Consider the following 115,343-nt stretch of genomic DNA (forward strand, 5'->3'; position numbering starts at 1 on the left):
TAGTTTCAGCCTCAAAGCCGCTTTCATCCATATACACAATGGGATAGCCTTGCTGCGTAAAGCGATCAAGCTTACTCTGATACGCCGCTCTTTTTATCAGACAGGCTTTTGGATGCTCTAAGGTCTTTTTTTTGGCTGATACCTAGGCGTTTTAAAGCAGTGTGCATGCCGGTTTTACTACAGTTGAAGCGCCTAGCTCGCTCATACAGATAGTCGTCTGGATGTTGTTCAACGTCTTTTAAGAGTGCTTCATTCGGTATTTTAGTCGGTGGTTTATTCCGGGTTTGTTTGATACTTGAATCTTTGAGCCAGCGCTGTAATGCGGTTTTGCTAATATTATAAAAAGTACAAGCCTGACGGATACTCATGTCTTTGTTTTTGACACTTTTAATCACTTGTGCTCGAAAATCTGCTGAATAGGTCATTTGTTATTCTGCCATTTCGCTTGTTTTAAAACGATTGTATCTTATTTAAAAAGAACTGACTATAGTAAGCTTATACTTGATCCAAGATTTCCTGAGAGATGAGAAATGAAAAATAATATTTATAGGATTTTACTAACAATATTATCTATTACATTAGCAGGTTGCAGTAATGCGGAGAATAAAAATCAATCAGTGCTACCTCAGACTAATAAAGAAGATATTTTTTTAGATAAACTAAAAATGCAATCATTAAAAACATCCAAACCTCAATTAAAATGCGCACAGTTTAATCTAGATAATATAGATAACACTGTATGCACCTACTGGAAAGACTCTGAGAAATTCGAGAAAGAGATAAAAATCCAAGAATATGAAATTTACCCTTCGCTTATAGAAGTCCATGAATTATCTCCGACTGAATATAATTTTTTTACAACTACAAATATGTATTATAAAAACAAGAGTTATGAGGCTAATATTTTTCCAAATTCTAGAGTCCAACTATCAAATGGAAATGAAGTTATCAACTTAATCTGTAATAAAGATAGTTGTTCTAAGCCATTTTTATGGGGCTTTGCTACAGAGTCAACTATAAGAGATAATCCTAAATTAGCTGATGCGATGATGACTAAGATATCATCTATATATACCTATAACTATAAAAGCTATCTTAATAAAATGAGCAAGCAGTCAATTAAAGATAAGCTAGCGGTAAAAGTATACTTTATAAACCCAAATATAGATGACTATGTCTATGTTATTCGACATGTAGATAAAGATTCACCACTAAAGAACACTATTCAAGAATACTTGAACGGTTTAACACCAGAAGAGAAAAAACTAGGGTTTGAGTCTAGTAATTTCGGCAATGAAAATTTTACAGTGAAAATTGAGAACCACATCGCTAAGATTCATTTTACTGCTAATGACTTAACTAAAGATTTGAGATCGCCACAGCAAGTGATCGATTTTACAATGGCTATCACTTTAACAGCCGAGCAATTTGATGCTGTTAATGATGCACAGATTTGCGTCAATAATACTTATAATTACGAAATAACTTTTTTTGCTAATGAAGAATCAGTTGATTGTCCCTTTTAACTTTTATTTCAACTATCTACATTTAAAATTAAACCAAAAAAAATCCGACCACATTAAGTGATCGGATTTTTAATATTTGGTGGAGATGGCGGGAGTTGAACCCGCGTCCGCCAGCATTACGCTCATGAATCTACATGTTTAGTTTCTGTCTTTAGTTTTAATCCGCACCGATCCGACAGTCAGGATGGATTGGACGATTCTCTACTTTTGAACCCAAGCAATTGAGACAATCACTTGTGGCGAGCCTACATGCGGACGCTTCAACTTAGTTGACCAACTGTAGGTGATCAGCAGCTAAGTAAACAGGTTTAAACCATGTAAACAGGGTTTAAGCTGCTAGAGCGTAATTTTCGTCGTTTGCGACTATAACAATATATGTTTGATTAACGAGAGAACATATACTCTCGACATGCATCATTGAGTTTCATTACCAGCGTCGAAGCCAGAACATCCCCAATAAGGTCATCTATTATATAGGACTTATACGTCGACTTTCAACATATATAATATCTATATTACATTACGTTACAGCTGAACTCTCTAAGCCAGTACTTTGTTGAGCCATTTACCGATATTTTGAATCTGCGGCATGCAAACTTGATGAGCCATCGGATAAGTATGATAAGCAACATTATAGCCTTTAGCGGATAATAACTGCTGCGCCTGCTCGCCCAAAATTACAGGAACAACTGGATCATGCGTACCATGCTCAATCAATATTGGCATATCTTTATTAGCAGCGCTAATATTATCATTAGTCGCTAGATAAGTAGAGAGTGTCATCAAGCCAGCTAAACGCTGCGGGTAGCCAAGTGCCACATGATATGCCACTGCCCCACCTTGCGAAAATCCTGCGATTACAATGTGTTCAGGCTTAACACCACGCTCTATCTCACGGCTGATCAAATCACGGATTTGCTGCGCAGACTCTTCAATCTGAGCGACATCGACTTTACGCTCTAGGCTCATCTCTAAGATGTCGTACCATGCTGGCATGACCATACCACCATTCACCGTCACTGGGCGCTTTGGTGCATGTGGAAAAATAAAACGCACTGCCATATCATCCGCTAAACCGAGCTGTGGTACCACTGGCTCAAAATCATGACCACTCGCGCCCAAACCATGTAGCCAGATAACGGCTCTATCTATCTTCTTTTGCGTTGGATTATGCTCAACGATGACCGCATCTAAATAGTCACTCATATTTTTAAATTCCTTTAAATAAAAATGGTAGGTACATCAAACTTATTTTTAGTAAAACTGACATTCGCACTATATTTCAATATTTTTTATAATAATACTGATTATTTTACAGCCTTTCATCAAAACCGCCAGTCAAAAAAGTCTTCGCTAATAATGCCAATTTCCATCAACTTTTCACATCTTTTAAGGCCTGATAGCAAAAGCGAGTGCGACTTTTGTGCTACGATAAATTCGTCAACTTAGATAACACTCTAGCTACCGACTCCAGCTACTGTATGATGCCCTACTATCATTTTTCAATGTTCGTATCTCATTAGATATTAATACCCCCTTCATCTTAAATAGTTTTTCTTTATATAGCGATATAGAGCTTATGACCCATATTTTACTGGTAGAAGACGATCCTGCTATCGCGATGTCACTGAAAGTCACTTGCAAGCGTGAAGGCTGGCAAATCACTTGGCTTGATAACGCCAGTAACGTGTTGCCTTTTCTGCGCAATTTACATAAAAGCGCTGAAGCGCAAGATCTATCGGCGATTATTTTAGATGTTGGGTTGCCAGATGGCGATGGTCTCAGTCTCTGTCAACAGATACGCCACACCCCTGACATTGCTGGCTTAAAGGACATTCCTATCATCTTCTTGACGGCTCGTAGCGATGAGGTCGATCGTATTTTGGGTTTAGAGATGGGCGGCGATGACTATTGTGCCAAGCCATTTAGCCCGCGCGAGTTGGTTGCTCGCCTAAAAGCCATTTGGCGACGTGAGCAATTATTGTCTCAGCAGTCTACTAATCATACAGCAGCAGATAATACCGTTAATGACAATTCTTCTAGCAATATGTCGGGGCAGGCGTTAACCTTTGAATGTCAGTCTGGCATCTGGCACTACCAACCGCTTAATTATTCGTTAATGTGGCAAGAGCAGAAGCTTGAGCTGAGTAACACCGAACGCAAAATCTTATTGACCCTGTTAAAAGCGCCCAATCAAGTCTTTAGCCGTGAGCAACTGCTGAGCGCGGTGAGCGACTATCCCGATCATCGCTTGGCGAGAACTATAGACAGTCATATCAAGTCCATTCGTAAGCAGCTGGCGACTGTCGATGCCAGCATCGATGTTATCCATACCCATCGCGGCTTGGGCTACGCCTTGTGTCCCGCCTAGCTGCAGTGCCTATAGCCATATTTTGATTAAAACCGACCTTCTATAACGTCAAATAATACACCTAAAAATATGAATCATAAAACCAACGATAGTGCTAACAGCCATCCTAATACTCATATTAATAAGGCTGATAACAGCGCGCATGCCAGCCAAAGCAATTGGTATGCAAAACTGCATCCTATCGGCACCGCGCAGCAAACGACTAAACCAAAACGACTGCTGAATTTAAGTATATTTTTTAGGATTTGGCTCGCGTTGGCGTTAGTGCTGATTATCTGCGGTGTGGTCGCATTTACTCAGCTGTTTGGTTATGTCAAACCGACGGCGCAGCAAGTCATCGAAGATACGTTGTTAGATACCAGCAAATTGCTGGCAGCAAGTTTGCAGATGCCGTTATCTTCAGGACAATTATACGATGAAGAGTACCAAACTAAACTCGATGCGGCATTTATCAGTGCGCCCACGATAAGTAAAACAACAGATCCAGAATATAAAAATAAAAGCCCTAGCAGCTTTCGGATATATGTCACCGATGATAAAGGGATTGTCATATACGACTCACTACCCGAACCTGACAATGATGAAGGACAAGATTACAGCCGTTGGAATGATGTCTATCTAACGTTAAATGGTCAGTATGGCGCGAGAAGTACAACGCGAGATTATAATCAGCGCGACGGTACGGTCATGTATGTGGCACAGCCAATAGAGGATGAAACTGGCAACTTGATTGGTATCATCAGCGTTGGCAAGCCTGTCGCTAGCGTGTTGCCTTATTTGGACGATACGCGCAATCGCATGCTGATCACAGCGCTGCTCATGAGTATTGCTGCCCTTATACTAGCAGGGCTGGTCGCATGGTGGCTCAAGCAAAGTATCAGCCTTGTGACCCAATATACCAGTGCGCTGGCAGAAGACACCAAAAAACCCTATTTTTACTTAGGTCATGAACTTAATAGCCTAACAGATACCATTGAGTCTATGAAACATCGATTGGAAAATCGCGCCTATGTCACTGACTATGTTCATACTCTGACCCATGAGCTCAAAAGTCCTTTGACCGCCATTCGTGCCAGTAGTGAGTTGCTAGAAGACGACGGGCTCGATAAAGAAGATCAACAGATGCTCATCCAGTCCATTGGTGAACAAAGTATCAAAATGCAACAATTGATTGATCGGCTGCTATTACTTGCCAAAGTTGAGCAACCGACTTTTAAGCTGAATCGGCAGCTGACCCCTCTACTACCGTTGTTGCAAACCCTTGCAAAAGACAATAGCGCTAAATTGCAACAGCAGCACCTAGCGCCTATCGACATCTATCTTGATAATAAACGGGTGACTGAAACAGCGACTTTATCACCAGATGCCTTGGCAAATACCAGCGTTTTCGCTGACCAGTTTTGGTTGGTACAAGTGCTGCAAAATGTATTGGACAATGCCATTCATTTTGCCGATAGCACAGTTTCTATTTATCTGCACAGCATCGCGCAACATGGTTCAGCGCAAACTGTGACTATTGATATCTTTAATAATGGTAAATTGCTCCCTGAGTATGCCGTTGATAAAGCGTTTGACCGTTATTTTAGCTTATCGCATCACAGCCAAGCTGCTGAAAAAACCTCAGAGCATCTATCAAACTTTTCAGCAGAGAATAACTCAACATCCGATACTACGCAAACACCGCCTAGCCTGTCTAGCAACACCCTTAAAAAAGGCACTGGCCTTGGTTTAACCCTTGTGAAGCAAGTTATTGAGCATCATGGCGGTCATGTTGCCATTACTAATATTCAAGCAACTAGCGATGACAGTAGTCACAATAGTAATGAAAAAAACGCTGCTATTAAGCGATATTCAGGCGTGATGGTTAGTATTACCTTGCCTTTGACTAAAGGATAGAGGCTTGGCTTAGCTTAGATAAGATAGAGATAGACAGTTACTCAAACTCATTAAATTATTTTCGATTAGCAATAATGCCAGTTCATGGATTTTCCATCATTCCTACACAGGTTTTCTATCTGCTTGTTTTACGATAGCGTTATTCAAATTCGTAACCCATATTAAGGATAGAAAGACCATGAAAGACGCTATTGAACCAAATCAAATTATAAAAAACTGTTTAGGCGGTAGTCGTCATTTTTGCCTACAAGCGCTGTCAGGTGAAGGGATTGATAGTATCGCTTTTGGGCATTGGTTAGCCATTCCCAGTCAACAACTGATATTGGTATTTCGCCACCAGCAATGTGTGGCTATTGACCACTATCAAGTAGCGGCTTAAAAATTCATTCAATTTACTGATTAAATCTTATCAACTAAGTTGCTGGCTTGTTAATTATTTATAAAAATCAGTCAAAAAAAACCCTCTATCATGTCTAGTTAGAAACGCTAGTTAGAAATGATAGAGGGTTTATAATTTTACGGTAAACAATCTAAGTAATAGATGCTACTGGCGGCTCAACATCCGCATTTTGACCGCGATGGCGCAAATAATGATCGAGCAAGACAATAGCCAGCATGGCTTCTGCGATAGGCGTGGCACGTACCCCAACACAAGGATCATGACGACCTTTGGTCAGCATATCAACCGACTCGCCTTGTATATTGATACTCTTGCCAGCCGTGGTAATGCTAGAGGTTGGCTTAAGCGCAATACTGACACGGATGTCTTGCCCTGACGAGATGCCGCCCAAAATACCACCAGCATGATTGGCAGTAAAACCGTCTGGCGTCAGCTCATCACGAGAGCTATGACCGAACTGTCCTGCCACTGCCATGCCGTCGCCGACCTCAACGCCTTTGACCGCGTTGATACTCATCATCGCATGGGCAATATCTGCATCCAAACGATCAAATACTGGCTCGCCAAGTCCGACTGGCACACCGCTAGCGATAATCTCAAGACGGGCACCGCAGCTAGTGCCTTCACGGCGCAAACTGTCTATTAAGGTCTCAAAACGACTGACAGCATCAACATCGGCGCAAAAAAACGGATTGCTATTCACAAAGTCCCAATCAATTTGGCTTGAGTCTAGAACATTGCTGTATTCATTGCCAATTTGGGTGACATGACCACGGACTTGCACACCTAAGCGCTCTTGTAGATATTTCTTAGCGATAGCACCTGCCGCCACGCGCATCGCAGTCTCGCGCGCTGAGGAACGCCCGCCGCCACGATAATCACGAAAGCCATATTTCATGCTATAGGTATAGTCGGCATGACCGGGGCGAAACGTGTCTTTAATCTCGCCATAGTCTTTGGACTTTTGATTGGTATTACGAATCAGCAGGCCAATAGACGTACCAGTCGTTTTACCTTCAAAAACGCCAGAGATAATCTCAACTTCATCGGACTCGCGGCGCTGGGTAGAGTATTTAGACGTGCCCGGTTTGCGGCGATCTAAATCGATTTGTAAATCATCTGCAGATAAGGTTAAACCCGGTGGCACGCCATCGACGATTGCCATGAGACCTGCACCATGCGACTCGCCGCACGTGGTGACCGTAAAAACCTGTCCAATGCTATTGCCTGCCATATTTATCCTTAAATAAATGAAGTCACTTTTTGAGTATCGCGTAAATCTCGATGGTTTTATTACTCAACAGTTCTAGTACTCAACAGTTCTAGTACTCAACAGTTCTAGTACTCGATAGCTCTATTACCTGACAGTTCTATTGAATGCTATCTAACAGTTGCACGTAAGCATTGAACAGCTCACGATGCGCCATGAGCTCATCATAAGTAATCGCAAAGACACCGTGACCACCGTGGGCAAATTTCAACCAATCAAACTGAATTTCAGGATAGGCTTGCTTTAATGCCCATTCGCTATCGCCCACTTCGCAGACAAGCAAGCCTTCTGGACTTAGATAATCTGGCGCTTCAAACAAAATACGATGCACCAAATCCAGCCCATCTTGACCCGCGGCTAGCGCATGCTCTGGCTCATATAAAAATTCAGGTGGCAGCTCTGCCATAATAGCCGCATCAACATATGGCGGATTGGTGACGATCAGCTCATACTGGTGTTCAGCAGGAATCTTAGCAAACAGATCGGACTCAATCACATTAACCTGATGCCCAAGATCATGATGATCGACGTTAACCATGGCTACTTCAAGCGCACTTTTATCGATATCAACAGCATCAACCAGCGCATCAACGAAACGCGTCGCAAGCGCAATAGCAATACAACCAGAACCAGTGCATAAATCTAAAATACGCTCAGGCTGCGACAGCTGCTTGACCTCTAAACCGTGATCATAAAATACAGCAGCCTGCTCGTTGACGCTCTTACCAAGTGGTTTGGCAAGCTCATTGACATCAAAATATGGATGGAACTGCTGACGAATCAATTCTGCGATAGGCGATCTTGGAATTAGCACCCGCTCATCGACATAAAAAGGCAAATCACAGAAGTATGATAAATTAATCAAATAACTTAATGGTTTGCGCTCAGCGATACGCTCTTCTAACAAACTCAGTACCAACTGCTTCTCTGAGGTGGTCAAGCGACAATCGAGAATCTGCTCATTGGCTGACCAGTCTAAAGCCAGAGAATGCAAAACAATGGCGGATGCTTCAGCAAACTCATCGGTGGTACCTTGTGCAACGACCACATCATAATTACGAAGCTGGGTGACCGAAAAGCGAATAAAATCACGAATACTGACCAATTGCTCGCGGGCCTCTTCTAATTCTGCAGGCAAATTGGCAAATTGATCGTCTTCACCCAGAATCCCACTCTCTAAATCAAACACCATTTCACTCTCTAGACCATCGTCATTGAAGTATTGATTTTGAAACTCTTCTGCGCTCATTGTTTGGTCTTCTGACATATCGCACCTTGCTGATTACATGTTCACTGACTACATGCGGATGGGTTAAAACGCCTTTTATTAAAAGCCGATCTATTAAATAAAAATTTATTCACCATTATAGACATAAACGCTAAGTTGCGCCAATTTTTGCAGTTTTATATTCATAAAAATGGTTCTAAAAACAATGTGAATAATGAGGATTGTAAGTAAGAATAGCGCATCATCTTATGCATACTCTCGCTCAGTTATTGCCCAACTGTAGTGAATACGTCAACGGTTGACGTTTGGCAAGACTTTAATGAAAAAAGATGTGTCAAAAGTTTGCGAAGCATTCAAATTATGCGCATAATAGCCCCATTAGTTATAACCATAAGTATCCCAATATGATGAAAATGAAGCCTCTTATTACCGCTATATCAATTGCTATCGTTACTGCCAGTGTCAGCGCCGTTGCCGCACCTGCTGATAATACGCGCACCTTACCAGTACGAACCGCTGACTCAATGCCTAGCATTGCCAAAAAAGTTAGCCTTGATGTACAAGAGAATCGCAGTAGCTCAATCGATGGTCGTGCTCCTGTCGTAGCCACGCCTGCTTTAAAGCCTAATACGCCTGACCGTATGACTCAGCTAATTGACGAAAAGCAGGAAGTCGATGTAGAGACAGCGCAACAAGCAGTCAGTGCTGATAACATGACGGTAGAAGAACTGGCTCGTAAAGATGTGCAGTCTGATAGCACTGACGATATTAGTGAAGGTCAAGCCGTCGCTGCCCCTACCGTAGCCATATCTGATGCTAGCCCAGCAGATACTTCTATCAAAAGCATCGAAGATGTTAATGGTAAAAAACATACGACGCTGAATTTGTCGAATTACGCCAAACAGGTAAACGGTGCCACATGGACACCGAATATGAAAGTTAACTCGGCAATGACAATCAAAATGCAGGCACTGCTTGATTGGAACCATGCTTCTCCTGGTGCCATCGATGGCGGCTGGGGCATGAACAGTAAAAAAGCGCTGATCAACTTCCAAACCATGAAAGGTCTTCCAGCGACGGGCAAAATGGATCAAAAAACGTGGGATGCGTTAAATAAAAATATCCCAGCGAATAAACCAGTGCTCGTGACCTACACCATCACTGAAGATGATATTAAGACCAACTTTGCCAGCACACCTGCAGGTTCAGAAGCTAAGTCCAAAATGAAAGGCTTATACTATCAAGACATTAAAGAGATGTTTGGTGAGCGCTTCCATATGGATGTGCGTTATTTAGATAAGCTCAATAAAAATAAGCAGTATAAAGCGGGCGAAACCATCACTGTTTTAAATACCCGTGCACCACTTAAGCAGCGCATTAACCGTGTGGTTGCCAATAAAGCCGATAAGACATTATATGCTTATAACGGCGATAAGCTGGTGGCTACTTACCCAACGACAATCGGTAGCGATGCCACACCATCGCCACAAGGTTCATTTAAAATCATTAACAAGGTGAAAATGCCTTGGTATAAAGCAACCGTTGGTAAAGGCGCAGACAAACAAATACATATGCTACCACCAGGACCAAATAGCCCTGTTGGCGTCGTATGGATGGGCTTGTCTAAACCTTCATATGGTATTCATGGTTCACCAAAGCCTGAAGGCATCAGTCGCCAAGCCTCTGCAGGTTGTGTGCGTTTGACTAACTGGGATGTGTTAGAGGTTTATGCCAATATTGAAAATGGCGCAACCGTTGAGCTTAAATAAATTGAGCTTAAATAAATTGAGCTTAACTAATAAGTCATAAATGATGAATAAAAAAAAGACCTTGCTATCAAGGTCTTTTTTTATGGCTGATAATCGGACTTATTCATTTAAATTGACAACATTATTCGCTTTTATGCTTTATAGCCTTCTTCATTACCAGTGATGCTACCAACTTTTTTGGTAAAAAACATGCCTGCAGGGATAGACACCAAAATGCCCAATGCTACTGCTATTTGGATATGAAGTATTTCATTAAAACCTGTGACTAAAGCGCCAATCATAAAAACGCCAATGGTAACAGTTGCTGCGATTGAATAGATAACAGAGAATAATGGCCAGTTCATAACTTATTCCTCATTTTTATTGTGGATATAGTACCTTTATACACTAAACCCACAAAGAAAGTAAGTATTTCCTATAAACCTGCGAGCCAGCTATAGTAAGTGACTAAGCATAAAAACCCTGTTAAAGTTAAGGTTTTCATTGTTATAAGTTAATGATGCATAATTTTACTATTTTAAGTATTACTATTTAATGACACTGCTCTCTATTTAGTGGTAAAAAACCCATACGTTGTCCTGTTTTTATCATTACAATAATGTCTTTCTTTTACTTTTTAAGAAAGCCCTCTGCCATGACCTCATCTGAAAACAAACCCTCTAATGATTCTTCAGTTATAAAAGATGCTTCAAGCACAGTCAATTATCCAGACAAAAAAGCGGCGCTAACTGACGCAGATGGTAGCTCTGTACTAGATAGCACTGTCGAACATACTGAGTCTTCAAAAAGCTCAGAGATTCGTGATGACAATGACTGTGGCGAGGATATGGCTTGTGCGCAGCCGCCTGAAACAACGATAGCGATAAAGTCCATTGGTGCTGACGAGGTAGTGGCAACGTTAGAAACCGCCAAGCCCGACAATGAGTCTGAAACAACTAAACTTGAAATCACTGGGCTTGAGACACCACTATTCAATGAATCGTTAAAATCGATAACAGCGCCCAATCATAAAAATCTAGAAAATGCATCAGCAGAGCATGCTCAAGCAGAAGAAGATAGCGCTTCCGAGCAAACGTCTCAAAAAGATGCTGACGCTGAGGTAACGGTAGAAGCAGAGGGTATTGCCCCAGCTGATGCACAGAGCACTTATCCTATCTCTGATAGCCCTCAGCAAGAAAGCAAAGCAAATAGTGACAACACAAAACCGTCCTCAATTGATAAACAGCCAGACACACCGAAAAATAATGACACTATCGTAAAAAATACTGTAAAAGATAAAGTCGATAATCAGGAAGAACTAGAAGACGAGATTAAAGAAAAAAAAGAAGCTAAATTGGAGTCTTATAAGCAATTTGTTGCCGAGCAATTTAGCAATCAAAAGGTAGACTATCCAGAAGTACGGGTCAGAATCGAGGCCAACGCTCTGCCTAGCAAAATGTATTTCATTATGAATATACTTTCTGCCATCATCGCCAGTTATGGGTTAGTGACCAATTCAGCTGCCGTCGTCATTGGCGCCATGTTGGTTGCCATGATGTTAGGTCCCATTACTGGCATAGCGTTAGCGATTATTGATCATCGTATGCCATTGCTACGTAAATCACTGATTACGGTTATCGTCGGCGTATCATTGGTGGTATTGGTTGGTTTTATTGTCGGCTGGTTACACAAAGATCAGCCATTGACCGCAGAGATATTATCGCGCACTCAGCCAACCTCGATGGATTTAATGATTGCTCTAGCGGGTGGTACTGCTGGTGCTTATGCGATGGTTTCACCGCACCTATCAGTGGCAGTGGTCGGCGTGGCGGTAGCCACTGCATTGGTGCCACCTCTTGCCGCGAGTGGGATATTATTTGCCAATGGCGAGACTCAGCTTGGACTTGGGGCACTGCTACTGGCGCTAACCAATATTATTGCTATCCAGTTTACCAATGCTTTAGTACTTTGGTTATTAGGCTTTCGCCGTTTGGTCGATGACGATTATAAATCCAGCACCTATTTGACCTTTTTACGCCGTAATGCGGTGACTTTATTATTATTGGGCGGATTGGGGACATATTTGACCATCAACCTACAGACCAACGCCAAACAACAGGTTTTTGAGAGTAGCGTCAAAGAAGCTATCAATAGCTACTTTATCGACAAAGGCAACGTGCTGACCAATACTCAGTTTGATACCTCAGAAGAAAATAAAGTCGTACGTGCGGTCATTCGCGGAGAAACGACGCCTACCTCATACGATGTACAGCAAATCGAAACCGTCATTACTCAAGATATGGCAGAGAATTTCCCTGAATATTTACCTATTAAGCTACAGCTACGCTACTTGCCAGTACAAGTCATTGAGTCCAATCCATTGATACAAGATAAACTGGACGAGACTGATGCGGCGATTTTGACCAATTAGCTTTTTTGACCAACTGGCTTTAAGATGCGCTACAAATCCATCGAGCATCTACATGCGTAGAATAACCTAGCCGTTGTAACTCTTGTACCAAGAGCTTGGGCGTTTGTGCTAAAATCGTTTGCAAAATTATTTTACTCAATTCTATTCGCCAGTAAGGAGCCGCTGTGAGCCAGCCATTTCGCTCAGCCGATATTCGTCAAGCTTTTATCGATTTTTTCATAAGCAAGCAGCACACCCCCGTCGCCTCATCGAGTTTGATTCCACACAATGACCCGACATTGCTATTTACCAATGCTGGTATGAATCAATTTAAAGAAACGTTTTTGGGTATGGAGCCACGTGATTATACCCGTGCGGTGACGTCGCAAAAGTGCGTACGTGCTGGCGGCAAGCATAACGATTTGGACAATGTTGGCTATACGGCGCGCCATCATACCTTCTTTGAAATGCTCGGTAATTTCTCTTTTGGTGACTACTTTAAGCAAGCAGGTATTGGCTATATTTGGGAGTTTTTGACCTCAGATGAATGGCTAGCAATCGATAAAAATCGCTTGTATGTGACCATTTATGAGACTGACGACGAAGCCTTTGATATTTGGCATAAAGACATCGGTATTCCTAGCGAGCGCATTATTCGTATTGGCGATAATAAAGGCGCGCCTTACGCCTCAGACAACTTTTGGACGATGGGTGACACTGGCCCTTGCGGCCCTTGTACCGAAGTCTTTTATGACCATGGTGCCGATATCGAAGGCGGTTTGCCGGGCACACCTGAAGAAGATGGCGACCGTTATATCGAGATTTGGAACTGTGTCTTTATGCAATTTAATCGTCAAAAAGACGGCTCTATGCTGCCGCTACCAGCGCCAAGCGTAGATACTGGCATGGGACTTGAGCGTATCAGCGCCATCATGCAAGGCGTTCATGGCAACTACGAGATAGATTTGTTTGTCCACTTAATGGATGCGGCGGCTGAGATTTTAGAGATTGAAAACCAGCAACAATCGTCATTAAAAGTCATCGCTGACCATATTCGCGCCGTTTCATTTTTGATTGCTGATGGCGTGACACCAAGCAACGAAGGTCGTGGTTATGTACTGCGCCGTATCATTCGTCGTGCGGTACGTCATGGCAATAAACTTGGTGCTGACAGTGAGTTTTTCTATAAAATGGTCGCGCCTTTGGTTGCTGAAATGGGTACGGCGTATCCTGAGCTAAAAGATAAGCAAAGCGTCATTGAAAATGCCATTCAAAAGGAAGAAGCACAGTTTGCCAAAACTTTGGCACAAGGCTTACGTCTACTTGCCAGCGAGCTGGAAGGTCTAAAAGATGGCGACACGTTATCTGGGGAAGCCGCATTTAAACTGTACGATACTTATGGTTTCCCGGTCGATTTGACTGCGGATATCACTCGTGAGCGCGGTATTGTTATTGATGAAGCTGAATTTGATGAGCATATGCAAGCGCAACGTGAGCGTGCTCGTGATGCTGGCAAATTCGACGTTGATTATAGCAGTGTCATTCAAGTAGAAAACCCAACGACCTTTATCGGTTATGAGCAGCTTGCAGAAGATGGCGTGACGATTGATGCGCTGTATCAAGATGGCAATCCAGCAGCCAGCTTAGCTGAGGGCATGGAAGGCGTCGTGGTACTTGACCGTACACCGTTTTATGCTGAAGGTGGTGGTCAAGTTGGTGAGCTTGGCGAAATCCGCACTGCAACTGGCGTTTTTGAAGTGCAAGATACCAAAAAATCTGGTCAAGCCATCATCCATTACGGTGTCGTGATCATGGGTGACATTAACACCAAACAAACAGCCGATGCGCAAGTCTTGTCCAGCATCCGTGCGGCTAGTGCTAAAAACCACTCTGCCACGCATCTATTGCATGCCGCATTAAGAGAAGTATTGGGCGACGCGGTCACGCAAAAAGGCTCGCTAGTATCAAGCGAAGTCTTACGTTTCGATTTCTCCTATGACAAGCCCGTCAGCACTGCTGAAATTACGCGTATCGAACGCTTAGTCAATGAGCAAATTCAAGCCAACACCCCTGCTCGCATCGAGAATATGTCCATCGACGAAGCGATGAAACAAGGTACGATGGCATTGTTTGGCGAAAAATATGGCAGTGACGTTCGCGTCTTAACCATGGGCACTGACAGTATTGTCGATGGTCAGCGCAAGCCCTTCTCTATTGAGCTTTGTGGTGGTTTGCACGTTAAACGTACTGGTGATATCGGTGTGCTAAAAATTACCAGCGAATCAGGTATCGCTGCTGGCATCCGCCGTATTGAAGCTGTCACTGGCATGAATGCAATTAAAAATATTCAGCAAAGTGAGCAGCAGCTGAGCGAGCTTGCTAGTCAGCTAAAAGTAAAACGTCCTGAAGTGGCACAGCGCGTGCGTACCATGGCGGATAAGCAGCGCGAACTTGAGAAACAACTAGAGCGTTTAGAGCAAAAAATCGCCAGCGCCCAAGCAGCTAATTTGCTTGATGAAGTACAGACCATCGCAGGCACGCCCGTGCTTATCAGTACCTTAAGCGGTATCGACGGCAAATCTATCCGTACCCTGATGGACGATATTAAATCTAAACTACCTGATAGCGTGATTGTATTGATTGGTGATAAAGACGAACAGTTAGCCCTAGCTGCAAGCGTGGCAAAATCAGTCACCGCTAAAGTAAAAGCTGGTGATATCATTCGTCATTTGGCAAGTGAGCTGGGCGGTAAAGGTGGTGGTAAGCCAGATTACGCACAAGGCGGCGCGCCAAAGTCTGGCAACAGTACCGCGGTTATCAACGCCCTACCTGCTTGGATTGAAACTCAGCTTAGCTAGTCCTGAAAAATACATGAATACATAGCATCACTTGGGTCTACTACGCATAAAATACGCGATTGGTTATAACGGTTATAACCAATCGCCATGTATCTAAGCGCTACGGGCACTTAACGTTGTGACGTAGATATGATATAAAGGTCAACGTTTATATGCATCGTGCGTGCATTACCTAGTCAGCACTACTGAATACATAAACAAAAAGCATGGGCGCAATTCTTATAATACGGCTTTATCTATACAAGCATTGATTGAGCGTCACATCCGCATATTGGCTCTCATTGATGATAATAAAAGGCCATTAATGAATAATAGGTAGATTTTTATGGCGTTAATAGTACAGAAATACGGCGGCACCTCGATGGGCAGTATCGACCGCATCAAAAACGTCGCCAAACGAGTCAAACGCTGGCATGACAACGGTCATCAAATAGTTGTTGTCGTCTCTGCCATGAGCGGCGAAACCAACCGTTTGATTGATCTAGCACGCCAAATTAGCACTCAGCCTGATCCCCGTGAATACGACCAAATGGTCTCAACCGGTGAGCAAGTATCGATTTCATTGCTTGCTATGGCGATTAAAGAGCTTGGTATAGGCGCTCGTTCATTTACTGGTCGTCAAGTCGCGATTAAGACCGATAATGCCCACAATAAAGCCCGTATCGAAAGCATCGATGACAAAAATATCCGCGCGCAACTCGATGCAGGCAATGTCGTCATCGTCGCAGGTTTTCAAGGTATTGACGACGAAGGCAATGCGACCACATTAGGGCGCGGCGGCTCTGATACCACAGGTGTCGCTATTGCTGCTGCCTTGGGTGCTGATGAATGTCAGATTTATACCGATGTTGATGGCGTTTATACCACTGACCCTCGTGTGACCTCAAAAGCCAAGAAACTTGAAAAAATTACCTTTGAAGAAATGCTGGAGATGGCAAGTCTTGGCTCTAAGATTTTACAGATTCGTTCGGTAGAATTCGCCGGTAAATATGGTGTACCACTGCGCGTATTATCTAGCTTTGATGAAAACAACGATGGTAGCTTCGACCAAGAATTTCAAGACAATGTCGGCACCCTAATTACGATAGACGAAGGAGACAATATGGAACAGGCAATCATCTCAGGTATCGCTTTTAATCGAGACGAAGCAAAAATAGTCGTGCGCGGTGTACCTGATCATCCTGGTATTGCCTCTGCTATCCTAAGCCCGATTGGTCGTGCCAATATTGAAATTGATATGATAGTGCAAAACCTCTCTACCAACGGCACCACCGACTTTACTTTTACTGTCAACCGTACTGACATGGACAAAACCATGAAAGTACTGGAAAATGAAGTCAAAGATGAGATCGGTGCTAAAGAGATATTGGCTAATGATGAAGTCGTCAAAGTCTCTTTAGTCGGCGTCGGCATGCGCTCTCATGCTGGTGTTGCGAGCCTCATGTTCCAAACGCTTGCTGAAAACAATATCAATATTCAAATGATATCAACCAGCGAAATCAAAGTGTCTGTCCTTATCCAAGAACAGTATTTAGAAAAAGCCGTTAAATCACTACATACCGCATTTGGTCTGGATCGTGAAGATGGCGAAAGTAAAATCGCTGGGCTATAACTTATTTTAAAACGCTTAAAATAATCGATTTAGCATCAACAGTTATGCATTAAGTCAGTATCAATTACTTTCAACAATGTATTAAATTAAATAGGGTCTTTTTAGATCCTATTTTTATTTTTTATTATTGCTAGGGTAACTATTTACCCAATAGTTTTGTGAAAACCCGTGACAGTCTCTGTTATGCCCCCTATAATGGGGCTTTCATTTGGGCTAAATGAATCTACCTATCATTACCGCTATTGGCACAACAGTAAGCATTGTGATTTTCATTGATACATTGTCTTTCTAGGGCTGCGGTAATGTCCTGCAATTGAGAAGTAATCTGATGAGTAATAATTTGTTGATGCGACATAAGGAGTGTGACGCATGTTAATTTTGACACGCCGCGTGGGCGAAACGCTAATGATTGGTGATGAGGTCAGTGTGACTGTCCTAGGTGTCAAAGGCAATCAAGTACGTATCGGTGTCAATGCACCGAAAGATATTGCCGTACACCGCGAAGAGATTTACCAACGTATTCAGCATGAGCGTTCTGTACAGTCGCAAATGCAACATCTTGAGCAAGGCAATTTTGCGCCTTCATTTGATGACGAAGACTATTTCAATCGCTAAGTTACATACTTTCACTTTTTTAATCTGCTCTGAGGTCATTTATTTATGAGTATCCGCCAATCAGATGTATCGGCTCTACTTAATGGTTTGGATAAAAAAGCCATTGGATTCAATGATGTCATCAGTTTTATTGATGATTTTTATCGCTACGCACCTGCCCCGTTTGTGAACGGTATGGTACACAATGCAGCTGGTGAAAATGAAGGTAGTGCGAAAATTTTTGGCTTTGCCAAGCACCATGGTCTGAATCAATTGGACACGCTAAAACTGTTTGGCGAGCATTATGCCAAAGTTCAAGCAACTCCTAACGGTACTGACCATGCCAATATCCGCAATTTTTTACATTGGGGCTGGCAAGGGTTTTTGATGCAAAAAAACCCACTAACGGTTCGCCCTAGTGTTGATACGACGGCGCTTTAAAAAGTTATTAAATAAGAAAAGGCCACGCTGATTAGCGTGGCCTTTTTTATGTGCTTCATTTTTTATCATAAAACTTAGCCAACAGCCTATTTATCACGAAACTTGACGGGTTGTACCGCACCTTTAGGATTAGGCATGTTTGGATAATGATGCTCATGCTCGACATCACATTCTGCCCCGACAATAGAGCCATCGTCTTTGACTGGCTTATGAATATAGCCTGTGCGCTCAGCAGGTGGTAGATGCTCGTGCTCCCACACCATCACCGCTTGCATACAGGTCTCGCGCTGCTCAGCGGTCAGCTTACGACCATCAGGCCACTTACCCAACTCAATCGCCATGCGGAATTTATCCACCACTTCTGGCGTTAAACTTGCTAATATCGTTTGCTTATCCATCCTACCTACTCTCCACCACTATTTTTTATAACGTTTTTATATAAAAGAGACACTTATTCGTCGTCCATAATATCATCATCCACGTCAAGACTGAATTCCTCAGCATGGACGTTCCAGTGCAATTTGGTGCGACAAGCTTCATAAAAATCAAACCCTGGCGGGTGCAATAAAGTAAGCTTATCTGGATGCTTACGAATATAGAGACGTTGCTCTTGCTCAAGTGGCACGCTTGGCTTGCCGTCTGCGCTAACCATCGGCTGAGTGCGATTGTCTTCATGAATGCGAATGCATACTTCGCTATTACCGCTCACCACAATCGGTCTGCTAGACAGCGTATGGGGATGCATGGGCACCAAACAGATAGCATCCATACTCGGATGGATGATGGGCCCGCCACCAGAGAGTGCATAGGCCGTTGAACCGGTAGGCGTTGCTGCAATCAAACCATCACTATGCTGACGGTAGACATCTTGACCATCGATTTTCATCTGAAAATCAATCATATGAACCGATTTTCCCGCATGCAATACGATATCATTGAGCGCCATATCTTCATGAATAATAGTGCGCCCTTCTCGTATCTCCATCGTCAATAGAAAACGATGATCCAACTGATAATCACCCATCAATACTTGGCGCAATTTAAACGCCGCTTCATCAGGTTTTACATCCGCTAAGAAACCAAGCCGACCACGGTTGACGCCGAGCACGGGTACACGGTAGCGTGCCAACGCTTCAGCCGCGTGCAATATCGAGCCATCACCGCCAACAACGATAACCAAATCACAAATCTCGCCGATTAGACTACGCTTAACGATTTTGACCTTTTCAATCTCAGTAAGGTTCAAAGTAGGCAAGTTCGCCGTCTGCACATCCATAATCAATGTGAGATTCATCTCATTGATAGTCTGGGCAATTTGCACCAAGCTTTGAGTGACACTGCGTTTACCAGCGCGGCCCATGAGCCCAATACGCCTAAAAGCAGGGTTTTTGATAGCGTGGAACAGCTCTGATTCATGTAAGTGCGGCAATCTTGCGGATTGCGCTGAGTTTTCCATAAAACGACTCGGCATAACGGTAAAGTACTCGCCAATGATAGCGATAAACGAGCGTTTAGACTAGCATGTTTATGAATTATCGTTGTTAACTGTCGTAATCAACCCCATATAAAAGCCATCGCACGTTACTCTTAAACGTGTTTGTTTAGCTAGGCAATACGCCAAAATACATCAACTAATAATAGCTCCATAAGGTCGTGAGGCCTTGATGGCTGTCACGTAAACACAGTTGACAATAATGGCGGTTTTGCTAAAGTAGCTAGCATCACTATTATTTATATTTTATTAAGGACAACTTTATGGCCAATCCTATTGTCAGTCGCGCAGAACTTGCGATCGGCGGTAAGCCAATGACGGTCAAGGGCGTGATTCAAAAGACCAGTCTATTACTTGGATTATCTGCGATCACTGGTGTGGGCTTTTTCTTTTATGCCCTTATGGCAGGCTTGTCGCAAGGCTTTATTACGATGGCTGCCTTCGGTAGTATGTTTGCCGCTTTTGGTCTCGCGCTTTTTATCACTTTTAAACCACATAAGGCCAAAACCTTTGCGGTGCCTTATGCACTGTTAGAAGGCATATTTTTAGGTGGCATCTCGCTGTTCTTTATGCGGATGTATCCAAGCGTGCCAGTGACCGCTATGTGTGCCACTTTTGTGACGGCAGCCGTTATGTTAGGGCTATATCGCTCAGGTCTGGTCAAGGTGACTGAAAAGTTCCGCTCAATTGTGACTTCAGCATTGATTGCGATTATGCTAGTTTATGTGGCGCAATGGGTACTTTCTTTAGCGTTTGGTTCAAGCTTACCTTTCTTATTTGAAGGTGGTGCTATCGCTATCGGCTTTAGCTTATTTGTGATTATTATTGCTTCTTTTACGCTGTTATTAGACTTCGATAATATCGATCGCGGTGTGGCAATGGGCGTATCAGAAGACTACGAATGGTTATTCAGTATTGGTATACTTGCCACGCTTGTATGGATGTACATTGAATTTATGCGTTTGCTTAGCTACTTGCAAGACTAATCTAAATACTATTTAACAGTCATTTAAATAAAAAAACCGCCTTGGCTATTCATATAGTTAAAGGCGGTTTTTTTATGGGTAAAGTTAAATACTTATGATAGACATACTGTTTGCAAAAACTTGATTAGCAAGGAAGATTAATCTCAGTACTACATTAGTAGGCTAAGTAAGTTTGACGCAGCTAATCGTTTTTTGAATGGGTATTAAGCACGCTTTAAGCGCAGCGCATTTAAAACCACAAACAATGAACTTAATGACATACCAATAGCAGCCAGCCAAGGTGGCACATAGCCTAACGCTGCTGGTATTAGCACACTGCCATTATAAATCAGTGCCCAGCGGAAGTTTTGTTTGATAATACGTTCCGTTTTATCAGAGATACGCTTAGCCGCAGTAATAGCGTCGATTTGACCATTTAAGATAATACTGTCACTCGATACTTGTGCCAAATCTGCCGCCCCCGCAATAGAAGTCGAGACATCTGCTGCGGCTAGCACTGGCGCATCATTAATACCATCTCCCACCATCAACACTACGCCACCTTCCGCCTGTAGTTTTTGAATGTGAGTAACCTTGTCTGTTGGCGATAGACCATTGTAAGCAGAATGCATCCCTAAGCTTTCAGCCAATACCAGCGCTTGCGGGCTTGGGTCACCAGTCAACATAACTGTCTCAATACCCAACTCTTTAAGCGTATCGAGCATGGCTTTGGCACTATCACGCACCTTATCATTGAAATAGAAGCATGCCAGCGCTTGCCAAGTGACCGAGTCATTTTGTTGACAAGATAAAACCACTGCTGAGCTGGCGCGCTGTGATACTAAATCAATGACCATATCATTATCAGCATCGTTTAACGCAAAATCCACATGACCAATTCGATATAATACGCCATCAATCATTGCCTCGACACCGCCTGCTGGATAATGCTGTAAGGCCTGCGTCGATGGCAAATGCAACTGATAGGCAGCGGTAAGCAGCGCGTGTGCAATAGGATGACGGCTCCCTACTTCTAGAGCCGCAGCGATGGCTAATACCGTATCTTTTTGCTCGTCTGTATTGCTTAAAACACCATTATCTTTAAGCAGCTCAATATTTAATAAATTAGGCTTACCATAAGTTAAAGTGCCTGTTTTATCAAAGGCGACATGAGTGATTTCCGCTAAAGTTTGTAGCGTATGTCCACGCGTCGTCAAAAAGCCATAGCTTGCCAGTCGATTGGTCGCGACCGTCAGCGCAATCGGTGTCGCTAAAGACAGCGCACAAGGGCAAGTCGCGACCAATACCGCGACCGTAGCCCAAATCGCTTGACTTGGGTCAACGATATACCAGCCAATGAATACCAAGACAGACAAGACCAAAATACGCGCCACAAACCAACGTGCCAGCTTATCGGCTTGCTGTGCCAGTTTGGGCTTTTCACTCATGGCACGGTTCATCAGCCGATCAATCAAGCCAATTTGGCTGTCTGCTGGCAATGCTGTGACCAGCATCTCAAACGGTTGGCTATCGTTTTGTGCACCGCCAACGATATAGTCACCTTGGCTCTTGATAATCAAGTCGCCCTCACCCGTCAATAGGCTTTGCGACACGGTAGCAGTCTGACTCAGCAAAATACCATCGCTGATGATTTCAGAGCCAGCCTCAACTAAAATGATATCACCCACTTGCAAACTATGGGCGGTGACCATTTGTTTTTCTTCTGCCTCATCTGCTGTTGTTGATATGGCTGATTGTTTAGTACGTGCGCGTTGCCAGTCTTGTGCAATTTTTGATGTGAGCTGATGAACATTGGCATCCATGCTTTGCATAAAATTAGGCGTTGGATTGGCTGATGTGCTCGCCTCATTTGTATCCAAATTACTGACTTGATTACTCACGTCTTCATTTACAGCTGTTTTCTCGAGCTCATTTTTCTTTAACTGCTGTAATATAAGCGCGGCGGCTTCTTTATCTTCCGCAATTTTTTGTACCAGTACTGGCTCAACCACGACCAAGTCATTGGCCATGGTGGCGGCTTTTAGGCGGGCATTATGTTCAATGTAACGCCCTGCCAGTAAAAAGAAAATAAACATACTGACCGAATCATAATAGGTTTCCCCTTGACCAGTGATGGTGGCATATAGGCTCGCGAAAAAAGTCACAATCAGCGCGATACTGACGGGCACATCCATATTGACTTGACGGGCACGAATTGCCGACCACGCTGAGGTAAAGAACGGGACACCCGCATAGAAGAAAACGGGCGTACTGACAAATAAAGATACCCAGCGCAAAAAATCACGCTGAAATATTAGCATATCGCTGTATTCACCAAAATAGATGGCAACGGCATACATCATCGCTTGCATCGAGCCCAACGCGGCAATGCCGAGCCGTATTAACATTTGATTGTTATGACGCGCCAGCATCGCCTCATGCGTATCTTGACGATAAGGCTTGGCCTCGTAGCCTATTTCATTAATGGTGGCAAGAATACGGCTAATCGGCAGCTTATCCTCGTTCCAAATCACACGCATACGCTGATTGGTCAAATTCACCTGACATTTACTGATGCCCTCTAACTCATCGAGACGCGACTCAATTAGCCAAGTACATGCCGCGCAGCGTAGGTTATTGACGGACAGCTCTGCAACCGACAGTCCGTCTTGAGCATAGACGAATTGTGATTTGATCTCATCATGGTCATACGCCTCAAGGCGAGTCAACTGCGTCGGTAGACTTGCCGTGCGATTAATCTCTGAGCGGTCCAGATAATACTGCTCCAGCCCTGCCTCTACGATACTTTGAGAGGCTAACTGACAGCCCATACAGCACATCTCACGCGGCTTACCCAATATCTTGGCATGGAACGGCGGCTGCGGTACAGGATCACCGCAGTGGAAACAGTGACCTGCGAGTGGCAGTACTAAACCTTCGATGATAGAGTTATCTTCATAATGCTGGCTAGTGGTCGATGCCATTGATGATGGGACATTGGACATAATCGCGCTTACTTCCTTTAGACAGGTTTGCTCGAACCTTATTCGCTTTAAGTAAACTTACTATCATTAACGAGACTCAACGCCTATGCAGAAGACCTATCTAAAACAGCTATTTTAAATAACTTTCAGCACGGCTCACAAAAAATAAAACAATAACAGTAGCGGTTAATTCATAAAAAACACATCGTTGGCGCGTCTCTAAACTGCTATCGTGCATGGCTATGTGACATGGTGACATGAAGCTAATATGACACTTATATGACAATGATACTGCCACTCTAAAGCTTTTAATGCTTTGTTAGCAATGACCGTGTTTTAACAGAGATTATACTATAAGCAAGCGCTGTGAAGAGCATAACGACTCACAGCTTAAAATCAATGAATGCCTGCGTTGACGATGATAGATTGAAAAATTTGTCAATTTGCGTCATTATGAGGCAGTTTTTTATACCAAAATGGTGCGACATCAGTGCAAACATCCAATTCCAAGTTACCAAATACCAAGTTAACACAGTCCTCTAAATCTGTTAACCACACGCTCCCTTCACAGCAGCGTGGGTTGGTATTTAGTAGTCTTATCTTAATTGTCATTATTGCTGGCATGGTGCTCTTGGCGCTATATTTAATCAAACTTGATCGCACCATTACTCATAAGTTTGAGGGTAAGCGCTGGGATATTCCTGCTAAAGTGTATTCGCAGCCGCTTGAATTGTATCAAGGCGCGAGTGTCGACAAAGATACGATGAAGACATGGCTGGAGTTGCTGAACTATCAAAGCAACAAAGCTTATGATCGCACGGGAACCTATCATAGATCAGGTAATACCTACTTTATTCATACTCGCGGTTTTACTTATAGCGCCAACGATGTGGATAAAGAGCAAGTCATAAAAATGACCATTGCTGGTAACAAGATTGAGTCCGTACAAAGCACTTTGCCTGCCAAAAGCGGCATCATTCGCTTAGAGCCGGTGAGTATCGGTGGTATTTATCCTGACAGTAATGAAGATCGTTTGGTCGTCTCGTTAGATGAAGTGCCACAACCACTCATTGATGCATTAATAGCCACAGAAGACCGTGCGTTTTATGAGCACAAAGGCGTCTCTATACGAGGCATTGCACGTGCCGTACTGAACAACTTCTCTGGTGGCTCTAGACAAGGCGGCTCGACCATCACTCAGCAGCTGATTAAAAACTTCTATCTCAATTCAGACCGTACGCTGAAGCGCAAAGCCAACGAAGCGTTAATGGCAGTATTGCTCGAGCTACATTATAGCAAAGATGAAATTCTACAAACGTACCTCAACGAGATTTATTTGGGTCAAAACGGCAACCGCTCTATTAATGGTTTTGGTTTGGCATCACAGTTTTACTTTGATAAACCACTGAATGAGCTGCGCTTGGATCAGCAAGCCCTACTAGTCGGTATGGCAAAAGGCCCGAGTATCTACAACCCACGTCGCCATCCAAACGATTCAAAAGCACGCCGTGACGTCGTGCTGGGCAACATGCTGGCCGTTGGCTCACTCAGTCAAGAAGACTATGAGAAAGCGCTAAAGCAGCCTCTTGGTGTCGTGGACAAACCTGTCGAAGGCAAAAGTCAATTCCCTGACTTTTTGGATATCGTCAAGCGCGAGCTGAACACCGTGTACTATTCTGATGATCTCAAAAATGAAGGTCTTATCATTATCAGTACTTTGGACCCTATTGCACAATTAGCCGCAGACAAAGCAGTTGATAGAAAATTGGGTGAGTTGCGTCGTAATAGTAGCAAAACTAAAGACTTGCAAGGTGCTCTAGTGAGTGCCAATCCTGAGACTGGTGAGCTGGTCTCTGTGGTGGGTAGTGGCAGTGAATTTACTGGCTTTAACCGTGCGGTCGATGCCAAGCGCCAAGTGGGTTCTTTATTGAAGCCTATTATTTATATGACAGCGCTTGAAAGTGGGCGCTATAATCTTGCAAGCTCAGTCGATGACTCACCGATTACCGTGAATCTAAGCGATGGTACTAAATGGAACCCCAAGAACTATGACAATCGTGACCATGGTTATGTGCCATTTACCACCGCTTTATCAAAGTCTTATAACCAAGCAGCGGTACGCTTAGGTATGGAGTTTGGGGTCGATACCTTTGCCAAGCAGTTACAGCGTATGGGAATTAAAGAAAAAATACCACCTTATCCATCAGCACTGTTAGGTTCTGTTAATCTTAGCCCAATGGACATGCTTGGTGTCTATCAAGTCTTTGCAACTGGTGGCTTCCGTACGCCTATCCATAGTATTCGCACCGTCATTGATGACCGTGGTCGTATTTTACAACGTACTGGACTCAACACTCAGCGTAGTATTCCGCCTGAGACCAACTTCTTAATTAACTATGCTTTACAAGATGTGGTCAAAAATGGTACTGCCAAACGCGTGCAATCACTTGGTAGTAATCTAAATCTTGCTGGCAAAACAGGAACCACAAATGATTACCGCGATGCCTGGTTTGCAGGCTACAGTGGCAACTATGTCAGTGTGGTTTGGGTTGGCCGTGATGATAACAAGCCAATTGGTTTAAGTGGCGGTACTGGCGCATTACCAGTTTGGGTTGACTATATGAATCGCTTGAAGCTGACGCCTGTGGCTCTACCAGAGCCTGAAGGTATTGAGTGGTTGTGGTTAGAGAACAACTCAGGCAAGTTATCTAATGAGCGCTGTGCAGATGCACGCTATCTGCCTGTCCTGTCGGCATATTTACCAGAAGAAGCCAGCAGTTGCGCTGTCGGCTTATATCAACAAGATCGTGCTCGTGAACAAAACCAGCAGCGCCGTAGTGAAGGTTTAGAGATTCCAAATGGCGAAGCTGTTGATAGCGACAACCAAGAAAACAGTGATGGGTCAAATGGTAATGATGCAGAAAGTCGTGCCGATACTTGGTATGATCGTGCCGTTGAATGGTTCTAAAGTTATTTGTGAAACTTAAAAAAGGTCTCAATCTAATGTTATTTCTCAAGCGAACTGTATCAGCTAGGTCAGCCGTCATAACGTGGTCTATCAAAATCAAGCCAGCCAATAAGATGCTGGCAGTCAGTGCTCTAGCTGGCATGTTGAGTTTGAGCGCTTGCCAGACTGCGCCGACTGCATCTACCGCGATCAAAACGGTACCGACTCAAACGCTGCCATCATCGCAAACAGCTAAAGCCCCCATAGCGACTGTGACGCAAGCGCCCATTGTCAGAACAGAGGACGACTACCCCATTGAGCCTTATAACTCCTATGAACCAGCCGAATCAACCAATCCATTGACTCAAGAGACGCCTGTATTTACACCATCTAATCCTGTGTTGACCCAACCTGATCCAGTTATTATTATCCCTTCGCGTGATGACTACATCATCTCTGAGCCGTCAGCACCGTCACACAACGAATTGCTAGAACAGGCAAGAAAAAACTCGCAGCAACGGACACAGCAAGCTACTACCAACAATAGCAACTTGCCAGCATTTCGCAATTTGATGCAAGCAGGTATCAGTCAACTAAAAGCTGGCAAACTGACCAATGCTGAAAACAGCTTTACCCGTGCACAGCGCCTAGCACCTAAATCTTCTGCGGTGTATTTCTATTTGGCGCAAGTGGCATTAAAAAAGAACCAGCCGCGCAAGGCAGAAGCTATGGCACGCCGTGGTCTGAGTGTTTCTCAAGATACCAGTCGTCGCCGCGCGCTGTGGCAAATTATTTTGCAATCAGGACAAGCCCAAGGCAACGCTCGCGTCATCAGTGAAGCGAAGCAAGCCTTACGCTAATATCAAGACATACCGAAGTGAATAGATACCAAGTTTATCACTTGGTATCTATTCACTTTTTATATTGTGCATACGCATCATTTATCCAAAATAGACATTTATTTTTAATTAAGGTTATCGTTATGGCATGGCAACAACTGCATTTACAATGTGAAAAAGCAAACGTCGATTTGGCTGAGGCACTGCTCCTAGAAGCAGGTGCATTATCCATTGCCTTAGACGACGCAGGTGACCAGCCTTTATTTGAGCCATTACCTGGTGAATCACCGCTATGGGATGAAGTTATCTTGACAGGGCTATTTGATGCGACCACCGATGCTGGCAGTCGTCAGGCAGTCGAGCAGCTCAGTCATGAAATCGCAGCACAAGTGCAAGCCACCCGTATCTGGCTCACGGCTGTCGATGATAAAGATTGGGAGCGCGAATGGATGAGCAATTACCATCCTATCGAATGTGCCAATAATTTATGGATTGTACCCAACTGGCTGACGCCGCCCAATCCTGAGGCGACTAACATTATTATGGATCCTGGTCTAGCCTTTGGTACAGGCTATCATGCCACTACCCGCTTATGTCTTGACTGGTTAACAGAACAAGATCTAAAAGACAAAGTGGTGATTGATTATGGTTGCGGTTCAGGTATTTTAGGCATCGCTGCTTTGTTATTAGGTGCACGCCACGTGTATGCTGTCGATATCGACCCACAAGCAGTGCTGGCAACCAATCAAAATGCCGCACGCAATCACGTTGGGGATCGCCTGCAAGCGTTTTTACCAGAAGACTTCACTGACTACTGTGCACAAAATGATGTGTTACCTGTAGACGTAATCGTTGCAAACATTCTAGCCAAGCCGCTCATTGGCTTAGCGCCTTACTTCGCCACCTTAATCGCACCAAAAGGTCGTATTGTCTTGGCCGGTCTAATAGAGTCACAAACCGAACAAGTAACGGCGGCTTATCAACCTTATTTTGCGCTTGATGCAAAGCATGCTTTTACAGCGCAAGAAGACCAACATTGGCAGCGTTTATCTGGTACATTTACAGGCTAGCAACATTTAATTACATCTGTTACGATAGAGGGCAGTCAAATGTCATGCATTTGACGCCACTCTGTCCTTACTCATGATTTATGGACATTTACAGCTAATATTTAAAGCTGATACGAAAGGCAGTATTAGCACTATAGGCAACTATTAGCGAGTGGCTAAGCGGTATTGATAACCATAATTTTTTGGATTCGACCCTATGACCACGCCCATAAAAACTCAGTGCCCTCATTGCCAAGCTTGCTTTAAAATACAGCAAACACAGTTGAATAAAGTAAACGCCACTGTTAGCTGTGATCAATGCCAACAGAGTTTTTTGGTCAATAAACATCTTATCCTCACTGCCGATGCTGTCAGTACTTCCGCGATTCAAGAAAATACAACGACTGACACCAATACGACAGCCGATTCAAATAGACATTCTACACAAACCGCTGACAATCATAATAAAAATCAACATGCAGCAGGCACTGCTAAGTCACCACTCACTCCTCCACATTCAAAAAATGTTTCATCTGATACTTTAATTGAGGAGGATTTGATTCATGACGGCTTAATCTATGATGATATGGATAGCGATGAACCAGAAGAAAGTGTTTTAGAGTATGATTCTCTAGATAGTATGGATGCTTGGCTGACTCAAGCCAGCAATATGAACAATAGCAGTTATACTTCTACAGCAGACAACCAACCAACAAGTAACCTCTCTAAAAAAACAGATAAAAACAACGGGTCATCAGTGAAAGTATCATCTGATGCTACAACAGAAAATTCCTCATCAGCACAAATAGCGCTTAGTTCAGCAGCCGCTAATGATATTCATGCCAATGTGGATGATACTGCGGACAATTCTTGGCTCGAAAAACTCCTAAAAGAACAAAATAAAAGCGAAGAGGTTCGACAAGACGATACCGACTTATCACAACTATTGCTCGATATGGGTGTACCATTGAAAGATGAAGCGTTAACCTCCGAAGAGCGTGTGAGAAAAGCACAAGCAAAGTTTACACCTACGCCGCAGAGACGTTCTATCGCATCCTTACTATGGACGCTAGGATGCTTAGTATTAGCACTGCTACTTTTTGCGCAATACGTCATTTTTAATCTAGAAACTTTGATGAAAAACCCAGTGCATGCAGAGCGCTTACAATCAGTATGTGCAGTCGCTGCCTGTAGTTTACCTAGTGCCGATCTAACAGCATTTACGATTACTAACCTTAATCATAAATCGAGTAAGATTAAGATGGATGGAAAGTCGAGCGATGTCAGTGCCACATTAAACAATCAAAGTGCCAAAGCACAGCTGTATCCGAATGTTAAAGTCAGCGTATACGGCGCAAATGATAAGATTGGAGAATTCATCGCCACGCCAGCTGATTATCTATTAAGCAAGCAAAGCCAATTAGCGGCGAACAGTAGTCGAAACATATTATTTACCATCCCTGTTGCTAATAGACAAATTCGAGAAGTGACTATAAGTCCTCTGTATTGAATAGATAATTACCAACAAAATAGCTGTTTCTATAAGCAACCTCGTCTTTTAAAACTTCAGTCGTCAGAAAAACGTAGACAGGTCGCAAGTTCAGTAGTGATGCAAGTGCGACCCAGCCAGTTATATTTTGTGGCAACGTTATAATAGTAAGCATATACCCTAGTCATACTGCTGCCAATATAAGGTTAATCTGTCAGCGCTAAACGATATTAATTTGATATAATACCCTGATATCTTATGGTTTGACTCTTTCCAATCCCAAGGACATTATCTTATGGCACCTCATGCACAGCATAATGCCAATCATTTTGCCACAAGCTCTGAGCATCCTGCCGATTATAGTACAGCTAACCATCATTCAACTCGTCATGTTGACTCCTCATTAGACAGCGATGCGAGCCAGCGGCATGAACCACTGCGCGTACATGTGGAGCGTGTGGTACGACAGTACTTTGCGATGCTAGGTGATGAGATGCCGACCGACTTGTATGAGCTTATTTTAAAACAAATTGAAGAGCCACTATTATCGGTTGTCCTTGAAAAAACTCGAGGCAATCAAACCAAGTGTGCACAAATCTTAGGTCTGAATCGTGGCACTTTACGCAAAAAACTCAAAACTTATGACTTAATGTAGCATCTGCTATATGCATTTCTCTGTCTTTATTACCAATCATTATGTATGGCAATTTAACGTTATTGACGCTATCCACCATGATATTGTCTACAACAATTGTCATTGTCACCTTGCCAGACGTTTACGTCAGGCTTTTTTTATGGAAATTTTCTTATGAGTACAACCCCACTTGCTCTATTGTCAGTCTCTGATAAATCCAATATCGTTGAGTTTGCGCAAGGCCTTATTAAGTCAGGCTTTGACTTACTGTCTACTGGCGGTACTTATCGTTTACTCACAGAAAACAATGTCGCTGTGACCGAAGTATCCGATTACACAGGTTTTCCTGAAATGATGGATGGCCGTGTCAAAACGCTACATCCTAAAATTCATGGTGGCATCTTAGGACGCCGTGGTACAGACGATGCCGTAATGAGTGAGCACGCGATTGAGCGTATTGATTTGGTTGTCGTCAACCTTTATCCGTTTGCAGAAACCATTGCTCGTGCTGACGTCACCATGAACGACGCTATCGAAAACATCGACATCGGTGGTCCTACGATGGTGCGTTCTGCGGCGAAAAACCACGCTCATGTGGGTATCGTGACTGATCCAGCAGATTATGAGCGCATACTTGCCGCTTTAGGTGATGGCACCGAGCTGACACCTGCTTTGCGCTATGACTTGGCAGTGAAGGCTTTTGAGCATACTGCACAGTACGACGGAATGATTGCCAATTTCTTAGGTAGCCGTGTCAATGAAAGCCAGCAACCTGAGAATTTTTCACGTACCTTTAATGTGCAGCTCGAAAAAGCACAGGATCTACGCTACGGCGAAAACCCACATCAAAACGCCGCTTTTTATACAGAAAACCATCCGCTAAAAAGCCACCAAGCCTCTATAGCGACTGCTAAGCAACTGCAAGGCAAGGCGCTGTCTTATAACAATATCGCCGATACTGATGCTGCTCTTGAGTGCGTGAAAGCCTTTAGTGCCCCTGCTTGCGTTATCGTTAAGCATGCCAACCCTTGTGGTGTCGCTGTGGATAACGATCAAGTAACCGCTTATAACACTGCCTTTAGTACTGACCCTGAGTCTTCTTTTGGCGGCATCATTGCTTTTAACCGCCCATTGACGTTGGCGGCGGCTAAAGCCATTATCGACAATCAGTTTGTAGAGGTTATTATTGCACCAAGCATCGAAGATGGTGTGCTTGAAGCGACAGCTGCTAAGAAAAATGTCCGTGTATTGGTGTGCGGCGAACTGCCAGCGCCAGATCAACGCGATAGTCAGCTTGACTACAAGCGCGTCAACGGTGGCCTGCTAGTACAAGAACAAGATCTTGGTTTGATTACAGCCAATGACTTAAAGATTGTCACTGATGTACAACCAACAGAAGCGCAAATCGCCGATCTATTATTCAGCTGGAATGTGGCAAAATACGTCAAATCTAATGCGATTGTTTATGCCAAAGGTCAGCGTACTATCGGTGTTGGTGCTGGTCAGATGAGCCGTGTCAACTCAGCGCGTATCGCTGCTATCAAAGCTGAGCACGCTGGATTGGCTACTGAAGGTGCTGTTATGGCATCAGATGCCTTCTTCCCTTTCCGTGATGGCATCGATAACGCTGCCCAAGTCGGTATTGCTGCTATTATCCAGCCAGGTGGGTCTATGCGTGATGATGAAACCATTGCTGCGGCAAATGAGCATGGCATCGCGATGGTATTCACTGGTATGCGTCATTTCCGCCATTAAATTGTTCCGTATCACTTTGAATATTAGCATTGATAGCAGTATTGAATTTCGTATCGCTATTAATGCTAAATCTTTATGATAAAAGTAATACTCATTAAAAAAGCCACTGTAGACAGTGGCTTTTTTATGCTTCAAACTTGAGAAGATTATTTAGAAAGAATGACTAAGTAAGTATCTCAAGTTTTCCTTAATAGCTTTATTTCTAACGCCCTTGCGCGTTTGCTATATTGGCGTCATTAACTTCAACTTTATATACCAAGCGTAGATAATCCAAGTAATCTTGTAGCTGATCTTGCCCTAAGTTATCACGAATGATTGCAGCCGTTTGTGCTCTTTGCACATCAGATAATGGCGACTGCTCCTCTGTTTTAATACGATCACCGACCAACAAAGTCGCGCCCATCTCAGTCTCACTGGCAATAGCAACGACGCCATTATTAGCTGCTTGCTGACTAAAGGCCAATCCGCGCTCTTTCTCTGTCAATAGAGTGGTTTGGCGATTCACTTCACCTAATGATTGAAAACGTACTGGCTGTTTATTGATATCAGTAGGCGTTTTAATACCAGCGGCTAGTTTCTTCGCCTCTTTTAGCGCCAATGCCGTGGCCTTTTCTTGACGTAATATCTGAGTGATTTTTGGTGTAGCAGCAGCTAAGCTAAGCGTTTTCGTAGGACGATAGTTGCTTGGCTGCACCCATACCGTCCCGTTACCGACTTCGATACCTGCGGTTACTGCCTGATCTTGAATGGTAAACTCATCAAAAGCCTGCTTAATCACTGCTGGTTGTGATAACTCCGATTTGTTGTTTTCTTTACGATAATCCTTGATACGTTTTAGCGTTACGTTCTCTTGCTGAGCAATATCTTCGATGCTAAAGCCATCTGCTGCCAAGTCATTAATCGCTGTTACTTTATCTGCATAGATTTCTTGACGCTTATATTCTTTGGCTTTTGCTGTCAGCTCTGCACGCATGCTTTCTAGGCTTGGGATTTTACTACCGTTATCTTCGGTTACGGTAAATATCTGGTAGCCAAAGCTAGTCTTAATAGGTGCTGTTACATCACCCACACTTAAGCCTTCTAAAGCCTGCTCAACCGCTGCGGCATCATTGCCAAACACAGAGGGATTAAAGGTACCAATATCGCCACCTGTTGCTCCTGATGGATCATCTGACTCAGTTTTAGCCAATGCGGCAAAAGACTCACCTTTATCCAAGCGGGCTTTGATTTTAGTCGCTCTGGTCTTCGCGTCTTTACCCGTTAATAGGATTTGACTGATTTTGCGTTCATCGACGACCGCTAGCCCTTGCTTATAAGCTTCATATTGCTGCTGCAAATCCTCTTCCGTAACTTCATTCACTTGAATGGTTTTAGGACTTAATTGCAAATATGCCAAATCTACCATCGCCGCACTTTTTAGTGTGTCTTTATTGGCATCATAATAGGCTTGTATATCGCCTTTGCTTAACTTGACCTGATCTACATAGTCTTGCCAATTAAATCGATGCAGCCAGATATTGCGCGACTCAAGTTGTAAGTCAATCAATTGACTGACCGCTTGCATGGGATATACTGCCGTGCCAACAATACTTGCATTGAGCTGGTCGAGGCTTAATTGGTTACGAAACTCAGCAAATAGCTGATCTTTAGTCATGCCGCGCTGGCGCAAGAAATTTGAAAATTGATCGTTAGAAAAATTACCTTCTGCGTCCTTAAAAATTTCTTCTTCACGCAATAGACGATTAATCGTGTCATCAGAGACTGTCATACCAAGCTTGCCCGCTTGCTGCTCCAATAGCGTACGATCAATGAGACCTTTGAGCACTTGCTCGTGCAATACATCTTCATTCAATAGACTCGCATCATCAACTTGTTCTAGTATTTCAGTACGACGGTTATTTACGGCAGTCTGATACTCGGACAACCCTACGCTTGCTTCACCCACCTGAGCGACTTGGTTGGGATCGACCCCGCCTCCAAAATAGCTTTCGACACCCAATAGAGCGAGCGGCGATAGGCATAAAATCAATAAAATGCGACCTGGCCAGCTTTTTAAGAAATCGCGCAATTTATCCATAGTTATCTCTGCTTTATAAACCTATATTGATGAAAAACCATTGTAATATTACTATTAATATCAATGCTATCTAAGCAGGCAATGGTAAGAATAAGAACGTGTGAATTTGATATAGAACAACAAGACTGAGTAAAACAGTCTTATTTAAACAACGCATCTATCGCGCGCCCTATGATACGTGATTTTTGATGCAGACTCAAAATATTCACGTGGTATGATACAAACTATAGCGATAAAAAAAGCACCTAATATCTAGGTGCTTTTTTATGATTCATATTATGACTTTTCAGCCATGCTATAAACCATATAATGCTTTACTAAGTAAATGCTGTGTTGATTCGTATATCACGTCGTTATACAGCATCCATTTTTAATAAAACGGCTTAGTTTAAACGCTCTTTTAAGTTTTTACCCGCTTTAAAGCTTGGTACTTTACTTGCTGGAATGCTAAGCTCTTCACCCGTCTTAGGGTTACGGCCAGTACGTGCTTTACGGTCTTTTACGCTGAAAGTACCAAAACCAACCAATGAGATGCTATCGCCAGCTTCTAGCGCTTCACCAACACTTTCCATAACAGCATTCAATGCATCGCCAGCTTGGGTTTTGTTTAGGCCACTTTTGTCTGCGATGCTATCAATTAATTCTGACTTATTCATAAAATTTCCTTCAAGTTTAAGGGGGATAATAAACGCTCACGCCAAGCATTGTAACGCTCTCATAGCATTTAAGCAATAAAAACTGCCTGACTGGCGTATTAACAGGTTTCGCTTTGTTATCGTCTTTATATCAAGGCAGCATAAGGAGCGCAAGCGATTTTACATATTTTTGCCTACTGTACTACGTATTTGACACTCAATGTTACGCAAAGCCTCTGCAACTGTCATAACTGCTAGTCACCTTGGCTTTTCGTAACTTCGACTTAGCGAGTCAACCTCTATACTGCCTTATCGTTCAAAGAGATGTCATCTCATACTGAGGCATCGCCAGTCATAAATATCTGTGTCCTTGTTGATTACCAAATTGTAAAGTAATAATTTCCCAACTGACAGAAACTAGCGTTACTTTTTATTATAAAGGCGTTACTATAAGCAAAATATCACTGCACCTTTTGGGTCAATTTTGACTCTTGTTTGTCTTTTGCCTCTAATTTGCCAAATATAAAACGGATTATTTACATGAAGCGTTCTACGTTGTCTCACTCTTTTCTTAATATCATTCTGGTGTTCATCGAGTCGGCGCTGACACTATTGTTACGTTTAGATCCCGAACTACGTAAAGCCGCTTACCCACTTGCCAAGCAAGGTACTGTCGTGGCGCTACGCTTGTATCTACCGCATGTTGAGGTGTTTGCCACTTTTAGCACCAAAGGCGTATTATTAGACGCAGAGTTACCTATTGACCGCAGCGAACCTGACGTCATCATTAATGCCTATAGCATCCAAGTGATCAATGCGATCACCACTCATGACAGCGAAACCACCGAAAAACTACAAATGCGCGGTGAGTCTGTTCAAGTACAGTTGGTCAAGCAGTTTATTATGCAACTCGGTCTTGGCAGCTTAATTCAAGGTCTTATTAAAAAGATAAAAGGTGGCAAAGGTAAAACCAAGCCTACTGAAGCTGAAATGGCTGACAAAAAGGACAGCTATAAATTACGCATCAAAGAGCAACAAACCCAAATAAACACTTTAACTATTAAAAACCGTGAGCTTGAAATCACGGTTAAAGAGTTACAGAGCAAACAAAAAACCCTGATAATCGTCACCGTGTCTGCTCTCGTCATTATGATCGCAGCCATTATCGTGCTATTAATGAATTAATTTCGCCAACGATAGCTTATTAATGACAGCTTACCAATGAAAGGCTGTTTACTTTACCAAACGCGTTTGATGCCGATTAAGGCATATTAACCGCTTAGGATATTAAGCGCTTAGATGACTAGGGCGTATTGACCAATCAGCACGCCCTAATATAATTGATAGAAGTTAAAAAAACGTAAGACGCAAACCTCAAGACTGTATTTTAGTATTTTAAAAATACTAGGAATCAATGTTTTCAATCTTATCTCCCCTCCTTTTAATACCATTGTTTTTATCAATCATAGTAATAAGCTCGATTAACCATTCAACCACACTTTAATCTTGACTAAATTACTCAGGATTAAGTATAATTGGCTTAATCGTTGCACACATCGGGTTAATTATCTGCTGTTTAATAACGATAAGACACAACTTAGCTATTATATGATTCCATCAGTAGCTTTCATATTACGTTACAAGCTGCCACACCTATCATTTTGCTAAGGTCGTTGTTAAATAAAAATGACTTAAAAGTTTGGAGATAACACATGCGTTTGACTACTCGAGGCAGATATGCCGTTACTGCGTTACTGGATTTGGCATTACAGACCAGCCAACAAGACACTGCAGTCTCCTTATCTGATATCGCCAAGCGGCAATCGATTTCTATCTCTTACCTTGAACAACTGTTCTCCAAACTTCGTAAACGTGGTCTTGTCACTAGCATCCGAGGTGCAGCAGGCGGCTATCATCTAGCTAAACCATTGCATGAGATAGACGTGATGAGCATCATATCTGCCGTCGATGAGTCGGTTAATGCGATGCAGTGCGAAGGACGTGGCGACTGTCAAGGTGGTACAATGTGCTTAACCCATGATTTATGGTGTGCACTGTCCAATCATATCGAACAGTACTTGAAAAATATAACATTAGCGCAATTATTAGACATGGAAAATGTGCAGTCAGTGTCAGAGCGTCAGCACAGCTCTACCAAAGAGATTTCCATAAAAGACATCAACACTATTACCCTATCGAACAGCGAGGCAAACCCAGCATGAGCCAACATAACAACCTTATATACTTAGATTATGCCGCCACTACCCCAGTTGCAAAATCAGTAGCTGCTAAGATGAGCGAGTATCTGACAGTAGATGGCATCTTTGGTAATCCAGCCTCGCGCTCGCATGGCTATGGCTGGCAAGCAGAAGAAGCGGTAGAAACAGCGCGTCAACAAGTGGCTGAAGTCATTAATGCTGATCCACGCGAAATCGTCTTTACCTCTGGTGCAACAGAATCAGATAACCTAGCCATTAAAGGTGCAGCGCACTTTTATCAATCTCGTGGTAAGCACATCATTACCAGCAAAATCGAACATAAAGCCGTATTAGATACCTGCCGTGAGCTTGAGCAAGAAGGTTTTGAGATTACTTATCTTGAGCCACAGCCAAGCACTGGGCTAATCTTACCAGAGCAAGTTAAAGAAGCATTACGTGATGATACTATCTTAGTATCACTCATGATGGTGAACAATGAGCTTGGTACGATTACTGATGTCGCTGCCATTGGTGAAATCACTCGTGAAGCGGGTGTGGTCTTCCACGTCGATGGCGCACAATCTGTTGGTAAAGTATTGATTGACCTTGAAACCACGAAGATCGATTTGATGAGCTTCTCAGGTCACAAAGCCTACGGTCCTAAAGGTATTGGCGCATTATTTGTTCGCCGTAAGCCACGTATCCGTTTGAAAGCAGAGCAGCATGGCGGTGGTCATGAACGCGGTATGCGTTCAGGTACATTACCGACGCATCAAATCGTTGGTCTTGGAGCAGCATTTGCTTTAGCCAATGAGCGTTATGAAGAAGACAATGCACATGCAGCCAAGCTACGCCAAAAACTGTGGGACGGTCTACAAGATATCGAAGAGATTTACCTAAATGGTGATCTTGAGCACAGCGTACCTAACATCGTAAACATCAGCTTTAACTTCGTTGAAGGCGAGTCTCTCATGATGTCACTCAAAGACTTAGCCGTATCATCAGGCTCAGCCTGTACCTCAGCGACGCTTGAGCCATCATATGTATTACGCGCTATTGGTCGCCCAGATGAATTAGCACACAGCTCAATTCGTTTCAGCTTCGGTCGTTATACCACCGAAGAAGACATCGATACTGTCATCAAACAAATGCATGAAGCGGTCGATAAATTACGTGCCTTATCACCACTTTGGGATATGTACCAAGAAGGTGTTGATTTAGATTCAGTCGAATGGGCTGAGCACTAAAACTACCGAAAGCAACGACATAGTTATTAAACAGAACCATTAAACGATTGATCAGACACTTATAAATCCAGTTTTTATAAATACCGTTTTTATAAATACCGTTTCTATTAACTAAATGTTTGACCCCAATTATCGATGAGTAGTTAGACATTTAAAGTCAGTAGTTGACTACTCATCATCTAACTAGGAGAAAACCCCATGGCCTATAGTGACCAAGTTATTGATCATTACGAAAATCCACGCAACGTCGGCAATCTTGATAAAAATGCCAAAAACGTTGGTACTGGTATGGTTGGTGCCCCAGCTTGTGGCGATGTAATGCGCCTACAAATTCAAGTTAATGATAATGGCATCATTGAAGATGCACGCTTTAAAACTTATGGCTGTGGTTCGGCAATCGCTTCAAGCTCGCTCGTGACTGAGTGGCTAAAAGGCAAAAGCTTGGATCAAGCGGGCGAAATCAAAAACAACGATATCGCGAAAGAGTTGGCCTTACCACCAGTAAAAGTGCATTGCTCTGTACTTGCTGAAGACGCCATTAAAGCCGCTATTAGCGACTATAAAGGTAAGCATAATAGCGCAGCAGTAGAGACAGAAGAAGCGGCTAGCTAAACCTATTAGCGTAAGTATTGTACTTCTAAGTACACGGTCTTAATGGCCGTACTTTAGTAGTCGATGTATTGAACAGCTACTAACGCTAAAGAGGTGACAATAACGCTAATGTAATTGTCACCTTTTATTTTCTAGTGATTCTTAACTGGTCGTTATTAAGATTTTTTTGGCAAGTGCGCTATTTTCATTGCCAGTTATACAGATTTTTTTGATTGATATTTATCATTGATAGTCAATGGGAGTTGGCATGATTGAAATGACAGAACGCGCCGCTCAGCATGTTCGAGACTTTTTGGACAATCGCGGCAAAGGCGAAGGTATTCGAGTGGGTATCCGTACCGCGGGTTGCTCAGGCTTAGCTTACGTTTTAGAGTTTGTAGATACCCCTGATGAAAATGACACGCGTTATGAAAGCCGCGGCGTTAACATCTTTATTGATCCTAAAAGTTTGGTCTATTTAGATGGTTTGTTGATGGACTACGAAAAAGAAGGCCTTAACGAAGGCTTTAAGTTCACCAATCCTAATCAAAAAGGCGAATGTGGTTGCGGCGAGTCTTTTACCGTTTAATGGTTCAAAGGTTAAAAAACCCTTGAGTTTCCTGATTCTATATTCAAGCCATAATAAATATGTTCTCAGCTAAAGAAAACTTTCAAAATAAATAACAAGCAAGGCGTATGATATGACAGACATTACTGCAGAAGCCCAGTTTGATAACTTCTTTGCCCTATTTGAGCAGCCTGTAAAGTTTGAAGTCAATCAAGAGAGTCTCGATCAGCATCTACGTCTGCTACAAAAACGTTATCATCCTGATAATGTCAACAAGAATCTAGCCAATACTACGCAAGCGCAACAGCAGTCTGAGCAGGCCTCAGCGTTAATCAATCAAGCCTACCAAGCGTTAAGTGCGCCTGATAGTCGTGCTAGCTATCTACTAGACATGGCAGATCAAGCACAGAATCTAGAGCATTCAATTGCAGACTTGGACTTTTTAGAAGATGCGATGCAGATGCGCATGGATTTAGATGACGCTATCGAGGGTAAAGATCGTGCGACATTGCAACAACTACACCCTCAAATCACCGAGCGACTGGCAAAACAGTCTAAGCGTTTTAACGATGCTTACCAAAACCAAGATTGGCAAACGGCGATTGATGCGACACAAAAACTAAAGTTCTTAGTCAAATTAAATGCTGACGTGACTACTGGTATCGATGAGTTAGCAACTGCTGAGCATTCAGATGATGATGATTTATACGTCTAACTAACTGACGTATAAGCTTGTTAATTTATTCTATATGCCAAATTTATTTATAAATGCTATTAGCTTATGACGCTTATTTGAAAACTATATTATAAGCGATGGTTAAAATAGTCACAGCGATGCCGTATAATCCCTTATTTTAAGCACTTTTAATCGCTAAGTATCTTCGTTTTCACGTGCATACAAAGCAGTTAAACTACAATAGTGCGCTTATCATATTCGTTCCATTTCACTTATTAATTTTATCTCTTTCATTTTATCTTTGAGTTGTCTTATGTCTTTATTGCAAATTGCCGAACCCAATCAAAGCGCCCAACCCCATCAGCATCGTTTTGGCCTAGGAATTGATCTTGGTACCACGCGCTCATTGGTCGCGGTAGTACGCTCAGGCAAGGCGCAAGTCTTAGAGGCAAGCGCAGCTACCGATACCTTATTACCTTCTGTGGTCTATTATCCAAGTGTAGGTAAGCCGTTAGTTGGCTCTGATGCATTAGCTCACTTAGCGGATGATCCAAAAAATACGATCGTCTCGGCTAAACGTTTTATGGGTCGTAGTCAAGCTGATATCAAATTCTCTCATCCTTATGAGTTAAGCGGCAGCAAAGATGACATGCCAGCATTTGTGACGGCTCAAGGTGAAGTATCGCCTGTTGAAGTATCAGCACGTATTTTAGCAGCGCTTGAGCAACGGGCAGCGAGCGCATTGCCTGCAGACAGTATCGAGGGTGCGGTCATTACTGTCCCTGCTTATTTTGATGAAGCCCAGCGTCAAGCGACCAAAGATGCAGCCCAAGCGGCTGGTATTAATGTTTTACGTCTGCTAAATGAGCCTACTGCTGCTGCCGTCGCCTATGGTCTCGACCAGTCAACGCAAAACAGCGATAAAGAAAGTTATTATTTAATTTACGATCTGGGTGGCGGTACTTTTGACGTTTCTATCTTAAAGCTGACTGATGGCGTCTTTGAAGTATTGGCAACTGGCGGTAATAGTGCATTAGGTGGTGACGACATCGATCGTCTAATGACCAATTGGCTTATCAAACAATTAAATATCGATCCTAAAGGCGTGAGTCGTCATGATAAATCGATACTCGCCCAACAAGCCAAGGCTTATAAACAAGCCCTGACTGATGCTGAGCAAGTCAATATTGACATCACTGTCAATGAGCAATCTTATCAAGGTGTGCTGCGCCGTACAGATTTGCTGGCTATTGCAGAGCCAGTGAGCCGCCGTACATTGAGCGTATGCGAACAAGTGCTGCGTGATGCCAAGCTTTCGAGTGCTGATCTAGACGAAGTGATTTTGGTCGGTGGCTCTACTCGTATGCCTGCTATACAACAAGTCGTGACAGATTTTTTTGCCAAGCAACCACTTTGTCGTCTAAATCCCGATGAAGTCGTGGCTTTGGGTGCTGCCCAAACGGCGCATCAATTGGTCAATGGCGATAGTAATAACAACCTATTATTGTTAGACGTAACGCCGCTATCGCTTGGTCTTGAGACCATGGGCGGCTTAGTTGAAGTACTGATTCCACGTAATACGCCTATTCCTGTCAAAAAACGCCAAGTGTTTACCACCTATCAAGATGGTCAAACAGGCATGGTGATTCATGTGGTACAGGGCGAGCGTGAGACAGTAGATAACTGTCGTTCATTGGGTCGTTTTGAGCTATATGGTATCCCGCCGATGAAAGCTGGATTTGCTCGTATTGAGGTCACCTTTAGTATTGATGCGAATGGACAGCTAACCGTCAGCGCACAGGAAACCACAACCAAGACAGAAAGTAAGATTGAGATTGTGCCTTCTTATGGGTTATCAGATGAGCAAAAAGAGCAGTTGCTCGTCGCAGGATTCAAGCATGCAGAAGAAGATAAAAATACACGTTCTTTAATCGAAACCAAAGTAGAAGCGGAGCGTGAAGTATTAGCGCTACAATCTGCCCTTAAAGAATTTGCAGCTTTATTATCGTCTGAGGAGCAACACTCATTGGCTGAGCAAATACAAGTGTTGCAAACAACGCTCAGTACTGATGATTTGGCACTTATCGAGGCACAGCAAGCAAAGCTTAAGCCTCACAGTGATGCCTTTGCTGCCCGTATTATGAATCAAAGCGTTAAAGCCAGCATGGCAGGCACGAATACCCAAGATTGGTAGCAGATACATTAAAAATGTGACTTAGTCACCATACTAAGCGCATTTCTTATATTTTTATTCTTTTAATTGATTAGCACTGGAAAGACGATTTATGCCAAAAATTACCGTACTACCGCATCATGAAATTTGCCCTGAAGGCGCTGAAGTCGAGCTAGAAGCTGGCAGCAACTTATGTAAAGCGCTATTGGAAAAAGGCATTAAAATTGAACATGCATGTGAGATGTCAAAAGCCTGCACCACATGCCATGTGGTCGTCCGTAAAGGTTTTAATAATTTAGATGAAATGGATGATATTGAAGCCGATTTATTGGATCGTGCTTGGGGATTAGAGCCTGACTCACGCCTATCTTGTCAGGTCATGCTCGATGATGAAGATTTAACCATTGAGATTCCTAAATATACGCTCAACCATGCAAAAGAAAACCACTAAACGCTAGAACACGTCCTAATATGAAAGTTTACTTCATTAGATAAAAAAGCCAGCTATCATAATAATAGCTGGCTTTTTTGCGCTTGATTTTATAAACATTATTTTTGGATGATTATTTATGACGATTGTCATTGATTGTCATTACGTTTGCTTGCTGCCGCTATGTCAGTTGCCACTTTTTCTTGCTCCTGCTCGACACGTTCAAGCGCAAAATTTAAGCGTGCTCTGATATCTTGATAATCATTATCCTTCATATCTTTAAAATTTAGATGCAAATTGAAACCTGGTAGTGTGTGATCAACCCACTTTGATAAATGACCTTTATACGTATCTGGATCCAGCACTTGCCACGCATTTACCTTGCTATCAAAACCCTTTAACTTGAACGCACCCGCATGCTGACAATCATAATTATGACAGATATAATCGTAAGTACTCTCACTGACCAGTATCTCATCTTTACCAGCGCTCGACTCCAGTCTTGCCGCTAGATTGGCCTCTTTACCAATAAGAGTATAGCTTAGACGATTATTACTACCAAAATTACCAACATGGCAATAACCTGTGCTGATGCCGATACGGATGTACAACCCCTCAAAGCCCATCAAGCGCCATTTCTGCCTCAAAGTTCGCATCTCGCGACGCATATCTATTGCCATTGCGATACAGTCTAAAGCATCTTGGCGCGCACCGCGACTATTTGGCTCACCGAAAAAACACACCATGCCATCACCAATAAATTTATCAAGTACGGCGCCATGCTTGTTTGCTATCAATGTCATACAATGCATATAAGTATTTAAGATATCAGCCAAATTGTCAGCGCTCAAACTATCTGACAATTCCGTAAAGCCAACGATATCTGAGAACATAATCGTCAGCTTAGCACGCTTATTAGCAACGGTAACTGGGCTATCAGATTTTACGATAGGCTCCCAAACTTGTGGAGGTATGAAGCGCGTCAACTTATTAATGACGGAGACCATCGTGCTTAAGCGCCCAACGGCCTGATGAGCACGAGTTTCATAACCAATATACTCTTGGTACACATGCCAAAACTGATACAGTATGACGATCATACTGGCTAATAATATTATTGGTGTGGTCCAGCCTTCATGGCAATCTATATCAGCACTGCTTAGGGTAACGCTAACATAATAGAAAACAATGACGGTTATTACAGAGACGGCAATCAGTTTTAAATGATTTTCAGGGCTACTGATAATAATTCTGAGTGCTATAAGCGCGGCTAAGCTAAGCGAAATAACCGTGCAAAACTGTATCGACCCAATAACTACCGATAGTAAAATGATAACAATATTAGACGTCCAAAAGCTTTTTTGGCGGCGATAGTTATAAATCAAAATCATTAAACTTGGCAGACAAACAATAACGAGCAGTGCCATTGAAGTAGGTCTAAAATTAAAATGTACAGCGAGGAGTATGACCGTAAGTATTAAAACGAAGACTTCTGGATAGTCAAATCGATAAACCCCTTCATTTGTTGAAGAGTGATTTGGTCTCAGCGTGTCTAAAAAAGGCATATGAAATATTCGCTCACGTAAAACAGGCTATGTAAAAAATTAAAAGGCTTGAGGATAGCACACGCGTACTACCTGCCTCTATGCCAAGTTGTGTATAAAATTAATCAATGATTACATTATACTTTTTAAATGCAACAAAACCCATGTCACTGATAGCCAAAAGCCTACCACTCATCACTCATCTTGTCTTAATACGCTACTAAATCAGGATTATAAGACATATCGTTTGAGCCAAACACAAAAAATCCAGATAATATTTATCTGGATTTCAAATACTTAAAACCTATTAATATATAAAAATTAAGTCATGTAATAACCGAGCATAACGTTGGCACATAACCGTAAAACGACTAAGACACCAAAATAAAGCTTAACTTTAAACGTTTAGTCATTTTTCTAGTTATTTTGATGGGTCAATCGATGTCCAGTTAATTGATACCTAGTTAATCGAGGCCTAGCCAATAGAGTATCATTATCAATTTGCCAATCAACTTACCGACCTATTACTACTCAGGTATTTATTACATTTGCCAATCAAATGGCATTTGATGATGACCACGTAGCGCCATCATTAACGTCTGCTGCATCTGCGCCAACACTTCTTTAGTATAAGGAATAGCAGGAACGCCCCATACTGGATTTGGCCATTGCATGTCGTTTTGATAGCGAACGATATGATGAAAATGTAGCTGTGGTACTTGATTACCGAGTGCAGCTACATTCATTTTATCAGCTTGAAAGGTCTTGGCTAGCTGACTCGACAACCAGCTTGACTCACGTAAAAACTGTGTTTGATCGGCTTCAGATAACTCATATAACTCTTTGATACCTGATACGCGCGGCACTAATATTAACCAAGGAAACTGGCAATCATTGATTAAACGACAAGTCGATAATGGGAAATCACCCACTAAAAAGCTATCGGCAGCAAGTTTATGATGAAGTTGGAACATAATGACGGTTCTCTTGTTATGACACTCAGATAAAAGGAATATGAATCTAGAAAAGCAGAATTTAATTTACTAAAAAACAATAGGCTAAATATAGGATGTTGCTATTTTATCAGTTATCCGACCGATAAAATAGCGCTATGACTCATTGTCTTGACGTCCTACTTGAGCACCGGCTAGCTGACTTATTGAGCTGATTGAATCTACTAAAAATCATTGCTGAGCTCTCAAAATGCCGAAATGCCAAAACAACTACGCTGACTCTGCCACCGTATGCTCGCTAAAATAGCGTAATAATTCTTGAATCGCGGTGACGCGCTGCTGCGGCGTTGCCAGTTTATCAGCATCTTGATAACGAATACCAGAAGCACCGTTCATACGATAGCGCTGACCATTTGATTGAATCAACTTAATAATCGCCAAGGCATCGACTGGGGTATCAGGCGCAAACTCTAATGTCATGCTATTACTATTGGCATCAATCTTATTAATCTTCAGCGGCTCAGCTTGTATACGCAGTCCGTGGATGGCGAACAACTGCTTAGCTTGCTCTGGTAATGTACCAAAACGGTCAATCATTTCGGTACGAATATCAATCAATGCCTCTTTATCATCGGCATTACTGATACGCTTATAAAATAACAAACGCTGATGGACATCATGGAGATATTCTTCTGGTATCAATGCTGAGCTATGCAGATTAATCTCACTAGTCAGCGACAACGGTGTGCTTAAATCAGGCTCTTTACCCGCTTTAATGGCTTTTGTCGCTCGCTCTAGCATGTCCATATATAAACTAAAACCAATCGCCTGCATGTTACCACTTTGCTGCTTACCAAGTATTTCGCCAGCACCGCGAATTTCTAAGTCTTCGCTAGCCAGCATAAAACCTGCACCCAGCGTATTGGCGCGTTCAATCGCATGTAATCGGCGCTTAGCATCGCCTTTGAGACCTTTGATAGAAGGCACAAGTAGATAGCAATACGCTTGATGATGACTACGACCGACACGACCACGCAGCTGATGTAATTGTGCCAAGCCAAACTTATCGGCACGCTCAATGATAATGGTATTAGCATTGGGTACATCAATACCGGTTTCGATAATGGTCGAACAGACTAGCACGTTGAACTTTTTATGATAAAACTGCTGCATGACTTGTTCAAGTTGGCGCTCTTGCATTTGTCCATGAGCGACTCCTACTCTCGCCTCAGGCACCAATTCACGTATGGTTTCTGCCATACGCTCAATGCTCGCCACATCATTATGTAATAAATAAACCTGCCCACCGCGCAATAACTCACGCAAGATGGCCTCTTTCATTAGAGCATCCGTTTTTTGCATGACAAAGGTCTTGATAGCCAGACGACGTGCCGGTGGCGTGGCAATAATAGACATATCACGCATACCTGAGAGCGCCATATTGAGCGTTCTAGGGATGGGGGTTGCTGTCATCGACATACTATCCACATCAGTCTGAATCGCCTTGATACGCTCTTTATGGCGCACACCAAAGCGATGTTCTTCATCGACAATCATCAAACCTAAATTAGAGAATTTCACATCAGGTTGTAACAGTTTATGGGTACCGATGACGATATCGACTTTGCCCGCTGCGAGGTCTGTTAGCACCGTTTCTTGATGCTTTTTACCACCAAAGCGCGAGAGCGTTTCGATACGTACTGGCCAATCAGCAAAACGGTCGCGGAAATTGTCTTCATGCTGACCGGCTAGCAAGGTCGTCGGCACTAGCACCGCTACCTGATAACCGGCGCTGACAGCAATGAATGCTGCCCGCATAGCCACTTCTGTTTTACCAAAACCCACATCACCGCAGATGAGCCGATCCATTGGTTGGTTTTGTCGCATGTCTTCCATCACCGCATGAATGGCATTGGCTTGATCCGGCGTTTCTTCAAAGGCAAATTGGCTGGCAAAGAGCTCATACTGTGACGCATCTATTTTAAAATGAATACCGACTTTGGCTTCGCGCCGTGCTTGCATATTGAGTAGCTCAGCCGCCACGTCATGGATTTGCTCAAGCGCTTTTTGCTTGGCCTTATCCCATTTACCACTACCAATCTTATGCAATGGTGCAAGCGCTGGGTCACCGCCACTATAGCGATTGATCATTTGTAAATTGGCGACTGGCACATAAATACTGGCATCATCAGCATACTTTAAGTGAATAAACTCTTGCTCACCATCGCCGACATCTAGTGTAATCAGACCATTATAACGCCCAATACCATGCTCGATATGCACCACGGGGCTGCCTTCGGTTATCTCCGTGACACTCTTAACCAAGAACTCTTCTGACACCCCGCTTTGACGACGACGGCGCGTCTGCAGCACTTGCCGACCAAATAATTGTGTCTCACTAATCAGTACTAAACGTTCAGGGACATAAACACCGCGCTCAATAGGCGCAACGGTCAAACCGACCTGCGGCAACTTATTGGCATTACTATTCGATTTGTCCGCTGCTAAAAACGCTGCAAAGCTATCGTAAGCCTTGATATCAATCTTGCCTTTAAACAGCTCAATAAGAATCTCTCGGCGACCCGCTGTTTCTGCTACCACCAATACTGGTGTCGCTGTTTGCGCTTGTAATTCTAAAAACTCTAGCAGCGCAGTGAGAGGCTCAGTCTTTTGATGATTCACGGCCAATTGTGGTGGCGCTTGCGCACTGAGCGTCACCAATCCTTGCTGCTTATTTGGCACAAGCGACAGTTGTAGCTGTGAATCTGGATTTTTTTCAAGCATTAACGATATGTCTTCGCTATCAACTGCGGCAACATTCGTCATGGTAGCCAGTTCATTACGAGCACTTAGAATGACGCGTGGATAATGATTTAAGTGTTCGTTTAAGGTATTCGATAATAAATATAGCAATTCAGGTGCGACGATGGGCTTATCAATATCATGACGGCGTTCTTCATAACGGCGCTGGATTTGTGACCAATAATCAACCTGTTTTTCATTAATCAATTCATCAGTGATAAATAAGGCATCGTTTGGTAAGTAAGCAAACAAGCTACTCTCTGCTGTCCACGCTTTTAAATCAAAAAATAGCGGCTGGTAATATTCAAGTCCGCTACTAGCGATACCTGCCATTACGTCTTTATGTAGCTCAAACTTACGGCTGCTCGCATTAGGGAACATCGTGGCGAAGTTGGTACGAAACGTCTCACGCCCTTCATCAAGCGGGAACTCTTTTGCTGGCAATATTTGAAACTGTTCGATAGGTTTTGAGATATCTGGCAGCTTGTGTAGCAGTGATAGTGACTCTTTGCCCATGCTACTATCGTTGCCGCTCATCATTGTTTTGAGGTCATCAACGGTCAGTGTCCGCTGGGTTTGGGGATTAAAAAAACGAATGGTCTCGATCTCATCGTCAAACAAATCTAAACGTAGTGGAAACGGCTGACCCATCGCAAAGATATCAATGATACTGCCACGTACCGCAAATTCCCCCGGTTCAAAAACATTCTCAACGGCGCGGTAACCTGCCTTTGCCAACAATCCGCGCTGGGTATTGATATCAAATCGATCACCCACGCTCAAATCAAAATGCTGTCCTATCAGCCAGCTTGGCGGTGCGACACGATGCATCAACGCCTGAACCGAGATGAGCAGCACGCCTGACGTTGGCATATCGGTTAATAGATTGATACGCTCACTAACAATGTCTTGATGCGGTGACAGCTCATCATAGGTCAACGTCTCCCAATCGGGAAACACATAAGCATCGACGCCGCAAAATGCCAATTCCGTCTCTATTTGATTGAGCTGGTTTTGGTCACGCGTCACCACAACTTTTAATCGGTCGGAAACATTCCATAGCGGTGTTTGCACCAGACTTGCTAGCCACAAACTGCTGACTGCGCCATGCACAGGTGCCAGCCAACGCCGCTCGGCATTCTGGATAGGAAACAACTGCTGATTAATTGGTTCAAACGCGTCAGTCAAAGCAGTGATAGGCATAAAGAGTAGGATCAATGTTAAGAGTCAGAGAGCTATTATACGAATATTTCAGTAATTACCAAAATTTATGCCGTAACGGTTTGTCACTTAGCATTTTTATTAAAAAACCAATAGACAAATAGTTGATAAAGATTATATTCGTATATAAAGACAGGATGATTAAATGTAAAAACCTCAACGGCTAAACTGAGATTTTTGAGTGCTATTTATTAAGCTGGTGTTAAATTAATGGCTTATCACTAGCGATAATGCCATTGTTATCTGCATAGACAAACATACCAGAATTTAATGTTAAATCACCAAAGCTAATTTCAATATCGGTTTGACCTTCATCGCGGCGATTCGATTTACGCGGAATGCAACCAAGCGCCATAACACCGATGTCCATTGCTGCCATATCATCAACATCACGGACGCAGCCGTATACGATAACCCCCGCCCAATCATTATCAATCGCTGACTGCGCAATCATGTCGCCTAGCAGCGCACAACGCATTGAACCACCACCGTCAACCACCAACACCTTACCGTTACCATCCTTGTCTTTACCATCGCTATTTAGTAATGATTTGACGCGACTATTGTCTTCGAAGCATTTCACCGTCACAATTTCACCGCAGAATTTCTTTTTGCCGCCAAAGCTATGAAAAGACTTACCTTCGATATTAGGCAAACACACCTGCGACTCAGGATTGGCATCCAATAAATCACAGGTCACAAAGTTCTCTTTATCCATCGTTATTGATTCTGGCATGTCTGACATAGTGACGCTCCTTGTTATGTATGATTGGTTATTGATGACTGATTATTTATGACTGGGGCTTAATTTTAATCGTTCCCTTAACTTAATACTTAGGCTATTTTTTAACTTTAGTCATCGCTAGCATTTGCTTATTTTCGATGATATCAGTGGTTTGGATAGCAGGTTCAGTACGGTATTTATTACGCTGATAAACATCATGCGCACTCATCGCCATGGCAATGGCAACGCGTTTGGCGGAAATGGGATGCAGTGACAATGATTCTGAAACTAAGGGCGATATCAGCTGAAAGGCCTTTTGACCAATACTTTCAAGCGGACGACCTTTATGCTTGCCAAGTAACAAGGATGGACGGAAAATGACTAGCTGCGTAAAACCTAGCGCCATAATAGACTGCTCAGTTTCAGCTTTTACGCGATTGTATAAAAACCGACTATGAATATCAGCATTCATGGATGATAACAAAAAGAAATTTTCAACACCTTTTTCTTGGCAAAGTTTGGCAAAATTGACATTATAATCATGATCAACCTTTCGAAAGGCCTCATCGCTACCAGCCTGCTTCTTAGTCGTACCAAGACAGCTAAAAGCGTCCGTCTTTCGATCAACACCAACGCTGGCAAATATTTCAGCCAAATTATCAAAATCATTAACCTGATAAAAACGCATGCTGGTATTGATATAGCGTGGCGGACGCCTTGCAATCACAATTAATGTGTCATAAAGCTCACTAAGCTGTTTGACAAGATGCTGTCCGACCAATCCTGTCGCGCCAATTACAATTGCTTTTCGCTGCATAGCCTATCCATTTATAGTGTGTTGGAAAATAGATGATAATGAAAAATCTGATTTTAAAGCCTATCACCAAAGCTTTTCATCTTAGGGCGTATCCTCATTTTTAAAATGGTGATAACAATGAGATAAATCATAGTCAAATGAGGAAAATAGCGCAGATACTATCAGAATGTTAAATAGTATCGGGATATTAACCAGCTATTTGACATTTTTTTTAACATTGTTTGGCAAGATTCAGCCACTTTTAGCACATTTATATGTCCATCGATTGAATTGAGGACATGCCCTAGTATCATACCTAAGTTAACGCATAACTGAGGGTATTCTATAGAATTTATTGTAAGAGATTTTATCGGCTAAGCGATTTATTCACTCATAAGCGGTTTTTAGTGCAACAATATTGATAAATATTTCAAAAAACAGCTGAGCAGAGACACAAAAACTGTCATATATATGATCACACAACTTCTTTAAGCATTAATCATCAAATATATTGTTCTAAGGGCGATAATTTGCTAAGATAACCGGCTTTACACGTTAACGCTGTTTAATTATTCCAAACAGTTTTGGCGCTTGCGATGCTCTATTGCTAATTTAGGTGCCTTTAATAACAGATAGGTACTTTAATATTAGACATCGACATCATGTTTGGCGAGACGGCTGCTCGTTACCGATGATGGTTAAACCCTTTTTTATTGTAATCCACATTCATATTTTTATCTGTCTTTATCAAGGAGATTCGCGTGGCTAATACTGCACAAGCTCGTAAACGCGCCCGTCAAAACACCAAACGTCGTCAGAACTCTGCGTCACAACGCTCTATGGTTCGTACTTACTTAAAACGTGTTGATGCGGCTATCGCAGCTAAAGATTATGACGCGGCTACCGAAGCTTACAAAAAAGCGGTACCAGTTCTTGATCGTATGGCTGACAAAGGTATTATTCATAAGAATAAAGCTGCTCGTCGTAAGAGCCGCCTGAACAAAACCATCAAAGGCCTACAAGCTTAAGATTGTTAACGTTTAGACCATATCTCGCCTTTATAGCGTGATGACTAAAACCTTGTTACTGGTTCTAATACTGGGGCAAGGTTTTTTTATGTCTGCTTGAAAAGTGAGTAGTAATCTATTAAATAGTATTTAGATCCATTTTACTTCTGGTGGTAAGAGCAATGTATTAGGATGAAAGCCGGCAGCACGGTAGTCTTCTAATAAAGTATGAATCGGGCGCACATACACTTCACCGCGCCAAACGAAGTGTGCACTGGCTTGTTCAAACGGCTTATCATCAAACCACAAAAACACGCCTTCCATCATCTTTGGCCAATCATTCCAATCAATCTCGACCACATCAAACATCACTGCTAAAAAAGCAGATAACAACGTATCATGACTAACAGCAAGCATGAGATGCCCTTGCTGCGGTTGATGCTGATAAAACAAAGATAAAATATCGAGACCGCCTTGGTAAGCGTTTTTGGTACCTTCAAGATTGCCTTGCAAAAATCGATTGATAAAGTTGAGCACGCCAATTTCTTTAAATACTGGATTTGCTATTTCAGGCTCAGTCACTAGGCTACCAGGCTCTACCAACAATGACTGATGCGTAATATCACGTTGTAGTCCCGCCCCTGCTTGCATCAGCTGCGCCGTGTCAATACAGCGTCCAATCGGACTTGAGATACTGTCTACATCAAGCGAGTACGGTAAATGCCCTGCCAACCAACGCCCCCACGACTTCGCTAGTACTCGACCTTTAGGTGTTAGGGGTAATTGATAACTGGCAAAACCATTGCCATCAGAGCGTTCACGTAAGGAATGTCTGGTAAATAAAATCAGCCGTTTATCTTCAGGCAATAAGCTGACTGAGGAAATCATACTATCAGGCAAGTGCGAAGGCGCCGGAGCACTTGGAGTATGACTCGCAAGCTTTTCAGCAGACAGTTTTGAGGGATTGTTATTGAGATATTTGCTCATGGTAGCAAGCGTAGCAGATTTTTTGATATGAATGAACAAAATATCAGTTCGATTGTAATATTGCTTAAGAGTCTAGGCGGTTAGACTTTAAAATAAGCGTTATTTTATATTCGCTATTTTAAAAAGACAGATCAAGGTGACAAATAACTAAAAAGATATCTGCTTTTAAATGATTAAAATTACTTAGCCGATATCAATGACTTTGTCCCACGCGAACGCTAATGCAGTGCTACTGACCTCATTTGGATACGCACGTGGATTGACAATGACTCGTGTATTACCAATACGGTAATCAAATGCTTCGTGTGTATGTCCATGTACCCATAGTATTGGCGCCCAATCTTCATGCATCCAGCCAGATAAATCACTGATAAAAGCTGCGTTACTTGGTAGATTCGCATACTTCTCAGACACCGATAATGGGCTAATACTATGATGACTCATCACAACAGTTTTTTTGCCAAGTGTTTTTGCGGTGATCAATGCTTGCTTTAACCATTGACGCTGCTTAGCATGGATTTGCATCGATACTTCAGGTGAAAAAAGCTCGCCTCCAGCATAGATTTGTTTATAGTCACGCATAAAGCGCATAGCAGCAGCTATAGTATCTTCATTGGCCTGATATTGGTAATCTGTCCATAAAGTACAACCTAGGATACGTATGTCACCAATATCAATATGTTGACACTGTAGAAAACGGACGCCTTGCTGCGACTGGGCATTATAATTATCCCAAGTTGCCAGCTTTTTATCAAAATGTAGCACATCTTCATTAAAGTATTCATGATTACCAGCTATCGTAATCACAGGCACTTGCAAACGTGCTGCCTGCTCTTGTAGCCATGGCATACCACTATCGCTGTTAGCAGTATCGCCCGCAACTAATACCACGTCTGCATCAGTTTTGGGAATATGCCCTAGCGGATGTGACTGACGCGCATAACTGTCAATATGTAAGTCACTTAAAATCTGTAATTTCATAAGTTCTAATATCATTAAATAAACGTAAATAGTTTAGCACTTTTTGATATACTCGCAAAAATTAAAAAAAGACAGCGGATTAGGCTGTCTTTTTTATCATGCTGACACTATAAAATGCTAAATGCTTTGTAAATATCCAAATATTTTATAAGTACCTAAATACCTCGGAGTATCTTTTGTAATTTAGCCGCAGGATCTGCTGCCTGAGTAATTGAACGACCAATCACCAAATAATCAGAACCATCGTCTAACGCCTGTTTCGGTGTGCAAATACGCTTTTGATCATCTGCATTGTCGTCTAGCAAGCGAATACCAGGGGTAATCAATTTAAAATCCCGACCACATAGTGTCTTGAGCGTTTTCGCTTCTTGGGCTGAACAGACCACACCATCAAGACCCGCTTGCTTGGTTAACTGTGCCAATCGACTCACTTGTGCATCTAGACCATCGATAATACCCGTTTGCATCAATGCTTGATTATCCATAGAGGTCAGCACGGTGACGGCAATCAGCAAGGTATCAAAATTACCGTCTAACAAGCGCTGTTTAGCCAATGACATCGCCTCTAAGCCCGCGCTGGCATGCACATTCACCATCCATACGCCAAGCTCAGCTGCCGCTAGTACCGCTTGAGCGGTAGTATTAGGAATATCATGGAATTTCAAGTCCAGAAATACGTCAAAATTACGCTGATGTAGCGCTTTAACTATCTCAGGACCACAGCGAGTAAATAGCTCTTTACCCACTTTTAAGCGGCATGATGTTGGATCTAACTGATCAGCTAATGCTATTGATGCCTCCATCGTCATATTATCTAAAGCAACGATGACTGGGGAGTTCATTGTATTATTCATGGTTTTACCATATCTATATCAGAATTATCAAAACACTATATATGGACTGCTCATAGATCAGTACAAAATATAATTTAGTCTCGTTTTTGTTTGGTAAGTGTCGCGCCTTCATCTACAGTAAGTACTTCTGCGTCTTGCACTTGCACATTGGTCGCTGTCGAACCATAAACAGCTTCTTCCACCGTTGGTGCACTTGCTTGGCGATCAATGACAGCATTGGCTTGTGTCAGTTGCGCTTGCAAGTTCACATTCGCTTTTTGCAAACGCGAGATTTCCCACTTATTCTGTAAAACACGGAAGATAAGTAGTGCCAACAAGATGCCGATAACAATACCAAGCATAAGGCATAAAATCAGCAGCAATCCTAGATTCATCGTCGGTGCTTGCGAGAATAATAAATTTACGCCAACTTCGGTATTATTTGCCAACACCAAACCAAGTGCATAAGCAAAGCTCAAAAACAGCAATACAAATAGTAAAAAGCGCATGAGACGTCTACCTCGATTTGGAATGTCGTTAGTGTTTTAAAAATAGCACTCTAAAACCTTCATCAACCCACACATTTATATGCTTATAAACTCACTAGTGATAAATTCTAGAAAAAGTGGCTGGCAAGCACTATTGTTAGCAATTTTACCCAATAAATACTTTATAACACACTTAGCTATTTGCTACTGTATCATTGACTGCTTCACGTAATGCTTTACCTGGTTTAAAGTGCGGTATCGCTTTGGCTGGTACAGGTACGCTTTCTCCTGTTTTAGGATTTCGACCCATACGGGCACGACGATGGTGCAGACAAAAACTGCCAAAACCACGAACTTCTACGCGTCCATCATTGGCTAACGTATCGGTCATCAAGTTTAATATTTCACGTACTGCATCATCGACTACAGTATCAGTCATATTGTCACAGTTCGCACTTAAATTACTAATAAATTCGGACTTGTTAATCGCTTGCTGCATTATTACGCTTGCCTTGTTGATTAATGGATAAGATGACTGTGAATTGGACCATCATTTTCGATAGCTGGTTACTTTTAAGACAAGCTATACATCAAGATCATAAGGATAAGTAGCCATTGACTAAAATAATCTCAGTGTCTTAAATAAGTAATAATTCACATCTCGTTACTCAATGTTGCAAATGATAGCGGATATTACGGTAAATGGAAATAAGAGTTTGCCCGTTTAAGCAAAAACCTCGTTGATTAATAGTGCACTTAAAATTTAAGCAAAAAAAAAGCGACCATAGTCGCTTCTTTTATAATCTTATATCAATAACGTGCAGCTTACTGCATTTGCTCTTTGATCAAATCACCAATTGTTTTTGGCTGTGCATCAGAACTGGCAGTAGTACTAGTCGTGCTAGTGCTGCTTAGCTCTTTAATCGCTTGACGCTCTTCAGCTTCGTCTTTCGCTTTGATAGACAAGTTGATGTTGCGAGTTTTACGATCAACACTGATGATTTTCGCTTCAACGTCATCACCAACGCTCAAATGCTTAGTCGCATCTTCAACACGGTCACGTTGAATTTCAGAGGCACGTAGATACGCTTCAACTTCGTCAGCAAGCTCGATAGTAGCGCCTTTAGCATCTACTTCTTTTACTTTACCATTAACGATAGCACCGCGGTCATTGTTGACTAGGTATTCGTTGAATGGATCAGAGCTTAACTGCTTCACGCCTAGGCTGATACGGTTTGCTTCTGCATCTACTGACAATACCATTGCTTCAACGGTGTCGCCTTTATTGTAGTTACGGATAGCGTCTTCGCCAGTTTCGTTCCAAGAGATATCAGATAGATGAACAAGACCATCAATACCACCGTCTAGACCGATAAAGATACCGAAGTCAGTGATTGATTTGATCGTACCAGTGATTTTATCACCGCGCTCATGTTTCTTATCAAACTCATCCCATGGGTTAGCAAGAGTTTGTTTGATACCTAAGCTGATACGACGACGTTCTTCATCGATATCAAGAATCATTACTTCAACTTCATCGCCCACTTGAACAACTTTTGATGGGTGGATGTTTTTGTTGGTATGATCCATTTCTGACACGTGTACTAGACCTTCAATACCTTCAGAAATCTCAGCGAAACAACCATAATCAGTTAAGTTGGTGACGCGTGCTTTAACCACACTACCTACTGGGTAAGTGCCGCCAACGTTATCCCAAGGATCAGTACCAAGTTGTTTTAGACCTAGGCTAACGCGATTGCGCTCACGGTCAAACTTCAATACTTTAACTTTTAGGTCTTGACCAACTTCAACAACTTCAGATGGATGCTTGATACGGCGCCATGCCATGTCAGTGATGTGCAATAGACCATCGATACCACCTAGATCAACGAATGCGCCGTAATCAGTAAGGTTCTTAACGATACCTTCGATCTCGATGCCTTCTTCAAGCTTGTTCAATAGCTCTTCGCGCTCAGCTGAATTTTCAGCTTCCATAACTGCACGACGGCTAACAACAACGTTGTTACGCTTTTGATCAAGTTTGATAACTTTGAATTCTAGCTCTTTGCCTTCAAGATGCGTGGTGTCACGGATAGGACGAACATCTACCAATGAACCTGGTAGGAACGCACGTACTGAACCGATATCTACAGTGAAACCGCCTTTAACTTTGCTTGAGATGATACCTTTTACGATTTCATCATTGTCAGCGATTTTTTCAAGGAAGTTCCAAGTTTCAACACGTTTGGCTTTTTCACGTGAAAGCAAGGTTTGACCCATGCCGTTATCAACCGCTTCAACCACGACATCAACGCTATCGCCAACTTCAACTTCAAGTTCGCCTTCTTCGCTTAAAAACTCTTCACGAGCGACGATACCTTCAGATTTCAGACCAGTATCAACAGTGATCCAGTCGTTATCAATGGCCACAACAGTACCAGTGATGACCGAGCCACGCTCGATATCCAGACCTGTTTCTTCGATGCTCGCTTCAAATAGTTCAGCAAATGATTCCATTATGTCTACCTTTGTATAGCCGTATCCTGTCCAGCACAGTACGGATCAAATTTATGATTGCATAAAACGAGAATACTGGTTTTATATCCCATACAATCATATATAAAAACGTTTGTTGTTAGTAAGCACATAACTTATTAAACTCACTAGCAACAACTGTCTTATATTGCAATGCCTTATACTTTTAAATCTCTATGATTTAGAAAGAATATTTTTATCATTCTCTAGAGAATATTAGCGTCTACTACTGTGATTTTATACTAAAATCAAGCGTATAGGAAACTTTTTCATACTTAATAACTTGTTTTTATTAACTATTAAAGAAAATACCTTTATCCTGACAATGTCTTTTCACTTGTGCATAAACTGCATCAGCATCTAAGTTAGAGCTATCTAGTAGTAGAGCATCTTCTGCAGGCTTTGATGGTGCAGTCGCTCGATTCTCATCACGATCATCACGAGCTTTAATCGTCGCTAAAATCGCGTCAAAATCTACCGTCTGACCAGCATTTATTAACTGTGTTACGCGGCGCTTGGCACGCGCTTCAGCACTAGCAGTCAAATACACTTTTACATCCGCATCTGGAAACACAACCGTCCCCATATCGCGACCATCAGCGACCAATCCAGAACGAGTTGCCATATCTTGTTGCAACTTTAGTAATGCTTGGCGAACTTTTGGAAATACTGCTATTTGTGATGCATAGCCGCCCACGGTTTCATTACGAACCTGCTCACCAACCGCTTCACCATTCACTAAAATATCAACACGTCCTGATGCATTGTTAGGTACAAAAGCAATCTCTAGGCGCTGCGTTAGTGCTAATACAGCCATCTCGTCAATGGCTTGGCTTCCGTCTGCCGCAACTAATCCCGCTTCAAATGATTTGAGTCCAACGATACGATACAGAGCACCTGAATCTAGCAGTTGATAATTCAATGCTTGGGCCAAACGCCACGTGACCGTACCTTTACCTGCCCCACTTGGTCCATCAATGCAGATAACTGGATAGCGCAACACTGGCGCTTGGTTATCATTACTGCCAGCACCAAAGTTATCACGTATAGCGTTATCAGCTGTAGAAACGGTCATAATACTCACTTAATAGTAGACGATACTGATACGGCTTAGTGCATGCTAGCTGCAGAACAATATTTACTTATTTATCAAACGCTTGACAATTAATTCATCATTTCGTCATCAAATAGGGCGATATTATAGCAAAGAAACCTACCCATCACTAGCAGCAAGACTGATATCTTGTTAATTGCTTATATTGCCTTGCTTTTTTGCCGCTTTTCGTCGTTCACGGAAAAAGGTCTTAAGCATCTGGCTGCTATGCTCACGACATAAGCCATTATGTACTTCGATAGCATGATTATAAAAAGGCTGTATCGGTAAATTTATTTGACTACCAACCATACCCGCTCGTGGCTCGCTTGCTGCATAAACCAATCTATCTACCCGCGCATGAATGAGCGCTCCGATACACATCGTACAAGGCTCTAAGGTAACGTATAACGTTGTCTTTAATGGTAAACGATAGTTTTTTAAGCGCGCACACGCTTCTCTTAATGCGACAATCTCGGCATGAGCGGTCGCATCGTGACGCCCAATTGGTTCATTAAATCCTTGACCAATAATCTGCTGATCGTGTACCAGTATCGCCCCTACTGGCACCTCTCCACGCTCAGCACCTTGCCTAGCAAGTTTAAGAGCTATTTTCATCCAGCTCATATCTTGAAGTGACCAAAATGCGCTGGCTTGCATATCTTCAATAACTAACTGACTATTTGCGGTTGGATATGGCTTCAAGCTTATATTTTGTATATATTTCATTTATTTTGACAACTATTGCGGTAATTGCCAATCGATAGGCGTTTGCCCATACTGTACCAGATAATCATTGGTCTTAGAAAACGGCTTGGAACCAAAGAACCCACCACGATTGGCCGCAAGTGGTGATGGGTGTACAGCGGTCAGAATAAGATGCTTATCAGTATTGATATATTTGCCTTTTTTCTGTGCTTTACTGCCCCACAATATAAATACGGTATGTTCTGTTTGTTCATTAACCACATCAATCACCGCATCGGTAAACTGCTCCCAACCTTTATTTTGATGACTATTTGGCTCACTTTCTCGCACGGTCAGAGAGCTATTTAATAGTAAAACTCCTTGCTGCGCCCAGTAAGTCAGGTCGCCATGTTTTGAGGGTGCGATACCAACGTCACTCGCCATCTCTTTTAACAAATTATTGAGTGAGGGTGGCTTTGGAATGGCTTTGGGCACTGAAAATGATAAGCCCATTGCCTGCCCTGGTCCATGATAAGGATCTTGACCTAGTATCACGACTTTAACTTGTGATAAAGGGGTCAGGTTTAACGCGTTAAATATTAAGGGTGCTGGCGGATAGATACTACTTTCTGATTGATAGGCTTCTTTTAAAAACGCACGCAAGTTGTCCATATTGTTAGAAGTTAACTCGTCTGCTAACGCCGTTTTCCAATCTTCTGGCAAGCGCACATTGTCTAAAATAGCCTGCTTTTGCGCTAGTGTTTTTGGCGTTTGTTCATCGAATAATTCCATAGTATGTCCTGTTACATTTGTTATTAATTAGATAAATATCGGGTAATGATGCATGAACCAATCTCGCACATAAGAGCTAGTGATTTCATACCTTGATGTCGTTATGAATTATAGCAATAAAAAAACGGCTACCACAGTAACATGGTAACCGTTGCTATTACATTAGTAGCAAAAACTTAGCTGGCGAGTGATTCAGAGTCTGGATGTGGCTCATGAGTCTCAACGACCGTCAAGATAATACGACTCTCCGCTGACCCTTTATCTGTAGACTTATAATCCGTCTTACCACTGTACTTATCAAGCTTAACAGAATCACCATCTTCCTCATCATTAGCTTCAGGCTCTAAGGTAAGATGTACTACCCCGCCATTGACCAAATCACCAAACAAAATCATACTTGCCAATGACTTTTTGATCTCATCTTGAATCAGACGCTGCATTGGGCGTGCACCCATTAAGCGATCATAGCCTTTGTTAGCCAAGTAATCGCGTACTTCGTCATCAATCTCTAAGGTGACTTGTTTATCATCAAGCTGGACTTGTAGCTCAACCAAGAATTTATCAACCACAGATACCACCACGGAGGTATCTAATGGGTTAAATTGAATGATGGCATCTAAACGGTTACGGAACTCTGGCGTAAAGACACGTTTGAGCGACTCCGTATTATCACGGCTATGGTCTTGCTGAGTAAAGCCCATTGAAGAGCGGCTAATACTATCAGCACCGACGTTGGTCGTCATAATCACAATGACTTGCTTAAAGATAGCCACACGACCATTGTTATCAGTCAACGTACCATGATCCATGACTTGCAGTAACAAGTTGAAGACATCAGGGTGCGCTTTTTCAATCTCATCAAGCAATAAAACACAATGTGGATGTTGATTGATTTTTTCAGTCAACAAACCACCTTGATCATAACCGACATAGCCAGGAGGCGCACCAATCAAACGCGATGCGGTATGGGCTTCCATATATTCTGACATATCAAAACGAACTAACTCGACACCCAATAAGTTTGCTAGCTGACGCGAGACCTCTGTTTTACCAACCCCGGTAGGACCGGCAAACATGAAGGAACCAATTGGCTTATCTGGTGCTTTGAGACCGGCACGTGATAGCTTAATGGCGTCGGCTAATGTTTCAATGGCCTCATCTTGACCAAACACTAAGTGTTTAAGATCACGATCTAAGTGCTGAAGAATACTCTTATCATCACTTGATACTGACTTGGGGGGAATACGTGCAAGCTTGGCAACAATCGCTTCAATATCCGCCACATCGATTTTCATCGGTGGTTTTTTCTTAGCTTTGGCACTTTTTGACTCACTGAACGATTTGGCACGATCATTGACTTTTGCAGTTTCCGCTTCATCCTGCATTTCGCTATCGCTATACGTATCGCCATCGAGACCCTCAACATCGGCATCAATCTGAGCATCAAAGTCTTGCTCTATATCCGCAATGAAGCTTTCTTCTGCATCAATATCATCAGCATCAGGAATTACGCCTAAACGCTTATAGGCACCTGCTTCGTCAATCACATCAATCGCTTTATCTGGTAAGAAACGCTCGTGAATATGCTTAGCAGATAATTGAACGGCGGTGACCAACGCTTCATCGGTATATTCGACGTTATGAAATTCCTCATAACGAGGCTTCAGACCGCGTAAAATATCAATTGTATCGTCAACACTCGGCTCTTTGACATCAATCTTCTGGAAACGACGTGACAGTGCATGGTCTTTTTCAAACACTTGACGGTATTCGGTAAAGGTAGTTGAGCCGATACAGCGCAGCTCACCATTAGCAAGTGCTGGCTTAATCAAGTTTGATACGTCCATATTGCTACTCATTGACGACCCTGCGCCAATAATCATATGAATCTCATCAATAAATAAGATTGCATTGGGCTTTTTCTTTAGCGCATCAAGCAGTGACTTCATGCGTTTTTCAAAATCACCGCGATATTTAGTACCAGCAATTAATGAGCCAATATCAAGGCTATAAATCACGCAGCCATTCAATGGTTTCGGTGCTTTATCATTAATAATCAACCACGCCAAACCTTCAGCGATAGAGGTCTTACCAACGCCTGGCTCACCAACCAATAACGGGTTATTTTTACGGCGACGACATAATACTTGCGCGGCTCGCTCAATTTCAGGGCCACGTCCAATTAACGGATCGGTCTTACCTTCAGCCGCACGCTGGTTTAGGTTGGTCGCAAACTCAACCAAGGGATCTTTACTGGTTTTTTCTGAGGCACTACGGCGCTCACCCGTCATAGAAGCACGTGGCTCAGATGGCTCGTCTTTATCTTGACCATGCGATAAGTATTGGGTCAACTCAAGACGACTAATACCCTGCTTTTTGAGCAAGTAAACCGCATAAGTATCGTGCTCTGAAAACATAGATACTAAAATGTCTGAGCCTTCAACAAGGCGACCACCACCAATAGACTGCACATGGAAAATAGCACGCTGCAGAATACGATCAAAGCTTTGGGTTGGCTGCGGTGACTGCTCAGTGTCTGCGTCTACCGTTGGCGTATGCTTATTGATATAAGCTTCTAACTCGGTGCGCAGCGTTGAAACATTGGCATTACAGGCAGTTAATGTATTGGCAGCGTGAGTATTCTCTAATAACGCCAATAATAGATGCTCAACAGTGAGGTACTCATGCGATTTTTGGCGCGCAAGTGTCATTGCTAAACGCAAAGAAACTTCAAGATGACGACTTAACATAACGACTTCCTACGGTTATACCTATCTTTATAATTGATAGCTTTATGAATGAGTTAGTAAGTAAATCAGGGCGACAGATGGATTGTTCAAGGGCTAAATCTGTATTATCAAAAGACAGCGCTAAATGATATTGACCATGTATTACTCAAGTAGCAGTGCTATCTACTTATCACCAATTAAGAGTTTTGATCACTCATACTTGCTTTTCTTTATCTCAACACGATACTTAAGAAGAGTCAATCTATTAACACAGACTAAAATGTATCAAGGCGTACTGCGCATCAATATTTATAGTAAAGAAATAGTATGAAAGCTTCAAAAGCTGAGCAAATAAAGGAGAAATGGGTAATAGAATAATAAGTGAGAGAGTGAAGGATACAAATGACTTTTTTAAGCCATCAACTGATTAAATTATAGAAAAATTCAATTTAATAGGATGATTAGAAAATGATAGGAATGCAGCAATCATTTCTATAAAATTTAGACAGCTGTTTGATGTGATGACTTAATATAGATAAGGGTATATTAAAGAAAAATCAAGGTTAGGACATTTTTATAATAAGGAATTTATGAGTGACTGCTTGGATACAGAGTACCTATCAAGCTCACAATGAGCGGTTTTTAGAGCTTGAAAGGGTTTCTAAACGATAAAACCATTGGAAATAATAAGATAGAAACACGAGAAGAAGATAGAACTTTAAATTCATATTTACGCTATTTTCTTATTCGCCTTGATGTGGCTCAATCTGGGTCAATAATGGATAGCCTTCACGATGTGCCAGACTATTTACCTTTTTGGCTTTGGTCTCAGCGATATCTTTAGAATAGATACCAGCAATGCCTTTGCTACTGTTATGAATCGTCAGCATAACTTCGACTGCCGAATCTATACTATGACGAAATTCGGACTGCAAAATATAAACGACGAACTCCATCGGCGTATAATTATCATTATACATAACGACGGCATACATAGGCGGCTTAGCCACTTCTGGCTCTGCTACCAGTACATCTGCTTGTGGCGAGGTCTCGCCATCCGTATCACCATCTTGTGCACGGTGAGCAGGTATGGTTGGAAAGTGCCAATCAGCAACAGTTGGCAACGCTTGCAATAGGGTTTGTTTTATCATAATTGGCATACAAATTAATGGTTATATTTATAACAGAATAAAGGGCGCTAGCAGAGGTTGGCAAACGCAATGCTTATTATAGCGCTCTTAAATATGAATAGATTAAGGCTCAATCGGACTTTCGTCGACTTCAGGCAAATCTAAAAGTGATAGCGGCATATTATCAATTCGGTCGCCAAGCTTCCAATCATAGAGCTGCTCCACTTGTTGCCCGCCAGCTTGTAAGCTAAGTTTGACTTGTAACGGTTTAAAGCCTGATGGCATCATGAAACGACCACGAATACGAACGATACCTTCAATAGTATAAACTGGAGGATCTAGCGGCACCTCTACAAAATCATCGTCATTGAGCAACGTCAACGTTGGCTTTAGGCGTTTGGCTTTGCCATCGCTAGCAAGCATGCCTATATCGAAACCATATTCGAAGGCATTTTCAGGTAATGGCTCAATCTTTGCCGCTATTACCTGTAGAGGCATGCCGCCTTTGTCACGAAGGACATCAGCATATAATTCATTCAGTTGAGAAACTTGTCTATTCTCAACCGTTAATTCTTGCTGGTTTTCACGCAACTCTTTGATGTTTGCCAAGCTAATCGCCAGCTCCTGCTTAGCAGTAGCGGCTTGATTGGCCGCTATTTTATGACTAAGACGTAAATCTTCCAGCGCTTCTGTTGCCTCAGTGCTATTGATCATCGCTTGCTTGGTTTCAGTTTGCATAGAATGAAAGCCACGCTGATATCCTAATTTATGACCGAATATCAATCCAACAATGGCAGTCACCAATATGACAACAACAAAGAGAGCCAACACCAATGTGGATGCCCCTTGTTGGGTACCACCTACCTTAGTTACTGAACTAGCATTGGTTTTAAGAGAATGCGGACTACGCTCTAAATGATACAAATCAGAGTCTTTGCACGATGAAAGTGCGGGCTGTGAGCAAAAGCGTCGTACAAGCTTGACACGCATTTAGACAATATCTCTTAACAGTAATTGCAATATTATAGCGGAATTTATAATCAATACCTAGCACCATAAATGTGAATGATTTGACCACAGCTAAACATCTGCTACGGAACAATAGGTGCAAAGTTTAGACCCATTGTTTCATCGAATCCGAACATGACATTCATATTTTGTACCGCTTGTCCTGCTGCCCCTTTTACCAAATTGTCTTGTACGACAATCACTGTCAATTCCGCCCGTTCATTGTTTTGATGCACAGCAATACGTAAACGGTTGCTGGCGCGGACACTACGGGTATCTGGATAAATACCTTTTGTCATGACATCAATAAACGCTTCTGATTCATAGCATGTTTCAAATATCTGCTGCCAATCAATAGCAGCACCCGCATCCGTCAGCTCAAGATGAATAGAGCTCAGCATGCCACGTATCATCGGCACAAGATGCGGTAAAAAACGAATGCGATGGGTGAACTGGCTGTTTAATAACTGCGCCACGCCTTGCTCAATCTCGGGCAGGTGACGATGTCCTTCAACGCTATAAGCTTTAAAGTTATCAGTAGTTTCAGCATAATTAAGCGCAAGTGAAGCTTGGCGGCCAGCGCCAGAAACACCAGACTTTGCATCGATAACGATGCGTGATTCCACCAATCTCTCTGCTTGCTTATTTTGCATATCGATTATTGGTTTCAAACCCAAAATAGCAGTGGTCGGATAACAACCAGGATTACCGACGACTAAAGCAGTGGCAAGTTTATCCCGATTCACTTCAGGTAAACCATAAACAGCTGTCTTTAGCAGCTCAGGACAAGCATGCGACTGCTGATACCAGTGTTCAAAATCGGATAGTGACTGCAAACGAAAATCAGCAGCCAAATCAATGACTTTCACACCGGCTTGCGTTAGCGCCTCTGCTTGCTTCATCGCTACGCCATGTGGAGTGGCAAAAAAGACCACATCACACTTTTGCAGCGTTGCAAGCGTCTCGTCACCCAAGTCGCTAAAGACAATATCCGATATACCGCGTAAGCTTGGAAATATCTCATCAGCGCGTGTACCAGCTTCGCTACGCGAGGTTAGCAAATCAATAGATACTTCAGGATGCGCAGATAACAAGCGAATCAGCTCAATACCCGTATAACCTGTACCACCAACAATCGCTGCTGAAATCATAAGATATTCCTTTTTATTTTACTTGGTAAATATCAGTGTTTGTTAAACAAATCTTAGATAGAAAGCTCGCTTATATACCTGAACTTTGTCATTTTTAGATTCAAGCAGCTTTAGATTTTATAATCGTGCACCGCATCGATGAATACTTTGGCATTGTCAGGATTGACCCACTGCGTAATACCATGACCTAAGTTTGCTATATAACCGGTTTTTTCGCCGCTCGCATAAGCACTATCAAGCATTGCATTTACTTCAGCACGAATCGTCGCAGGTGAACCATACAATGTTGCTGGATCCAAATTGCCTTGAATGGCTTTACTACTCTGTAGTTTTTTATGCTGTTTGGTCAATTGACGCTGACTTTCAGCCAATACTTGGCGTGCACGATCAATGGGCATCGTCCAATCCAACCCTAAAACATCAGCTTGACTATCTGCTTGCACATCCAACCATAACCCACCACCTTTGGTAAATAATACCACTGGTATCTGCGGATGGCGTACTTTTAATTCAGCGACGATACGCCTATTATAAGCATGAGAAAAATCGATAAACTGACGATGGCCAAGCGCCCCGCCCCAACTATCAAAAATCTGTAGAATTTGAGCACCAGCGACCACCTGTGCATCTAGATAATCAATGACAGAAGTGGCTAATTTATCTAATAATTGATGCAAAAAATCAGGGTTGCTATACAAAAAGCCTTTAGTATAACGATAGTCTTTTGAGCTGCCGCCTTCGATCATGTAGGTGGCCAATGTCCATGGACTACCAGAGAAACCAAATAACGGCACTTGACCATTTAATGCTTTGCGGATGCTCGTCACTGCACGCATGACATAATCAAGAGAATCATTGGGTTCAAGTACTGGCAATCTATCTAAGTCTGCTTGCGTGCGAATAGGATGTTTAAACTTAGGGCCTTCGCCCGCCTCAAAGTATAAACCTAGACCCATAGCGTGAGGTATGGTCAAAATATCACTAAATAAGATAGCAGCATCTAAATCATAACGGCGTAGTGGCTGTAAAGTAACTTCAGTGGCGCGGTCCGTATCTTTGCACAGACTCATAAAGTCGCCCGCTTCTGCACGAGTGGCTTTATATTCTGGTAAATAACGACCAGCTTGTCGCATCATCCAGACTGGCGTGGTGTCTATTGATTCAAAGCGTAATGCCCGTAACAATCTGTCGTTCTTTAAAGGCGCAAATTCTTGCTGGATCGAGTTACTATTGTCTGAAGCACTCATGTACAAATCTCCAAAACAACACCGCATTCATGATCATCAATGAATACGGTGCTGGATAAAATAAGTTGAATAAAAGAATATTAAAACGTTTAGATAGCGACAATCTATGCTAAAAAAACCACAAATAATGAGACATTAGTTAATAACAATTTATTGGTTAATATTCCTCGTGTTAACAATCATAAGAATAATAATCATTAAAAGTATTTGTGCTTTTTAGAGCGTCATTTGCCGTTAATCTTTAATCAATAATATCGTGCTCATATTTGAAATCGGATGAATACCATGAATGGTCTACATGGTCAGCGCTAAATTATCACGGTGTACCATGACCACACGCTCTTCATTATTACCAAGAATTCTATCAAACTGTTCAGTACGCTCGCGAGCGACTCGGCAAGCATCACGAGAGGAGAAGTTCACTTGTCCAACTGCTAAACGCTCGCCCGTATCTTGGTGTACCACCTCAACCACGTCACCTTCATCGAAATCACCGCGTACTTCCACAACACCGACCGGTAGCAAGCTCTTGTGATGCTCAACTACTGCTTTTGCTGCGCCTGCATCGACTATTAGAGTGCCTGACATACGCAAATGTGCGGCAAGCCATTGTTTGCGTGCAATGATTTTGTCTTGATCATTGGTGGTCAACAAAGTACCAACCGCTTCGCCTGATACCACACGAGTGATAACATCATCGATAGCACCGCTCACGATAACGGTTGGACAACCACCCATTGCAGCAAGACGACCAGCACGAATTTTGGTCAGCATACCGCCGCGACCAAGCTTGCCACCATCCCCTGCAATATCAAATAAGTAATCCGCCATCGCACGCTCTTGGCGAATCATTTTTGCATTAGGATTGTCACGTGGATTATCCGTAAACACCCCATCTTGATCGGTTAAAATGATATATAAATCGGCATTGACCATCGCCGCCGCCATCGCGCCCAAAGTATCATTATCACCAAATTTAATTTCATCAATGGTAATGGTATCGTTTTCATTGATGACTGGTAGCACGCGCCACTCTAGTAATTGTGTCAACGCGCCCGTCGTATTGAGATAACGGCTACGATTAGACAAATCATCATGCGTCAGTAGCAGCTGCGAGCTTTGAATACCATGTTGGATTAATGCTGACCACCACGTTTCAATCAAACCCATTTGACCAATAGAAGCACAGGCCTGTAGTGCTGCTAATTTCTTCGGTCGCTCCTCAAGGTTCATTCGTACCACACCTTCAGCAACAGCACCTGACGATACCAATAGCACTTCGACGCCCTGCTTATGCAGCTTGGCAATCTGTTTGGCCCACTCGTATATGGCAGTTCGATCCAGCCCTCGACCGTTATTGGTTAACAACGATGAGCCAATCTTGACAATAACGCGCTGAATATCAAAGTTGCGAGTTTGTTTAATAAACCTTGCTTCTTCGGTCGTGTTTTCTATGTCACCTGCCATATAAACTCCTGTCTCTCATGTGAATTGATTACGGGGATTGATCTAAAAAATTCAAGTATATCAGCTCAAGCCTGTTAGCTTAAGGAACATAAATGACCTCAACACCATCTTCGTCGTCATCGTCAAAATCAGCATCGTCGTCGCTTAAATCTACACCTTCGCGAGCCGCTTTACGAGCCGCACGATAGGCTTCACGCTGCGCCTCAGTGTTTAGACGCACTTCTACTTCTAAGCGCTCAAAACGGGTTCTTTGTGCTTCAGCGAAGATAGGATCTTCTAGTTCACGCTCACGCTCTAGTTCAATCTCATTCATTAAATGATATTTAACTGCATCAGTCCCTTCACCCATTAAGGTTGACGTGCGAAATACATCGCCTGTCCAATCAAGCTCGGCGACAATATGAGTACAAAGCTCATCTAACTCTTCGTCAGGCACCTGATCAATTTTGTTTAATATCAAAATCTGGGGCAAGTTGGATAACTCAGGCGAAAAACGCTCAAGTTCATTCAAGATAACACGAGCGTTGGCTACCGGATCGCTGCCATCAATTGGTTTTACATCAACCACATGTAACAGACGACGAGTACGAGCCACATGTTTTAAGAAACGAATGCCAAGTCCAGCACCTTCTGAAGCACCTTCGATCAAACCTGGAATATCTGCCATCACAAATGAGCGATGACGACCGATATCAACCACACCTAGATTCGGAACGAGGGTGGTAAACGGATAGTCAGCAACTTTTGGTCTAGCAGCAGAGACTTGACGAATAAAGGTAGATTTGCCAGCATTAGGCAAACCAATCAAGCCAACATCAGCCACAACTTTTAGCTCAAATTTAAGAACTTTTAACTCACCTTCAAAACCAGACGTCGATTTACGTGGTGCTTGGTTGGTAGAGCTCTTAAAATGGGTATTGCCCAAACCACCATCACCACCTTTGGCAATCAGTAACGTCTGACCAAGTTCAATCAAGTCACCCAACACTTCGTCAGTTTCGGTATCAACTACCGTGGTACCGATAGGTACTGGTAAAAACAAATCATCAGAGCCCTTGCCTGAACAGTTTCTACTGTGGCCATTCTCTGCTCGCATAGCATCGTGACGACGGGTATAACGATAGTCCACTAGGGTGTTGGTGTTATCCTCTGCAATGACGTAAATATCTCCGCCCTTGCCACCATCTCCACCATCAGGTCCACCACGTGGGACATACTTTTCTCGGCGAAAACTGGCGATTCCGTTACCACCGTCACCTGCTTTTACCGTTACGACGGCTTCATCAATAAATCGCATCTTACGTTCCTTTATTTACACTCTAGTTTATAGACTCAATAGCAGTCATATACTGCTTCTTTTGCCTATAGGTATCTTTTAAAAAATAGGAGACTTACGTCTATGTTGCTATATATCATTGCTTTATTTATGACAATAACACCCGATAACCAATTGGACTATCGGGTGCGGTATATATTAACTTAAAAAATCACATCTATTTGTCCATGCTAAAAGTGACTATTGAAATACTTTCTTATAAAGAGTACCTCAATATTAAAAACTCACTACTGCTGTACAAATGTATTAAGCTGGAATCTGTGTATAACTGATGCCTGCCATTTGTGTGGCTAAACGTAATACTTGCGTACTATAGCCAACTTCATTGTCATACCAGATATAAACAATGGCATGATTGTCGGTCAAAATAGTCGCTTGGGCATCAACGATACCTACATGGGTATCACCAACAAAATCCGTCGATACCGCTTCGGTAGAATCTGTATAAGCAATCTGTGTTTGCCACTGACTGCTATTAGATACTTTACGCATAAACTCGTTTAATGAATCAGCATTTTCTGGTGCTGTTTTAAGATTCAAGTTTAAAATCGCTAAGCTGACGTTTGGCGTTGGTACACGGATGGCATTACCCGTTAGTTTACCACTAAGCTCTGGCAGTGCTTTACCAACCGCTTTAGCAGCACCCGTACTGGTAATAACCATATTTAATACAGCACTACGACCACGGCGATCCGCTTTATGATAATTATCAATCAAGTTTTGATCGTTAGTGAATGAGTGAATCGTTTCAACGTGACCGTTTTCGATACCGTATTCATCGTTCAATACTTTTAACGTTGGGGTGATTGCGTTGGTGGTACAGCTCGCCGCACTGACGATGGTATCTTCACCGACTGTATCGTTATTTACACCATAAACAACGTTTTTAATCTCACCGCCAGCTGGGGCTGTTAATAGGACTTTTTTCACACCAGTCGATTGCAAATGCTTACCAAGACCCGCTTCATCTTTCCAAATGCCCGTATTGTCAATCACTAACGCATCATTAATACCGTAAGTCGTATAATCAATCTCGCTTGGATCTTTAGCGTAGATGACCTGAACAAAGCGACCATTGATAATCAAGCCATTGTTTTCATCATCAACCACCACGCCACCAGCAAAGCTACCATGAATCGAATCACGCTCTAGCAATGATGCGCGCTTGGCCAAATCGCCAGATGCCGCAGGACGTACGACGATGGCTTTTAACTGCATACCTTTAGCACTTGACGCTTGTGATAATAGCAGGCGAGTTAAGATACGACCGATACGACCAAAACCGTATAGCACGACATCAGTCGCAGGATTAACAGTAGTGTCACCAACGTTAACTGCTTGAAGTGCTGCTTGTAAATCACTGTCATTAGCGATTAATTGACCAACATCAACCTGTGCAGACTGAAGCTTATCATTAGCCGCTAGCGCTTTAACCATGGCTAAAGTGTCAGCGATATCAATAGATTTAGCGTCTTGGTTACGCAAGGCTACTTTTTGATGCAATGCCAATATTTGACCAACTGACGTCGTATTTAACGTGTCACCGAACAAGGTTACTTGTACGTCTTGCTCATTATAGAGCTTATTCAATAGCCCCATCAGCTCAATCGCTTGTTGCTCTTGATTATTGTAGTTGCTTAAGTGGTCTTGATGTAATTGGCGTAAGGTATCAGCGTTGCTCACGAGAAACATCCTTATGGTCAGTAATGTGTGATCAGTAAATGATAGAGAATACAGATTAGATAGATTATGTGTGGTCTAAGCAATCACTCTAGTATGGCAACCGCACGATATCGGTGTCAGTTATTGATGTAGAGTATTGAGATCGCCTAGATTTTAGCCTAAAACAGCCTATTTTGCCAGTGATAACCGATCTGCTAGCGCTTATAAAGCATTTTATTGAGTTATGCAGGTTATTATGAAAATAAAGGCAGCCAATTATGCTGCCTTATTGTTTATTATTGCCAGTATCAAATAGTGGATGATGAAGTAACACTACTATTTAACCCAGTATCTAGTAAGTGATGCTCGTTATGGAACGAGACTAACCGTTTGATTGGTCTGCGAGGTTAACTTAAATTCCTTTAAGTCATAGCCTTGCTGTTGAGCGATTTGACGATATTTGGCATAGGTTTCTTGAGTGACGTTTGGCGAACGCGCCAATAACCATAAATATTTTTTATCAGGTGTTCCTACTAAAGCGGTCTTGTAATCAGCATCACGTGCTAGCACCCAATAGTCGGCACGACCAACTGGAAACCAACGAATCCACGATGGTAAAAATGTGACCTTTAACTTACTGCCTGACTCATCAACAGGCTTAGCGATACCCTCAGAAGTAATACCAGAACCGTCTTTCTGGACGCATTTATTAGTGACTATGATACCTGAACCGTCGGTTTTTTCCGTATAATTGGCAGTGACATCACTGGCACAATTGCGCTGAAAATACATGGGCAAACGACCTATCTCATACCATGTTCCTGCATACTTTTTTAGATCAACGCTATCCACTGTGGTCGGTGTACTTGCAGACTTATGAATGATGGCATTTGGCTTAATTGACAACGTCTCTGTGGTGGTTCTATCCGTAGTGGCGTTAGCAGTCATGTCAGCGGTAGCATTAACCGGTGGCGTCGCCGCATACGCTGAAAATGCGGCTAATGGTATGATAATAGCTAGGGCTATACCCGTATGCTTGATAAGTCCATTCATAAATATACGCTCCGGTATTTCTTTGTATGATGAGTAAGTAGAGGTTGATGATGAATCAGCATTTTGCTTTGAATGGTGGTTCTGTCCAGATTCTTTTTCGCTCAACTCTTGTGACCATTTATAATCGTTAGTGCAGTGACCACTATCCTTGGTACAGTAATCACTAACTAAATTACTGCTTTCGCTATGTTTTGAATCGCCGTCTTTGTTATTGTTGCTGTTAATCATAGCAGACTCTTTTGCCTGTACAAGGCTCTTATCGGCGCTTTTATATCCAAAATAGTGATCTTGCGAAGACGTTTTTTTTGCCAAATGGGTAGAATATTGGTCATTTAGATTATCATGGTTGTAGCTAGCATCGTTGCTGGCGTTACCTGTCTGCCGTGTACTATCCTCATTGAGATGATAGTGGCGCGACTGGGTAGTCCGCTTAGATTGAGAACCAGCTTCCTTTGTATCAGACCATGCTGATTGAGGTAACTTATTGGTTTTCATAGAGGTACCATTATTGATAGTGACTGTTAACTATTCTTCTTATATGCCCCATATGTACTCTCATCTTCTGTGCGTCTTCAACTTTTAAAAATATATTGAATGTAAAAGCTGGCGCTGTAAAAACCAAATATTATGAGAGGGCTTAAGAGGTATATTGATAAGCAATTCGCTTATAAGAATATAGAGTAAATACTCTTTGTTTAGGTGATATATATTAATGGCAGCGCGACTATTAAAACAGTGTCGCAATGTAGGAAAAAGCAACGGTTTGTAAGTAACTATGCGTTTATGCAGTAGAATAAATACCGAATAAACACATAGTTACTGATTGGATAAATATATTAAAAATCAATTATTTGCCCTGATAGATGCCAATTAATGGCAATTATGGTTCAGAACTGGTCAGCATTGGTGCCAACACTCCCTCTATTAGTTTTTTACTATTCAAAGAACTGTCGAATACCAGCAACACTGATACCACCATGCTCTAATACTTGATGAATCATCACAGGTGATAAACCACCCAAACCGATAATCGGCATGTCAGCCAATTGTGCCAATGCCGACCATGATTCCCAACCAAGTGGCACAGTATCAGGATGTGTATGGGTAACTAGTACAGGAGACAAAAAGGCGCCAATGACGGGCGGTAATTGCTGTTGTAACCGAGCATGAGCCAGTTTATTGGCAGCATCAATACTGGCGGCATCATGACAACTGACTATTAACGGATAATTTTTAGACAGCACTCTATCTTGTGTATCCTCCGACCATTGCAACAATGCGGTATGAGACAGCTGATTGGCAACGATTGAATTGGCAGTGGTTGTATCTTTCATTGCTAGCGGCGCTTCAGTGGTTAGGGTCTGTCCATTGACATCACAAGGAACAATCGCCTTAATATCTGGACGCATATGCATCAACTGCGCTGCTATAGTTTCTGAGCCAGCTGCCTTTATTCGAATATATACCCAAGCATTGGCTGTTAGCTTGTTTTGATGAAAAGTCAGCCATGCGGCCACTGGATCAGGAGTGGCATCAAAATGCGTCAATGGATAGGTAATTGCTATCGTTGTTGGCACACTGAGCCATTCGAGAATCGTCTGGTTAGCAGCCGGTAAATGGTACTTACCTGCTAATAAATCTGCCTTATTTACCCACGTTAGCGCCTGACCTTCTAGCCCATATTGGCGATGCTTATGCTGCTCATACTGCTGCGCAGTCAGCTCAACCTTATAAATCTGTAAACTGACCTGCTTATCACCATAATCATGATGCAGACGTCCAAGCTTGACCATCGTATTGTCACAAATCTCAATGCCTGTCTCTTCAGCAACTTCCCGAATTAACGCCTGCTCGGCGTTTTCATTGGCTTCTATTTTGCCACCTACAAATTCATAGCGGTTGCCTTGATGCTGGGCGGCGTTTCTAAATCCAAGTAAATATTGGGCTTTATGATGAATGACCGCAACTGCCACGTTTACGATAAGTACTTTTTCGCTGTTATATGAGCCATCAATGTGGTTATCTGCTTCATTTGGCATCGGCGTCTCCTTTATTACTGTTTTTTTAAAGTGCGATTTAATTGGTTTATACTTTCAAAAAACCAAGTCGATTTAAAACCAACCTATTGATTTATAATAATAATTAGCTAATTTTTATTTATTTAAATCTCATTTACAAAAGTTGCTTTAGATAAGTTTACACAATGACTGCATTTTATTTTATCAATTACCTTGCAAAATTCTTCAATGTAAATGATAATTATTATCGTTAAAGATAGTTACTGTATCGCCATTACTATTCAGCCATTTTTTATCAAAAGGAATTTACTATGAGCATGGTTATCTCTCGTTACTTGAATTGCCGTGAAAACCGTTTACCAACTTTACAATCACAACACTTATTTGCACTCACTAAAGAAGTGCGTATCGAGCATGAGGGTGAAGAGTATCGATTACGTTTAACACGTAATAATCGCTTAATCCTGACTAAATAGATTAATATCATTGATCATCAATATTAGGTCGTGTCCTCGTTTTAAAAATGGTGATAAAAATGAGATAAATTGCAGTCAAACAAGGAAAATAGCTGACTAATATCGAGATATTAGTCAGCTATTTGACGCCGTTTGGCAAGATTTAGCCATTTTAAACCCATTTAGATGACTATCGATTGAATTAAGGACACGCCCTAGCCTACCTATAAAAAAACGCCTTCATTCAAAGGCGTTTTTTATTGGATAAAACGATGCGATTTAGAACTGCCAACTGTAAACCACATCCACCGCGTTTTCTGCCGCTGAGGTTGCCTCTACATAAATACGTCGAGTTAACTGATAACGAATAGATAAGCTATTTTGAGCATTAAACACCCCTACTCCGTAGCGTATATACAAGTCAGGCGTCACATAACCGGTGACGTTGACGTTGGTGTCTTCACTACTGCCTGAGGCATCAACGGTCAAGCTCTGAAAACCAAAAATCTGACCAATCTGATTGGTTAGATTGCGCGTGCCACTCAGTCCAAAGCTTAAGCCCGCGGCGGCTAGGTTATTCGTCACTTGCGATTTAAAGCCTTGCTCACTGATTTGGGTGGCGCCCTTGTTATTAATTCGACCTGTCACCAAAGCATTCATTGCCTGCTGCTGGGTCAAACCTGCATTATTAAAGACAATAATATTGGGGCTTTCTGTATTGCCTTTGACACGCACACCTACCGTTTTGCCACTGATCGTTTTAACCGCCTCAATACTGAGGTTAGGTTTCATCACATCACCGTTAAAGCGCACTTGTCCGTAGTTAAGCTCTAGATTCTGACCAAAAGCATTGATATTGGTACGACGTGATACTTGCACCACCCCTTTTGCACGCATAACACCCGTGCCATTTTGAGTGATATTAATCGCACCAGCTAAAGGAATAACGGCACCAAAACCACGGAAGTTGATATCATCACCCAAGTCGACACCGATATCCGCATTGATTGACCAAGGTTTCGATATTGCCAATACCTCGTCAATATTGCCAATGAGACGACGATCAAGAACTACTGCATCTTCAGTTCGAGTAATGATATCTTCGCTGGCTTCTGGCGGACGAATGGTCGCTGACGGTACGCTGACCGCCCCTTTAATATCGACAAAACGATCGCCTGGACGCACGATGATATCGATATCAGGATTGATTTCTGCCACTAACAATGGTGGCTGAGTAATCACCAAACGCTCGCCGCTGACGCTAAGCTTGGCCTGGAGTTTTTGTTGCCAATTAACGGTACCAGTCAAAACCCCTTTACCCGTACCACTGCTAAAGGTTCCATCAATAGTCGCTTGCGTGCCACGAATTTTGGCGTCAGTATTTACATTGGTTAAATTAATGGGCAAATCAAGCATCGCAATACGGCCATTAGCAAGTTTCACATCGCCATAGAATTGCGGCTTATCTAATGTACCGCCCAATCCTCCTGCCATCGTGACATTGCCCTCTAGCACTCGCATACCTGGGAAGAAAGGCTTGAATATCGCAAGGTTAAGCTCATTCAATACCAAAGCGCCCGAAATTGGCTTAGGTGTCTTATAAGGATCAACGACCACTTCAGCATAGCCACGCGCACCGCCACCAGTGTTAATATCGGTACGTAGTTTGATGCCCTCAGGGACGGACAATGCAATTAGTGAGACCCGCTTATAAGGCAGAGTGACGGGTAAACTATCACCATCTTGAATCAAACCGATTTTGCCGTTGTCTGAATACAGTGTGGTATTAATCGTCGGTGGACGACCACGTTGCCAGCCAACAATCGCCTTACCATTAATTTTGCCATGCCAGTCGATATCTTTGGGTAAAAAGACCGATAGTAATGACGTATCTAGATTTTGTAAGGCGATATTTACCTCACCTTTATCAGGTGATGCGATTAAGTTTTCACGTAAGCACACCTTGCCCGTTTGATCGGTGGCTTGCCAGCAGTGCGCTGCCAACTGTACTTTTAAATCGTTATTATTGCCATTTTGATTGTTGGGTAAATTAACCATTAACTGCGCTGGCTGTAACTGATTTAAGGTCGCATATTTAGATTGAACACGGCCCTTACCGATGACGCCAGACCAGCTCAGTTTATCCCGATTGAAGCCGCCTTTAAGCCTTGCGCCAATCGTGAGCTGCTCATTGGCAACGTCAAGATTGACCACATGCGCTTGCTCAGTACCATTAAAAGTCGCTTTAACGCTTTTAAAACTCTGTCCAGCTGCATCTAAACCTTCAGCGGTGATAATAAGCTGACTTGGGCTGTTTGCTAAATTGACCAGCTTACCGCGCACGCGACCTTGGCGCAAAATAAAGCCCGGCAGTGCAATCCGCTCGCCAACCAAATCGATATAAATAGTTGGCAGCGCTTGTCCTGCTGGCTGTGATAAGGTCGCACCGCCAGTAACTTTGCCAGCCAATTTATCTGACAACTGATCCAGACTGGTGATATTAATTTTGGTTTGTAATTGCTTAGCATTGCCATTAGCAGTGACGTAATTATCACCCCAACGTAGCACTAAATTATCCGCGTTTAAGCTGTCTATCAAGGCATTTACTTGCTTATATTGCGCCTGTGCATCTTGCGTTTGTAGGCGCTTGAAATAGCTTGCCAAATCTTTTGGCAGACGCATCTTCGCCGCTAAGCTACCCTTGGCACTAAGCGGTTGACCCTTTAACATGCCTCTTAAATCAATTTTTTTGATATTAATGATTTGCTGCGAGTCACTCCAGCGCCCATCCGTATCGATAGTGCCGGTGATAAGGCTTGGGGTATCTTTGAGGAAATAACCAATATTAAAACGATCCATCACTGCGTCAATATCCCACGCAATGCCTTGACGTACATCAACCGTCCCTTTGGCATCAATACTGCCTGCCGCGCCCACATGACGGAAACGCTTGATACGAATCAGCTGATCATCACCACTGGCATCAATGGTCAGCTTGCCCGCTGGCAATTGCTCAGCATCTAGTACCCCATCGAAATTCACCGCAAAACGTTGCAGTTTGCCTGCGGTATTTTTACTATTCTTAGGCGCAGTTTGCCACTCGCCGCTGGTCTTCAAGTCACCAGTAATAATCGCTGGATTATTGGGTAAGAAATAACCCAAATTAAACTTATCGAAGCGACCATCTATCGTCCAGCCGATATTTTTACGCAAATCGATGACGCCCTTGGCATTCACTTCGCCCGCTTCACCATTGTAATTAAGCTTACGAATACTGATAAACTTTGGCGTGCCAGCCGCATCAATAGATAGGCGTCCTTTTGGTACATCTGCAGTATCGACTTGCCCATTGAAGCGCGCATCGAACATAGACAGCTCGCCACCAACGATATCGATTTTGGCATCACCAGCACCCGTTATGCCAATAGCACGGCCATCTTGAGTCGCATCAAGTTGCGCCTGCAAGTCGGTATTGTTTAAGGTAATAACATGACGCTGACCACTAACGCCACCTTTAGTAATAGCCAATAAACGACCGCGAGCACTGACACTACCGGTTAGACGCTCAAGCGGCAAATCACTGCGATACTGTTTGGGTAATAATCCATTGGTACGTGCATCTATCTGCCATGTGAGCGGACGCTTTTTATTTGCCAATTGAATCTGCCCAGTACCTGATAAGTCGCCCACGACTCCTTTATAATTCAGGCGATTGATGTCGATGACATCCCCAGCTTTGCGCACGCGCACGTCATAGTTGCCTTTAGGAGCGGCATTCAATTCATTAATGACTGCATTGGCATCTACTGATAACCGTGAGCCACGAATGATGACATCCGCCTGTCCACGCGGACTATCAATATTACCGATATTAGGCACATCACGGCGGATTAGGTTTTGCCATTTGGCATCGATATACCAAGGCGCTACCTGTGTCGACTTCGCTGACGTTTTGCCTTGGACGATATTGGCATTCACATGCTCGCCATCACGTTGACGCAAATCTGCATCAAGCTCTATGTTACCAGCGCTGTTTTTCTGCTGATAATGTAATGACAGTCGACCATTCAGCTTTTGCGGTGCATATGCTTTGAAATCAGCATAGTCATCAGGAATAACACGGCGAATATCAAAATTGCTCCCTGTCGCTCGCACTTTTGCATCAAAGCTGTCTTGCCAATCTAAAATACCTTGCAGAATTAAATTTCCAGCTGGCACCTGAGCATCTAAGCGATCAATACGTAACTGACTGTTTGCAATGACGGCGCGACCTTGATAGTGACCAGACGGAATGTCTTTAGCCGTCAGCTCAGTATTGATACGCAGACGTATTTCAGAGATAACCCCTGTCGCGGTAGCAGTACCACTTTTTAAACGAATTTTTTGGCTTTCAGCATAAGGGATCAAAATATCATCCCATTGCAATTTTGCCTGGAACGGCGAATCCTGATCTAATCCTTGTACAACAAAATCACCGCTCACATCGCTGTCATTGTAGCGACTACGAACCTTACCAACCGTACGTTTTAGCGTCCCTGTTGCCGTGATATTCAATGGGTCAACATAGGCTTTTTCTAGCGCACTGACTTCTGCTATCGCGCTTAAATCTAGCGGATAGTCGCCTTGTAAATCAATTTCACCTTGTAAGGCACTGATTTTGACGATATCAGCATATTGTAAATCGCCGCGACCAACCGTTACTATGCTACCGACCCATGTTAAATCACGGGCAACAATACCCTGCACAACGATGGGCTCTTTGGTCACTTGTTTATAAGTAATATTTTTTATTTTAGCGTGATCAAAGCGTAAGTTCACTGGTAGCTGTAACGTTTTATAATCGAACGGCTCACCCGTTGGTGGCTTGTTATTGATAATCTCAATGGTTTGTATGTCTGCATCACGCAGATGCACTTCTTTGGCAAATATGGCACGCCAGCCTATCTTGACGTAAGCTTTATCAACCAATACTTCAAGGTCTTCAGTCGCCTTGATATCGATATCAGTGACCCAGATACCATCACGTAAATTACCGCGACCATATTTAAAATCAATGCCCGTCTCAGCACTGACTTTCTCTAATATAAACTTCGTACCCGACTCTGTGCCCATTGCGTAAAAAAACACAGCAAACATGATGGCCAGCACAATTAAAATAAGCACCAGTAATTTGAGCAAAAATGACAGCGGATACCAACGTCTGACGGCACGAGCATCGCGCTGTGCTGGATCTTCATCTGGGGCATTATTAGGCGGGGTATTTTTTGTCAGCATGACACTCAACTACGTTAAAGAATGGTCACCGGCAATCGGCACGATAAATAAGGAATACAACGGATATTGCTAATAGCGCGTGTTGAACCTGTCTCTATGTCACTAACGGAGACGACTTAATAATGTTCAATACGCGCTAAATGATGTCACTACTGGATTGCATGGCTATAAAGGCGAGCCAATAAAGAAATGCAGTCTAACGGGTATGCTTTCTTCTGTCACCCCAGCCGCCACATCAACTCTTACCACACCGACTGGCGATGCCCAGCGGATACCAACACCGACGCCGACCTTTGTCTCAGTCTCGAAGTTTTTATCGTAAGCATTACCCACGTCAGTGAAGAATGCCCCGCGGAATCCTGGTTTAAATTCATAGTTATACTCTGCACTACCAACCGCGAGCACTTGCCCACCAGTCAAATAGCCCTTGTCGAGCGGTGACAAGCTCTCATAGTCATAGCCACGAATACTTTGATCTCCACCCGCAAAGAAGCGTAATTTATAAGGCACATCATAAAAATCATCTGCCCAGATGTAGCCCGTATTCAGACTGCCCAGCACTTGATGCTTTTGCTCATCGCCAAAACTATAAATGCCGCTGACACCCGCGCGAATGATTGCCAAGTTAGTGTCGCTAAGGGCTTTATCAGCCCCTGCTTCAAGCGAGTAATACTGACGCATACCGCGAGTCGGATTGGTCACACTGTCTACATCGGTTTTGTTCATACCATAACCGAATAGCAGCGCTTGCTGCTTAGGCTTAGAAGAAGTAAAGCGGATAGGTAGGTCGTCCAACTCTGTCTCATCGACCCCAGTCTCTAGCTCATCTAAACGGTAATTCACAGAGTAGCTGCGATTCCAGCCACTATCACGGCGAATATTACGCGCCAATGCTGCTTTTAGCGTCGTAGTAGATAAGTCGAAGTTGCCTTCACCTTGGTCGATGACCTCTTCTTCATAGGTAAGACGCGCATCTAATTTATCGTTAAGTGGATGTTTCCAAGGTCGACTGGCATAAACAGCGACGTTTTTAGTAATTCTGGAAACCTCGGTCTCCGCACCAGCTTGGTAGCCTTTACGATTGAGCAAATTATAGTCTATTTTTGCCGTCGCTCGCACGCCCGTATCTGTGCCGTAACCAAGACCTACTTGGGCATCGCGCGGCTTACTTGAAGAGACAAAAACATACAACGGTACTTTTTTACTTTCTGCCACTTGTTGCGGTGTTTTTCGACCAGCCAGCGTTGGTGGTACAAAGTTTTCATCAGTGATTAAGCTTTCTTCATCAGGGAATATTTTTTGCGCAATATTACTGATGCCGTCGCTTATTTTACCCAAAATATTGTCCGCTTCTTGGTCTTTTTCATCCAATACACGGTCATTTGGTAAGCGGCTCAAGCGCTCTGCTTTTTGTTTGATAGCTTGTAGCTTATCAAGTGTTGCTGCATCAGCTTCAAAATCGATCGCCGCAATGTCGGCGGGATTGACTGTTTCACCGCTATTGGCAGTCGTATTGCCCTCACTCTCTGCGTTATTTTCATCACCATCATCAGCGTTATTGTCTTTATTAACACGGCTACTATTAGAAGCAGCTGAACTTTCAGCACCATTATTGCCCGCAATGTCTAAGGCGCCATCACTATTAATATCGTCGTCGAGTGTGCCGCTATTATTGGTAGGTGTGTTATCAAAAGCCAAAGTACTGGCTTCACTGCGTTCATCTGGCGGCAATATCGACTCAACGTTAACCGTATTAAAATAACGAGTCGCTGATAAGTCATTGCTAAACTCGGTCACCGCTGGTCGATAAAAAGGATCACCGGGCTTAAAGTCAAACAACTGTTGTAATAGTGACAATTCAACAGGTAGCTTGTCAGGATCTTGGGTTAAGGTATTGGTTTCTTCATCGTATGTAAAAAACACAACGTCATCAAACTCATAACGATCACCAGTGTTGTAGACCAGCGACACATCTGCTGTATTATCTGGCAAGATAATATCAACGGATTTGTTGAGCCAATATTGATCAAAATAGCCATAAGTATTACTCAGCGACTCAAGGGCCGCCTTGCTATCTTTATAAACACGGTGATTGAAGATATCATCCACTTGTGGCGGCAAGTCTTTTTCAAGTGCTATATATTCTGGTTGTTCACTGCCTTCACCGCGAATCTCAACAATACGGCTGTCCACACGTACCGGCTCGCCCAGCTCTTCGATAATGACATCGATCGTGTCAGCATTGCGCTGACGTAGGCGTAACGTAATATCATAGTAACCCACTGCTTGGGCTGCCTCTAATGCTGTTTGGCGTAGGCGTGGCAAGGCGGCCGTAAAGTCGGTAACTGACTGAACCGTCGTATCATCAAGGGCAGCCTTGATGTTTTTCATGGGCTGAACGTCATTATCCGCTTTGGTGAGCTTTGGCTTACCATCGACAGCACCTTCAGCGGTCGCCTGCCGTAGATAAATTGTAGTATCTACATGTGGTAATGCCATCACACCTGCATTGAATAAACGATTATAAAGGCGTTTCACGATATTGCCTTTATTACGTGCCATTGGCTTGGGCTTACTGGCTTGTTCGATACTCTGGTTTATTCCCTGAGAGTCTGCTTGATAGTCTGGCAAGTAGTCATCAGGATTGATGATATCTGACGTTGTACCATCTTCATTGGTCTCATCACTGGCATTGGCGACAATCTCATTATCGAAAGTACCAGTTCCATCCACGCGCCCACTACTGACAGAGTCGCTAACATCGATCGGACGCGACATAACTTCAGCCGTCTGTGCGCGTTCAGCGGCGCTCTCATTCCTACCAAGCGTCTCAAGGTTGTTAGGAGTTGGCAGATTGGTTGCATCCAAATCCACATCTAAACCAATAGGCGGAGTTGCATCATCTAATGTAGCAATTGGCGCATCAAAATCGCGATCGTTATTGCTGATATCATTATTATTGTTATTGTTATTAACGTTGGTACTATTATTGATGTCATCAATATCTTGGGTATTCTGCATGTCCATCGCAGCTAGCTCACGATCAATCTCCTCGGGCGTCATCATCTGATAACCCTGCTGCTGTATCGCTGCGGCTTGTTGCAACAAGTCATCATTGGCGTTATTGGAAAGATCGAGCTGAGCATCATTTGCGCCAGCCATATTATCCATGGCATTTGCCTGAGCATTAGCCGTACTCTGAGGCTGAGCAGCTGGTTTTTTAGCGCTTTTATCTTGAGCATCAGACTTCTTAATGCCTAGGCTTTGTTCGCTGTACTCATCTAATACTGACTGATCGATAATGCCCTGCTCTACTGCCTTTTTTAGGCGCAATGCATCCAAAGCGATATCGAGCTGAGTATCATCATCTGACAGTGTGGTCGATTGAGTGCTGGTTGGTTGAATGTTTGACTGATCGACAGCTATTTGATTGCTCGTAGGTTGTTTAGGAGAACTGACATTATTTGTGGTATCAGCCAATGCAGCAGGTGCCATACCGAAACCCACTAGGCTGGTCGCTAGCGCAGTGAAAAGTGCTGAGCGCGTAAAATGAATGCGCGGCGAATTGCCATGAGTTGTCACAGCTGCTGCACGACGTGTTTTTTGAAGACGGTCACTCTGAAAATCTTGAATTTTAATATCCTCTCGAACATTATCCGTATCACACTGCATCATCGATACATTGCGCGCGAGCGTTGAAGGCTGGTGTTTCATGTGTATTTCCTATCACCTCACGCGGCACAATATTATGAACGATAACAATCGCCTAGTCTTACCGGTGAATAAACTTATAGCAGTTGGCTGAATTATGGTTTACTGTCTTGCTTTGGATAATGACCGTTTATAACGCAAACCTTGGAGTCAGATTAGCACCATGTTTTTATCAAAAAATAAACATGCGTGAGTGGTAGCAAGCCTTTGCCATCACTCAAACCTCGCGACGCAACCATGCAAAATTTACAAATCATAACTTAGATAATTATGAAATCATAGCGTCGAGCGCATGTATTTTTACCAAAGCCTTGCTATTATACGGCTTAATATTGATAAAACCTATGCTATATTTTGATAAGTTTTTGATACTGTTAATAATTATATCGATAATTACTTTCACTTTAAAAGCGGTATTCAGCGCTTTTTTTTGATCTAGCAACCGCGACCCGTCTGTAGGAATTTTCATGGCCAATCAGTTTCAATTATTTAAGCACCGCCGTTTTAGTGCCATGTTTTTTACCCAGTTTTTGGGCGCGTTTAATGACAATATTTTTAAGCAAGCGCTCATACTGGTTTTGACTTACACCGCTGCGAGTCAGTTGGGCATGGAAGTCAGTATTTTAAATAACTTGGCCGCGATGTTGTTTATTTTGCCCTACTTTTTGTTTTCTGCACTGGCAGGACAAATCGCGGATAAATTTGAAAAATCAAAACTCACACGATTGATTAAATTGCTTGAATTCGTGATTATGGTGATTGCGGCAGTAGGGTTCGTGTTTGAATGGTATGCATTGTTATTTGTTGCGTTGTTTCTCATGGGCACCCAATCTACTTTTTTCGGGCCTATTAAATACGCCTACTTACCACAAGCGATGAAAGAAGATGAATTGGTTGGTGCTAATGGTTTGTTTCAAATGGGGACATCGTTAGCGATCTTACTCGGTATGATTATCGCGGGCGTTTTAACCCAGATAGCACAGCCGCTCTATTGGATAAGTGTGACCGTATTGGTCATCGCCGTATTGGGTTATTTTGTCGCACGATTGATACCCCACATGCCAGCGATGCAGCCAAACCTAAAAATCAACTGGAACATTGTGACCACTAGTGTGGCGACGGTGCGCTACTTATATTCATTGCCTTTTTTGTTCTTTGTCATCCTTGGTAATAGCTGGTTTTGGTTTTATGGCGCGACGTTTTTGACCCAAACGCCAGAATTTAGCAAGGTCATCTTACATGGTGATGAATCAGTGGTTATTTTCCTATTAACCTTGTTTTCTGTTGGTGTGTCGATTGGCTCATTATTATGCAAATCACTAACCAAAAACCAAGTCAGCTTACGTCTTTTGCCCTTTGGTATCGCCGGCTTAAGTATTTTTGCAATTGATTTGTATTTTTCACTGTCAAGTCTCAACATCAATGTGAATAATGCGACTCTGTTTGGCATCAGTGAGTTATTTGCGGTGAGTGGCAGCTGGCGCGTGTTTGCTGATTTATTCTTTTTGGGCTTTAGCGGCGGTTTATACATCGTACCGTTATATGCCTCTATGCAGGCCTATGCACCCAAGAGCCACCGCGCGCGCGTCGTTGGTGCCAACAATATCTTTAACGCGATATTTATGGTCACCTCAGCGATTTTCTCTATCGTGATCTTGAACGCTTTGGGATTCAATTTACCTCAGCTATTTTTAGTGACAGGACTCATAAACATTGCCTTCGGTGCCTTTTTATACAATAAACTCAATAAGCATATTAAAAATGCAGTCATCCAAACGCACGATGAAGTGGCTCCATAAGTAAGATTGACATGCTGCTATAGCAATCGGTGTGTTATCAAACCGATAATATTGATGCTGATAATTTGGATTGTTTGCTATAGTAATACTTATGCGTTAATCACTATCATTATTTTAGAAAAACAGATAATGTTTTTAGCAGAACAGATAAGTTTAATTTTTTGATCGTATTTAAGCCATCAGGAGTGAATCATGGCCCTGCGTCCCTTATCCAAAGTCGACCAATTGTTACTTGGGGTCGATAAGGCATTACGAGCTGTCGTACCACATTCAAACCCTAGCACTCGTCCACTACCAGTCAGCAGTGACGAGATTCCTGAGCTCACTATCACCGAGGCGCGACATGTCGCCGGATTGATGCGTATCAATCATACTGGTGAAGTATGCGCGCAAGGTCTGTATCATGGTCAAGCATTTGCCGCCAAAGACAACGGCGTCAAGCAAGCCATGCAGCAATCAGCCGAAGAAGAGGTCGATCATTTGGTCTGGTGCGAGACGCGATTAGACGAGCTTGGCAGTCATGCCAGTGTCTTTACGCCATTATGGTATGGCATGTCTTTCGGTCTTGGCGCAGTCGCGGGTGCCATCTCTAATGAATTTAGCTTGGGATTCGTCGCAGAGACAGAAGCTCAAGTCAGCGAACATTTACAAGACCATATCACCCAATTACCAGAGCACGATAAACGCTCAAAAGAGATACTGGCACAAATGGATATTGAAGAGTTGCATCATCGTGAGCTGGCATTAGCAAGTGGCGGCGCAGCGTTATCACCGCCTGTACGTCATACTATGCGCTGGATGGCCAATCGCATGAAAGCCACGGCATATCACTTGTAATTGCCATCTGTGATAGCAGGTTTTGAGCGATAGATTGTGATGGTAAGTTCGTTGTGATGGTAAGTGCAGTGCGCTTTATTATTGATATTGCTCTCATTTACCCTGCTGTCGCTGGCATAACGTACACGCTATCGCGTTACTATTAACAATCCTACTACTGATAGCGCTCAGTTGAATTTGTTAGGGTATTAAAAATTTGTATGATTTTGCCGCAAAGACATGAGCTAATAACCATTCAATTGCTAAATAACAACTAAATAAATTAAGGTAACGATTTTTATGAAAGCCATCAACCAATCGACTCTCTCTGCCCGTGCGTCTAGCAAGTCGCCTAAACTGGCAACTCTAACAGCACTGGCAACAGCTTGTGCCATGCTATTCTCAGCGCCTGTCAATGCGGCAGAAACTAATGCGGCAAAGACCGATACTACTGCCACATCGGTGCCTAGTGCCATGGATTCTAGCAAACGTGTGATTCGCCTTGCTCGACCGACTGCGGCGAGTACAGCACAAGAGGGTACTTTACCGACTGCGGCGGTGACAGCCAATACTCAACCAACTGACCTTCAAAGCAGTAGCGTTCCACAAAGCGCTCCTTTGCCAAATAATGCTCAGCCGTATCGTGCGCCAATGAGTACATTGCAGCCACAAGATGTTGTACCAGCACCAAAAATACCTGAGTTCACTGGCACCACTCGAGTTTATGAGCCTGGTCCATTGACCGCTACTGGTGTCGACCTGCGTAGTGGTCAGCTTGCCAATATACCAACGCCGCAAGTGCAATTGTCAGACGTAAGCTTTGTACCGACTGTGTTGATTCCTCAGCAAAACGGTAATAACAACGATCAGCTAGACGTGAGCTTGCTGGATGACTTCATCGAAGACGTCTCACCAAATGCCCGTCATTACCCACCAAACTTCCCTAACCGCTCACAGCGCCATTATACGCGTGAAAAAATCAAAGTATTGGCTGAATGGATACAGCCTTATGCTGAATCACCAAATGCCTCTTATGATGTATTGATTCGTGCCGCTAAACTCAATGGCATGGGACGTAACTTAGATTTGGGATCAGACTATACGATACGTGGTGGAAAATATGTTGACCGTGCCATTAAACTGCAACCTGATAGCGGCGAAGCCAACTTCTTATATGGCATGATGTTGTCAGAAGGCGGCGGCTTTAAAGAAGGTCAAAAATACCTAGACCGCGCAGTGTCTCTTGGCTATACCGAAGCAGAGCAAAGCTTGGCACAGTCAGACTTGTTAAGTGATCGCCGCGATAATGCATTAGAGCGCTTACGTCGTCTTGAACAGAAAAATCCTAACAATGACATCATTCGTCAGCAAATCAAACTTATTGAAGAGGGTAAATTCTACATTTGGGATATACCTGCGCCTGACATCAATGTTAAGCCTAGTGCTTAACATCGATTGGGTATTTAAATGTCATTAAGTAAGTTCACCAAATACCATGATTGCTCCATAAGCTAGATTGACTCGACTAAGCCTCTGACTTTATATAGAAATTACTTCAATATAGAGTCAGGGGCTTTTTCATGTCTAGCAAAACTCCATTGAATCCAACTTGCTGTCTACCTTATTTAAATGCGTGTTCAATTCAATTATCGAAGTTTAAACCGTATTTTTGAAATTTAAATAAAATAGTTTAATGCGAAAAGTTACGCTACACTTCTTCTTATAAATTACTGACTCAACCATGCTTTTACGACTAACTGGACTCACCTATGACTTTCGCTAACCCTATCAAAAATATGGTGACGCATGCTAAGAAAACCCCATTTTCGATCACATCAGTCGCCTTGATAGCCGCGGTAGCATTATTACCTGCGTGCAGTACGGTATCAGTGAATAAGCAAGCGTCAGCGAAGACGATTACTGCGCAGCGCGGTAATATCGTCACCACCAAGAAACTAAGCAGTGACACGGTATCAGCGCTCTTATCGGCAGGGCTTAATGAGCAAGCCTGTATGCAGCAGTTTGATTTATGCCTCACTCAGCTTACTGACAGTATTTTGAATGAATACTACCGTCCTGCTTTGGCAGTTTTTGCAGAGTTACACTACGCAAAAGCGCGACAGCTTTCTGCCTCTCAAGACTGCCGCAATGCGCTGGCTCGCCCGCCACTTGATCCTTATTATGCCAACGCACCTTTAGAGGATACAGAAGCTAAAGTCCAGCAAGAAAACACCAATCGCTGTCTAACAGGTTATCAGGAGCGATTATTCGATGCTATCAAATCCAGTTATACCTATTTATTTTATGACAGTTTGACGCATGATTTTGAGGGCGCAGATCAAGACAAAAGCCCCTCTCAGGCACAGAACCGTATTCCAAATGATACCGATATTCAAACCCAAGACATCTATAATGCCGCCAGTAATGATGTGATAACCCAGCTTTATAGATCAACTAACGGCTCAAATAAATTGATGGGCGGCACCAAAGTAGATTATTTGCCCACATCCCCTAACAATCTTAATGACAGTAACCAAGCCGCGATTGCCAATTACTCACCGCTCAAGGGCAAACCGACTGATCAAGTCAACGTCATGAAAATACAAATTGATGATTATGATCTTGGTGTTTATTTGCCTAATGAAAATAACTATTTGCAAAATGCACATAAGCAGACCTCTGCACTAGCAGACCTGGTTTCCACTTACGAATTACGCCTCTCTGGGCTTAACTCAATTAGCAAACGTCCAGGCTTAGGTATCAGCTTGGTGGCCTCACTGGATGACCGTTATACCACCACGATTCGCCAATTATTAGTGTCATCATTGTCAGGTCGATTGACCAATGAGAAAGATGGAGACACAGATGAGAGTAAGCCAAGTTCGCGTATCTACCCTACTGGACATTTGCTATTAACAGGATTGATTGAACCAAGCGGCGATAGCGTACTGGATGTACTAAGCAGTCGCAAGCTCGATATTCATTTATACAACCCATACCAAAGCGAAAGCGTTAATATCCTTAATAGTGACTATCCACTGGCGGCTAACTTTTCTGCAGGTTATGGCTTGTGGCTGTCAGAGAACCAGCTAGATGGCGTCGGTTATCTCAATTTAATCACTCGCCAGCCAGAGGCCAGACTGCCCAAATTATTCATGCTTGAGCCTTATGATCCCAATAAGCGCGTCCTGATTATGCTGCATGGTTTGGCTTCTAGCCCTGCCACTTGGGTCAATTTAACCAACGATATTCTCAACGACGATAAGTTGCGTGATAACTATCAAGTGTGGCAGATATTCTATCCAACCAATTTGCCCATTTTAGAAAACCGTTATCAAATACAACAGTTAATCAACAGCACCTACGAGCAAACTGATCCTAAAGGACAAAATCGCGCCAGCAAAAACAGCGTGATTATCAGTCATAGTATGGGTGCCATTATCGCTCGCATGATGCTATCTGATGAGAACTTGGTCGATGACCTAGATAGACTAGACGATCAAAATGTGCTGTCTGATAGTGAAAAACGTAAGATTCGTGACGCACTTAAAGCATCATTTGGCGAAGATCAGCTAAAAGAACGCTTTGAGCTAAAAGCCTTACCACAAGTAGATACGGCTGTTTTTTTATCAGCGCCTTTTCGCGGAACTGACTATGCAGATCGCTGGTTCACTCGGGCACTGCGCCGTATCGTCTATTTGCCAGTCGGTTTGGTAAAAACTGTCACGGACAACTTGGCAACTATTGCCACGCAAGGTGATTTGGCACAAAATCCTTTGGGTGCGTTATATTTACAAAATGGCGCAAGTCAGCTGAGCGACAAATCCTCTTTTATACAGCTGACGAAAGACATCACCATCAATGATCGTGTTACCTATCATTCTATCATTGCCAATAATGATGCCGATATTACTAAAGGACTGGCGCAAATGCAGCCAGCCGGTGCAAAGGTTGATTTGTCACAAGCAGTAGAAGAAGACACCAAAGATGAGACAGGCGGTACCAGTAGCCCTTCTGATAACTCAAAGCTATCTGCCCAACCACTGGTTGCAGCCGTCACTGTCAATGAAGATATCAGCCAAGCGCTAACTGAACGTTTATCAGATGGCATTGTTCCTTATACCAGCGCTCATCTTGATGGCGCAGCCTCTGAGACGATTATCAGCGGTGGTCATAGCATTCAAACTAACCCGCAAACTATTTTGACATTACGCCAGATTCTACATAAACAATTGCAGGAATAATGATTGCTTGTGTCATATAGCACTGCACTGGTCTTTGCACTTTAAAATTAAGAGTAAAGCAGATGGCTTTGCAACTTTGTACTCTGTTGGATATTTGTGCCTATACTAGGGCGTGTCTTCATTTCAAAAATGGTGATAAACATGAGATAAATTGCCGTCAAACAAGGAAAATAGCGCAGATAATATCGGGATATTAACCAGCTATTTGACGATGTTTGGCAAGATTTAGCCATTTTTAGCCCATTTAGAGGACTATCGAGTGAATTGAAGACACGCCCTAGTACACAAATAAAACATTACTGTTATTAAGGTGAACTTGATAACATCTTGTTTTCCCAAGCGATTAGTCTGATATATCTGGGTTTATCTCAGCAGTTTTTAATGACTCTCAGGTATGCGACCAATCTGTTGCGCAGCTTGCGTGTGTATCTAGGGAAGCGCATAATATATTGACAGCACCTGACAGTAATGTATTAATTTATAGGGATATAAATTACTTAATTCAGCTAAACAGTCGTTAGCTTAGCCGCACTCTATCCCTAAGATTGCTCGCTAATCAACACTGAGCCATTGCCCGTACTATTTTTTACCTTAATCTATAGACGATTGCGGGCAGTTACTTGAGCGTTTTATGGAAGCCAGCGCTATTCAGCTAACAGATAAGGGTAACCGTTTATGTTCGCTACGTTTATGATTGACCAGCTCGATGCGCTGATGCTCGCGCGTATCCAATTCGCTTTTGTTATCTCGTTTCATATTGTTTTTCCCGCGTTTTCTATCGGACTTGCCAGCTGGTTAACGGTACTTGAATTCCGTTGGCTCAAAACAGGCGAGCCTATCTATGCTGAAGTCTACAAGCATTGGGTCAAAATATTCGCCGTGGTATTCGGTATGGGCGTGGTATCTGGTGTAGTAATGTCCTACCAGTTCGGTACTAACTGGGCGGTCTTTTCTGACAAAGCCGGTAACGTCTTGGGCCCACTACTCGCCTACGAAGTATTGACCGCGTTTTTCTTAGAAGCATCCTTTTTAGGTATTATGCTATTTGGTTGGGGGCGCGTGAGCAAGCGTATGCATTTCGCTTCCACTGCCATTGTCGCCATTGGTACACTGATTTCAGGCTTTTGGATTTTAGCCGCCAACAGCTTTATGCAGACGCCGCAAGGCTTTATGATGGGCGCAGATGGACTTTTATATCCTACCAACTGGCTTGAGATCATTTTTAGCCCTTCATTCCCTTACCGCTATGCTCATATGATGACAGCGGCATTCTTGACGACTGCCTTTGTCATTGGCGGGGTTGGTGCTTATTATATTCAGTCCAAAAAACACACCGAACACCGTCAGCATGGTCGTGTCATGCTAGGTATGGCCATGATTATGGCGATATTTGTCGCACCCGCTCAAGTATTGATTGGCGATGAGCATGGTCTAAACACTTTAGAGCATCAGCCAGCCAAAGTCGCAGCGATGGAAGGTATTTGGGAGGATGAGCGCGGCGCAGCGTTACGCTTATTCGCTATTCCCGACCAAGAAAACCAAACCAATAAATATGAAATAAGCATTCCCTATGTCTCAGGTTTGATTCTTACCCATTCGTTAGATGGCGAAGTAAAAGGTCTAAAAAACTGGGCACCTGAAGACCAACCACCGGTCATGATTGTATTCTGGGCATTTCGCATCATGGTTGGTATTGGCATGTTAATGGTGCTGGTCGGCTTATTTAGTCTCTATAAATACTTTAAAAAGCAGCAGTATAATCCCGAAAGTGTCTGGTTCCACCGTGCTTGGATGATGATGACGCCACTTGGCTTTATCGCATTATTGGCGGGCTGGTTTGTGACCGAGACAGGACGTCAACCATGGACTGTATATGGTGTGATACGCACCGCAGAAAGTATGTCACCGCTCGCAGCACAGCAAGTGGCAACCACGTTGATTGGTTTTATTGTCCTCTATATATTTGTCTTCGGTGCAGGCAGTTTTTATATTCTACGCTTGATCGCTCAAGGGCCAAAACCGTATGAAGATCCTGCCGATGATAACTTCTATGAGCACTCAGTGACCGAAAGCCAAGGTCGTGCGCTCAGTGGCGATAGCAATCCTGCTAAGAGCACTGAAGAAGATATAGATACTCCTGCAAACGACGTCGATGATGGAGGGTTACGCTAATGTTTAACTACGGTGATGTATTAGACTTACCTTTAATTTGGGGCGGACTGATCGCTCTATCCGTCTTTATCTATGTATTGCTTGATGGCTTTGATTTGGGCTGCGGCATCTTGTTTCCCTTTGCTGGCTCAGATAAAAACCGTAGCCGCATTATGAACTCTATTGCCCCGTTTTGGGATGGTAACGAGACTTGGCTAGTATTAGGCGGTGGCGGCTTGTTCGCTGCTTTCCCAGTGGCTTATGGCATCATTATGACAGGGCTTTATCTGCCTGTTACTTTTATGCTATTCGGTCTAATAATGCGCGGTGTAGCATTTGAATTTCGCTTCAAAGCATCGTCACGTCGTCACGTATGGGACACTTTCTTTTTTGTTGGTTCAGTCGTTGCTACATTCTCTCAAGGTATTATGCTTGGGGCGCTTGTACAAGGTCTTGAGGCAAGCAACCGCCTATATACTGGTGGGCCGTTTGATTGGTTAACACCTTTCTCGATCGTCTGCGGCTTTGCCATGATTATTGGTTATGCCTTGCTTGGCTCTACATGGCTCATTATCAAAACTGAGCATACCTTACAAGTCTGGGCACGCAAAGTGTCTGGCTGGATGCTGTCTGCTTTGGTAGTGGCAATGATCGTCGTCACAGCGTTTATGTATTTTTCAGACATTAATGCCCTCGAAGGCTGGTTTGGTTTCCCAGGTCTATTATATCTAGCGCCTATGCCAATTATAGTTTTACTATTATTTTTCTTGATGCGTAAAGATTTAAGTGGCGAGCGCGAATATCGTCCTTTCTTGTTGACTGTGGCACTGTTTTTGATGGGCTATATCGGGGTTTGTTTCGCCATGTTCCCATACATCGTACCGTATCAGATGACGATTTATGAGGCAGCCGCAGCTGACACCTCGCTATCCTTTATGTTAGTTGGTGCCGTCATAATGCTACCGATTATCCTGAGTTATACCGCTTTTGCCTATTACACCTTTAAGGGTAAAACTGGACATGAGCATATGTACTAAGGGTAAACAAAGGATATAAAAATGTGGCTACTGCAAATATTAGCAGTGGCTACACTTTTTAAAGCGCATTAACACGTAGTAGGAGGCGAGCATGAAGAAGCTCAGTAAGAAACAGTCACAATGGGCATGGTTCATTGGGCTATATATAGCAGGGTTTGCAGTTATTTTTACGATTGCTCAATTAATCAAGTTGGCTATGGGTATCTAGCAGTCATTTGCAGCCCACTTAGCCATGGCTATATCACATAAAAAAGCAGCGCCGATTCATCGACGCTGCTTTTTTATACGACTACTTATGTAAGATTAGTAATAATTAGGCATCTTAATCTAAGTGCCTTATTATAAACACCATAGTCTAAACGCCATAATCTAAGCGCCTTGATGGTGATCAACACCGTTACTTTTGATAAATTCGTTTACCTGCGCCAAGCGTTCAGGCGTGCCCACATCTATCCAATTATCAGAAATGATTTCAGCCGTGATTTGGAACTTTATCATCGCTTGCTTGAGCAATGGTGCCAACGCCGCTGGCTGACCTGATACCAACCCATCGACCAATCGTGGTGACATCACACTAATGCCAGCAAAGGTGTATTTGTCTGCATCACCAATCGGCTGCTCGCTGGCTAAACCATTATTGATGGCAAAATCACCGCCGTTATTATGCTCTGGATTGTCAATCAATAACAGATGTGCGCGCTGATCAGCGCCAAGCTTATAATCTCGCAACTGCGCAAAATCATAGGTCGTCCATACATCTGAGTTCACTAAGATAAATGGCTCATCGCGCAGCTTGCCAGTTTGTAACGCTCGAAAAATACCACCTGCGGTCTCTAGAGGCTCATCATTCTCTACTGACCAATGTAATTTAACACCGTATTGACTGCCATCACCCAGTGTATCCATCAGCTTATCAGCCAGCCATGACGCATTAATGGTGATATCAGTGATACCAGCCGCTTGTAGCGCTTTAATGTGCCAGACGATAAGCGGTTGCCCACCCACCTCTACCAGAGGTTTGGGCGTATCCAGTGTTAACGGACGCAGACGCGTGCCCTTACCAGCAGCCAAAATCATTGCTTGGGTAATCATTGCTCGGTCAATCTCAGACATGTGCGCTCCTTTTTTTATTTTATGGGATTATACATTCAGATTAAAATTTGCTAATGTTTTAACGTAACTTATCAAATGAGCATTACTTATCAGATGAGCATTCGCGTCAAATAAAGCTCGCAAGTGGTTCGTTCTAAATATATTGCTGTACAAACTTACTCTGATAAGCTGGCAGTATATTATCCCTGAGACTCTCATTAAACGGCGCTACTGCTCGTTGCATATGCGGTCTACCGTGCGCCTCTAACCATTCTAACTCGAACATTAAATCACGCATCACCTTAGGTATATCCGCCAAATAGCGGTCTTTGCCATCTCGCTCAGACAAGCGAATAAAAATCCCCAACACTTTTAAATGTCGCTGCACGCCCATGACATTCATATCGTTTTCGAGCTGCTTTATGCTATCTACCGTAGTCAAGCCTGCCTGCTTTTGCAACTGCCAAAAATCATTAAGCCATGCAGAGACTTGGCTCTCTGGCCATTCTACATAAGCATCTCGCAGCAATGACACTAAATCATAAGTATAAGAGCCGATGACGGCGTCTTGAAAGTCAATCACGCCTAAACGCGAGCTATCCGCTTGGTCTTGCATCAAATTGCGACTGTGATAATCACGATGGACGATGACTTGTGGTTGCTGCAAAATCTCTTTTATTAAGGCTTCTTTTAAAGTCTTCCATAATGCTTTATCAAGCTCGACACCGATATAAGGTATAAACCAATCGCTGAATAAATCCATCTCACGATCTAATAGCTCGGTATCATAATCTGGCAATTGATGTTGCGACTTGGCTGTTTCAACTGGCACGGTCTGTAGCGCGACCAACGTCTGCATTGCCAACTGATAATGCTCATCTATCTGCGCAGGCGTCGCATCAACTAGCAGATGGGCGAACTCTATCGCACCAAAATCCTGTAACACCAAAAATCCTTTCGTCACGTCTTGTGCGATGAGCGTCGGCACATTGATCGCCGGTGCCATCAGCTTAGTCACATTGATAAACTGGCGCATGGCGTCTTGTTCGTCCGCTGAATCCATAACAATATAATGTGCGACTGTCGTGCCATTACTGTCTGACAGCTGGATTCTATGGTATTGGCGAGCACTTGCGTCACCGGGTAGACTATCGAGTTGGAACGTTTGACCAGCAAATACTTGCTGCAACCAGCTCTCTAATTGTTGTAGACGGCTATTGAGTTTGGTATCGATCATATTAGGCTCTAAAAGTATTTTATCAGTCATAATGGGCATCGCAGGTTAAATATAAGTCATAAACAATTAAAGTAGTGATAAGTCAGGCAAAACCTTGTTAAAATAGCAACGTCTTGAGCCAAAAAAACTGCGATAGCAGGCGTATTGGAATATCATTCGACATCTAGCGCTGAGCATAACCTCAGCAACCATTCAAAAAACAGCTTGGCTATATTATAAATTTTGGTAAATAGTGTAGCTGATTTGGTTTTTTTTGACTATGATTAGTCGTCATTATATGTAAAACAGCCAAATTCTTAAGATAGCATTATCAATCAGTGATTTTTTAGTCGTTTATTAACCGCCATACATGATTAATAATATGGTTACTAAATTCAGTATCGCAATTCAATAGGCTCTGCAATCATAGGTGTGCCCTTGTTATATTCTCCGCTTTACCAAAGCATCCGTTTGATCTTATTTGGTGCCTTAGGCTTGTCCAGCCTAACCGTTAGTGCTGCGCCCAGCAATGCTGACACACAGCAAACTGAGTCGCTAATCACTGACAGTAGCACCCACTATATCTCTGATGTTACACCTGATGCCAATCGCAGTAGCGTCCAAAAAGACAGCGACTATAATGATATCCGCTATCAAAATAGCAATAATCAAAAGACTGACTTTCAGCGTAATGCGTCTCAAAAGGCTGCTACTGATAACAATGCGTCAGACAGTAGTTTTGACAATACTTTTAATGAAAGCACCTTTAGTGAAAACACCTTCAACGACAGCATCTCTAATGAGAATGCTATTAATGAAAGTCCCTTAGACAACCGCCCTCTAGAAATTACCGCCATTAATGAGAGTGATGATCAAGGTTTTGTACCAGCAGCAGATACGATTTCGACCACTCAAAACAATAGCACTGCTCAGCTTACTGAAACCACTGCACCTAAAGCCGCACAGAAGACTGGTAAAGTTGATGTGAGTGATGAAAGTATTCAAGATAGTCTGCTGCGTTTAGCAGAGTTTTATGAGCTGACACCTGATACAGATGCCTCAACGTTAAACAATAGTGATAATGCTAACCAAGATATCATTCAAAACGAGCTAACACCTACCCCGCAAACCATTCCAAAAGTGGGTAAAAACTTACAGTTATTACCGAATGCCGTAGATAGCGCCCAACGCTGCGAAGGTCAATGGGTTTATCCAAAGAGCAACCCCAACTATCAACGCGCGGTCAATGAGGCGGGAGCAACCAATGGACAGCCTGCGCCAAACTTAAATGGTCTCCCGAATAATCAAGCGCCGCTGTTTTCAGAATCAGATTATGGTTATTACGACAATGTCGACTATGCAGAGCTGTCGGGCAATGTCATCATCAATCAGGGTACCCAGCAGATAGAAGCAGAAAAAGTCTTGTTAGATTTGAGCAATGGCGTAGCCGCCGCTCAAGGTAAAGTCATGTTTACTGACCAAGCGACAGGTCAGCAAGTATCACGCAACAACGCACTAGATAGCAATGCGCCAAACCGCTCATCGAATAATTCCCAAGCCAATTTCACTGAAAAAGCATCAAAAGGCGGGCTTATTGGGGTCGCCGATAGCTTAAATTATAATACTGAAACTGGACAGTCGACAGCCAATGATGTGGCTTTTGCTAGTGTAGAACTGCAAGCTCATGGTTATGCCAAGCGCTTGAACCGACCGAATGACAGTCAATATGAGCTAGATGATGTCATGTTTAGTACCTGTCCACCAACCAATCGTAAATGGCAGTTTGATGCCAAAAGCATTGATTTGGATACCGATACAGGTCGCGGCGAAGCCTATAATACTACTTTCCGTATCGCTGATGTGCCTGTGTTCTATTTGCCTTACTTCAACTTTCCGATTGATAATCGTCGCACCAGTGGTTTTTTATTGCCGAATGCCAGTATCAGTAGTGAAAGCGGTCTTGAGGTTGATATACCCTACTATTTCAATTTGGCACCCAATTATGATGCCACGCTCAATACCCATATTTATACCGATCGCAATCCTATGGTGTCAGGCGAGTTTCGCTATCTGACCGAAAGTTATGGCGAAGGTATTTTTAATGGTTCATATTTGCCTAATGACAAAGAGTACAATGACGAAGACCGCTCTAGCTTCTTTTATGATCATTATTGGTCATCTAAGAGCATTCCACGCTTAAGCAGTGATGCAAAATACAGCTATGTGTCAGATTCAGACTACCTCAATGATTTTGACACGCTGGGTCTATCAGACAGCACCATAAACTTACCACGCCGTGCACGTGTCAATTATTATAATGACTATGTTGATGGTGAATTGAAGGTAGAAACCTTTCAAACTCTAGACGCTTTTACCAGTAATGGCAAACCCTTAGAAGACAAAGATAAACCTTATTCAAGATTGCCGCAGCTCAAGCTCGATTATCGACTGCCTTGGGCGAAGAGCTTCGATATCACTGGTGTACATGATTCCGCTTATTTCAAAAAATCCATCGACGATGGCTCTGAGAATGAAAAAAGTGGCGGGCGAATTTATAATAAACTCAGCGCCGTTTATCCAATGGAAAAATCTTGGGGTTATATCAAGCCCAAACTGAGCTTACAACATCTCTATACCTCTTATGATGAGGATAGCTTAGCCGACAACCAATTGAGTGATAAAGACGGTAGCCAGTCGGTATTTGTACCGCAAGCCAGTATAGATGCAGGTCTGAATTTCTATCAAGCAGGCTCGCCTTTTGGCGCATTCGACGATACCATGGGTGGCTATCGCTTGCTTAGTCCGCGATTGAAATACACCTACTCGCCATATGAAGACCAAAACGATATTCCGAACTTTAATACGCGTATTGCCTCTATTAATTATGAACAACTGTTCTCTGACAGTTGGTTCTTAGGGCATGATCGCTTGCAAGATTTGCATTCGCTTACTCCTGGTATTAATTATCGTTACATCGACGCAACGGGTGTGACACGTTTTGATGGTAGCATTGCAGAGCAGTTTTATATCGATAATGGACGTGTTACGCTTGATGATCAGCAACCTGTCTTCACCTCTTCATCTTCAGGGATGGTTTGGGATACCAGCACGCAGCCTTACAACAATTTTTGGGTTGATGTTAGTGGCGCACTGACCAATGATTATGATTTAAATTATATTACGACTGAGCTGCGTTATCAGCCGTCTGACAACAGCTTGTTTAATGTTGGATTTGTCAAACGTCAACGTGATGAAAACACCGATCAGCTGCCGCTCTCTGCTTTTACCGCATCGGCTGTCTTTCCAATCAATAACAGCTGGCGAATCTTGGCTCAAGGTCAATACGATTACAATCGTGATAAAGTCCTTGATTCGTTGGTCGGCGTTGATTACGAAGATTGCTGCTTTGGTTTTGCAGTTTATGGTCGTCGTTACTATAATGACTTAAATGTCAAAGACAAACCAACGCAAGCCATTATGGCAGAGATTAGATTGAATGGTTTGGGTAGTGGTAGCAGCCGCCTGACTCGCTTACTCTCTGATAAAATCTTGGGCTTTGAACCTGTCCAGACTGCTTGGAAAGATTAAGACCGTGCTTGTATAAATATTTTTGCTATGTATTTCATAACCCTGTTTGTAACCCTATTATGGTCAACCCTGTCTAATATTTGACTGTTAAAAGTATTAAACAGCGTTGACCAACTACCATCCGATGCGATGACATTGATGAGGAGCATCATGAGATTTTTTTCTTTACGTCAAACCAGCCGTGCTGTATTGCTATCTATGAGTGCCAGCCTTGCGCTTACATTGAGCGCCCAAGCTGCCACCGTTAAACCTGCAAAATCACAAGCGCCTCAAGCAAATGCCGTGACCGCGCAGAATAACGTCAATCGTTTGACGCCAGCCAATAGCACCGACGGTATTATTGCTTTAGTCAATGAAAATGCTATCTTAAAGAGTGATTTGATCGATGCTATCACCCAAGCACAAGCACGTGCAAAAGCGGCTGGTGAACCAATAGCAAACTCAGCACAGCTACAGTCTGAGGTGTTAAATGCGCTTATATTGCGTGAGTTACAACTGTCCATGGTCAAGCGCGTCGGTTTAAACCCTGATGAAGCGGCTATCAATCAGCGCCTCAGTCAAATCGCTCAAGCAGAAGGGCTGACGAGCATCTTAGCTTTGCAACAGCGTTTGGACGCAGCAAAACCTGGTAGCTATGCGGCGCTACGTGCGCAATTAATCGAAGACGCAGCCATTCAAGCCTTGCAACAGCGCCAAATCGGTAACCGCGTGCGCATCAGCGAACAGGATATTGATGCATTTTTGGCCTCGCCTGAAGCCAAGCGCTTAAACCAGAGTGAGTATCAAACGATTCATGTACGAGTACCTTACATTGATGACTACAGCCGACTCTCAGAAGCCCAGCGCAATGAGGCGTTAAAGGTAGCAGAAGCTCTGCGTACTCGCCTGCTTGCACCAAACGTTGATGTCGCTGAAGCAGTCGCTGCTAGCCAAGGCAACTATCCTATTCCGCTACAAGGTGGTGATATGGGCTTTCATAAAGCCGCTTCTCTACCTACAGAGCTATCAAGTGAGATTACCAAACTTGAGGTTGGCGCGGTCAGCGCACCACTAATAACTCCTGAAGGCATCGATATCATCAAACTTGCTGACAAAAAAGCCAGCGACACTATGCTGATACCGCAGTGGCGTACTCGTCACATATTGGTAAAAGTTGATGAGCTACAGACAGACGCGCTTGCTGAGCAAAAGATTAATGATTTGTATGAACAGTTACGCAGCGGCGCTGATTTTGCTGGTTTAGCATCGACCTATTCAGATGATCCCGGTTCAGCTGGCCGCGGTGGCGATCTCGATTGGGTGAGCGAAGAAGACATGATTGGTCCATTCGAAGCCATGATGAAAAACACAGCGGTTGGTGACTACTCTGCTCCTTTCAAAACCCAGTTTGGCTGGCATATATTGAAAATAGAAGGCAAACGCCAACAAGATGTTAGCGATCAATATCGTCGCAATATGGCACGTCAAGCGCTTTATCAGCGCTTAGCACCGCAAGCCAAAGAAGACTGGCTACAAGAGCTACGCGCAGGTGCTTACATCCAAGTACTTGGCTAACTGATACAGGCATCGATAAGTCAAATCTAATAATGCTTTGTCAAAAAGGGTATATGCTAATGCATGTACCCTTTTTTTATTGACGTTCATTTATGTGCTAAAAATAATCAGAAGGTAATCTCAAAGACATTGCAGCATGTCTAAACACAAGAATATCGAATAAAATAAATGTAAGCATTACGCACACAAAGAAAAGCCCCGAACCTAGGGCGATTGGTTCGGGGCTATGGCGCTTCATATTGTTGTTATTATTTCTTCCATGCTGACTCATCCTAAGTCATAAACAGTATCCTATAAGACAGCGGGCTGACCTGTGCTTTTATTGATACTGTCTCAACACTGCATCCGTGCGTATCCTTGTGTTGATGCAGGTATTGTAGGGTAATCAGTTTAATGCGACTAGAGGCTAAAGACCTTATTTAACGTAAGCATATGCTTACAGCCTTTTTTAACATTGCATCATACGATGGCTATAGTATTAGCAGGCTATCAACCCTAACTTCTCTGCTCTTCTGCATGTTCCTTTGAGACTTTTTCACCTTCTTTTTTACCTTCTATTATTTTATGATCGGTCTCTTTGATATCTTCCGCTTCTGCAGTAGGGGCATTTTGCGCTTGATTGCTCTCCTCTTCTGGTTCGTATTGTAAAGTCGTCATAACAGGAAAGTGATCCGAACCTATCGACGGCATACGCCGAATATCCACTACCGTAAAGCAAGCACTATGGAAAATATGATCCAGCGCCCAACGTAAAAATGGATAGCTGACATGAAACGTATTGATAAAATGTCGACCAATACGCGGATCCAACAATCCTGAGATACGTTGAAAGCGTCGAGTCGTTTTTGACCATGCCACATCGTTGAGGTCGCCTGCCAATATCGCCGTTTGCTTGTTTTCTTTGATGTGTTTGCCAACCATCAATAGCTCAGCATCGCGGGTAGTAGACTTATCCGCTTCCGTCGGGCTTGGCGGCATAGGATGCAAGCAATACAACCAAATCACGCGACCACTTTGCAGGCGCAGTTGGGCATGAATAGAAGGTATGTCATCAATCATCAAGTACTTAACTTCAGGATCAATCAACTCAAGCTTAGAATAAAGATGCATCCCATACAGATTATCTAGTGGCACTTTTACGGTGTAAGGATAATCAGCTTCGATTTGATGCAGCGCTTTTTCCCATTTATCATCGCTTTCTAGCGTAATTAAAATATCAGGCTGTCTTTGCTTCACCAAATCCACCAGTTTTTGGGTGTCATCATTGGGCGTTAATACATTTGATACCACTATTTTTAGTTGATGCACCTGCCCTTCTGGCTTGTCTTTTGCCTTTTGAACTTCTTTTTTCCATAGCTTGGTATAAGGCAATACCATCCTAAGCTGAAAGGCTAATGTAATGCTTAAGACGATAAATAACAGCCACTGTCCCAGCTGCCACTCTGACCAAAAAATCAGCATACCAATCCAAGCGACGACACCCAACACCATGATCTGAATACGCGGAAATTCAACACCGCGCACCCACCAATTATCCAGTGGTATCCAGCCCCAAATCGTCACAAATGCGATGAACCCTGCTAGCCACTGTATGCTGTAATATAATAGTGAGAGATCCATAGTATGTATTAGCCGTCTATTGAATGATGAATATCGCCATTGTTTTAACTGAACTGACGTTAGCTGTTTACTTTAGCATTTCAGAAGGTTATCGCCTACTGATGAGCATGGATTATTCGTTAACCGCTATAAAACATTACACTTTTAATTCGCCCACCATAACGAGTACTACGGACAAACTTATTTTTAGGGCTATCTACCTACTTGTGGCGAGTGAGGCATCGGCACTATCGCCACAAGTAGGTTAATAACTTAAAGTTATACTGAACATCATTAATAGTGTATGAAAAACCACTAAAAACGGCCAAAACGCCTTGCTTTTTATGGTTATTCACGGCATTGTTATCGGCTGGCAATGCAACAATTTATGGTGAAAAGGATTGAGTTTCATGAGTAATTTAACAGTAGGCTTGGTAGGCTGGCGCGGCATGGTCGGTTCAGTATTAATACAACGTATGACTGAGGAAAAAGACTTTGACGGTATTACACCCGTGTTTTTCTCAACCAGCAACGCAGGTGGTGATGCCCCAAGCCTTGATGGTATTCATACCGGCCAATTAAAAGATGCTCATGATATTGACGCGCTAGCTGCTTGTAATGTCATCATTACCTGCCAAGGCGGCGACTATACTTCGCAAGTCCATCAACCGCTACGTGATAGTGGCTGGAATGGCTACTGGATTGATGCGGCAAGCACCTTGCGAATGGAAGATGACAGCATCATCATTCTCGATCCAGTCAATCGCGCCGTTATTGACAGCGCCCTAGCCAATGGCAAAAAAGACTTTATCGGTGGTAACTGTACCGTGTCATTGATGCTCATGGCGATTGGTGAGCTGTTTAATAAAGGCTGGGTAGAATGGGTCAGCGCCATGACTTATCAGGCTGCTAGTGGTTCTGGTGCTAACAACATGCGCGAATTAATCGCTGGCATGGGCGTGCTACACGATGCGGTCAAAGACGAATTGGCTGATCCTGCAAGCGCCATCCTTGAGATTGATAAAAAAATCGCTCAGACTCAGCGCTCAGATGACTTTCCTAAACAGTACTTTGGTGTGCCACTAGCAGGTAGCTTGATTCCTTATATCGATGTTCAGTTAGAAAACAAGCAATCCAAGGAAGAATGGAAAGGTGGCGTCGAAACCAATAAAATCCTTGGTAACGCAGAAGCTGATAAGATTGCTATCGACGGTATGTGTGTGCGCGTTGGCGCGATGCGCTGTCATGCGCAAGGCCTTACCATCAAGCTCAAAAAAGACATTCCGCTAGAAGAAATCGAAGCAGCACTTAAAAACAGCGGCAATGAATGGTTGGACTTGGTCGAAGACGACAAAGAAGCGACCATGAATCGTTTAACGCCTGTGGCAGTGACTGGTACATTGACAGTTGCACTAGGTCGCTTGCGTAAGCTCAATATGGGCCCTGAGTATCTAGGCGCATTTACCGTTGGTGATCAACTGTTATGGGGCGCAGCCGAGCCGCTACGTCGTATGCTGAATATCATCCGTGAGCAAAAAGACTAAGTTTATTTTCTTAAAAAGTCAGTACAAAAAAGACAGCAAATGCTGTCTTTTTTTATGGGCATACCACTTCCAAAAATTTGAATAGCACGGCAAGCAAATGCAAGTCCTACTTATAACAAGCTCAGCAAATTTGACAACGCTCATCTTATACTTTGAGGCTAGTATTACTTTGGCTTGTAAGCAATCATCACTTCATTACGGCGCAAAAAAGGCAGCGTCCAAGGCGGATTATAACGTGCCAGTTCAGGCTCGCCCGTTATAGTCAAATTTTGGGTTTGCATCCAAGATTGTAGCTCTTCCGTTTTAGTCGCTAATTTTTTACTGCCTGCCAACCCTGAGAACTTAATCACACCGTACGTCTGTGCTGGCACCTCGGTAATCGTGATGTTTGGATTATTGGGCTTTGGTAGTGTTTGCATCGTGTATTTACTAGGCATAGTAAATTGTATACGCCACTTACCATCATCTTGCTGCATGCTTACTGGTGCTGTCATCGCAATTTTTTGTGATTCACCATCACTCTTTTTGTTATTAGGCTGCATTGTAACGGGCGCAGTCATGCTAATTTTACTACTGCCGCCAGTTGCCGCTGTATTATTGCCAAATATATAGTCGGCTAACACTTTAAACCCTTCGCGACTCGCTGAGTCTTGGTCACCACTTACCAACGTTTGCGCTACTAGCTGCTTATCGTAACGACGCAGCTCAAAGTCATCCATTTGCGACAACACTGTATAATTCGGCTCTTCGGTAGCCATAGCTGCTCCTGAGGTTAATAATGAACCACCTAATAATAAGTAGGTTGCCTTTTTCATAGGATATCTCCAGCAGTTAAAACATCGCTTAGCAATGGTTACTGTCTCGCCATTATGATTTCTACTTTACCAACTACTCATAAGTACTGTCTGTGTCTTTTGGTTATGACAAAATACTATTAACCAAAAGACCCATTTGTCAGATATATCAATACCTCATAAACATCCATGTCCAAAAAACCGCTAACAATGCTATAATTATCGCCATTTTCATAGCGTAAATAGCGATAATCATATGCAATTTGTCTTACATAAAACGGCCAGCGGTGACACGCGTGCGCGCCGTGGTACGGTTCATCTCAATCATGGCGACGTGCAAACGCCAGCGTTTATGCCTGTTGGTACTTATGGTACTGTCAAGGGCATGCTGCCACGTGATATTGAAGCCATTGGTGCTGATATCATTTTAGGCAATACATTTCATTTATGGTTACGCCCAGGTACCGAGGTGATCGATAAGTTTGGCGGTTTGCATAAGTTCATGCATTGGGATAAGCCTATCTTGACCGATTCAGGTGGCTTTCAAGTATTCAGTCTGGGTGCCATGCGTAAAATCACCGAAGAAGGGGTCGACTTTAAATCTCCTATCGATGGTGCGAAAGTTTTTCTGTCGCCAGAAAAATCGATGCAGATTCAGTACAGCTTGAACTCAGACATCGTCATGCAATTTGATGAGTGTACGCCCTATCCTGCGACTCATGACGAAGCTAAAAAATCATTAGAGTTATCGCTACGTTGGGGACAGCGCTGTGTTGATGAGCACAACAGACTGGGCAGCACCAACGCATTATTTGGCATTATTCAAGGCAGTATGTATCCTGATTTGCGTCAGCAATCACTTGAAGGCCTGCTCGATATCGGCTTTGATGGTTATGCCATCGGTGGTCTGTCGGTTGGTGAACCAAAAGATGAAATGATAGATGTCCTAGACTACCTCCCTGATGATATGCCAGCAGATAAGCCACGCTATCTGATGGGCGTTGGTAAGCCTGAGGATTTAGTTGAAGGCGTACGCCGCGGTGTCGATATGTTCGACTGTGTGATGCCGACGCGTAACGCGCGTAATGGTCACTACTTCGTCACAGGCGATGCAGACAATGCTGGTGTGGTACGTATCCGTAACAGCCAGTATCGCAATGACGAAGGTCCACTAGATCCTGAGTGCGACTGCTATACTTGCCAAAACTTTAGCCGTGCTTATCTCTACCATCTTAATAAGTGTAAAGAGATGCTGGGCGCTCAATTAGCGACTATCCATAACTTGCGCTATTATCAGCGTTTGATGCAAGGTATTCGTGATGCCATTGAACAAGACAAATTTGATGAGTTTGTCAGCGAATTTTATAACAAACGTGGACAAACAGTACCTGAGTTAAATCTACGCTAATTATATTTTTGCCATTGTCATATCTATAAAAAGGGCTTAAGAATTATCTTAAGCCCTTTTTAGTGTGTTGCTTTTATTATTTCTAGTTAATCAGTACTAGCCCATTAACGAGGTTACAAATACCACGAGCACGGCAATTGGTGCTACAAACTTAGCAACGATTTGCCATAATTGCCATGCACCATTAGACAGACCAAGCTCTTGCTGAATACTGCGTTGATCCATTTGCCAACCAACGAAAATAATTGCAGCAAGACCCGTTAGCGGGAGAAGAAATTTACTGGTAATTTTATCCAATGCATCAAAGATACCATTACCCATGATAGTGAAGTCAGACCATAGGTTAAATGATAGTAGTGCCGCAACGCCTAATAGCCAAATCACTGTACTGGCAACGATGGTTGATACCGTACGACTCATCGGTGTACGTTCTTCTAAAAACTCAACGGTTGGCTCAAGCAATGAGATTGATGAGGTAATAGCAGCAAAAGTAATAAGTAAGAAGAACAATGTACCAATGATCGTCCCTGCGCCCATGCTACCAAAAGCGATCGGTAGGCTGACAAAGATAAGACCAGGACCTGAAGCAGGGTCTAGACCATTGCTAAAGATGATTGGGAAGATTGCTAGACCAGCAGCCAAAGCGATAACCGTATCTAAAATCACAACGGTACGGGCGGTTTTTAGTAAGTTCACTTCACGACCCAAATATGAGCCATAAGCAATCATAATACCCATACCAATAGATAGAGTAAAGAAGGCATGACCCAATGCTGCAAGCATCACATCGCCAGTCAACTTGCTAAGATCTGGTGTAAATAGATAAGCCACTGCTTCACCAAAACCACCGTTAATCACGTTATAACCAACGATGACGAACAAAATTACGCCGAGTAATGGCATTAAGACTTTAGCCGTGGTTTCGATACCTTTGGTCACACCAATACCGACAATCAAAGCAGTAATAGCCATAAACACCGTATGCCAAATCGTCAACGTCCCTGCTGAAGCCAACATAGCATCAAAGGTCGCAGCAATAGAATCACTGTCTTGACCAATAAAACTGCCTGTACCTGCTTTAGTAATGTAGTTGAGTGCCCAACCGCCGATCACACTATAAAACGATAGAATTAAGAAACCACCTAAAATACCTGACGCGCCAATGATGCCCCAACTGCGCGACTTACCTTCACTTGCTGCAACATCCGCAAAAGTATTGACTGGGTTTTTTTGCCCACGGCGACCAATCAGCCATTCAGCGACTAGAATCGGAAAACCTACCAGCGCGATACAGAATAAATAAGCGATAACGAAAGCTGAACCACCGCTTTCACCGACCATATAAGGAAACTTCCATATGTTTCCCAAACCAACTGCTGAACCAACCGCTGCCAATACGAAGCCAAAACTTGAGCTCCACTGTGCATGTTCTTGTTTATTAATAGCCATTTTTTCCGTCCTCGTGCTTCAATTAACATCACTGATAATCTTCCTTGATTATCATAAATAGCCATGAAAAATATCAGGCTATTCAATAAACACCTCAATGTGAGGCGTCCAGCAACATTAAGAAAGAATTGTTTACAATATCGTAAAGGCTCAGTTTCTGCTAAGCCACCAAAAAAGTCAAGCGCTCATAAACATAAAAAGCCATAACAATTGGTTATGGCTTCTGGTAATTTTATCTATAACTGACAAGAGTTTGGCTAATTAAAAAAGGCATACTATATATGATTTTCAGCAAAAGCCCATCGCCGTTCTAGCGCACCACACCACGACGGCTTTTTTGTAGTGAATCAATGAGCAACTGGATTTTCGGCTCTTTTGGTAGCAGCTCATTATTCAAAACCTCAAGCGCTTGCACGGTCGTCAGACCAGATCTAAAAATCATACGGTAAGCTTGACGCAATACCTCAATTGTCTCTTTTGACCATCCTTTACGACGCATGCCTTCCACATTGAGACCATGAGTCGTTGCTGGATTACCAGATACCATAGTAAAGGCGGCTACATCTTTTAGAATCAGACTTGCGCCCCCAATCAAGCTATAGTCATCCACCGTACAAAACTGATGAATACCTGAATTACCGCCAATGATCGTGTGATTACCAATAGTCACATGCCCTGCAACGCCAACATTGTTGGCCAATACATTATGATCGCCAATCACACAATCATGAGCCACATGAGTGTTCACCATCAGTAGATTATGGCTGCCTATTTTAGTTAGCTCACTATCTTGTGCGGTACCACGGTGTAAACTACAGGCTTCTCGAATGGTATTATGATCGCCAATCTCAAGCCAAGTACGCTCACCAGCATACTTCAAATCCTGAGGATCTTCGCCAATGCTCGCAAATTGATAAAACTCATTGTGTTGACCAATACGAGTCAATTTGGTAACAACTACATGGCGATGCAGAACCGTGTGAGCGCCAATAGTGACCTCATCACCGACGATACAATACGGACCAATGATAGCAGTCTCATCAATTTGGGCGGACGGTGAGATGAGTGCTGTTGGATGGATCTGACTCATAATGTGGGCCTTTGTATGATCTGATGCGAGTAAATGGTAAAACAAATACAGCCAATTTAGTTTTATGAGAAAACCTAAGCATGGCTCTGCTGTTAAATGCGAGTGTCAATTATAATGCTTATGACCCGCTTTGACCTAATTCTTTAGACGCTTTGTTTAAAGAATTAGGTCGGCTACGAGGCACAATGGCTATTAATAAACGTTATTGTTCTTGGCGAGCAATCATTATTTGCGCACTGGCAGCTAACTCATCGTCAACATGTACAGTACAGTCAAATTTATAAATACCGCGCTTCTGCATCACTGTTTTAGCACGAATAGTCAGCTGATCACCAGGAATAACTCGACGTTTAAAACGGACTTTATCAACACCTGCAAACAGATATAAATAACCATCTTCTGCGGTTAGACCAGCACTGATAAATCCGAGCACGCCTGAGACCTGAGCCATGCACTCAACCATAAGTACCCCTGGCATAATCGGCTCATCAGGAAAATGACCATTGAAAAACTCTTCATTGATAGTCACATTCTTAATACCTGTAATGCACTCACCAGGCGTACAATCAATAATCTTATCTACTAAAAGAAAAGGATAACGGTGTGGCAAATAATGCTTTAACGTATGATAGGTTAATGGCAGCGTAAGACCTTGCTCAGCTAAGCTTTTCATTTCTTTATCATTCAAAATATCAATATCGGTGCTGCTCATAATGGTGCTTCCTTGCTATGTTTCAAATTGCTATGATTTTACTGTGTTTGTATATATGCATTGATATTTGCGCTAATCACGCCCAAGCTGACGGAAGCGTACAGCTGCCCGTCGCCAGTTAGCGGTCGGCATAGCAGCCGTTCCAGAGGAGTATGAACCAGCAGTTTTGATAGATTTGGTTACCATGGTCATCCCAGATAAAGTGACATCATCTGTAATCTCGATATGACCTGTGATACCGACCGCACCGCCAATAATACAGCGCTTGCCGATACTAGTGCTGCCCGCGATACCCGTTTGAGCCGCGATGGCTGTGCCATCATCGATACGCACGTTATGAGCAACTTGTACCAAATTATCAATAATAACGTGATTGCCAATGACCGTATCGTCAATGGCACCTCGGTCAATGCAAGTTTGACTACCAATTCGCACATGGTTGCCAATTACGACCCGTCCTAACTGAGCGATACGCTCCCAGCCAGTGGTACTAGGATCTTTGGTTGGTGCAAAACCAAAACCTTCTGCACCCACACTGACACCCGCGTGTAACCTCACATGATCACCAATGACACAATCATGCCCGATCACCACTTGTGATTTAATAACACCATCAGTACCAATAGTCGTATTTTCTTCGATCACCACATGCGCCGCAAGTGAGCTACGCGCACCAATTTGCACATAATCGGCAATCACACAAAAAGGTCCGATATTCACCTGCTCACCAATGACAGCACTATCAGCAATCACAGCGCTAGGATGAATACCACCAGACAGTGACTCACGAGCAAACAACTGACTAGCACCAGCATAAGCTAAGTATGGGCTTGCGACGACTAACGCTATCGCTGTGGCGGGCACTTGGTCGCGATATTCTGCAGTAACCAATACAGCTCCTGCCTCGCTAATAGCTAGACTAGAAATATAATGAGGATCGGCCAAAAAGCTTAACTGATTATGACCCGCCGTGGTCAAACTACCAATACTGCTGAATTTTTGACGTAACTGTTCAGCGCTGATTTCAGCCTTATTGGTAATGGGCTGACGCTGCTCAATCCGAGTGATAAGTTGCTCAATCGTTATCATAGTGACTATTAATATAAATATTATTATGAATAAGACAATCGCCAAGCTGAACAATCACCTTGGCGATCTACTAATATCTAACAGGTGCTGCGTTCATTTAAGTAACTGCTATGGTTAACGACATGAACGCAAACAATCATGCTACGTTAGAACGTATTACCAATCTGGAACTGAACTTTTTCAGTTTCATCGCCTTCTTTATCACCAATAGGTACAGCATAACTTAATGAAATTGGACCAATTGGCGTATACCAGGTTATACCTGCACCCGCACTAAAGCGCATACTATTGTCTTGTGTCAACAGTGGTACGCCCGTATCAGTACCGTCATTAGGATTGATAAAAGTACGATCTTCCTTATCAGTCGTATCAAATACTTGACCACCTTCAGCAAACAATACTGGACGCACTTGATCTGCCCAATCGCCCTTAAACGGCATTGGCAAAATTAGCTCACTACCGAAGCTGACTAGCGCATTACCACCGATATCTTCGTCTTTGTAACGCACATCATCATTTATGGCATCATAATACGTTTGTGATTTTGGCCCAAGGGTTGAGGCCTCATAACCACGTACAGAGCCATAGCCACCAGCATAAAAGTTTTCATAAAATGGCAAATCATTACCATAGCCAAGCTTAGTATAACCGCGTGCTACCCAGTCTTTGTAGAAGGGATAATAGATGTTGCCGCTATAAACAAGTTTTTGATAGTTGGTATCACCCAAGCCAATGGTGGCATCGACCGTATGGCTCATACCTTTGGTCGGGAACACTGGACGATCTAAGGTGCTATAGTCCCAGCCAAACAGTAGGTTATAAGTATTGTAGTCATTTTTGAAGCCTGTGCGTCCAGAAGCCTCATTTTCATTATTGACAAAATTCTCAAACGTACCGCCATCATCAATAATTTGCTGAACGTTTGATACACCCAAGAAGCGACCACCACGTACTGACGTATTATCAACGTTCAAGCCCGCACTAACGCGTTTGGTTTCATCAACAGGATAACTGTAGTTCAGCGTCGCACCATAAGAATCGGTGACATAGTTACTGACGTTTCTATCATCGTATTTCGTTTCACGATAATAAGCACTAAGACCTTGTGAGACGCCGTTTTCGGTAAAGTACGGATCGGTATAGCCCAAACTATAAGAATCACGGGTTTCTGAGCGCGATAGTGCCGCTTTCACACGGTTACCTGTACCCATAAAGTTGTTTTGTGTTAGATCTAACTGGAAAGTCACACCGCCGCTTTGTGAGTAACCCGCGGCAATCGTTGAGCTACCAGAAGGCTGCTCTTCAACCGTATAATTGATATCTACTTGGTCTGGTTGGTTCGGTACTGGTTTTACATCAACGTTGACAGCTTTAAAGAAGCCTGTACGCATCAGACGTGTCCGTGACAACTGGATTTTGTCACTAGTCGCCAATGCGCCTTCTAATTGACGCATTTCACGGCGCAGGACTTCATCTTGAGTTTTGATGTTACCAGTAAAATTAATACGACGAACGTAAATAGGACGTGCAGGGTCGATGAAATAATCGATATCCACTACTTTGGTCTCGTCATTGATACGTGGTACTGGTCTCACCTGCGCCAAATAATAGCCCTCATTACCGTAACGACTCTTAAGTGCCGCGGTGGTTTCATCGAGCTTGGCTTGCGAGTACTTTTCATTGGGTGCAAAAGTCACCAACTCTGTTAGTTCATTGTTCTCAAAAGTCGGCTTACCTAAGAAATTCACTTCGCCAAACTGATATTGTTCGCCTTCGCTTAGACTCACTTCGATAAACACACTGCTCTTATCTTCACTGATGTTGAGCACCGCATTATCTACTGCAAAACGTACATAACCATCGTTTTGGTAAAGCGCTTTTAGATTCTCTAAACTGGCAGCCAGCTTTTCTTTGGCATAACGATCAGACTTTGACAACAGACGTGTCCACGATGACTCTTTTACCGCAAAAACATCTTTGATTTCTTCATCACTAAAGTGTTTATTGCCAATGATATTGATATCAACCACTTTGGCAGGTTTGCCTTCGACAAAACGCACGTCGAGCTTGACGCGATTGCCATCAAGTAACGTTTGATCAACCTCGATATTGCTGTTGTAATAGCCTTGGCTGATATATTGCTGCTGTAGCTCATTGGCAACGCCTTGTAGCGTGGCTTGTTTCAGCACATTACCGGCAGACAGACCAGCATTGTCCAGCCCTTGCTCTAGCCCTTCTTTTGGAATGAGCTTATTGCCCTCAAAATTGACTTCAGCAATCGTTGGGCGCTCAACGACATCAAACCGTAGCTGTCCACCTTCGATACGGCTTTGAATATCAGCAAAATTTTCGGTCGCATAAAGCGCCTTAATACTGGCTGCTAAACTACTGTCATTTACCGTATCCCCTACCGAAATAGGTAGAACCGGATAGAGGCTATCGGGGGTTAAACGTTGCAAACCATTGAAACCGATGTCAGTGACTACAAATTCTGCAGCCTGTACTGGCATACTCATCATCGCTACAACTAACGGCAACCCTGCCGCGCTCATAAATAAAGGCGTACGCATAAACACTATCCGTCAATAAAAAACTTGCTTAAGTTAAGTTAAAAAGCCCATATTGTCTAGCGCATCTCGCATGAAATTTAAGCGCATACGCAGCAGACTCAGAACACTTTATATAAAATGCATCACAAAATAAACTAAAAATTACGATTAGTACAGAGGCCATGATACAAAGCATGCTACCTATCATGGTCATAATCATCCCATAATAGGCGTAAAACCATTAGTATCTCGTGCCTTATCGATTATATTAGCGATTCGCTGTTCAAAACAGCCGACTAATATCATTACCAATTGCTAACACCATGAAACCTGCCAGCAAGAGTAAGCCGATATTTAGTCCAATCATTTGCACCCCTTCCGAGAGTGGCTTACCGCGAATCAATTCAATAAGATAATACACAATATGACCGCCATCCAATACAGGAATGGGCAAAAGATTTAGTACAGCCAGACTCAAACTAATCAAAGCTGCCGTCGATAACACCATCTGCCAACTGATATCAAAACTCTGTTTGGCCACTTTGGCGATGGTAATCGGACCTGACAAATTATCCAAACCAATCATGCCTGATAGCATCTTACCCATTGAGCTGACGGTCATCACTGCGAGCTGTTCAGTTTTCTCAAATGATTTCACCAATGACTCACCGGGGCCATAGACTACGGTGGTCTTGTAAGCGTCAGGAATAACAATTTCGGACTGTGCCACCATAGCACCAATTTGCCCATAATCGTTACCCAAATTGTCTTTTTTGCCTTGCGGCATAATCTGAAGCTGTACGGATTTACCATCACGCAATACTG

Annotated in this window: 81 protein-coding genes, 1 other RNA gene and 2 pseudogenes (1 of these 84 running past the window's edge); 37 read left to right on the forward strand and 47 right to left on the reverse strand. The window is 43.0% G+C overall.

Features of this window, described 5'->3' with window-relative positions; translation table 11 throughout:
* Positions 1 to 71 precede the first annotated feature (71 nt).
* The gene (locus I3257_RS03045) at positions 72 to 425 is read right to left on the reverse strand and encodes an IS630 transposase-related protein (protein ID WP_238048781.1); all 354 of its coding nucleotides are present in this window, start codon (positions 423 to 425) and stop codon (positions 72 to 74) included.
* A gap of 105 nt (positions 426 to 530) precedes the next feature.
* On the opposite strand from I3257_RS03045, the gene I3257_RS03050 reads away from it, so the two are divergent.
* Positions 531 to 1,526, forward strand: coding sequence for a GerMN domain-containing protein (locus I3257_RS03050; RefSeq protein WP_238048782.1), 996 nt, complete (start codon positions 531 to 533; stop codon positions 1,524 to 1,526).
* Positions 1,527 to 1,603: 77 nt separating this feature from the next.
* Here I3257_RS03050 and ssrA read toward each other — a convergent pair.
* Positions 1,604 to 1,981: a transfer-messenger RNA gene (gene ssrA, locus I3257_RS03055) on the reverse strand.
* Positions 1,982 to 2,066: 85 nt separating this feature from the next.
* Positions 2,067 to 2,732: a dienelactone hydrolase family protein gene (locus tag I3257_RS03060; RefSeq protein WP_238048783.1), complete on the reverse strand. Its 666-nt coding sequence runs from the start codon at positions 2,730 to 2,732 to the stop codon at positions 2,067 to 2,069.
* Between the two features lie 373 nt (positions 2,733 to 3,105).
* Here I3257_RS03060 and I3257_RS03065 point away from each other — a divergent pair, with 373 nt between their 5' ends.
* The 3 genes from I3257_RS03065 to I3257_RS03075 all read left to right on the forward strand — a co-directional run bounded on the left by I3257_RS03065 (position 3,106) and on the right by I3257_RS03075 (position 6,172).
* The gene (locus tag I3257_RS03065; RefSeq protein WP_238048784.1) at positions 3,106 to 3,897 is read left to right on the forward strand and encodes a response regulator; all 792 of its coding nucleotides are present in this window, start codon (positions 3,106 to 3,108) and stop codon (positions 3,895 to 3,897) included.
* A gap of 69 nt (positions 3,898 to 3,966) precedes the next feature.
* Positions 3,967 to 5,793, forward strand: a complete 1,827-nt coding sequence (gene creC, locus I3257_RS03070; RefSeq protein ID WP_238048785.1) for a two-component system sensor histidine kinase CreC — start codon at positions 3,967 to 3,969, stop codon at positions 5,791 to 5,793.
* 178 nt (positions 5,794 to 5,971) lie between these two features.
* Positions 5,972 to 6,172: a hypothetical protein gene (locus tag I3257_RS03075; protein ID WP_238048786.1), complete on the forward strand. Its 201-nt coding sequence runs from the start codon at positions 5,972 to 5,974 to the stop codon at positions 6,170 to 6,172.
* 151 nt (positions 6,173 to 6,323) lie between these two features.
* On the opposite strand, the gene aroC is transcribed toward I3257_RS03075, so the two are convergent.
* Both aroC and prmB read right to left on the reverse strand, forming a co-directional pair.
* Positions 6,324 to 7,427 carry a chorismate synthase gene (aroC, locus tag I3257_RS03080; protein WP_238048787.1) on the reverse strand — a complete coding sequence of 368 codons (1,104 nt, stop codon included), beginning with the start codon at positions 7,425 to 7,427 and terminating at the stop codon, positions 6,324 to 6,326.
* A 136-nt stretch (positions 7,428 to 7,563) separates the two neighbouring features.
* On the reverse strand, positions 7,564 to 8,730 hold the full coding sequence (gene prmB / locus I3257_RS03085; protein WP_201604719.1) for a 50S ribosomal protein L3 N(5)-glutamine methyltransferase: 1,167 nt from the start codon (positions 8,728 to 8,730) through the stop codon (positions 7,564 to 7,566).
* A 290-nt stretch (positions 8,731 to 9,020) separates the two neighbouring features.
* Here prmB and I3257_RS03090 point away from each other — a divergent pair, with 290 nt between their 5' ends.
* Positions 9,021 to 10,460 (forward strand): L,D-transpeptidase family protein, encoded by a 1,440-nt coding sequence (locus tag I3257_RS03090; protein ID WP_238048788.1) that lies wholly within the window; start codon positions 9,021 to 9,023, stop codon positions 10,458 to 10,460.
* A 131-nt stretch (positions 10,461 to 10,591) separates the two neighbouring features.
* Here the strand turns inward: I3257_RS03090 and I3257_RS03095 are convergent, their stop codons facing one another.
* Positions 10,592 to 10,804 (reverse strand): hypothetical protein, encoded by a 213-nt coding sequence (locus tag I3257_RS03095; protein WP_238048789.1) that lies wholly within the window; start codon positions 10,802 to 10,804, stop codon positions 10,592 to 10,594.
* 290 nt (positions 10,805 to 11,094) lie between these two features.
* Here I3257_RS03095 and I3257_RS03100 point away from each other — a divergent pair, with 290 nt between their 5' ends.
* The 5 genes and pseudogenes from I3257_RS03100 to I3257_RS03120 all read left to right on the forward strand — a co-directional run bounded on the left by I3257_RS03100 (position 11,095) and on the right by I3257_RS03120 (position 18,354).
* The gene (locus I3257_RS03100; protein ID WP_238048790.1) at positions 11,095 to 12,870 is read left to right on the forward strand and encodes a DUF389 domain-containing protein; all 1,776 of its coding nucleotides are present in this window, start codon (positions 11,095 to 11,097) and stop codon (positions 12,868 to 12,870) included.
* Between the two features lie 164 nt (positions 12,871 to 13,034).
* Positions 13,035 to 15,707, forward strand: coding sequence for an alanine--tRNA ligase (gene alaS / locus I3257_RS03105; protein WP_238048791.1), 2,673 nt, complete (start codon positions 13,035 to 13,037; stop codon positions 15,705 to 15,707).
* A 325-nt stretch (positions 15,708 to 16,032) separates the two neighbouring features.
* Positions 16,033 to 17,319, forward strand: a complete 1,287-nt coding sequence (locus tag I3257_RS03110; protein ID WP_201614053.1) for an aspartate kinase — start codon at positions 16,033 to 16,035, stop codon at positions 17,317 to 17,319.
* 369 nt (positions 17,320 to 17,688) lie between these two features.
* Positions 17,689 to 17,856, forward strand: a pseudogene (gene csrA / locus I3257_RS03115) (carbon storage regulator CsrA); the annotation flags it as partial.
* Positions 17,857 to 17,979: 123 nt separating this feature from the next.
* Positions 17,980 to 18,354, forward strand: coding sequence for a HopJ type III effector protein (locus tag I3257_RS03120; RefSeq protein ID WP_045445094.1), 375 nt, complete (start codon positions 17,980 to 17,982; stop codon positions 18,352 to 18,354).
* Positions 18,355 to 18,440: 86 nt separating this feature from the next.
* On the opposite strand, the gene I3257_RS03125 is transcribed toward I3257_RS03120, so the two are convergent.
* On the reverse strand, positions 18,441 to 18,752 hold the full coding sequence (locus I3257_RS03125) for a DUF1315 family protein (RefSeq protein ID WP_045451872.1): 312 nt from the start codon (positions 18,750 to 18,752) through the stop codon (positions 18,441 to 18,443).
* 53 nt (positions 18,753 to 18,805) lie between these two features.
* A complete protein-coding gene (locus tag I3257_RS03130) occupies positions 18,806 to 19,810 on the reverse strand; it encodes an NAD(+) kinase (protein ID WP_227675922.1) in 1,005 nt (334 codons plus the stop codon).
* 299 nt (positions 19,811 to 20,109) lie between these two features.
* Here I3257_RS03130 and I3257_RS03135 point away from each other — a divergent pair, with 299 nt between their 5' ends.
* Positions 20,110 to 20,832 (forward strand): Bax inhibitor-1/YccA family protein, encoded by a 723-nt coding sequence (locus tag I3257_RS03135; RefSeq protein ID WP_045445091.1) that lies wholly within the window; start codon positions 20,110 to 20,112, stop codon positions 20,830 to 20,832.
* A gap of 203 nt (positions 20,833 to 21,035) precedes the next feature.
* On the opposite strand, the gene I3257_RS03140 is transcribed toward I3257_RS03135, so the two are convergent.
* The gene (locus I3257_RS03140) at positions 21,036 to 23,816 is read right to left on the reverse strand and encodes a heavy metal translocating P-type ATPase (protein WP_238048792.1); all 2,781 of its coding nucleotides are present in this window, start codon (positions 23,814 to 23,816) and stop codon (positions 21,036 to 21,038) included.
* Between the two features lie 469 nt (positions 23,817 to 24,285).
* Between I3257_RS03140 and mrcB the strand changes: the two genes are divergently transcribed.
* From mrcB to purH, 6 genes are all read left to right on the forward strand, one after another.
* A complete protein-coding gene (mrcB, locus tag I3257_RS03145; protein WP_109590361.1) occupies positions 24,286 to 26,763 on the forward strand; it encodes a penicillin-binding protein 1B in 2,478 nt (825 codons plus the stop codon).
* A gap of 35 nt (positions 26,764 to 26,798) precedes the next feature.
* Positions 26,799 to 27,602: a tetratricopeptide repeat protein gene (locus I3257_RS03150; protein WP_238048793.1), complete on the forward strand. Its 804-nt coding sequence runs from the start codon at positions 26,799 to 26,801 to the stop codon at positions 27,600 to 27,602.
* Between the two features lie 122 nt (positions 27,603 to 27,724).
* The gene (gene prmA / locus I3257_RS03155; RefSeq protein ID WP_201501574.1) at positions 27,725 to 28,651 is read left to right on the forward strand and encodes a 50S ribosomal protein L11 methyltransferase; all 927 of its coding nucleotides are present in this window, start codon (positions 27,725 to 27,727) and stop codon (positions 28,649 to 28,651) included.
* Positions 28,652 to 28,847: 196 nt separating this feature from the next.
* Positions 28,848 to 30,140, forward strand: a complete 1,293-nt coding sequence (locus I3257_RS03160) for a DUF3426 domain-containing protein (RefSeq protein ID WP_238048794.1) — start codon at positions 28,848 to 28,850, stop codon at positions 30,138 to 30,140.
* Between the two features lie 274 nt (positions 30,141 to 30,414).
* A complete protein-coding gene (fis, locus tag I3257_RS14140; RefSeq protein WP_201538869.1) occupies positions 30,415 to 30,774 on the forward strand; it encodes a DNA-binding transcriptional regulator Fis in 360 nt (119 codons plus the stop codon).
* A gap of 153 nt (positions 30,775 to 30,927) precedes the next feature.
* Positions 30,928 to 32,508 (forward strand): bifunctional phosphoribosylaminoimidazolecarboxamide formyltransferase/IMP cyclohydrolase, encoded by a 1,581-nt coding sequence (gene purH, locus I3257_RS03170; protein WP_238048795.1) that lies wholly within the window; start codon positions 30,928 to 30,930, stop codon positions 32,506 to 32,508.
* Positions 32,509 to 32,710: 202 nt separating this feature from the next.
* On the opposite strand, the gene I3257_RS03175 is transcribed toward purH, so the two are convergent.
* Both I3257_RS03175 and I3257_RS03180 read right to left on the reverse strand, forming a co-directional pair.
* Entirely contained in the window at positions 32,711 to 34,585 is a 1,875-nt protein-coding gene (locus tag I3257_RS03175) for a SurA N-terminal domain-containing protein (protein WP_238048796.1), read from the reverse strand.
* Positions 34,586 to 34,968: 383 nt separating this feature from the next.
* A complete protein-coding gene (locus I3257_RS03180; RefSeq protein WP_045445077.1) occupies positions 34,969 to 35,241 on the reverse strand; it encodes an HU family DNA-binding protein in 273 nt (90 codons plus the stop codon).
* 519 nt (positions 35,242 to 35,760) lie between these two features.
* On the opposite strand from I3257_RS03180, the gene I3257_RS03185 reads away from it, so the two are divergent.
* From I3257_RS03185 to fdx, 8 genes are all read left to right on the forward strand, one after another.
* Positions 35,761 to 36,405 (forward strand): hypothetical protein, encoded by a 645-nt coding sequence (locus tag I3257_RS03185; protein WP_238048797.1) that lies wholly within the window; start codon positions 35,761 to 35,763, stop codon positions 36,403 to 36,405.
* Positions 36,406 to 36,932: 527 nt separating this feature from the next.
* A complete protein-coding gene (locus I3257_RS03190; RefSeq protein WP_045451863.1) occupies positions 36,933 to 37,442 on the forward strand; it encodes an Rrf2 family transcriptional regulator in 510 nt (169 codons plus the stop codon).
* A complete protein-coding gene (locus I3257_RS03195) occupies positions 37,439 to 38,665 on the forward strand; it encodes an IscS subfamily cysteine desulfurase (protein WP_238048798.1) in 1,227 nt (408 codons plus the stop codon). The genes I3257_RS03190 and I3257_RS03195 overlap by 4 nt, the downstream gene beginning before the upstream one ends.
* Before the next feature lie 198 nt (positions 38,666 to 38,863).
* A complete protein-coding gene (gene iscU / locus I3257_RS03200) occupies positions 38,864 to 39,277 on the forward strand; it encodes a Fe-S cluster assembly scaffold IscU (RefSeq protein ID WP_238048799.1) in 414 nt (137 codons plus the stop codon).
* A gap of 247 nt (positions 39,278 to 39,524) precedes the next feature.
* Complete coding sequence (gene iscA, locus I3257_RS03205) at positions 39,525 to 39,845, forward strand: iron-sulfur cluster assembly protein IscA (protein ID WP_045445072.1); 321 nt, start codon at positions 39,525 to 39,527, stop codon at positions 39,843 to 39,845.
* A gap of 112 nt (positions 39,846 to 39,957) precedes the next feature.
* Entirely contained in the window at positions 39,958 to 40,539 is a 582-nt protein-coding gene (gene hscB / locus I3257_RS03210; RefSeq protein WP_238048800.1) for a Fe-S protein assembly co-chaperone HscB, read from the forward strand.
* A 274-nt stretch (positions 40,540 to 40,813) separates the two neighbouring features.
* The gene (gene hscA / locus I3257_RS03215; RefSeq protein WP_238048801.1) at positions 40,814 to 42,694 is read left to right on the forward strand and encodes a Fe-S protein assembly chaperone HscA; all 1,881 of its coding nucleotides are present in this window, start codon (positions 40,814 to 40,816) and stop codon (positions 42,692 to 42,694) included.
* Between the two features lie 91 nt (positions 42,695 to 42,785).
* Positions 42,786 to 43,124 (forward strand): ISC system 2Fe-2S type ferredoxin, encoded by a 339-nt coding sequence (gene fdx, locus I3257_RS03220; RefSeq protein ID WP_238048802.1) that lies wholly within the window; start codon positions 42,786 to 42,788, stop codon positions 43,122 to 43,124.
* A gap of 128 nt (positions 43,125 to 43,252) precedes the next feature.
* On the opposite strand, the gene I3257_RS03225 is transcribed toward fdx, so the two are convergent.
* The 5 genes from I3257_RS03225 to I3257_RS03245 all read right to left on the reverse strand — a co-directional run bounded on the left by I3257_RS03225 (position 43,253) and on the right by I3257_RS03245 (position 51,164).
* A complete protein-coding gene (locus I3257_RS03225; protein ID WP_227685440.1) occupies positions 43,253 to 44,530 on the reverse strand; it encodes an adenylate/guanylate cyclase domain-containing protein in 1,278 nt (425 codons plus the stop codon).
* 659 nt (positions 44,531 to 45,189) lie between these two features.
* A complete protein-coding gene (locus I3257_RS03230) occupies positions 45,190 to 45,621 on the reverse strand; it encodes an HIT family protein (protein ID WP_045445060.1) in 432 nt (143 codons plus the stop codon).
* 249 nt (positions 45,622 to 45,870) lie between these two features.
* Complete coding sequence (mfd, locus tag I3257_RS03235) at positions 45,871 to 49,605, reverse strand: transcription-repair coupling factor (RefSeq protein WP_238048803.1); 3,735 nt, start codon at positions 49,603 to 49,605, stop codon at positions 45,871 to 45,873.
* A 220-nt stretch (positions 49,606 to 49,825) separates the two neighbouring features.
* On the reverse strand, positions 49,826 to 50,359 hold the full coding sequence (gene rraA / locus I3257_RS03240; RefSeq protein ID WP_198329826.1) for a ribonuclease E activity regulator RraA: 534 nt from the start codon (positions 50,357 to 50,359) through the stop codon (positions 49,826 to 49,828).
* Between the two features lie 103 nt (positions 50,360 to 50,462).
* Positions 50,463 to 51,164 (reverse strand): NAD-dependent epimerase/dehydratase family protein, encoded by a 702-nt coding sequence (locus I3257_RS03245; protein ID WP_045445057.1) that lies wholly within the window; start codon positions 51,162 to 51,164, stop codon positions 50,463 to 50,465.
* A 740-nt stretch (positions 51,165 to 51,904) separates the two neighbouring features.
* Here I3257_RS03245 and rpsT point away from each other — a divergent pair.
* The gene (gene rpsT / locus I3257_RS03250) at positions 51,905 to 52,171 is read left to right on the forward strand and encodes a 30S ribosomal protein S20 (RefSeq protein ID WP_010200097.1); all 267 of its coding nucleotides are present in this window, start codon (positions 51,905 to 51,907) and stop codon (positions 52,169 to 52,171) included.
* A gap of 129 nt (positions 52,172 to 52,300) precedes the next feature.
* On the opposite strand, the gene I3257_RS03255 is transcribed toward rpsT, so the two are convergent.
* The 19 genes and pseudogenes from I3257_RS03255 to I3257_RS03345 form a co-directional block, all read right to left on the reverse strand.
* Positions 52,301 to 53,137 carry a histidine phosphatase family protein gene (locus I3257_RS03255; RefSeq protein ID WP_193009477.1) on the reverse strand — a complete coding sequence of 279 codons (837 nt, stop codon included), beginning with the start codon at positions 53,135 to 53,137 and terminating at the stop codon, positions 52,301 to 52,303.
* A gap of 183 nt (positions 53,138 to 53,320) precedes the next feature.
* A complete protein-coding gene (locus tag I3257_RS03260) occupies positions 53,321 to 54,118 on the reverse strand; it encodes a metallophosphoesterase (protein ID WP_227675924.1) in 798 nt (265 codons plus the stop codon).
* A 155-nt stretch (positions 54,119 to 54,273) separates the two neighbouring features.
* Positions 54,274 to 54,972: an orotidine-5'-phosphate decarboxylase gene (gene pyrF / locus I3257_RS03265; protein WP_238048804.1), complete on the reverse strand. Its 699-nt coding sequence runs from the start codon at positions 54,970 to 54,972 to the stop codon at positions 54,274 to 54,276.
* A 74-nt stretch (positions 54,973 to 55,046) separates the two neighbouring features.
* Positions 55,047 to 55,460, reverse strand: coding sequence for a lipopolysaccharide assembly protein LapA domain-containing protein (locus I3257_RS03270; RefSeq protein WP_045445050.1), 414 nt, complete (start codon positions 55,458 to 55,460; stop codon positions 55,047 to 55,049).
* Positions 55,461 to 55,632: 172 nt separating this feature from the next.
* The gene (locus tag I3257_RS03275; protein WP_045445047.1) at positions 55,633 to 55,938 is read right to left on the reverse strand and encodes an integration host factor subunit beta; all 306 of its coding nucleotides are present in this window, start codon (positions 55,936 to 55,938) and stop codon (positions 55,633 to 55,635) included.
* Positions 55,939 to 56,264: 326 nt separating this feature from the next.
* On the reverse strand, positions 56,265 to 57,956 hold the full coding sequence (gene rpsA, locus I3257_RS03280; RefSeq protein WP_055124414.1) for a 30S ribosomal protein S1: 1,692 nt from the start codon (positions 57,954 to 57,956) through the stop codon (positions 56,265 to 56,267).
* Between the two features lie 310 nt (positions 57,957 to 58,266).
* Positions 58,267 to 59,049, reverse strand: coding sequence for a (d)CMP kinase (gene cmk / locus I3257_RS03285; RefSeq protein ID WP_238048805.1), 783 nt, complete (start codon positions 59,047 to 59,049; stop codon positions 58,267 to 58,269).
* 171 nt (positions 59,050 to 59,220) lie between these two features.
* Positions 59,221 to 59,796 carry a tRNA adenosine(34) deaminase TadA gene (tadA, locus tag I3257_RS03290; protein ID WP_238048806.1) on the reverse strand — a complete coding sequence of 192 codons (576 nt, stop codon included), beginning with the start codon at positions 59,794 to 59,796 and terminating at the stop codon, positions 59,221 to 59,223.
* Between the two features lie 12 nt (positions 59,797 to 59,808).
* Positions 59,809 to 60,546 carry a uracil-DNA glycosylase gene (locus I3257_RS03295; RefSeq protein ID WP_238048807.1) on the reverse strand — a complete coding sequence of 246 codons (738 nt, stop codon included), beginning with the start codon at positions 60,544 to 60,546 and terminating at the stop codon, positions 59,809 to 59,811.
* A gap of 344 nt (positions 60,547 to 60,890) precedes the next feature.
* Positions 60,891 to 63,296 (reverse strand): annotated as a pseudogene (locus tag I3257_RS03300) (AAA family ATPase); the annotation flags it as partial.
* A gap of 722 nt (positions 63,297 to 64,018) precedes the next feature.
* Entirely contained in the window at positions 64,019 to 64,426 is a 408-nt protein-coding gene (locus I3257_RS03305; RefSeq protein ID WP_238048809.1) for an ATP-dependent Clp protease adaptor ClpS, read from the reverse strand.
* A gap of 102 nt (positions 64,427 to 64,528) precedes the next feature.
* The gene (locus I3257_RS03310; protein ID WP_238048810.1) at positions 64,529 to 65,395 is read right to left on the reverse strand and encodes a hypothetical protein; all 867 of its coding nucleotides are present in this window, start codon (positions 65,393 to 65,395) and stop codon (positions 64,529 to 64,531) included.
* A 101-nt stretch (positions 65,396 to 65,496) separates the two neighbouring features.
* Entirely contained in the window at positions 65,497 to 66,564 is a 1,068-nt protein-coding gene (gene argC / locus I3257_RS03315; RefSeq protein ID WP_238048811.1) for an N-acetyl-gamma-glutamyl-phosphate reductase, read from the reverse strand.
* A 110-nt stretch (positions 66,565 to 66,674) separates the two neighbouring features.
* Complete coding sequence (gene hemE / locus I3257_RS03320; protein WP_238048812.1) at positions 66,675 to 67,811, reverse strand: uroporphyrinogen decarboxylase; 1,137 nt, start codon at positions 67,809 to 67,811, stop codon at positions 66,675 to 66,677.
* Positions 67,812 to 68,105: 294 nt separating this feature from the next.
* Entirely contained in the window at positions 68,106 to 69,278 is a 1,173-nt protein-coding gene (gene proB, locus I3257_RS03325; protein WP_045445028.1) for a glutamate 5-kinase, read from the reverse strand.
* Between the two features lie 79 nt (positions 69,279 to 69,357).
* Positions 69,358 to 70,575 (reverse strand): Obg family GTPase CgtA, encoded by a 1,218-nt coding sequence (gene cgtA, locus I3257_RS03330; RefSeq protein ID WP_055124422.1) that lies wholly within the window; start codon positions 70,573 to 70,575, stop codon positions 69,358 to 69,360.
* Positions 70,576 to 70,860: 285 nt separating this feature from the next.
* Complete coding sequence (locus tag I3257_RS03335; RefSeq protein ID WP_238048813.1) at positions 70,861 to 72,306, reverse strand: glyceraldehyde-3-phosphate dehydrogenase; 1,446 nt, start codon at positions 72,304 to 72,306, stop codon at positions 70,861 to 70,863.
* A 339-nt stretch (positions 72,307 to 72,645) separates the two neighbouring features.
* Positions 72,646 to 73,824, reverse strand: coding sequence for a lipocalin family protein (locus I3257_RS03340; protein ID WP_238048814.1), 1,179 nt, complete (start codon positions 73,822 to 73,824; stop codon positions 72,646 to 72,648).
* A gap of 440 nt (positions 73,825 to 74,264) precedes the next feature.
* Positions 74,265 to 75,368, reverse strand: coding sequence for an NUDIX domain-containing protein (locus I3257_RS03345; protein ID WP_238048815.1), 1,104 nt, complete (start codon positions 75,366 to 75,368; stop codon positions 74,265 to 74,267).
* Positions 75,369 to 75,658: 290 nt separating this feature from the next.
* On the opposite strand from I3257_RS03345, the gene I3257_RS03350 reads away from it, so the two are divergent.
* A complete protein-coding gene (locus tag I3257_RS03350; protein WP_010200173.1) occupies positions 75,659 to 75,823 on the forward strand; it encodes a hemin uptake protein HemP in 165 nt (54 codons plus the stop codon).
* A 258-nt stretch (positions 75,824 to 76,081) separates the two neighbouring features.
* On the opposite strand, the gene I3257_RS03355 is transcribed toward I3257_RS03350, so the two are convergent.
* Together I3257_RS03355 and I3257_RS03360 are read right to left on the reverse strand one after the other, a co-directional pair.
* Positions 76,082 to 81,076 carry a translocation/assembly module TamB domain-containing protein gene (locus I3257_RS03355; protein WP_238048816.1) on the reverse strand — a complete coding sequence of 1,665 codons (4,995 nt, stop codon included), beginning with the start codon at positions 81,074 to 81,076 and terminating at the stop codon, positions 76,082 to 76,084.
* A 165-nt stretch (positions 81,077 to 81,241) separates the two neighbouring features.
* The gene (locus I3257_RS03360) at positions 81,242 to 84,790 is read right to left on the reverse strand and encodes a BamA/TamA family outer membrane protein (RefSeq protein WP_238048817.1); all 3,549 of its coding nucleotides are present in this window, start codon (positions 84,788 to 84,790) and stop codon (positions 81,242 to 81,244) included.
* 464 nt (positions 84,791 to 85,254) lie between these two features.
* Here I3257_RS03360 and I3257_RS03365 point away from each other — a divergent pair, with 464 nt between their 5' ends.
* From I3257_RS03365 to cydB, 6 genes are all read left to right on the forward strand, one after another.
* Complete coding sequence (locus tag I3257_RS03365; RefSeq protein WP_238048818.1) at positions 85,255 to 86,586, forward strand: MFS transporter; 1,332 nt, start codon at positions 85,255 to 85,257, stop codon at positions 86,584 to 86,586.
* Positions 86,587 to 86,784: 198 nt separating this feature from the next.
* Complete coding sequence (coq7, locus tag I3257_RS03370) at positions 86,785 to 87,423, forward strand: 2-polyprenyl-3-methyl-6-methoxy-1,4-benzoquinone monooxygenase (protein ID WP_201539625.1); 639 nt, start codon at positions 86,785 to 86,787, stop codon at positions 87,421 to 87,423.
* A 279-nt stretch (positions 87,424 to 87,702) separates the two neighbouring features.
* Positions 87,703 to 88,851, forward strand: a complete 1,149-nt coding sequence (locus I3257_RS03375; protein ID WP_238048819.1) for a hypothetical protein — start codon at positions 87,703 to 87,705, stop codon at positions 88,849 to 88,851.
* Between the two features lie 320 nt (positions 88,852 to 89,171).
* Positions 89,172 to 91,646 carry an alpha/beta hydrolase gene (locus tag I3257_RS03380; RefSeq protein ID WP_238048820.1) on the forward strand — a complete coding sequence of 825 codons (2,475 nt, stop codon included), beginning with the start codon at positions 89,172 to 89,174 and terminating at the stop codon, positions 91,644 to 91,646.
* Between the two features lie 690 nt (positions 91,647 to 92,336).
* Positions 92,337 to 93,818 carry a cytochrome ubiquinol oxidase subunit I gene (locus I3257_RS03385; RefSeq protein ID WP_198329828.1) on the forward strand — a complete coding sequence of 494 codons (1,482 nt, stop codon included), beginning with the start codon at positions 92,337 to 92,339 and terminating at the stop codon, positions 93,816 to 93,818.
* Positions 93,818 to 94,834 (forward strand): cytochrome d ubiquinol oxidase subunit II, encoded by a 1,017-nt coding sequence (gene cydB, locus I3257_RS03390; RefSeq protein WP_045445007.1) that lies wholly within the window; start codon positions 93,818 to 93,820, stop codon positions 94,832 to 94,834. The genes I3257_RS03385 and cydB overlap by 1 nt, the downstream gene beginning before the upstream one ends.
* A 369-nt stretch (positions 94,835 to 95,203) precedes the next feature.
* Here the strand turns inward: cydB and murU are convergent, their stop codons facing one another.
* Both murU and I3257_RS03400 read right to left on the reverse strand, forming a co-directional pair.
* A complete protein-coding gene (gene murU / locus I3257_RS03395) occupies positions 95,204 to 95,947 on the reverse strand; it encodes an N-acetylmuramate alpha-1-phosphate uridylyltransferase MurU (RefSeq protein ID WP_060490697.1) in 744 nt (247 codons plus the stop codon).
* 133 nt (positions 95,948 to 96,080) lie between these two features.
* On the reverse strand, positions 96,081 to 97,193 hold the full coding sequence (locus I3257_RS03400) for a phosphotransferase (protein WP_238048821.1): 1,113 nt from the start codon (positions 97,191 to 97,193) through the stop codon (positions 96,081 to 96,083).
* A 381-nt stretch (positions 97,194 to 97,574) separates the two neighbouring features.
* On the opposite strand from I3257_RS03400, the gene lptD reads away from it, so the two are divergent.
* Both lptD and I3257_RS03410 read left to right on the forward strand, forming a co-directional pair.
* Complete coding sequence (lptD, locus tag I3257_RS03405; protein ID WP_238048822.1) at positions 97,575 to 100,730, forward strand: LPS assembly protein LptD; 3,156 nt, start codon at positions 97,575 to 97,577, stop codon at positions 100,728 to 100,730.
* 150 nt (positions 100,731 to 100,880) lie between these two features.
* Complete coding sequence (locus I3257_RS03410; RefSeq protein ID WP_238048823.1) at positions 100,881 to 102,284, forward strand: peptidylprolyl isomerase; 1,404 nt, start codon at positions 100,881 to 100,883, stop codon at positions 102,282 to 102,284.
* A gap of 495 nt (positions 102,285 to 102,779) precedes the next feature.
* Here I3257_RS03410 and I3257_RS03415 read toward each other — a convergent pair whose 3' ends face one another.
* On the reverse strand, positions 102,780 to 103,904 hold the full coding sequence (locus tag I3257_RS03415; RefSeq protein WP_238048824.1) for an endonuclease/exonuclease/phosphatase family protein: 1,125 nt from the start codon (positions 103,902 to 103,904) through the stop codon (positions 102,780 to 102,782).
* Positions 103,905 to 104,293: 389 nt separating this feature from the next.
* Between I3257_RS03415 and asd the strand changes: the two genes are divergently transcribed.
* Positions 104,294 to 105,427, forward strand: coding sequence for an aspartate-semialdehyde dehydrogenase (gene asd, locus I3257_RS03420; RefSeq protein ID WP_060490692.1), 1,134 nt, complete (start codon positions 104,294 to 104,296; stop codon positions 105,425 to 105,427).
* Positions 105,428 to 105,591: 164 nt separating this feature from the next.
* Here the strand turns inward: asd and I3257_RS03425 are convergent, their stop codons facing one another.
* Positions 105,592 to 106,242, reverse strand: coding sequence for a heme-binding protein (locus tag I3257_RS03425; protein ID WP_238048825.1), 651 nt, complete (start codon positions 106,240 to 106,242; stop codon positions 105,592 to 105,594).
* A 235-nt stretch (positions 106,243 to 106,477) separates the two neighbouring features.
* Here I3257_RS03425 and tgt point away from each other — a divergent pair, with 235 nt between their 5' ends.
* Positions 106,478 to 107,629, forward strand: a complete 1,152-nt coding sequence (gene tgt / locus I3257_RS03430) for a tRNA guanosine(34) transglycosylase Tgt (protein ID WP_193009500.1) — start codon at positions 106,478 to 106,480, stop codon at positions 107,627 to 107,629.
* A 96-nt stretch (positions 107,630 to 107,725) separates the two neighbouring features.
* Here the strand turns inward: tgt and I3257_RS03435 are convergent, their stop codons facing one another.
* From I3257_RS03435 to rseP, 6 genes are all read right to left on the reverse strand, one after another.
* On the reverse strand, positions 107,726 to 109,078 hold the full coding sequence (locus I3257_RS03435; protein WP_087814621.1) for a sodium-dependent transporter: 1,353 nt from the start codon (positions 109,076 to 109,078) through the stop codon (positions 107,726 to 107,728).
* Between the two features lie 310 nt (positions 109,079 to 109,388).
* Positions 109,389 to 110,168, reverse strand: coding sequence for an acyl-ACP--UDP-N-acetylglucosamine O-acyltransferase (gene lpxA, locus I3257_RS03440; RefSeq protein ID WP_060490688.1), 780 nt, complete (start codon positions 110,166 to 110,168; stop codon positions 109,389 to 109,391).
* A gap of 202 nt (positions 110,169 to 110,370) precedes the next feature.
* Positions 110,371 to 110,880, reverse strand: coding sequence for a 3-hydroxyacyl-ACP dehydratase FabZ (gene fabZ, locus I3257_RS03445; RefSeq protein ID WP_045444990.1), 510 nt, complete (start codon positions 110,878 to 110,880; stop codon positions 110,371 to 110,373).
* Positions 110,881 to 110,952: 72 nt separating this feature from the next.
* Positions 110,953 to 111,969: a UDP-3-O-(3-hydroxymyristoyl)glucosamine N-acyltransferase gene (lpxD, locus tag I3257_RS03450; protein WP_238048826.1), complete on the reverse strand. Its 1,017-nt coding sequence runs from the start codon at positions 111,967 to 111,969 to the stop codon at positions 110,953 to 110,955.
* Positions 111,970 to 112,115: 146 nt separating this feature from the next.
* Positions 112,116 to 114,539, reverse strand: coding sequence for an outer membrane protein assembly factor BamA (gene bamA, locus I3257_RS03455; protein ID WP_238048827.1), 2,424 nt, complete (start codon positions 114,537 to 114,539; stop codon positions 112,116 to 112,118).
* A gap of 262 nt (positions 114,540 to 114,801) precedes the next feature.
* Positions 114,802 to 115,343 carry the end of an RIP metalloprotease RseP gene (rseP, locus tag I3257_RS03460; protein WP_238048828.1) on the reverse strand. Its footprint extends 835 nt past the window's final position, so 542 of the gene's 1,377 nt are visible here — the last part of the coding sequence; the start codon falls outside the window, past its right edge — the gene reads right to left on this strand; its stop codon occupies positions 114,802 to 114,804.

The sequence above is a fragment of the Psychrobacter sp. Ps7 genome (assembly GCF_022129225.1).
GTDB classification, from domain to species: Bacteria; Pseudomonadota; Gammaproteobacteria; order Pseudomonadales; family Moraxellaceae; genus Psychrobacter; species Psychrobacter immobilis_A.

What these genes read in the sequence shown, in the direction of transcription:
- I3257_RS03410 (WP_238048823.1), top strand. Translation starts at nt 100,881, where the DNA reads ATGAGATTTTTTTCTTTACGTCAAACCAGCCGTGCTGTATTGCTATCT.
- iscU (WP_238048799.1), top strand. Translation starts at nt 38,864, where the DNA reads ATGGCCTATAGTGACCAAGTTATTGATCATTACGAAAATCCACGCAAC.
- rpsA (WP_055124414.1), bottom strand. Translation starts at nt 57,956, where the DNA reads ATGGAATCATTTGCTGAACTATTTGAAGCGAGCATCGAAGAAACAGGT.
- I3257_RS03375 (WP_238048819.1), top strand. Translation starts at nt 87,703, where the DNA reads ATGAAAGCCATCAACCAATCGACTCTCTCTGCCCGTGCGTCTAGCAAG.
- I3257_RS03425 (WP_238048825.1), bottom strand. Translation starts at nt 106,242, where the DNA reads ATGAAAAAGGCAACCTACTTATTATTAGGTGGTTCATTATTAACCTCA.
- I3257_RS03275 (WP_045445047.1), bottom strand. Translation starts at nt 55,938, where the DNA reads ATGCAGCAAGCGATTAACAAGTCCGAATTTATTAGTAATTTAAGTGCG.
- I3257_RS03360 (WP_238048817.1), bottom strand. Translation starts at nt 84,790, where the DNA reads ATGAAACACCAGCCTTCAACGCTCGCGCGCAATGTATCGATGATGCAG.
- I3257_RS03160 (WP_238048794.1), top strand. Translation starts at nt 28,848, where the DNA reads ATGACCACGCCCATAAAAACTCAGTGCCCTCATTGCCAAGCTTGCTTT.
- I3257_RS03225 (WP_227685440.1), bottom strand. Translation starts at nt 44,530, where the DNA reads ATGGCACTGCTCGTTATTGTTTGTCTGCCAAGTTTAATGATTTTGATT.
- I3257_RS03350 (WP_010200173.1), top strand. Translation starts at nt 75,659, where the DNA reads ATGAGCATGGTTATCTCTCGTTACTTGAATTGCCGTGAAAACCGTTTA.
- iscA (WP_045445072.1), top strand. Translation starts at nt 39,525, where the DNA reads ATGATTGAAATGACAGAACGCGCCGCTCAGCATGTTCGAGACTTTTTG.
- mfd (WP_238048803.1), bottom strand. Translation starts at nt 49,605, where the DNA reads ATGCCTATCACTGCTTTGACTGACGCGTTTGAACCAATTAATCAGCAG.
- cydB (WP_045445007.1), top strand. Translation starts at nt 93,818, where the DNA reads ATGTTTAACTACGGTGATGTATTAGACTTACCTTTAATTTGGGGCGGA.
- I3257_RS03340 (WP_238048814.1), bottom strand. Translation starts at nt 73,824, where the DNA reads ATGAAAACCAATAAGTTACCTCAATCAGCATGGTCTGATACAAAGGAA.
- fdx (WP_238048802.1), top strand. Translation starts at nt 42,786, where the DNA reads ATGCCAAAAATTACCGTACTACCGCATCATGAAATTTGCCCTGAAGGC.
- rraA (WP_198329826.1), bottom strand. Translation starts at nt 50,359, where the DNA reads ATGCCAGAATCAATAACGATGGATAAAGAGAACTTTGTGACCTGTGAT.
- I3257_RS03305 (WP_238048809.1), bottom strand. Translation starts at nt 64,426, where the DNA reads ATGATAAAACAAACCCTATTGCAAGCGTTGCCAACTGTTGCTGATTGG.
- aroC (WP_238048787.1), bottom strand. Translation starts at nt 7,427, where the DNA reads ATGGCAGGCAATAGCATTGGACAGGTTTTTACGGTCACCACGTGCGGC.
- lpxD (WP_238048826.1), bottom strand. Translation starts at nt 111,969, where the DNA reads ATGATAACGATTGAGCAACTTATCACTCGGATTGAGCAGCGTCAGCCC.
- I3257_RS03095 (WP_238048789.1), bottom strand. Translation starts at nt 10,804, where the DNA reads ATGAACTGGCCATTATTCTCTGTTATCTATTCAATCGCAGCAACTGTT.
- I3257_RS03060 (WP_238048783.1), bottom strand. Translation starts at nt 2,732, where the DNA reads ATGAGTGACTATTTAGATGCGGTCATCGTTGAGCATAATCCAACGCAA.
- prmB (WP_201604719.1), bottom strand. Translation starts at nt 8,730, where the DNA reads ATGTCAGAAGACCAAACAATGAGCGCAGAAGAGTTTCAAAATCAATAC.
- I3257_RS03130 (WP_227675922.1), bottom strand. Translation starts at nt 19,810, where the DNA reads ATGGAAAACTCAGCGCAATCCGCAAGATTGCCGCACTTACATGAATCA.
- purH (WP_238048795.1), top strand. Translation starts at nt 30,928, where the DNA reads ATGAGTACAACCCCACTTGCTCTATTGTCAGTCTCTGATAAATCCAAT.
- I3257_RS03295 (WP_238048807.1), bottom strand. Translation starts at nt 60,546, where the DNA reads ATGGAATTATTCGATGAACAAACGCCAAAAACACTAGCGCAAAAGCAG.
- I3257_RS03415 (WP_238048824.1), bottom strand. Translation starts at nt 103,904, where the DNA reads ATGGATCTCTCACTATTATATTACAGCATACAGTGGCTAGCAGGGTTC.
- I3257_RS03175 (WP_238048796.1), bottom strand. Translation starts at nt 34,585, where the DNA reads ATGGATAAATTGCGCGATTTCTTAAAAAGCTGGCCAGGTCGCATTTTA.
- I3257_RS03335 (WP_238048813.1), bottom strand. Translation starts at nt 72,306, where the DNA reads ATGTTTCTCGTGAGCAACGCTGATACCTTACGCCAATTACATCAAGAC.
- lpxA (WP_060490688.1), bottom strand. Translation starts at nt 110,168, where the DNA reads ATGAGTCAGATCCATCCAACAGCACTCATCTCACCGTCCGCCCAAATT.
- I3257_RS03110 (WP_201614053.1), top strand. Translation starts at nt 16,033, where the DNA reads ATGGCGTTAATAGTACAGAAATACGGCGGCACCTCGATGGGCAGTATC.
- asd (WP_060490692.1), top strand. Translation starts at nt 104,294, where the DNA reads ATGAGTAATTTAACAGTAGGCTTGGTAGGCTGGCGCGGCATGGTCGGT.
- tgt (WP_193009500.1), top strand. Translation starts at nt 106,478, where the DNA reads ATGCAATTTGTCTTACATAAAACGGCCAGCGGTGACACGCGTGCGCGC.
- I3257_RS03230 (WP_045445060.1), bottom strand. Translation starts at nt 45,621, where the DNA reads ATGTTCCAACTTCATCATAAACTTGCTGCCGATAGCTTTTTAGTGGGT.
- pyrF (WP_238048804.1), bottom strand. Translation starts at nt 54,972, where the DNA reads ATGAATAATACAATGAACTCCCCAGTCATCGTTGCTTTAGATAATATG.
- I3257_RS03380 (WP_238048820.1), top strand. Translation starts at nt 89,172, where the DNA reads ATGACTTTCGCTAACCCTATCAAAAATATGGTGACGCATGCTAAGAAA.
- fis (WP_201538869.1), top strand. Translation starts at nt 30,415, where the DNA reads ATGGCACCTCATGCACAGCATAATGCCAATCATTTTGCCACAAGCTCT.
- I3257_RS03245 (WP_045445057.1), bottom strand. Translation starts at nt 51,164, where the DNA reads ATGCAGCGAAAAGCAATTGTAATTGGCGCGACAGGATTGGTCGGACAG.
- I3257_RS03075 (WP_238048786.1), top strand. Translation starts at nt 5,972, where the DNA reads ATGAAAGACGCTATTGAACCAAATCAAATTATAAAAAACTGTTTAGGC.
- I3257_RS03310 (WP_238048810.1), bottom strand. Translation starts at nt 65,395, where the DNA reads ATGCGTGTCAAGCTTGTACGACGCTTTTGCTCACAGCCCGCACTTTCA.
- I3257_RS03400 (WP_238048821.1), bottom strand. Translation starts at nt 97,193, where the DNA reads ATGACTGATAAAATACTTTTAGAGCCTAATATGATCGATACCAAACTC.
- prmA (WP_201501574.1), top strand. Translation starts at nt 27,725, where the DNA reads ATGGCATGGCAACAACTGCATTTACAATGTGAAAAAGCAAACGTCGAT.
- I3257_RS03345 (WP_238048815.1), bottom strand. Translation starts at nt 75,368, where the DNA reads ATGCCAAATGAAGCAGATAACCACATTGATGGCTCATATAACAGCGAA.
- hscA (WP_238048801.1), top strand. Translation starts at nt 40,814, where the DNA reads ATGTCTTTATTGCAAATTGCCGAACCCAATCAAAGCGCCCAACCCCAT.
- cgtA (WP_055124422.1), bottom strand. Translation starts at nt 70,575, where the DNA reads ATGCGATTTATTGATGAAGCCGTCGTAACGGTAAAAGCAGGTGACGGT.
- I3257_RS03140 (WP_238048792.1), bottom strand. Translation starts at nt 23,816, where the DNA reads ATGTCCAATGTCCCATCATCAATGGCATCGACCACTAGCCAGCATTAT.
- tadA (WP_238048806.1), bottom strand. Translation starts at nt 59,796, where the DNA reads ATGAAATATATACAAAATATAAGCTTGAAGCCATATCCAACCGCAAAT.
- I3257_RS03195 (WP_238048798.1), top strand. Translation starts at nt 37,439, where the DNA reads ATGAGCCAACATAACAACCTTATATACTTAGATTATGCCGCCACTACC.
- I3257_RS03180 (WP_045445077.1), bottom strand. Translation starts at nt 35,241, where the DNA reads ATGAATAAGTCAGAATTAATTGATAGCATCGCAGACAAAAGTGGCCTA.
- I3257_RS03365 (WP_238048818.1), top strand. Translation starts at nt 85,255, where the DNA reads ATGGCCAATCAGTTTCAATTATTTAAGCACCGCCGTTTTAGTGCCATG.
- I3257_RS03190 (WP_045451863.1), top strand. Translation starts at nt 36,933, where the DNA reads ATGCGTTTGACTACTCGAGGCAGATATGCCGTTACTGCGTTACTGGAT.
- I3257_RS03090 (WP_238048788.1), top strand. Translation starts at nt 9,021, where the DNA reads ATGTGTCAAAAGTTTGCGAAGCATTCAAATTATGCGCATAATAGCCCC.
- I3257_RS03255 (WP_193009477.1), bottom strand. Translation starts at nt 53,137, where the DNA reads ATGAGCAAATATCTCAATAACAATCCCTCAAAACTGTCTGCTGAAAAG.
- I3257_RS03100 (WP_238048790.1), top strand. Translation starts at nt 11,095, where the DNA reads ATGACCTCATCTGAAAACAAACCCTCTAATGATTCTTCAGTTATAAAA.
- I3257_RS03185 (WP_238048797.1), top strand. Translation starts at nt 35,761, where the DNA reads ATGAAGCGTTCTACGTTGTCTCACTCTTTTCTTAATATCATTCTGGTG.
- creC (WP_238048785.1), top strand. Translation starts at nt 3,967, where the DNA reads ATGAATCATAAAACCAACGATAGTGCTAACAGCCATCCTAATACTCAT.
- I3257_RS03270 (WP_045445050.1), bottom strand. Translation starts at nt 55,460, where the DNA reads ATGCGCTTTTTACTATTTGTATTGCTGTTTTTGAGCTTTGCTTATGCA.
- fabZ (WP_045444990.1), bottom strand. Translation starts at nt 110,880, where the DNA reads ATGAGCAGCACCGATATTGATATTTTGAATGATAAAGAAATGAAAAGC.
- I3257_RS03385 (WP_198329828.1), top strand. Translation starts at nt 92,337, where the DNA reads ATGATTGACCAGCTCGATGCGCTGATGCTCGCGCGTATCCAATTCGCT.
- I3257_RS03260 (WP_227675924.1), bottom strand. Translation starts at nt 54,118, where the DNA reads ATGAAATTACAGATTTTAAGTGACTTACATATTGACAGTTATGCGCGT.
- I3257_RS03135 (WP_045445091.1), top strand. Translation starts at nt 20,110, where the DNA reads ATGGCCAATCCTATTGTCAGTCGCGCAGAACTTGCGATCGGCGGTAAG.
- I3257_RS03435 (WP_087814621.1), bottom strand. Translation starts at nt 109,078, where the DNA reads ATGGCTATTAATAAACAAGAACATGCACAGTGGAGCTCAAGTTTTGGC.
- argC (WP_238048811.1), bottom strand. Translation starts at nt 66,564, where the DNA reads ATGATTTCAGCAGCGATTGTTGGTGGTACAGGTTATACGGGTATTGAG.
- bamA (WP_238048827.1), bottom strand. Translation starts at nt 114,539, where the DNA reads ATGCGTACGCCTTTATTTATGAGCGCGGCAGGGTTGCCGTTAGTTGTA.
- proB (WP_045445028.1), bottom strand. Translation starts at nt 69,278, where the DNA reads ATGGCAGGTGACATAGAAAACACGACCGAAGAAGCAAGGTTTATTAAA.
- cmk (WP_238048805.1), bottom strand. Translation starts at nt 59,049, where the DNA reads ATGACCGTTTCTACAGCTGATAACGCTATACGTGATAACTTTGGTGCT.
- I3257_RS03050 (WP_238048782.1), top strand. Translation starts at nt 531, where the DNA reads ATGAAAAATAATATTTATAGGATTTTACTAACAATATTATCTATTACA.
- hemE (WP_238048812.1), bottom strand. Translation starts at nt 67,811, where the DNA reads ATGAGTGCTTCAGACAATAGTAACTCGATCCAGCAAGAATTTGCGCCT.
- I3257_RS03355 (WP_238048816.1), bottom strand. Translation starts at nt 81,076, where the DNA reads ATGCTGACAAAAAATACCCCGCCTAATAATGCCCCAGATGAAGATCCA.
- I3257_RS03065 (WP_238048784.1), top strand. Translation starts at nt 3,106, where the DNA reads ATGACCCATATTTTACTGGTAGAAGACGATCCTGCTATCGCGATGTCA.
- I3257_RS03045 (WP_238048781.1), bottom strand. Translation starts at nt 425, where the DNA reads ATGACCTATTCAGCAGATTTTCGAGCACAAGTGATTAAAAGTGTCAAA.
- I3257_RS03120 (WP_045445094.1), top strand. Translation starts at nt 17,980, where the DNA reads ATGAGTATCCGCCAATCAGATGTATCGGCTCTACTTAATGGTTTGGAT.
- hscB (WP_238048800.1), top strand. Translation starts at nt 39,958, where the DNA reads ATGACAGACATTACTGCAGAAGCCCAGTTTGATAACTTCTTTGCCCTA.
- I3257_RS03125 (WP_045451872.1), bottom strand. Translation starts at nt 18,752, where the DNA reads ATGGATAAGCAAACGATATTAGCAAGTTTAACGCCAGAAGTGGTGGAT.
- murU (WP_060490697.1), bottom strand. Translation starts at nt 95,947, where the DNA reads ATGTCTGAGATTGACCGAGCAATGATTACCCAAGCAATGATTTTGGCT.
- I3257_RS03150 (WP_238048793.1), top strand. Translation starts at nt 26,799, where the DNA reads ATGTTATTTCTCAAGCGAACTGTATCAGCTAGGTCAGCCGTCATAACG.